115 protein-coding genes, 1 tRNA gene, 1 pseudogene and 2 riboswitches (1 of these 119 running past the window's edge) are annotated in these 114,677 nt (G+C 52.2%); of the genes and pseudogenes, 71 read left to right on the forward strand and 46 right to left on the reverse strand.

Going from position 1 to position 114,677, the window contains the following annotated elements:
• A partial coding sequence (locus tag ACESSO_RS08460) for a hypothetical protein (RefSeq protein WP_373164613.1) occupies nt 1-187 on the reverse strand: 187 nt, incomplete at its 3' end.
• A gap of 13 nt (nt 188-200) precedes the next feature.
• On the opposite strand from ACESSO_RS08460, the gene ACESSO_RS08465 reads away from it, so the two are divergent.
• From ACESSO_RS08465 to ACESSO_RS08475, 3 genes are all read left to right on the forward strand, one after another.
• The gene (locus tag ACESSO_RS08465; RefSeq protein WP_373164614.1) at nt 201-989 is read left to right on the forward strand and encodes a MerR family DNA-binding transcriptional regulator; all 789 of its coding nucleotides are present in this window, start codon (nt 201-203) and stop codon (nt 987-989) included.
• A 161-nt stretch (nt 990-1,150) separates the two neighbouring features.
• Nucleotides 1,151-2,524, forward strand: a complete 1,374-nt coding sequence (locus ACESSO_RS08470; RefSeq protein WP_373164615.1) for an MATE family efflux transporter — start codon at nt 1,151-1,153, stop codon at nt 2,522-2,524.
• Between the two features lie 23 nt (nt 2,525-2,547).
• Nucleotides 2,548-3,534 (forward strand): NADH:flavin oxidoreductase, encoded by a 987-nt coding sequence (locus ACESSO_RS08475; protein WP_373164616.1) that lies wholly within the window; start codon nt 2,548-2,550, stop codon nt 3,532-3,534.
• Nucleotides 3,535-3,717: 183 nt separating this feature from the next.
• On the opposite strand, the gene ACESSO_RS08480 is transcribed toward ACESSO_RS08475, so the two are convergent.
• The 8 genes from ACESSO_RS08480 to ACESSO_RS08515 form a co-directional block, all read right to left on the reverse strand.
• Complete coding sequence (locus ACESSO_RS08480; RefSeq protein ID WP_373164617.1) at nt 3,718-5,328, reverse strand: mannitol dehydrogenase family protein; 1,611 nt, start codon at nt 5,326-5,328, stop codon at nt 3,718-3,720.
• Nucleotides 5,329-5,419: 91 nt separating this feature from the next.
• Nucleotides 5,420-6,493 (reverse strand): mannonate dehydratase, encoded by a 1,074-nt coding sequence (uxuA, locus tag ACESSO_RS08485; RefSeq protein WP_373164618.1) that lies wholly within the window; start codon nt 6,491-6,493, stop codon nt 5,420-5,422.
• A gap of 22 nt (nt 6,494-6,515) precedes the next feature.
• Entirely contained in the window at nt 6,516-7,535 is a 1,020-nt protein-coding gene (locus ACESSO_RS08490) for a zinc-binding alcohol dehydrogenase family protein (RefSeq protein ID WP_373164619.1), read from the reverse strand.
• 18 nt (nt 7,536-7,553) lie between these two features.
• Nucleotides 7,554-8,009, reverse strand: coding sequence for a YhcH/YjgK/YiaL family protein (locus ACESSO_RS08495; protein ID WP_373164621.1), 456 nt, complete (start codon nt 8,007-8,009; stop codon nt 7,554-7,556).
• 131 nt (nt 8,010-8,140) lie between these two features.
• Nucleotides 8,141-9,151 (reverse strand): 3-dehydro-L-gulonate 2-dehydrogenase, encoded by a 1,011-nt coding sequence (yiaK, locus tag ACESSO_RS08500; RefSeq protein ID WP_373164622.1) that lies wholly within the window; start codon nt 9,149-9,151, stop codon nt 8,141-8,143.
• 38 nt (nt 9,152-9,189) lie between these two features.
• Nucleotides 9,190-10,476, reverse strand: coding sequence for a TRAP transporter large permease (locus ACESSO_RS08505; RefSeq protein ID WP_373164623.1), 1,287 nt, complete (start codon nt 10,474-10,476; stop codon nt 9,190-9,192).
• The gene (locus tag ACESSO_RS08510; RefSeq protein ID WP_373164624.1) at nt 10,473-10,982 is read right to left on the reverse strand and encodes a TRAP transporter small permease; all 510 of its coding nucleotides are present in this window, start codon (nt 10,980-10,982) and stop codon (nt 10,473-10,475) included. The genes ACESSO_RS08505 and ACESSO_RS08510 overlap by 4 nt, the downstream gene beginning before the upstream one ends.
• Before the next feature lie 44 nt (nt 10,983-11,026).
• Complete coding sequence (locus ACESSO_RS08515) at nt 11,027-12,022, reverse strand: C4-dicarboxylate TRAP transporter substrate-binding protein (RefSeq protein ID WP_373164625.1); 996 nt, start codon at nt 12,020-12,022, stop codon at nt 11,027-11,029.
• Between the two features lie 289 nt (nt 12,023-12,311).
• Here ACESSO_RS08515 and ACESSO_RS08520 point away from each other — a divergent pair, with 289 nt between their 5' ends.
• Nucleotides 12,312-13,028: a GntR family transcriptional regulator gene (locus ACESSO_RS08520; RefSeq protein ID WP_373164626.1), complete on the forward strand. Its 717-nt coding sequence runs from the start codon at nt 12,312-12,314 to the stop codon at nt 13,026-13,028.
• Between the two features lie 275 nt (nt 13,029-13,303).
• Here the strand turns inward: ACESSO_RS08520 and ACESSO_RS08525 are convergent, their stop codons facing one another.
• Complete coding sequence (locus tag ACESSO_RS08525; protein WP_373164627.1) at nt 13,304-14,494, reverse strand: helix-turn-helix transcriptional regulator; 1,191 nt, start codon at nt 14,492-14,494, stop codon at nt 13,304-13,306.
• A 128-nt stretch (nt 14,495-14,622) separates the two neighbouring features.
• Here ACESSO_RS08525 and ACESSO_RS08530 point away from each other — a divergent pair, with 128 nt between their 5' ends.
• From ACESSO_RS08530 to ACESSO_RS08580, 11 genes are all read left to right on the forward strand, one after another.
• Entirely contained in the window at nt 14,623-16,017 is a 1,395-nt protein-coding gene (locus ACESSO_RS08530) for an MFS transporter (protein ID WP_373164628.1), read from the forward strand.
• The gene (locus tag ACESSO_RS08535; RefSeq protein WP_373164629.1) at nt 16,017-17,342 is read left to right on the forward strand and encodes a carboxylesterase family protein; all 1,326 of its coding nucleotides are present in this window, start codon (nt 16,017-16,019) and stop codon (nt 17,340-17,342) included. Before ACESSO_RS08530 ends, ACESSO_RS08535 begins: the two co-directional genes overlap by 1 nt.
• Before the next feature lie 58 nt (nt 17,343-17,400).
• Entirely contained in the window at nt 17,401-19,614 is a 2,214-nt protein-coding gene (locus ACESSO_RS08540) for a glycoside hydrolase family 2 protein (RefSeq protein ID WP_373164630.1), read from the forward strand.
• A gap of 736 nt (nt 19,615-20,350) precedes the next feature.
• Entirely contained in the window at nt 20,351-20,821 is a 471-nt protein-coding gene (locus tag ACESSO_RS08545) for a PTS sugar transporter subunit IIA (protein ID WP_373164631.1), read from the forward strand.
• 48 nt (nt 20,822-20,869) lie between these two features.
• Nucleotides 20,870-21,163: a PTS sugar transporter subunit IIB gene (locus ACESSO_RS08550; RefSeq protein ID WP_373164632.1), complete on the forward strand. Its 294-nt coding sequence runs from the start codon at nt 20,870-20,872 to the stop codon at nt 21,161-21,163.
• Nucleotides 21,164-21,201: 38 nt separating this feature from the next.
• Entirely contained in the window at nt 21,202-22,560 is a 1,359-nt protein-coding gene (locus tag ACESSO_RS08555; RefSeq protein ID WP_373164633.1) for a PTS galactitol transporter subunit IIC, read from the forward strand.
• Nucleotides 22,561-22,594: 34 nt separating this feature from the next.
• The gene (locus ACESSO_RS08560) at nt 22,595-24,640 is read left to right on the forward strand and encodes a transcription antiterminator (protein ID WP_373164634.1); all 2,046 of its coding nucleotides are present in this window, start codon (nt 22,595-22,597) and stop codon (nt 24,638-24,640) included.
• Between the two features lie 16 nt (nt 24,641-24,656).
• Nucleotides 24,657-25,325 (forward strand): class II aldolase/adducin family protein, encoded by a 669-nt coding sequence (locus ACESSO_RS08565; protein ID WP_373164635.1) that lies wholly within the window; start codon nt 24,657-24,659, stop codon nt 25,323-25,325.
• 29 nt (nt 25,326-25,354) lie between these two features.
• On the forward strand, nt 25,355-25,996 hold the full coding sequence (locus tag ACESSO_RS08570; RefSeq protein WP_373164636.1) for a histidine phosphatase family protein: 642 nt from the start codon (nt 25,355-25,357) through the stop codon (nt 25,994-25,996).
• Nucleotides 25,997-26,026: 30 nt separating this feature from the next.
• On the forward strand, nt 26,027-27,034 hold the full coding sequence (locus ACESSO_RS08575) for a dihydroxyacetone kinase subunit DhaK (RefSeq protein ID WP_373164637.1): 1,008 nt from the start codon (nt 26,027-26,029) through the stop codon (nt 27,032-27,034).
• 14 nt (nt 27,035-27,048) lie between these two features.
• Complete coding sequence (locus tag ACESSO_RS08580; RefSeq protein WP_373164638.1) at nt 27,049-27,672, forward strand: dihydroxyacetone kinase subunit L; 624 nt, start codon at nt 27,049-27,051, stop codon at nt 27,670-27,672.
• Nucleotides 27,673-27,747: 75 nt separating this feature from the next.
• Here ACESSO_RS08580 and ACESSO_RS08585 read toward each other — a convergent pair whose 3' ends face one another.
• The 4 genes from ACESSO_RS08585 to ACESSO_RS08600 all read right to left on the reverse strand — a co-directional run bounded on the left by ACESSO_RS08585 (nt 27,748) and on the right by ACESSO_RS08600 (nt 32,619).
• Complete coding sequence (locus ACESSO_RS08585) at nt 27,748-30,135, reverse strand: ABC transporter permease (protein ID WP_373164639.1); 2,388 nt, start codon at nt 30,133-30,135, stop codon at nt 27,748-27,750.
• The gene (locus ACESSO_RS08590; protein WP_373164640.1) at nt 30,132-30,815 is read right to left on the reverse strand and encodes an ABC transporter ATP-binding protein; all 684 of its coding nucleotides are present in this window, start codon (nt 30,813-30,815) and stop codon (nt 30,132-30,134) included. Before ACESSO_RS08590 ends, ACESSO_RS08585 begins: the two co-directional genes overlap by 4 nt.
• Before the next feature lie 71 nt (nt 30,816-30,886).
• Nucleotides 30,887-31,924, reverse strand: coding sequence for a sensor histidine kinase (locus tag ACESSO_RS08595; protein ID WP_373164641.1), 1,038 nt, complete (start codon nt 31,922-31,924; stop codon nt 30,887-30,889).
• An 8-nt stretch (nt 31,925-31,932) separates the two neighbouring features.
• Nucleotides 31,933-32,619, reverse strand: a complete 687-nt coding sequence (locus tag ACESSO_RS08600) for a response regulator transcription factor (protein WP_373164642.1) — start codon at nt 32,617-32,619, stop codon at nt 31,933-31,935.
• Nucleotides 32,620-32,852: 233 nt separating this feature from the next.
• Here ACESSO_RS08600 and amrA point away from each other — a divergent pair, with 233 nt between their 5' ends.
• The 11 genes from amrA (at nt 32,853) to ACESSO_RS08655 (ending at nt 46,039) form a co-directional block, all read left to right on the forward strand.
• Entirely contained in the window at nt 32,853-34,241 is a 1,389-nt protein-coding gene (gene amrA, locus ACESSO_RS08605) for an AmmeMemoRadiSam system protein A (protein WP_373164643.1), read from the forward strand.
• A complete protein-coding gene (gene amrS, locus ACESSO_RS08610) occupies nt 34,238-35,062 on the forward strand; it encodes an AmmeMemoRadiSam system radical SAM enzyme (RefSeq protein ID WP_373164644.1) in 825 nt (274 codons plus the stop codon). Before amrA ends, amrS begins: the two co-directional genes overlap by 4 nt.
• 164 nt (nt 35,063-35,226) lie before the next feature.
• Nucleotides 35,227-35,676, forward strand: a complete 450-nt coding sequence (locus ACESSO_RS08615) for a helix-turn-helix transcriptional regulator (protein ID WP_373164645.1) — start codon at nt 35,227-35,229, stop codon at nt 35,674-35,676.
• A gap of 181 nt (nt 35,677-35,857) precedes the next feature.
• Entirely contained in the window at nt 35,858-36,556 is a 699-nt protein-coding gene (locus tag ACESSO_RS08620; protein ID WP_373164646.1) for a response regulator transcription factor, read from the forward strand.
• Entirely contained in the window at nt 36,553-37,785 is a 1,233-nt protein-coding gene (locus tag ACESSO_RS08625; RefSeq protein ID WP_373164647.1) for a sensor histidine kinase, read from the forward strand. The genes ACESSO_RS08620 and ACESSO_RS08625 overlap by 4 nt, the downstream gene beginning before the upstream one ends.
• 63 nt (nt 37,786-37,848) lie before the next feature.
• Nucleotides 37,849-38,544: an ABC transporter ATP-binding protein gene (locus ACESSO_RS08630; RefSeq protein WP_373164648.1), complete on the forward strand. Its 696-nt coding sequence runs from the start codon at nt 37,849-37,851 to the stop codon at nt 38,542-38,544.
• Complete coding sequence (locus tag ACESSO_RS08635) at nt 38,528-40,864, forward strand: ABC transporter permease (RefSeq protein WP_373164649.1); 2,337 nt, start codon at nt 38,528-38,530, stop codon at nt 40,862-40,864. Before ACESSO_RS08630 ends, ACESSO_RS08635 begins: the two co-directional genes overlap by 17 nt.
• A 272-nt stretch (nt 40,865-41,136) precedes the next feature.
• Nucleotides 41,137-41,958 (forward strand): DNA-3-methyladenine glycosylase, encoded by an 822-nt coding sequence (locus ACESSO_RS08640; RefSeq protein ID WP_373164650.1) that lies wholly within the window; start codon nt 41,137-41,139, stop codon nt 41,956-41,958.
• A gap of 130 nt (nt 41,959-42,088) precedes the next feature.
• Entirely contained in the window at nt 42,089-42,568 is a 480-nt protein-coding gene (locus ACESSO_RS08645; RefSeq protein WP_373164651.1) for a flavodoxin, read from the forward strand.
• 353 nt (nt 42,569-42,921) lie between these two features.
• Nucleotides 42,922-43,470: a TetR/AcrR family transcriptional regulator gene (locus ACESSO_RS08650; protein ID WP_373164652.1), complete on the forward strand. Its 549-nt coding sequence runs from the start codon at nt 42,922-42,924 to the stop codon at nt 43,468-43,470.
• Nucleotides 43,471-43,813: 343 nt separating this feature from the next.
• Complete coding sequence (locus tag ACESSO_RS08655; RefSeq protein ID WP_373164653.1) at nt 43,814-46,039, forward strand: glycoside hydrolase family 2 TIM barrel-domain containing protein; 2,226 nt, start codon at nt 43,814-43,816, stop codon at nt 46,037-46,039.
• A 111-nt stretch (nt 46,040-46,150) separates the two neighbouring features.
• Here the strand turns inward: ACESSO_RS08655 and ACESSO_RS08660 are convergent, their stop codons facing one another.
• Nucleotides 46,151-46,522, reverse strand: a complete 372-nt coding sequence (locus ACESSO_RS08660) for a TIM barrel protein (RefSeq protein WP_373164654.1) — start codon at nt 46,520-46,522, stop codon at nt 46,151-46,153.
• Nucleotides 46,523-46,712: 190 nt separating this feature from the next.
• On the opposite strand from ACESSO_RS08660, the gene ACESSO_RS08665 reads away from it, so the two are divergent.
• Nucleotides 46,713-47,069 carry a hypothetical protein gene (locus tag ACESSO_RS08665; RefSeq protein ID WP_373164655.1) on the forward strand — a complete coding sequence of 119 codons (357 nt, stop codon included), beginning with the start codon at nt 46,713-46,715 and terminating at the stop codon, nt 47,067-47,069.
• Nucleotides 47,070-47,201: 132 nt separating this feature from the next.
• On the opposite strand, the gene ACESSO_RS08670 is transcribed toward ACESSO_RS08665, so the two are convergent.
• The 4 genes from ACESSO_RS08670 to ACESSO_RS08685 all read right to left on the reverse strand — a co-directional run bounded on the left by ACESSO_RS08670 (nt 47,202) and on the right by ACESSO_RS08685 (nt 49,553).
• A complete protein-coding gene (locus ACESSO_RS08670; protein ID WP_373164656.1) occupies nt 47,202-47,669 on the reverse strand; it encodes an arsenate reductase ArsC in 468 nt (155 codons plus the stop codon).
• Between the two features lie 31 nt (nt 47,670-47,700).
• A complete protein-coding gene (locus tag ACESSO_RS08675; protein ID WP_373164657.1) occupies nt 47,701-48,081 on the reverse strand; it encodes a thioredoxin family protein in 381 nt (126 codons plus the stop codon).
• A 61-nt stretch (nt 48,082-48,142) separates the two neighbouring features.
• Nucleotides 48,143-49,156: a permease gene (locus ACESSO_RS08680; RefSeq protein ID WP_373164658.1), complete on the reverse strand. Its 1,014-nt coding sequence runs from the start codon at nt 49,154-49,156 to the stop codon at nt 48,143-48,145.
• 85 nt (nt 49,157-49,241) lie between these two features.
• A complete protein-coding gene (locus ACESSO_RS08685; protein WP_373164659.1) occupies nt 49,242-49,553 on the reverse strand; it encodes an ArsR/SmtB family transcription factor in 312 nt (103 codons plus the stop codon).
• Nucleotides 49,554-49,807: 254 nt separating this feature from the next.
• Here ACESSO_RS08685 and ACESSO_RS08690 point away from each other — a divergent pair, with 254 nt between their 5' ends.
• Nucleotides 49,808-52,033, forward strand: a complete 2,226-nt coding sequence (locus tag ACESSO_RS08690) for a C69 family dipeptidase (RefSeq protein ID WP_373164660.1) — start codon at nt 49,808-49,810, stop codon at nt 52,031-52,033.
• A gap of 224 nt (nt 52,034-52,257) precedes the next feature.
• On the opposite strand, the gene ACESSO_RS08695 is transcribed toward ACESSO_RS08690, so the two are convergent.
• The 10 genes from ACESSO_RS08695 to ribD all read right to left on the reverse strand — a co-directional run bounded on the left by ACESSO_RS08695 (nt 52,258) and on the right by ribD (nt 61,039).
• Nucleotides 52,258-52,482: a hypothetical protein gene (locus ACESSO_RS08695; RefSeq protein WP_373164661.1), complete on the reverse strand. Its 225-nt coding sequence runs from the start codon at nt 52,480-52,482 to the stop codon at nt 52,258-52,260.
• Between the two features lie 24 nt (nt 52,483-52,506).
• On the reverse strand, nt 52,507-53,040 hold the full coding sequence (locus tag ACESSO_RS08700; protein WP_373164662.1) for a nucleoside recognition domain-containing protein: 534 nt from the start codon (nt 53,038-53,040) through the stop codon (nt 52,507-52,509).
• A gap of 15 nt (nt 53,041-53,055) precedes the next feature.
• Nucleotides 53,056-53,694 carry a nucleoside recognition domain-containing protein gene (locus tag ACESSO_RS08705; protein ID WP_373164663.1) on the reverse strand — a complete coding sequence of 213 codons (639 nt, stop codon included), beginning with the start codon at nt 53,692-53,694 and terminating at the stop codon, nt 53,056-53,058.
• 26 nt (nt 53,695-53,720) lie between these two features.
• Nucleotides 53,721-54,902, reverse strand: coding sequence for a M20 family metallopeptidase (locus ACESSO_RS08710; RefSeq protein ID WP_373164664.1), 1,182 nt, complete (start codon nt 54,900-54,902; stop codon nt 53,721-53,723).
• A gap of 24 nt (nt 54,903-54,926) precedes the next feature.
• The gene (locus tag ACESSO_RS08715) at nt 54,927-56,096 is read right to left on the reverse strand and encodes a hypothetical protein (protein WP_373164665.1); all 1,170 of its coding nucleotides are present in this window, start codon (nt 56,094-56,096) and stop codon (nt 54,927-54,929) included.
• A 281-nt stretch (nt 56,097-56,377) separates the two neighbouring features.
• Complete coding sequence (locus tag ACESSO_RS08720) at nt 56,378-57,298, reverse strand: LysR family transcriptional regulator (protein ID WP_373164666.1); 921 nt, start codon at nt 57,296-57,298, stop codon at nt 56,378-56,380.
• A 294-nt stretch (nt 57,299-57,592) separates the two neighbouring features.
• Nucleotides 57,593-58,054: a 6,7-dimethyl-8-ribityllumazine synthase gene (gene ribE / locus ACESSO_RS08725; RefSeq protein WP_373164667.1), complete on the reverse strand. Its 462-nt coding sequence runs from the start codon at nt 58,052-58,054 to the stop codon at nt 57,593-57,595.
• A 33-nt stretch (nt 58,055-58,087) separates the two neighbouring features.
• On the reverse strand, nt 58,088-59,296 hold the full coding sequence (locus ACESSO_RS08730) for a bifunctional 3,4-dihydroxy-2-butanone-4-phosphate synthase/GTP cyclohydrolase II (protein WP_373164668.1): 1,209 nt from the start codon (nt 59,294-59,296) through the stop codon (nt 58,088-58,090).
• A gap of 26 nt (nt 59,297-59,322) precedes the next feature.
• Nucleotides 59,323-59,976, reverse strand: coding sequence for a riboflavin synthase (locus tag ACESSO_RS08735; protein WP_373164669.1), 654 nt, complete (start codon nt 59,974-59,976; stop codon nt 59,323-59,325).
• Nucleotide 59,977: 1 nt separating this feature from the next.
• A complete protein-coding gene (gene ribD / locus ACESSO_RS08740) occupies nt 59,978-61,039 on the reverse strand; it encodes a bifunctional diaminohydroxyphosphoribosylaminopyrimidine deaminase/5-amino-6-(5-phosphoribosylamino)uracil reductase RibD (RefSeq protein WP_373164670.1) in 1,062 nt (353 codons plus the stop codon).
• 185 nt (nt 61,040-61,224) lie between these two features.
• Nucleotides 61,225-61,354: riboswitch (FMN riboswitch) on the reverse strand.
• A gap of 79 nt (nt 61,355-61,433) precedes the next feature.
• Between ribD and ACESSO_RS08745 the strand changes: the two genes are divergently transcribed.
• From ACESSO_RS08745 to yajC, 19 genes and pseudogenes are all read left to right on the forward strand, one after another.
• Nucleotides 61,434-61,607 (forward strand): hypothetical protein, encoded by a 174-nt coding sequence (locus ACESSO_RS08745; RefSeq protein WP_373164671.1) that lies wholly within the window; start codon nt 61,434-61,436, stop codon nt 61,605-61,607.
• 86 nt (nt 61,608-61,693) lie between these two features.
• Nucleotides 61,694-63,505 (forward strand): translation elongation factor 4, encoded by a 1,812-nt coding sequence (gene lepA, locus ACESSO_RS08750; protein ID WP_373164672.1) that lies wholly within the window; start codon nt 61,694-61,696, stop codon nt 63,503-63,505.
• Entirely contained in the window at nt 63,502-64,674 is a 1,173-nt protein-coding gene (gene hemW / locus ACESSO_RS08755; RefSeq protein ID WP_373164673.1) for a radical SAM family heme chaperone HemW, read from the forward strand. The genes lepA and hemW overlap by 4 nt, the downstream gene beginning before the upstream one ends.
• Before the next feature lie 55 nt (nt 64,675-64,729).
• Nucleotides 64,730-64,999 carry an ACT domain-containing protein gene (locus ACESSO_RS08760; RefSeq protein WP_373164674.1) on the forward strand — a complete coding sequence of 90 codons (270 nt, stop codon included), beginning with the start codon at nt 64,730-64,732 and terminating at the stop codon, nt 64,997-64,999.
• Nucleotides 65,000-65,015: 16 nt separating this feature from the next.
• Entirely contained in the window at nt 65,016-66,374 is a 1,359-nt protein-coding gene (locus ACESSO_RS08765; protein ID WP_373164848.1) for a PFL family protein, read from the forward strand.
• 127 nt (nt 66,375-66,501) lie between these two features.
• Nucleotides 66,502-67,341 carry a sigma-E processing peptidase SpoIIGA gene (locus ACESSO_RS08770; RefSeq protein ID WP_373164675.1) on the forward strand — a complete coding sequence of 280 codons (840 nt, stop codon included), beginning with the start codon at nt 66,502-66,504 and terminating at the stop codon, nt 67,339-67,341.
• A 14-nt stretch (nt 67,342-67,355) separates the two neighbouring features.
• Nucleotides 67,356-68,057 carry an RNA polymerase sporulation sigma factor SigE gene (gene sigE, locus ACESSO_RS08775; RefSeq protein ID WP_373164676.1) on the forward strand — a complete coding sequence of 234 codons (702 nt, stop codon included), beginning with the start codon at nt 67,356-67,358 and terminating at the stop codon, nt 68,055-68,057.
• A 72-nt stretch (nt 68,058-68,129) separates the two neighbouring features.
• Complete coding sequence (locus ACESSO_RS08780) at nt 68,130-68,621, forward strand: N-acetyltransferase family protein (RefSeq protein WP_373164677.1); 492 nt, start codon at nt 68,130-68,132, stop codon at nt 68,619-68,621.
• A gap of 143 nt (nt 68,622-68,764) precedes the next feature.
• Nucleotides 68,765-69,052, forward strand: a pseudogene (locus ACESSO_RS08785) (sigma-70 family RNA polymerase sigma factor); the annotation flags it as partial.
• 77 nt (nt 69,053-69,129) lie between these two features.
• Nucleotides 69,130-70,416, forward strand: a complete 1,287-nt coding sequence (locus tag ACESSO_RS08790; RefSeq protein ID WP_373164678.1) for an amidohydrolase — start codon at nt 69,130-69,132, stop codon at nt 70,414-70,416.
• 12 nt (nt 70,417-70,428) lie between these two features.
• Nucleotides 70,429-71,247 carry a purine-nucleoside phosphorylase gene (locus tag ACESSO_RS08795; protein WP_373164679.1) on the forward strand — a complete coding sequence of 273 codons (819 nt, stop codon included), beginning with the start codon at nt 70,429-70,431 and terminating at the stop codon, nt 71,245-71,247.
• Between the two features lie 86 nt (nt 71,248-71,333).
• Nucleotides 71,334-71,410, forward strand: a tRNA-Pro gene (locus tag ACESSO_RS08800).
• 389 nt (nt 71,411-71,799) lie between these two features.
• A complete protein-coding gene (gene agaB / locus ACESSO_RS08805; protein ID WP_297180465.1) occupies nt 71,800-72,276 on the forward strand; it encodes a PTS galactosamine transporter subunit IIB in 477 nt (158 codons plus the stop codon).
• A 34-nt stretch (nt 72,277-72,310) separates the two neighbouring features.
• Nucleotides 72,311-73,135, forward strand: a complete 825-nt coding sequence (locus ACESSO_RS08810; RefSeq protein WP_302665337.1) for a PTS sugar transporter subunit IIC — start codon at nt 72,311-72,313, stop codon at nt 73,133-73,135.
• Nucleotides 73,125-74,126 (forward strand): PTS system mannose/fructose/sorbose family transporter subunit IID, encoded by a 1,002-nt coding sequence (locus ACESSO_RS08815; RefSeq protein WP_373164680.1) that lies wholly within the window; start codon nt 73,125-73,127, stop codon nt 74,124-74,126. Before ACESSO_RS08810 ends, ACESSO_RS08815 begins: the two co-directional genes overlap by 11 nt.
• 174 nt (nt 74,127-74,300) lie before the next feature.
• Complete coding sequence (locus tag ACESSO_RS08820; RefSeq protein ID WP_373164681.1) at nt 74,301-74,933, forward strand: hypothetical protein; 633 nt, start codon at nt 74,301-74,303, stop codon at nt 74,931-74,933.
• Between the two features lie 29 nt (nt 74,934-74,962).
• A complete protein-coding gene (gene agaF / locus ACESSO_RS08825; RefSeq protein ID WP_373164682.1) occupies nt 74,963-75,391 on the forward strand; it encodes a PTS galactosamine/N-acetylgalactosamine transporter subunit IIA in 429 nt (142 codons plus the stop codon).
• Nucleotides 75,392-75,509: 118 nt separating this feature from the next.
• Nucleotides 75,510-76,691, forward strand: a complete 1,182-nt coding sequence (locus tag ACESSO_RS08830; RefSeq protein WP_373164683.1) for an SIS domain-containing protein — start codon at nt 75,510-75,512, stop codon at nt 76,689-76,691.
• Nucleotides 76,692-76,883: 192 nt separating this feature from the next.
• Entirely contained in the window at nt 76,884-77,159 is a 276-nt protein-coding gene (gene yajC, locus ACESSO_RS08835; RefSeq protein WP_373164684.1) for a preprotein translocase subunit YajC, read from the forward strand.
• A gap of 22 nt (nt 77,160-77,181) precedes the next feature.
• Here the strand turns inward: yajC and ACESSO_RS08840 are convergent, their stop codons facing one another.
• On the reverse strand, nt 77,182-78,357 hold the full coding sequence (locus tag ACESSO_RS08840) for a helix-turn-helix domain-containing protein (protein ID WP_373164685.1): 1,176 nt from the start codon (nt 78,355-78,357) through the stop codon (nt 77,182-77,184).
• Nucleotides 78,358-78,540: 183 nt separating this feature from the next.
• On the opposite strand from ACESSO_RS08840, the gene nagA reads away from it, so the two are divergent.
• Both nagA and ACESSO_RS08850 read left to right on the forward strand, forming a co-directional pair.
• On the forward strand, nt 78,541-79,686 hold the full coding sequence (gene nagA, locus ACESSO_RS08845; RefSeq protein WP_373164686.1) for an N-acetylglucosamine-6-phosphate deacetylase: 1,146 nt from the start codon (nt 78,541-78,543) through the stop codon (nt 79,684-79,686).
• Nucleotides 79,679-80,209 carry a hypothetical protein gene (locus ACESSO_RS08850; protein ID WP_373164687.1) on the forward strand — a complete coding sequence of 177 codons (531 nt, stop codon included), beginning with the start codon at nt 79,679-79,681 and terminating at the stop codon, nt 80,207-80,209. The genes nagA and ACESSO_RS08850 overlap by 8 nt, the downstream gene beginning before the upstream one ends.
• 52 nt (nt 80,210-80,261) lie before the next feature.
• Here ACESSO_RS08850 and fba read toward each other — a convergent pair whose 3' ends face one another.
• Nucleotides 80,262-81,113: a class II fructose-1,6-bisphosphate aldolase gene (fba, locus tag ACESSO_RS08855; RefSeq protein ID WP_373164688.1), complete on the reverse strand. Its 852-nt coding sequence runs from the start codon at nt 81,111-81,113 to the stop codon at nt 80,262-80,264.
• A gap of 222 nt (nt 81,114-81,335) precedes the next feature.
• On the opposite strand from fba, the gene ACESSO_RS08860 reads away from it, so the two are divergent.
• Nucleotides 81,336-82,658 carry a class II D-tagatose-bisphosphate aldolase, non-catalytic subunit gene (locus ACESSO_RS08860; RefSeq protein ID WP_373164850.1) on the forward strand — a complete coding sequence of 441 codons (1,323 nt, stop codon included), beginning with the start codon at nt 81,336-81,338 and terminating at the stop codon, nt 82,656-82,658.
• A gap of 57 nt (nt 82,659-82,715) precedes the next feature.
• Here the strand turns inward: ACESSO_RS08860 and ACESSO_RS08865 are convergent, their stop codons facing one another.
• The 6 genes from ACESSO_RS08865 to gpr all read right to left on the reverse strand — a co-directional run bounded on the left by ACESSO_RS08865 (nt 82,716) and on the right by gpr (nt 88,089).
• Nucleotides 82,716-83,051: an arsenate reductase family protein gene (locus ACESSO_RS08865; protein ID WP_373164689.1), complete on the reverse strand. Its 336-nt coding sequence runs from the start codon at nt 83,049-83,051 to the stop codon at nt 82,716-82,718.
• 61 nt (nt 83,052-83,112) lie between these two features.
• On the reverse strand, nt 83,113-83,946 hold the full coding sequence (locus ACESSO_RS08870) for a hypothetical protein (RefSeq protein WP_373164691.1): 834 nt from the start codon (nt 83,944-83,946) through the stop codon (nt 83,113-83,115).
• Nucleotides 83,939-84,571, reverse strand: coding sequence for a hypothetical protein (locus ACESSO_RS08875; protein ID WP_373164692.1), 633 nt, complete (start codon nt 84,569-84,571; stop codon nt 83,939-83,941). The genes ACESSO_RS08870 and ACESSO_RS08875 overlap by 8 nt, the downstream gene beginning before the upstream one ends.
• Nucleotides 84,568-86,019 (reverse strand): spore germination protein, encoded by a 1,452-nt coding sequence (locus ACESSO_RS08880; protein ID WP_373164693.1) that lies wholly within the window; start codon nt 86,017-86,019, stop codon nt 84,568-84,570. The genes ACESSO_RS08875 and ACESSO_RS08880 overlap by 4 nt, the downstream gene beginning before the upstream one ends.
• A 45-nt stretch (nt 86,020-86,064) precedes the next feature.
• Nucleotides 86,065-87,126 (reverse strand): stage II sporulation protein P, encoded by a 1,062-nt coding sequence (spoIIP, locus tag ACESSO_RS08885; protein WP_373164694.1) that lies wholly within the window; start codon nt 87,124-87,126, stop codon nt 86,065-86,067.
• A gap of 75 nt (nt 87,127-87,201) precedes the next feature.
• Nucleotides 87,202-88,089 (reverse strand): GPR endopeptidase, encoded by an 888-nt coding sequence (gene gpr / locus ACESSO_RS08890; protein ID WP_373164695.1) that lies wholly within the window; start codon nt 88,087-88,089, stop codon nt 87,202-87,204.
• A gap of 140 nt (nt 88,090-88,229) precedes the next feature.
• Between gpr and rpsT the strand changes: the two genes are divergently transcribed.
• From rpsT to ACESSO_RS08915, 5 genes are all read left to right on the forward strand, one after another.
• Complete coding sequence (gene rpsT / locus ACESSO_RS08895) at nt 88,230-88,493, forward strand: 30S ribosomal protein S20 (protein ID WP_054326254.1); 264 nt, start codon at nt 88,230-88,232, stop codon at nt 88,491-88,493.
• A gap of 184 nt (nt 88,494-88,677) precedes the next feature.
• Complete coding sequence (locus ACESSO_RS08900; protein ID WP_373164696.1) at nt 88,678-88,917, forward strand: hypothetical protein; 240 nt, start codon at nt 88,678-88,680, stop codon at nt 88,915-88,917.
• On the forward strand, nt 88,914-89,195 hold the full coding sequence (locus tag ACESSO_RS08905) for an autorepressor SdpR family transcription factor (protein WP_373164697.1): 282 nt from the start codon (nt 88,914-88,916) through the stop codon (nt 89,193-89,195). Before ACESSO_RS08900 ends, ACESSO_RS08905 begins: the two co-directional genes overlap by 4 nt.
• Nucleotides 89,182-89,835: an SdpI family protein gene (locus ACESSO_RS08910; protein WP_373164698.1), complete on the forward strand. Its 654-nt coding sequence runs from the start codon at nt 89,182-89,184 to the stop codon at nt 89,833-89,835. Before ACESSO_RS08905 ends, ACESSO_RS08910 begins: the two co-directional genes overlap by 14 nt.
• Nucleotides 89,836-90,052: 217 nt before the next feature.
• Nucleotides 90,053-91,144, forward strand: coding sequence for an S-layer homology domain-containing protein (locus ACESSO_RS08915; RefSeq protein WP_373164699.1), 1,092 nt, complete (start codon nt 90,053-90,055; stop codon nt 91,142-91,144).
• A gap of 48 nt (nt 91,145-91,192) precedes the next feature.
• On the opposite strand, the gene ACESSO_RS08920 is transcribed toward ACESSO_RS08915, so the two are convergent.
• Nucleotides 91,193-92,509, reverse strand: coding sequence for a hypothetical protein (locus ACESSO_RS08920; protein WP_373164700.1), 1,317 nt, complete (start codon nt 92,507-92,509; stop codon nt 91,193-91,195).
• Nucleotides 92,510-92,684: 175 nt separating this feature from the next.
• Here ACESSO_RS08920 and ACESSO_RS08925 point away from each other — a divergent pair, with 175 nt between their 5' ends.
• Entirely contained in the window at nt 92,685-93,755 is a 1,071-nt protein-coding gene (locus tag ACESSO_RS08925; protein WP_373164701.1) for a glycosyltransferase, read from the forward strand.
• Nucleotides 93,756-93,835: 80 nt separating this feature from the next.
• Nucleotides 93,836-94,279, forward strand: a complete 444-nt coding sequence (locus ACESSO_RS08930) for a hypothetical protein (RefSeq protein ID WP_373164702.1) — start codon at nt 93,836-93,838, stop codon at nt 94,277-94,279.
• 26 nt (nt 94,280-94,305) lie between these two features.
• Here ACESSO_RS08930 and ACESSO_RS08935 read toward each other — a convergent pair whose 3' ends face one another.
• The 5 genes from ACESSO_RS08935 to ACESSO_RS08955 form a co-directional block, all read right to left on the reverse strand.
• Complete coding sequence (locus ACESSO_RS08935; RefSeq protein ID WP_373164703.1) at nt 94,306-95,988, reverse strand: recombinase family protein; 1,683 nt, start codon at nt 95,986-95,988, stop codon at nt 94,306-94,308.
• 108 nt (nt 95,989-96,096) lie between these two features.
• Complete coding sequence (locus ACESSO_RS08940; RefSeq protein ID WP_373164704.1) at nt 96,097-96,360, reverse strand: DUF6870 family protein; 264 nt, start codon at nt 96,358-96,360, stop codon at nt 96,097-96,099.
• Nucleotides 96,361-96,856: 496 nt separating this feature from the next.
• The gene (locus ACESSO_RS08945; protein WP_373164706.1) at nt 96,857-97,171 is read right to left on the reverse strand and encodes a hypothetical protein; all 315 of its coding nucleotides are present in this window, start codon (nt 97,169-97,171) and stop codon (nt 96,857-96,859) included.
• A gap of 156 nt (nt 97,172-97,327) precedes the next feature.
• Nucleotides 97,328-98,062: a hypothetical protein gene (locus ACESSO_RS08950; protein ID WP_373164707.1), complete on the reverse strand. Its 735-nt coding sequence runs from the start codon at nt 98,060-98,062 to the stop codon at nt 97,328-97,330.
• Between the two features lie 297 nt (nt 98,063-98,359).
• Entirely contained in the window at nt 98,360-98,485 is a 126-nt protein-coding gene (locus ACESSO_RS08955; RefSeq protein ID WP_373164708.1) for a hypothetical protein, read from the reverse strand.
• Nucleotides 98,486-98,685: 200 nt separating this feature from the next.
• Nucleotides 98,686-98,791: riboswitch (TPP riboswitch) on the forward strand.
• 273 nt (nt 98,792-99,064) lie between these two features.
• On the opposite strand from ACESSO_RS08955, the gene thiC reads away from it, so the two are divergent.
• From thiC to ACESSO_RS08980, 5 genes are all read left to right on the forward strand, one after another.
• Complete coding sequence (gene thiC / locus ACESSO_RS08960; protein ID WP_373164709.1) at nt 99,065-100,369, forward strand: phosphomethylpyrimidine synthase ThiC; 1,305 nt, start codon at nt 99,065-99,067, stop codon at nt 100,367-100,369.
• 329 nt (nt 100,370-100,698) lie between these two features.
• Nucleotides 100,699-101,535 carry a hypothetical protein gene (locus tag ACESSO_RS08965; RefSeq protein WP_373164710.1) on the forward strand — a complete coding sequence of 279 codons (837 nt, stop codon included), beginning with the start codon at nt 100,699-100,701 and terminating at the stop codon, nt 101,533-101,535.
• A gap of 223 nt (nt 101,536-101,758) precedes the next feature.
• Nucleotides 101,759-101,896, forward strand: a complete 138-nt coding sequence (locus tag ACESSO_RS08970) for a hypothetical protein (protein ID WP_373164711.1) — start codon at nt 101,759-101,761, stop codon at nt 101,894-101,896.
• Between the two features lie 64 nt (nt 101,897-101,960).
• Nucleotides 101,961-102,851, forward strand: coding sequence for a DegV family protein (locus ACESSO_RS08975; protein WP_373164712.1), 891 nt, complete (start codon nt 101,961-101,963; stop codon nt 102,849-102,851).
• 94 nt (nt 102,852-102,945) lie between these two features.
• On the forward strand, nt 102,946-104,757 hold the full coding sequence (locus ACESSO_RS08980) for a polysaccharide deacetylase family protein (RefSeq protein WP_373164713.1): 1,812 nt from the start codon (nt 102,946-102,948) through the stop codon (nt 104,755-104,757).
• 136 nt (nt 104,758-104,893) lie between these two features.
• Here ACESSO_RS08980 and ACESSO_RS08985 read toward each other — a convergent pair whose 3' ends face one another.
• From ACESSO_RS08985 to ACESSO_RS08995, 3 genes are read right to left on the reverse strand one after another with little or no spacing between them, the layout of a single operon-like run.
• A complete protein-coding gene (locus ACESSO_RS08985) occupies nt 104,894-106,387 on the reverse strand; it encodes a D-alanyl-D-alanine carboxypeptidase family protein (RefSeq protein WP_373164714.1) in 1,494 nt (497 codons plus the stop codon).
• Complete coding sequence (locus ACESSO_RS08990) at nt 106,377-106,616, reverse strand: hypothetical protein (RefSeq protein WP_373164716.1); 240 nt, start codon at nt 106,614-106,616, stop codon at nt 106,377-106,379. Before ACESSO_RS08990 ends, ACESSO_RS08985 begins: the two co-directional genes overlap by 11 nt.
• A 36-nt stretch (nt 106,617-106,652) precedes the next feature.
• Nucleotides 106,653-107,696 (reverse strand): hypothetical protein, encoded by a 1,044-nt coding sequence (locus ACESSO_RS08995; protein ID WP_373164718.1) that lies wholly within the window; start codon nt 107,694-107,696, stop codon nt 106,653-106,655.
• Between the two features lie 89 nt (nt 107,697-107,785).
• Between ACESSO_RS08995 and ACESSO_RS09000 the strand changes: the two genes are divergently transcribed.
• The 9 genes from ACESSO_RS09000 to ACESSO_RS09040 form a co-directional block, all read left to right on the forward strand.
• Nucleotides 107,786-108,043: a YabP/YqfC family sporulation protein gene (locus ACESSO_RS09000; RefSeq protein WP_373164719.1), complete on the forward strand. Its 258-nt coding sequence runs from the start codon at nt 107,786-107,788 to the stop codon at nt 108,041-108,043.
• Nucleotides 108,044-108,061: 18 nt separating this feature from the next.
• On the forward strand, nt 108,062-109,288 hold the full coding sequence (locus ACESSO_RS09005; RefSeq protein ID WP_373164721.1) for a sporulation protein YqfD: 1,227 nt from the start codon (nt 108,062-108,064) through the stop codon (nt 109,286-109,288).
• Nucleotides 109,289-109,372: 84 nt separating this feature from the next.
• Entirely contained in the window at nt 109,373-110,347 is a 975-nt protein-coding gene (locus tag ACESSO_RS09010; RefSeq protein ID WP_373164722.1) for a PhoH family protein, read from the forward strand.
• Complete coding sequence (ybeY, locus tag ACESSO_RS09015) at nt 110,344-110,838, forward strand: rRNA maturation RNase YbeY (protein ID WP_373164723.1); 495 nt, start codon at nt 110,344-110,346, stop codon at nt 110,836-110,838. Before ACESSO_RS09010 ends, ybeY begins: the two co-directional genes overlap by 4 nt.
• Before the next feature lies 1 nt (nt 110,839).
• Nucleotides 110,840-111,307, forward strand: coding sequence for a diacylglycerol kinase (locus ACESSO_RS09020; RefSeq protein WP_373164724.1), 468 nt, complete (start codon nt 110,840-110,842; stop codon nt 111,305-111,307).
• Nucleotides 111,304-112,200 (forward strand): GTPase Era, encoded by an 897-nt coding sequence (era, locus tag ACESSO_RS09025; protein WP_373164725.1) that lies wholly within the window; start codon nt 111,304-111,306, stop codon nt 112,198-112,200. Before ACESSO_RS09020 ends, era begins: the two co-directional genes overlap by 4 nt.
• Nucleotides 112,201-112,962, forward strand: coding sequence for a DNA repair protein RecO (recO, locus tag ACESSO_RS09030; protein ID WP_373164727.1), 762 nt, complete (start codon nt 112,201-112,203; stop codon nt 112,960-112,962).
• Entirely contained in the window at nt 112,959-113,384 is a 426-nt protein-coding gene (locus ACESSO_RS09035) for a hypothetical protein (protein ID WP_373164729.1), read from the forward strand. The genes recO and ACESSO_RS09035 overlap by 4 nt, the downstream gene beginning before the upstream one ends.
• Nucleotides 113,385-113,408: 24 nt before the next feature.
• Nucleotides 113,409-114,677: the 5' portion of an endonuclease MutS2 gene (locus ACESSO_RS09040; protein WP_373164731.1), read on the forward strand. The gene runs 1,125 nt beyond the window's last position; the window shows 1,269 of its 2,394 coding nt (coding positions 1-1,269); it begins with the start codon at nt 113,409-113,411; its stop codon lies beyond the right edge, outside the window.

A 114,677-nucleotide genomic window follows, 5' to 3' on the forward strand; every position in this document is an offset into this window, starting at 1 on the left:
GTCGCAACTCAACTTTAACCGATGTGGCCCTATCCTTCATCCCTTTTTTATTCAACTGTCCAAGATGTATTGTACTCTTACACTGTATGGTAATTATGGTTTTCTCCTGTCTCTGGCAATCCTTGACGGTTTGCTGTATAATAACAGAATAGACCTTCTCATAACGGGAAAGTGAAGTATCAGCCAAGGAGGAATCGCAGATGCAGGGCTATCTTTCCATCAGCGACTTTGCCAAGCTTCGCAATGTAAACCCCAAATCGCTGCGGTACTACGAGCGAATCGGCGCGCTGATTCCTGCCTATACCGACCCGGAGACGGGCTATCGGTATTATGCTTTGGAGCAGCTGGTGGAGATGGACATGATTCTCATGTGCCTGGAGCTGAACATCCCTCTACGGGACGCGGAGCAATACCGGAAGTCCGACCAGACATTGGATATCCGGCACCTGCTTCAAGATGGGCAACAAAAGGCTCTGGAGAAGCTTGCTCACCTCCGCAATACCATGCAGCAGATGGAGGAGGCACTCTGCCGAATCGAAGAAAATCAACGATATCAGGAGCAGGAGGGGGCTTATCGACGGCATCTGCGTCAGCGGCTTATTTTACGGGAACCTTTTACTCCCTCCGGTGGAGAGCTGGCGTTTAAGCAGAGCTCCACAAAAATCTTTCTCCGCGGGCAATCCCTGGGCTTGCTGCCCGCTTTTACCTTTCCCATCGGTTTGATTGCCCGGCGACAGGGAGGCCGTATTGATACTGATATCTTTCTGGAGGTTCTTCAGAAAAAAGATAATATTTCCAACCTGGAAGTACTGCCTGAAGGGGATTATCTGTGCCAGCAGAAACCTGCACAGGCACTGGAGCATGTCGATGCACTGATTTCGGAGTACTTCGTGCAGCATCCCAAGGCAAACCGGGTAATTATCACCAATTTGACTTCTGCCTACTTTGAGCTAAAGGGGCAATTACTGGAGTTACAGGAACAAATTTGACCAAAGAGGACGCTGAGAGTCTTTCTCCCAACGTCCTCTTTCTTTTGAGAATTTTTCGATCCTCCAAAATTCTTCTTGACCTTCTCATTGTGGGAAGGTTTATGATTGCATATGCGGGAATTCTCCCGCCGAATTGAAACCAAAATGGAGGAAGAGAGAACATGCAGGCGGAAAGAAATCCTCTTGGGTATGAGCCGATTGGAAAGCTGCTTGGCACCTTTGCCGTGCCCAGCATCATTTCGATGGTGGTCAGTACTCTGTATAATATTGTTGATCAGATTTTTATTGGCCGTGGCGTAGGCTATTTAGGAAACGGAGCAACCAATGTGATTCTGCCTCTGACTGTTATTGCTCTGGCCCTTGGCCTGATGATCGGTGACGGTACCACGGCCTACTTCAGTCTGTGTCTGGGGCAGGAGAATCGTCGGAGGGCCGCACAGGGTGTGGGCAATGCGATCACGCTGACGGTTGCAGTCAGTATTCTGCTGACCGTATTGTCTCTGGTATTTCTAAAGCCGCTCTGCGTCCTGTTCGGCGCCACCGACGCCACCATGTCCTATGCTCTGGAATATGGATTCATTATTGTATTAGGCTTTCCTTTTTACATGTTCAGTATGGGGTTTAACTCCATTATCCGTGCCGACGGAAGTCCGGTCTACGCCATGCTGTCCACGCTGAGCGGGGCTATTTTGAATACGATTCTGGACCCGGTTTTTATTTTTGTCTTTCACATGGGGGTAAGGGGAGCTGCCATTGCAACGGTTCTGGGGCAGGTCGTCTCCTGTGTTATGACCTTGCTTTATCTGAAAAGATTCCGGTGCATCACGCTGACGCCTGACTGTCTGCTCCCCCGATGGAAGCTGTGCGGCAGAGTGTGCAGCCTTGGAATTTCCAGCTTCTTTCTTCAGCTGGCAGCCACCATTGTGATTACCGTGATGAACAATGTGCTTGTCAAATATGGCGCGGCCTCCAAGTACGGCGCGGAAATTCCCATGACCACTCTGGGCATTACCATGAAGGTCAATCAAATCATTACCGGCATCGTCATTGGAATTTCCGTAGGCTCCCAGCCTATCATCGGGTATAATTATGGTGCCGGAAAGACAGCACGGGCGCAGAAAACCTACGTTTTGGCCATTGTCTGTTCCACAATCGTCATGGGGGCAGGCACGCTCCTGTTCCAGTTATTCCCTGACCTGATCGTCAGTATTTTTGGCTCGGAGTCTGATTTGTATCGTGAATTTGCGGTTAAAAGTCTGAAAATTTTCCTGCTTCTGATTCTCTTAAACGGATTCCAGCTGTGTACGGGTACTTTTTTTCAGGCAGTAGGGAAGCCGGTGCAGGCCACGTTGATTTCCCTGTCCCGGCAGGTACTTTTCCTGTTGCCGGCCCTGCTGATTCTGCCCCGCTTTTGGGGGGTGGAAGGCGCTCTGTGGGCCGGGCCGGTAGGGGATGCCTGCGCCTTTGTGCTGGCACTGGCCTTTGGTCTGGCAGAATGGAGAAAAACCAGCCGCAACATTCAGACAACGACATAATTTTTCTAGGGAGGTTTTTTCTTATGACACACCTATCGGATCCCATTACTATCCGGAACCTGACCTTGGCCAACCGTCTGGTGATGCCGCCCATGGCCACCGCAAAAGCGGACGAGAACGGCTATGTGACCGATGCAGTATGCGATTACTATCGGGAACGCGCAAAGTACAGCAAGATTGGCCTGATCATCACAGAACACAGCTATATCAACCTACAGGGGAAGGCCCATCCCGGTCAGACCTCCATGGCCTCCGACGATGTAATCCCTTCTATGCGGCGTTTAACTGACTGTATCCATCAGGAGGGAGTCAAAGTCTTTGCCCAACTCAGCCACGCGGGAGCGGCGGCACTGTCCAAGACCACCGGACAGCCTCCCGTAGGCCCCAGCCCAATCTACCACCCCAAGCAGCGGGAAGAGCTGCCTGCGGAGATGACCCTCCAGCAGATTCGGCAGGTTACCGAATGGTTTGCTCAGTCGGCCCTTCGGGCAAAGCAGGCAGGCTTTGACGGAGTAGAACTTCACTCTGCCCACGGCTATCTTCTCAATCAGTTTTTCTCTCCGCTGGCCAATCAGAGAACCGATGCCTACGGCCCTCAGTCGGTGGAAAACCGCATCCGATTCCATCGGGAGGTCATCGGGGCGGTACAGCAGGCTGTGGGCAACGACTTTCCCATCGCCCTGCGGCTGGGCGGCTGTGACTATGAAGCCGGAGGGAGTACCACCCAGGACTGCGTGGAGGCCTGTCGGCTGCTGGAACACAGCGGCGTGAATCTGTTCCATCTCACCGGCGGCATGAACGGTTTTATCCGTCCCGGACACGGGGAACCGGGGTATTTCCGGGATCTGTCTGTTCCCGTGAAGCAGGTGGTTCATATTCCTGTTCTTCTGACGGGAGGGGTTACCACCCCGGATCAGGCCGAGGCTCTTTTGGAAGAGGGCTGTGCAGACCTTATCGGTGTGGGCCGGGCGATCTTCAAAAATGCTCACTGGGCAGATTCCGTTTCATAATTCCCCATGTCCGACAGGGCGCTTGGGGTGTCGCAACTGCATTTTAGAAAAATAGGAAAAATGTGAGCATAAATGGTTGCGCAATCAAAGCAGCATCCCCTGCATCTAATGATGCAGGGGATGCTGCTTTGAAAGGATTGAAGGGGATAATAGGACGAAGGTATTATTTACGATATCGTTAGATTAGGTCAAATACTTTTTCAGAGTATTGCGAACCGCTCCGGTTTCGACAATCTCTTCGACAAACATCTGCTCGATCTTCTCACCAATTCCAGCCACATACAGATCACTGCCAAAAATGTTAACGTTGGACAGGATGGCCTTTAACTGGCCGCGATACGACTCCGGCTGACCCAGCTTGACATCTTGCAGCGCGGCCGTCAATTCTTCAGCCATCGGGTCGGGGGACAAATCAAAGGCATGGCCTTCGTCATCAACCGCCAGCAAATAGCGGCACCAGCCTGCAATAGCCAGCGGTATGGCCGTCAGCGAAGCTGCGGTTCCATTGCGAGCGATATATGCTTTGATGGTCTCACCAAAGCGAATCCCTACCTTTTGCGAGGTATCGGTTGCGATTCTCTGCGGGGAATCCGGCATAAACGGATTGGGGAAACGCTCGTGGATCACTTCCTGCAGAAAGTCCGTCGGGGACAGGATGCCGGGATTCGTTACGACCGGCATGCCTTCTACTAGGCCAATCCGTCGGATCAGCTCAGTCAATTCCGGATCTTTCATTTCATCTGCAATCAGATGATAACCAAGCAGGCAACCATAAACTGCCAGGGCAGTGTGCAGCGGATTGAGACAGGTGGTAACTTTCATACGCTCTACCATATTGACGGTATCGCGGTTAGTCATATATACGCCGGCTTTTTCCAGCGGTGGCCGACCGTTTGGGAAATGGTCCTCGATTACAAGATATTGCGCCTTTTCGGCATTGACAAAGGGCGCGATATAAGTCTTTTTAGAGGTGATGATCGGGTCCATCGCTTCCACACCGTTCTTTTTCAGTTCCTCACAAACGGAGTCTGCCGGGCGCGGTGTGATTTTGTCGATCATGGACCAGGGGAAGGAGACCTTGCTTTCGTCCTCCAGCCAAAGTAAAAATGCGGACGGAACAAAACTGCGTTTTACCCACTCTTCAGCTACGGTGATAATGCTGCTGCGCAGCTTTTCGCCGTTGTGCGAGCAATTATCCATGGAAACGATTGCGACAGGAATGCCGCCGGTCAGAAAACGTTCATACAGCAGTGCTGTAACAACCGCCATAGCGGAAACAGCATGTTGGGGACCGCGCTCCAAATCGGCTTGCACATAGCTGAAAAACGCGCCGGTAGCATCCTTAAGCGCATAACCCTTTTCGGTAATGGTGAACGAAACCATCTGCAGATCCGGATTGGTGAAAATCTCGACCAGCCGCGCCCAGTCTTTGTTCAGGGATGCCTGTGCCTTGAGGGCCTCGGTCAAAGAGCCGATGACACGTTTATCGGTAGTACCATCTGCGTTGAGCGTAACAGCCAGCACCAGATTATCATACGGCTTGTAGATCTTATCTACAATGTCAAAGTCGAACGTCTCTGCACAGGCGATGCCGCTTTCCATCAGACCCTGTGCAATCAGCTGGTCAGCAATCCCGCCAATGAACATGCGGAAGATGTTGCCGGCGCCAAAGTGGATCCAGCGGGGATTGCGGCGGCTGCTTTCCTGCAGCTGCTTGACATCATAGTTGGGCAGCGTGATGCCTGCCTGCTGCCATGCAGATGTGTCCTGTATGCCTGAAATCGTTAATTTCATTCGTTTCATCTCCTTATTCACAGGAATTGAGAAGGATTACTGTCGATTGCAGGACCGACAGTAATCAGTTGCACCTCGAATGGTATGCTGCTCAGCCGTTTTTTGCGGCCTTGTCGATCGCTTCCCAAAGCCCAAGCAGATAGTTGGCACCGATGGCACGATCGTACAGGCCGTAACCGGGCATGGCCACTTCGCCCCAGATCATACGGCCGTGATCCGGTCGGATGATGCCGTCGAAACCGGTGTCATACAGCGCTTTCATGATAGCATACATATCCATCGAACCGTCCGCAGACAGATGGGCAGCCTCTTCAAAATCGCGTTCGCTGTTATATTTCAGGTTGCGGACATGTGCAAAGGGAATGCGGCCCTTTGCCGCGCGAATGATATCGGGAATGTCATTGTTCGGGTTGGTGCCGAGTGAGCCGGTGCACAGCGTAATGCCATTATGCGGTTTATCCACGGTTTTCAGCAGACGCACGATCTGCTCCTTGTTGGTTACGATGCGCGGCAGACCAAAGATCGGCCATGCGGGGTCGTCCGGATGAATACCCATGCGAATGTCATATTTGGCGCACACATCTGCAATGGCCTCCAGAAAATATACCAGATTATCGAACAGCTTATTTTCGTCCACATCGGCATAGGCTTCAAACAGGGTCTTGAGCTTGTCCAGACGTTCCGGCTCCCAGCCGGGCATGGCAAAGCCGTTGGACATGCGCTCCATGGATTCGCGCATGTGTTCAGGATCGATCGTATCCACAATATCCTGATTGTAGGCAAGCACAGTAGCGCCATCCGGGCGAACACGTGCGAGATCGGTGCGCGTCCAGTCAAAGACCGGCATAAAATTATAGCAAACTACATGAATATCTGCCTGTCCGAGAACTTCGAGCGTATGGATATAATTTTCGATATGTTCGTCACGGCGGCTGGTGCCGATCTTGATGTCATCCGAGATGTTGACCGATTCAATGCCCATAATCGAAAGCCCTTGTTCCTCCACAATGCCCTTGAGCGCATTGACTTCGTCCGCAGTCCAGACCTCTCCGGCCTGCTTACCCATCAGGGTCGTTACCACGCCCTTGACGCCGGGTACCTGACGGATTTTATCGAGAGATACAGCGTCATAACCAGGGCCGTACCATCGTAATGTCATTTCCATATGTTCACATTCCTTTTTTGGTTTATTCAAATGTTAAGACGATCTTGCGAATAGAGGGATCGCGGCTATCCACGAAGTCGAAAGCCTTCTGCGCATCGGTAAAGTGAAACCGATGCGAAATACTGCCTGTCAGATCCAGCTTACCGGCCTCGATCAGATCGATCGCATGCTGGAACTTCTTGTTTTGCAGGCGGGAACCGCGGACATCCAGCTCCTTGGAGGTAATAGAGAACTGGTTGATCTCCACCGGCGCCAGCGAAAAGCCCATGGTGATAACGCGGCCGGCGTTGCCGGTTACGCGCAGCAGGGTTGGCAGCGAATCCTTGGTGCAGGCTGCATCGATGGATACCGTCGGACCGTATCCGTCCGTGAGCTCTCGAATGCGAGCATCAATATCCTCATTGAGAAGGTTGATAGCATACTGCGCGCCGTTTTCCAGCGCAGCCTGCAGCTTGTCGTCCACCACATCGGCAACGATAATTTTCGCGCCGGATAGACGGGCGATTTTGAGCAGGCTGCTGCCCAGCGCACCGCAGCCCATAATAAGCAGTGTATCCTCATCGGACAATTCCGCACGCGAGCAGCTCTGAATGGCAATGGTGGTTGGTTCGATCATAACGGCATCCTCATAGGAGAGCGATGCGGGAAGCAGATAGCAATCATGCTCGGGCACAGCCATATATTCGCGATAGCCGCCGTCGATATGTACGCCGCGTACTCGAAGGTTAGCGCATACGTTGCCGCGGTTTTTGCGGCAGGCATAACAAGTCCCGCAGTTTGTGACCTGATCAATGATAACGCGGTCGCCAACCTTCAAGCGGGTCACGCCCGCACCAATTTCGGTGACTTCGCCGACCATTTCATGGCCGATGACACGCGGATAGGTGGCAGCGGCATTCGTGCCGTGATAAATGCCAACATCAGACCCGCAGATACCGGCAGCCTGAATTTTGACCATAACATTGTTTTTTTCATCCAGCACAGGCATCGGCATGTCGATCAGCTTGAGCATATTGGGCTGGACAATTTGAACAGCTTTCATGTAATTCTCTTCTTTCCATCAATCGATTTTAACCTTGACGACTATCTTGCGAACGGGGGCTTCGTCGGTTTCAGCGTTGCACAGCGGGCGATGCGGCTCCATCGGCCATACCGCATAAAATTCGTTTGGGCCAATCCGAACATCGTACGTATCCTCGCACGTATAAAAGCCGATATCTTTTTCCGCGTCGTACGGGATATCTTCCGTAGGTAGCGGCGCCACTCCGCATCGCTCTGCGCCGTCAATCATATAGTGGATATCCATAAATTCCTTGTGGATTTCCATATCTGCACGGCTCCGGCTATGCGTGTTTGCAGTCATCACATGCGCAATCACTTCGTTGGGAATGATTTCGTGAGCGCCATCCTGTAAAGCGGCTGGGTCAGCGGTTTCTGCAAGAAATTGCAACGCTGCTCGGATATTCTCGTTATATCCGAAATAGCGTGCTGCATTTTGAATGTGATCTATAATCAAAATAATTCACCCCAGTCATTTGAATAGTAAATATGCCGCGAATGGATGCGGAAACAGAATATTCCGCACCCATTCGCAGCGATGCCGTATGGGAGGTTGCGGCATTGTTAGCTTTGATTCGGATGTTTCGCTCAGAGCGCCTTGATTTCTTCCCAGACAGAATCGTCTACAAAGATACCGTTGGCATCGTGGTCGCGATTAAACTGTACATAATCTTCGCCGGGAATCATAATGCCGGAAGAGTGCTCGGACAGTTCTGCGCTCTTGACATATTCGATTGCACGCGTGATGGTGTCCTGCATGTGCTCGGCAGAAGTGGTCTTCTTCGGATCGATCACGATCATGACCTGAGAACAGCCGCCGCAGCTGCCCTTGGTTTCCGCATTCAGATCAACTGCACCGACACCGTCCGTGAGGATGGAGCCAAGGATGTCCAGCATGAACGAGAAGCTCGAGCCCTTCCAGTAGCCGATCGGCAGGATGCGCATGGACTCTTCGATGGCACCCGGATCGTCAGTCAGGTTGCCGTCCTTGTCAAAACCGCCGGGGAAGGGCAGCTTCTTACCGGCCAGACGCGTTACCTGCAGCTTGCCGTATGCATACTGGGAGATTGCCATATCCAGCTGAATTGCAGGTCCGCCGTCCACGCCGGGAGTAGCCATGACAAACGGGTTGTTGCCAAGACGGCATTCCTTTGCACCCCAGGGTGGCATGCAGGCCTCGGTGTTGGTCCACATGATCGCAATATAGCCCTTGCGAGCGACATAAAGACCGTATGTGCCGCCGCGCATCCAGTGCGTCGTATTTTTCAGGCCGACCATACCGATGCCGTATTGATCTGCCATTTCCATCGCGCGGTCACAGCCATACAAAGCATTCAATATACCAGGCCCCATATTGCCGTTGTAAACCTTGATTGCGCCGCAGTCTTTTTCCAGAGTCGGTTCGGCATTAACATCTACCCAGCCCTTTTGGATATAGTCCACAAAGCGGGCAACACGGTTGGTGCCATGCGAGTAGATGCCGTCATAGGTGGATTCCGTGTGAACGCGAGCGCAGATTTCTGCCTTCTCTTCGCTCAGACCATACTTCATGAATACGCGCTTAATTTCATTTTTAATTTCATCAAATGACAGTCTCATAATTCATATCTCCTTTGTAATGACTGACGAAAAATAACTTATGCGGCTACGCCGTAAACAAGATTGGGGAGGAACAGCGAAATTTGTGGGAAAAACACCAGGATTAGAAGCAGGACAACGATGGAAACAATAAACGGTACGCTTTCCTTGGTGTAGGTTTCTACCGGACACTCCAGAATAGAGCAGGTTGTGTACATCGTAACGCCGACCGGCGGAGTCATGCCGCCCATGGTTACCAGAATCATATAAATGATGCCGAAGTGAACAGGATCAATACCATAAGCCTCGATGATTGGCAGGAAAATCGGGGTGAGTAGGAGTACGTTTGCAGTTGCCTCCATAAACATACCGGCAATAAATACAAATACCATAATGATGAGCAGGATGATTGTCGGATTGCTGGAAACTTGTACGATTGCACGGGCAAGTGTCTGCGGCAGCTGGCCGGTGACGATGGCATAGCCGAATGCATTCGAACAAACAATGATAAACATGATGACCGCGAGGTCGATTGCGGTTTGACGCAGGCATTCCATGAGCTTTTTGATGCTCAGCTCACGATATACAAATAGACCGATAAACAGTGCGTAGACTACGGCAAATGCGCCGGCTTCAGAGGGTGTGAACACGCCGAACCGGATACCCACAATCAGAATCACCGGGAACATCAGCGCCCAGATGTTTTCGATCAGGCCCTTCAGCACTTCTTTCAGGCTGGGGAAGTGATCGCTTTCCTTGCTGTAATTGCGTTTCTTGGAGATATACGATACAGAAAACATCAGGACGAGCGTCATCAGGATGCCCGGGATGATACCGGCCAGAAAAAGACGGCCGATAGACACTTCTCCGGTTACACCGTACAGAATCAGGCCGAGCGAAGGCGGAATGGTGGCCGTAATCAAGCCGCCCATCGCCAGAATACCAGCGGTAAAGCCTTTAGAGTAGCCTTTCTTGGCCATATCCGGACCGAGGATACGGCTTTCCATAGCGGCGTCGGCAGTGGCCGAACCCGAAATGCCACCCATCAGCAGCGATAGCAACACAGAGACCTGCGCAAGACCGCCGCGCATGTGACCGGTGACAAGCGTTGCAAAGCGAATCAAACGCGAAGTAATGCCGGTTTCATTCATCAGGTTGCCCGCGAGTACAAAGAACGGCACCGCCAGAAGAGAGAACGACTGCGTGCTGCTGACCAGCTTTTGAATGATGATTTCAAACGGAACGCCTTGCGTGAAGAAAAAGGCCAAAGCGGAGAGGCCGACGGTAAACGCTACAGGCATGCCGAGAGCTAACAATACGATGAATGTAATGCCCAAGTAGATCATGCGTTAGACACCCCTTCCGTCAGACTGCTGTAATCCTTGCGCACAAGGTTTCTGAGAAATTCAAATACTCGTTTCAGCGAGGTTATCAGCATCAGGCAGCAGCCGATCGGGCAGCTTACCGTTGCCCAGGAGTAGCTGATATACAGCGTATTATACTTGCGGGCTGCATTTACGATGGAAAGATTAAAACCGTAAACAATGCATATCACAAGAAATACTGTAATCAGGATGTAATTAAACAGAAGAATGGCGTTTTGTGCAGACAGAGAGAATCGCTTCACCAACATATCAACACCCATGTGTCTGTTCTGACGCATGGCCAAATCTGCACCGATAAAAGTTACCCACGCAAAGGTTAGCTGTGCCAGATCGGTCGAAACCGACATGTCGATTCCAAAGAAACGCAGCACAGCGGCTAAAAATACAGTTACAATCAGAAGCAGCAATCCAAAACAGACGAAGACAATTTCAATTTTAGAAAGCGCTCTTTCGAATTTGTTTAACATATCTCTTTCACCTCATTGTATCCCAATGTCGGAGTAAGGGAATCTTATTTGCCCATCTCTTTGTCGATTTGCGCCTTGATTTCAGAATAGCCCAGTTCGTCATAGACTGCATTGCATGCTTCTCGGAAGGCATCCACATCACAGTCCACCACTGTGATACCGCCTTCAATTAATCGATCCAGATATTCGTCATTTTGAGCAATAACCGAGTTCGAGGCGCTTAAGCCGGCTTCGTAGGAAGCATCCAGCAGAATCTGCTGATAATCTTCCGGAAGGTTTTCAAACCATTCTGCCGCAACAACTAACCCGGTCAGCAGCTGCTGATGGCCGGTAAACGACAGATAATCGGTAACTTCCTGAATGGAAGAGCCGACTGCAGCGGACAAATGCACCTCTACACCTTCGATGACCTGCTGCTGCAGAGCCTGATAGGATTCCGACCACGGCAGAACGGTAGTGTTTGCTCCCATTGCTTCCAGCGTTTTGGTTACTACTGCAGAACCGGAAGAACGAATACGCTGACCTTTCAAATCTGCGGGCTCGGTCACAGGTTTTTTTGTGAACAGTTCGCGCTCGCCTTGAAAATAGTTGAAGGACAAAATCTTGAATCCGATATCTTCCAGTTCGTCGCAAAGCGAACGGTAGGTCGGTGTCTCAAGCAACTCAAGCACCTCGTCGTAGTTCGATGCAATGTAGGGCGCCTGAAGCACACCAAATTCATACACATAGTTGCTCAGACGACCGGCATCGGTGATGATACCGGTGGAGTGACCAACGATTGCCTGTTCCAACACATCTTCGTCCGATCCTAATTGTGAACCGGAGTATATCTCGACCTGAATGCCATTGCTGGTTTTTTCTTCGACCTGTTTTTCAAACACATCGGTTAAAGCAATGAACAATGGATCCGTTTCGGTAAGCGATGTACCAATTCGCAAAATGTAAGGATCCTCTGCAGTGCCGGCCGGCTTCATTTCCGCGCATCCGGCTAACGATGCGCCGATGGCCAATGCCACGCCAATTGCCAAAATTCTTTTCATTTTCATGCCTCCTTTTCATGTAAGTTCATTATTTTTATTGGCAGTATTATACTAGCATGTTAACATGTCACTGTCACTTGACGTTTTTACTTAATTTATAAAAAATAATTTGTAGAGTTTGCCAAAGACATGTTTGGGCAAACTGAATCTTACTGCAAACAAGAAAAGTCGTACTCCGTACAGATACAGTAAATTGACTGTTTCAATTCGAATTTTGATGAATGCTTGAAAAATTGTACAATAAATGTTAACATGTTACTATACCACTATAATAGGCGAGGTGATGAAAATGTCGGCAAGACAGGTACAAAGAAGCACTGTGCTGGGTGAAGTGTATAAGACGCTCAAGACCGGTATTATGACATTGCAGCTCCCGCCGGGCACCACGATGAGCACGCAAGAAATGGCCGATCGGTTGAACGTCAGCCGGACACCGGTGCGGGAGGCTTTTTTGCGTTTGCAGGAAGAGGGGTTACTGGATGTTGTTCCGCAGCGCAATACCACAGTATCTCGCATTAGTCTGAAGCGGTTTGATGAGGAACGTTTCATTCGAGAGAGTTTGGAGGTAGCAGTGGTGGAGTATTTTATGCGCCTCTGCAAACCGGAACATCTTGCGCATTTACATGAGATGATCCAACAGCAGCAAGTATGCTGTGATGAGAAAAGATATGTTGATTTTGTCGATCTGGACGATGAGATGCACAAATATATTTTTGATGTGGCTGATCAGCGGCTGGCATGGCAAACAATTAAAAATGTTACGAGCCACTATCGCCGTATCCGTGTGTTGACAGTGCAGATGAAGGACACCATGGCCAGAACTGTGGAACAGCATGAACTGCTTGTCAAACTTATGGAGGAAGGTAAGGTCGAGGCAGTAAAAAAAGAATTACTTTCTCATGTTCGAAAGATACACTGGGAGAAAGCTGCGCTGCTGGAGCAATATCCAGATTATTTTGACTGTGGACAGGATACAGACAATATGTTCGGTATAGCGAGTCTCTGAGCAGGTCGGTTTCACTGAGTGAGCAGGATACACGAGTAGCTTATTGCATTCGCTACTCGAAAATCACAATTTCTGACAGCGATTGTGTGGGAGCATAACTAAGGTAGAGAGGCAAACATTACCCGATCCTTTTGTTCCACACGGGGTCTATATTTTGGAAAAGCGTTGTATATTGGCAGAAAGTCTTTGCGATTACAGGCAGCAACGGCAGCAAGCATTATTGCTTGCTGCCGTTGCTGTTTTGATGTCAAAATTGCCGGCTTCACATGCAGCGCCTACAGTTTGTATTGTTTGCGATATTGTGAAGGTGTCAAGCCGAAATCTTTTTTGAAAAGCTTGACGAAATAGTTGGAATCGTCAATGCCGATTTTTTCGCTTATTTTTTGAATGGACAGGTTGGTTGCTAACAGCAATTGTTGGGCGTGTTTAGTGCGGATTTGCCGCAAATAGTCGGTGGGAGTCCGGCCGGTTTCTTTGTGAAATATATTGGTCAGGTAATTCGGTGAGATATGAAATTCTTTGGCAAGTTGTGTAACAGTAATGTTTTCGTCGAATTCATGTTCCATATAACAAATGACACTGGAAATCAGATTGCTGTAACCTTGCTCCTTGTGCTTTTTGATCTCATTACAGAATGCAACAACCATCTTTTCTTTTTCAGTGTAGATTTCGTCTACATTTTTTGCTTTCCTAGAGGCAATGGTATTGGCTCTAGAAAGCAGATCGATAGATAGTGTGGGCAAACCGGCGTGGATTGCTGAGATACGGACCATGGTGCGCACAATAGCCGCCGCAATACGCTCGTTTTCGAGCGTGGTACCCAATCTTTTAAACGATTGAAACCCTCGCTGCTGATATTTCAGATGGATAATCGCGTTTTCTGCGTCGCCTTTTTCAATGCTGTGCATGAACTGCTGCTCAATTGCATAGTGTTCTCGAATAAACTGTGAATATTGCTGTTTTAGTGTGTTTTCTTCTGATTTGATATTTTCCTCTGTAATCGCAGAATAATCCACTGTCTGAAAACGGTATTCTTTGTCCGTAATTACTTTAATCAGTGAGGTCGTGATATTGAATGCATCATTGATACTCAAAAGCGGAAATCGGTCTCGATAGGACAACAGACTGTCATACAGATTGATGGACAGGTTGAGTCGTTTGAGCAGTTGGATACAGTCGCCACGGGAAAATATATGAGTACAAAAAGGCCCCAGAATGACGCATTGAGCATCCCATTTAAACATGATAAAATTGATTTGCAGCTGATCTTGAATATAAAATACCGTGTTTTCCTGCAACGAATCGGTAAGTTTGTGCAGGTTTTTTGTATGAAAGAGCTGCTGGATGGGATGCAGCATGCATTCCTGACAAAAGCGCGTGTATTCTTCCGGGGTAGATAGAAGCTGGACGGTCAGTCCAAATATACTTTTAATCAGTTTTTTGGCGACAGAAAAAGCATTCTCCATAAAAAATCTCCTATGAAGTAGTATCATTCTATATAGCGTAGTATTATTCTATCATATGGCGCCCGAAAATGATAGTATTTTGACAAAGGATACCGGCGATAGGAAAATACAGCAAAAGGAGAATGAAGATGGAAAAGGAGAAAAGCAAGTTTGGTATCAAAGATCAAGTAGGATATGTGTTCGGCGACCTTGCAGGCAGCATGGTCAATCTTTACATTGATATGTATATCCTGACATTTTGTACCTATGCGCTCAGTATTGATGCAAAATGGATGGCAGGCTTGTTCTTGTTTGCAAAGATTTGGGATGCGATTAACGATCCACTGATTGGTTCGCTGCCGGATCGTTATATGATCGGCAAGTCGGGCAACCGTTTCAAACCGTATATTAAAATAGCCATGTTCCCGCTGGCAGTTTCGGTACTGATGTGCTTTGCCGACGTATCCAGCTGGCCGTCGTTTATGAAGCACGCATGGGTGGCGATTGCGTATATTGTTTATGGCATGAGCTATACCGGCGCGTCCATGCCTTACGGCGCGATGGCCTCCGCCATCACCCGCAATCCGCAGGAGCGCACCAAGCTGTCCCGTGCAAGAAGTCTGGGCGGTACGGCGGTCGGTGTGCTGTTTTTGCCGCTTGTCCCGATGGTGATCTGGAACGAAGATCAGACGGCAAGGCCGGAAGGATTCTTCCTGATGGCGGTTATCTCCTGCGTGGCGTGTCTGGTGTTTTATTCCATCCTGCTTGCCTGCACGACAGAACGCTATCAAACGGTGGCCAAGGCTCCGTCTCAGGGCGGCGGCGAGGACTATAAGTTCTTCGATGTGCTGCGCAGTGCCATTCGTAACCGTCCGCTGATAGGCGTCATGATTGCCTCGCTGGGTAACTCTATTGCCTCGGCCTCTATGGGTTCGATGTCCAGCTATCTGTACAAGGAGTATTATCATTCGCCGCGCATGATGGCACTGACTTCTCCTTTGAGTATCCCGATTCTGCTGATTTGCTTCCCGCTGATTCCCAAGTTGGCGCAGAAATTCGGCAAGCGCAAGGTGATTCTGCTGAGTGTGGTTTATAACTTTGTGTTCTCGATGTGCCTGTTCCTGTTCCCGATCAGCAATCCATATCTCTATCTGGTGCTGGCCACGGTTGCCAACGCAGGGCAGACGGCATTTATGATGCTGATTTGGTCCTTTGTCACTGATTGTATTGATTATCAGGAATACCAAACCAACCAGCGCGCAGACGGTACCCTGTATTCAATTTATACATTCAGCCGAAAGATTGCGGCATCTCTCACGCACAGCGGCGCGACCTATCTGCTGGCACTGGTCGGCTTTGTTTCGGGTGCGCAGATGCAGGCGGCAGGCGTCGGCGAGGGTATCCGCAATGTTGCGACCATCATGCCTGCGATCGCCAGTGTGGTGGAAATGCTGGGCATTGGCCTGATCTATAACCTGAACAAGAAAAAGACGGATGAAATCTATCAGGAACTTGAACGCCGATATGCGGAGGAGACAAAGTGATGGATTGGAAAGAAAGAGTCATACAGACAAACTGCGGCAGCATCAAGGGGTTGCAGGCAGAGGGACAGGAGAAATATCTGGGAATTCGCTATGCCACAGCTGGTCGTTGGGAATATCCCATCGAGGTAACGCAGTGGGACGGCGTCTATGACGCCACCTGTTTTAAAGATGCCTGCATGCAGATGCGGGCGCTGCGAGAGGAGGACAAAAACGCCTTCTATTACAAGGAGTTCCGGCAGGGCGAGACTTATCATTACAGCGAGGACTGCTTTTATCTGAATATCTGGAAGCCTGCGGATTGTGTCAAGGCACCGGTTATTTTCTATATCCACGGCGGCGCGTTTCAGGGCGGCTGCGGCAATGAAAAGCACTTTGACGGCAAAAAGTATGCGGAACGGGGCATCATTTTCGTCACCTGTAATTACCGTCTGGGGCCTTTTGGCTTTTGTTCGCTGCCGGAGCTGGCGGCGCGCGACGGTTATACCGGAAACTATGGCCTGTTTGATCAGTTGACGGCGTTTGAGTGGGTGCGTCACAATATTGAAAGCTTTGGTGGAGATCCTTCCAATATAACCTTGATGGGGCAGTCCGCAGGCGCTATGAGTATTCAGCAGCTTTGTGTGTCGCCGCTTGCGAAAGACCATATCGCAAGAGCGATCATGACCAGCGGCGGCGGCATCAGCGACGCTTTCGGGACCTATATTCCTGCCGAACAGGCATACCCGTTTTGGAAAGACGTGACCGCGAAGTTGGGCGGCAGTCTGGAGGATTGGGTGAAGGCGGATGCAAAGGTGCTGCTGGCGACCATGCTGGAAACGGCCAAGCAATACGAAAACGCTATTGAGTATTTTTCGCCGGTGTTGGATGGCCGACTGATCTGCTGCGATGCGCAGTCGGTGCTTCGAGACAAAAGACAGGCGAAAATTCCCTATATCATGGGCAGTACCAAGGACGACATGGAGACCGACATCCTCGCAAAAATGGCGAGAGAGTGGACAGTTCTGCAATCTCAGCAGGGGATGAGCCCCTCCTATTGCTTCTGGTTTGGAAGAAATCTGCCGGGAGACGATCAGGGCGCATGGCATTCAAGCGAACTCTGGTATACCATCGGCATGTTGGAAAACAGTTGGCGACCGATGACCGAGTGGGATTATGAAATATCCAACCGCTTTCTCTCGTATTTCGCTAATTTCGCCGCAACCGGTGATCCGAACGGCGGCACACTGCCGGTTTGGCAGCCAACGACATCGCTGGACGGCCCCATCATGGTGATAGATGATCATAGGTTTGAAATGGGCGCTCAGCCGCTGAACCCGATTTCGTAACAATAGACATAACAGCACTATTTCAGTTGAGATAGTGCTGCTGTGAAGGAGTATAAGAATGCAAAATATAAATTTAGGTTGGAAATTCAAAAAACTGCCCGAGATGGATATTAATACAATGACTGCCGTGACTGAGATCGAAGAGAACGGCTTTGAAACAGTGGATTTGCCGCATACATGGTATCGAGACGGTGCAGGTTATCAGGGCACGGTGCTATACAAAAAAAACGTACGTATTGAGACGGACAGCAGTAAGCGGGTATTTCTGCATTTCGGTGCGGCCGACCGGTTTTGCAAGGTCTTTGTGAATGGGCAGTATGTCGGGGAGCACAAAGGCGGCTATTCCGCGTTTGCGTTTGATATTACCAACCAGTGTCGGTGGATGGCGGATAACGAAATCGCGGTTCTGCTGGACAACCGCAGCTTTAATGAGATTTCTCCGCTGGCAGGCGATTTTACTGTATTTGGTGGGCTATATCGTGATGTAACTCTGTGCATCACGGAAAAAAGCTGCTTTGACCGCACTTTTTACGGCACAAACGGCGTAATCGTCCAAGCGGCCGTTGCAGAAAAGATGGGCAAGATCGTCGTGGAAAACCACACGATACATTGCGAAAATGCGCAGATTGCCTATACCGTTAAGAATGCGGCGGGCGAGGTTGTACTCGAGCAGACGGAACTTTTGAAGAGCAAAGTGGAACTGACTGTGCCGCATCCCGCGCTGTGGTGCGGTAAAAAAGCACCTGTTATGTACACGCTGCAGGCAGCGCTTTTGGTGGACGGCAAAAAGACGGATGAGACCGAAGTTCGTTTCGGTTTCAGAACCATATCGGTAGATGCTCAGCAAGGCTTTTTCCTCAATGGCGAACACATGAAAATTCAGGGTGTGGCCAAGCATCAGGATTTCGGTGGCGTGTTCTGTGCCACGACGGAAGAACACTTGCGGAAGGATTTGCAGGATATTCTGGAAATTGGTGCAAACAGCGTGCGTTTGTCGCATTATCAGCATCCGCAGCGCATGTATGAGCTGTGCGATGAGGCCGGTCTGGTTGTATGGGCGGAGATCCCGATGCTTAAGTTTTTGGACGACGAAGCGTTGTTTGAAAACGCTTGCAGCCAGATGAAGGAACTGATTTATCAGAATATGCATCACCCGTCTATCTGCTTCTGGGGCATTCAAAATGAGATAGCGATGTTTGGTGAAAGTCAGGCGATGTATGACCGCATGCAGGAACTGGGTGCGTTGGTACAGCGCATGGATGACACCCGAATCAGTGCCTGCGCCAACCTGTTCTGCGTGAAAAACGATAGTGCATTAAACACGCATACGCAGGCAGTCGGTTATAATATTTATTTCGGATGGTATTATGGCAATATGGCGGATAATGCGGATTTTGTGGATAAATTTCATCAGGATAATCCTAACATTCCGCTTGGTATCACGGAATACGGCGTTGACTGCAATCTGGTCTATCATGCTTACGCTCCAAAGGTCAGGGACTATTCCGAAGAATTTCAGGCATTGTACCATGAAACGGTCTATCCGATCTTTCGGGAGCGGGAGTATATCTGGGGCACCTATGTCTGGAATATGTTTGATTTCAGCAGTGAGATCCGTGATGAAGGCGGCGTTCGATATAAAAACTGCAAAGGGCTGGTCACTTACGATCGCAAGATCAAAAAGGATGCCTTTTATTACTATAAGGCACAGTGGTCGGACGAGCCCTTTGTTAAGATTGCAGAAAGTCGATTCGTCAATCGCGAGAGGGAGAAGATTACCATCAAGGTTTATTCCAACCAGCCGAGCGTAAGCATTACGGTCAATGGTGCGTCGTATACCGTTGATTCAAATACCGGCGTGTTCTGCTTTGAAAATGTTCGGCTGCAGCCGGGAGAAAATAAAATTATTGCGTCAGCCGGCGCATGGACCGATCAGGTTACGTTCCTCGGTGTTTCGGAAAAAGACGAAAGCTATATTTTTGTCGATCAGAATCCAGGCATCAATGTCAAGAACTGGTTCATTGATGCGGTGGAGGAAGAGAAAATGTTTCCAACCGGAATGTTTTCCATCCGAGAGGCATGCAATACGATTGTAGAATGCGAAGAAGCGATCGCCGTGGTGGAGAAGTTTTCGAAAAAACTGGCAGAGCAGATGAAAGAACGCCGCGGCATGATGCCGCTGGAAAGAATACTGAACTATATGAAAAATGAGTTCTCTGAAGACGATTGCAAACGCTTGAATGCCGCCCTGACAAAGGTTAAAAAACGATGATTTTTATGATATCATCAAGAAGATTTATGAGCTAAAAGAATAGACTGAGATTTGGAAAACGCGCCGCGGAAGGTATAGTCCGCGGCGCGTTTGTCATACGGCATTGTTTGAAAGGATAAGTGGATTACCTTAAATTAACAAAAGGCAACGAAGTGTCCCGTTTACCATCTCTGGTAGCAATTCTGCAAGAACACTTGACAATCTGAAAAAATACTCGATTAAGTGCCGCTCTTAGTGCAGATCTCAGGCTGCTGAAAAACAATCGACCGCATTGCTCTGACGCGGAAAAATATAGAAAAACAGCACGGCATCTATCCTGAGAAATGCGGTGCTGTTTTACTGTAGCGTATAATTTTGTCGCCTGGCACGTGCCGATATAATTCTGATAAAGACACGGTGGAGGACAGAAAAAACAAACGGCATATTATGCGCTTCTGATAGGGCAGAGCAGAAAATGATACGGCAAAGCAAAAAAGTTATCACGTGGAGAAAGTGAAAAAGGTTCTGGAAAGGCATGGAAAGTAGATAAAATTGTCGAAAAAAAGCAAAAGAAATAAGGAGATTTCTAAAGCGTTAAAAAGGGAAAAAAGATAGAGTACAATTTTGCGCATCGGCCCATATGTAAATTGTGCCAAATAAGACTTGGAAAAACAGGTGGACAATAATACAATTTACACATAAGAAACATGTGCATATGTAAACATTGCTTGATGTGGAGAGGTGTGTTGTTGGAAAGATGAAAAAAGACATGATTTTCAAAGAATTGATACAACTCGATTGGGAGGTCAAGGATCAGGAAGAATTCTTCGACAAAATGGTAGATAAACTGTATGCTCTTGGTTACGTGAAGGACACGTACAAGGAGGCCATCAAGACACGAGAGGCAAACTACCCTACGGCGCTTCCAGTGGAGCCGTTCCCGGTGGCAATTCCTCACGCAGATATGATTCATATCATCAAGCCTTTTATTGCTTGCACCAGACTGAAAAATCCTGTGGACTGGTGTGAAATGGCTAACAACGATGTGGTTCATCCCGTGAAGTTTATTTTTATGCTGGGCTTCATGAAGTCGGACGAGCACATTGATTTGCTGCAAGTGTTGGTGGAAAACTTTCAGGATCCTGCGTTGATGGATCGTTTGGTTCATGCAAAAACCGAAGATGAGTATTACGAAATCGTATGTGGAATGAAAGGCATGGAAATCTGATAAAACAAATCGTCTATGCATTCAAATATTTTAAAGGAGGAATATATCATGGCAGTACGAGTAGTTGTAGCATGTGGAAGCGGGGTGGCAACGTCTCAGACCGTTGCAAGCAAGGTCAATCGGATGCTCAAGGAAAAGGGTGTAGATGCCACTGTAGAGGCTGTGGATCTGAAGTCTGTGGATCGTTACATTGACGGAAGCGCAGCTTATATCACCATCGTCAAGAACACCAAAGAGTATCCTATTCCCGTCATCAATGGCATTGCCTTCCTGACTGGTGTGGGCAAAGACAAGGAGTTCGAGAAACTGTTGAAGGCCATTGAGGATTACAAGGTCAGATAAAACAGACGGTTTGAAAGAGGGATAAGGAGGAAACACACATGCAATATTTGGCGAGTATTGTAAACTTTTTCTTAGGGCTTGGAGCCGCTGTATTTGTGCCAGTTATCATCATTATCGCAGGATTGATCGTTCGCATGAAGGTCAAAGATGCTATCTCTTCCGGTATCACCCTGGGCGTTGCCTTTACCGGAATGACTATGCTGATAAACTTTATGACCGGTGCCATCACCCCTGCGGCAGAGGCTATGCTTGAGACAACCGGTATCAGCCTTCCCATCACCGACGGTGGTTGGACCACCATGTCCACCATCTCTTGGTCTTGGCCTTATGCATTTTTAATGTTCCCCTTGGTCATTATTATCAACATTATTTTGTTGGTGATGAAAAAGACCGACACCTTTAACGCAGACCTTTGGAACGTATGGGGCAAGATTTTCACTGCCGTTGCGGCCTACTATATTACCGGCAGCGTAATCATTGCCTTTATTATCGCAGCGGTTCAGGTTGTCTTTGAACTGAAAAGCGCAGACTTCCACCAGCACCGCGTAGAGAAGATGTCCGGCATTCCCGGTGTCACCTGTACCCACAAGATGGTGTTCTTGGCTGCTCCCATGTACCCTGTTGACTGGGTGCTGCGTAAGATCCCTGCTCTCAATAAGTCTTTTAACGCTAGCGATCTGAAGGATAAGGTTGGTATCTTTGCGGAAAACCACATTCTTGGCTTTATCCTTGGTGTTATCTTCGGTTTGCTGGCTCGGTATGATTTGGCTGGTATCCTGACTCTGGGCGTGCAGTGTGCTACGGCTTTGACGCTGTTCCCCGTAATTTCCAAGTACTTCATGCAAGCGCTGGAGCCCATTTCCAACGCTGTATCCGAGTTCATGCAGTCCAAGTTCTCCGATCGCGAACTGTATGTTGGTTTGGACTGGCCCTTCCTGGGTGGCGCCAACGAGATCTGGCTGGCAGTTATTTGGACGGTGCCTGTGACTTTGATCATGGCCTTCTTCCTGCCCGGCAACCAGATTCTTCCCTTTGCCGGCATCATCAACATTGCAATCGCAGTGCCTGCTTACTTTGTCACCAAGGGCAATGTAATTCGTATGCTCATTCTGTGCACCATTTTTGAGCCTGTCTTCCTGTGGGTCGGCACCGCATTCGCTCCCTTCATGACGGAACTGGCCAACACCACCAAGGCGGTAGAATTGGCCGCCGGTCAGATGATCTCCTGCTCCAGCATTGACGGCCCCATCCAAACCTATGCGTTCTCTCATGTGATGCAGATCATGGATGGCAACTTTATCCCTCTGATTATTCTGTTGGTTTGGGTTACCTGCTTCGTGTTCTATTCCAGAAGCCTGATCAAGGAGAAGAAGGAAGACGAGGCTACGGAAAAGTAAATAACAAGTTCACAACTCGCTCAATAAAAAGAAAATGGAAATTGGAAATCGAAATTTATTAATTCTTAAAGACATCATTGAACACAAAGATACGATTACTGGGAAAGAATTGGAGAACAAATTTCATCTTTCCCGTAAGCAATTGAGCTATGGTCTAGGAAAAATCAATCAGTTCCTCAGTGAGCATAATTATCCGGAGATCACGCGGCTTACAAACGGAAAGATGAGTGTTCCAAACCAGCTGGAGGATGTTTTGGATCAGGATTGGTTTGAGGATGAGAAACAAGAGCTCTGGTTTTCTAAGGAAGAGCGGGTAGACATCATTCGCCTCATGGTTCTCATTGCCAAGGAAGATCTTTCCTTGCAGCATTTTATCTCTGAACTTAAGGTCAGCAGAAACACGGTACTTACCGACTTGAAAAAGGTGGATTCTGAGCTGCAAAGTGAAGGACTCATTTTAAACTATGGACGAAAGACCGGCTATTTTGTGACAGGATCAGAGTATGCCAAAAGGCAAATGATATTTGTGGTACTCAATCGTCTTTCGATGCAGTATCGGCACAGCTTTCTGGCTAGAAAGCTGTGCCGAATCTCCAAAGAAAATGTACAGAGCATGAAAAACATGATTCTGGAAATCGAGGGAGAACTTCAGGTGCGTTTTGCCGGAGAAATGATCGAAAGCAACAGCTGCTTCTTTGCCGTTGTATTTGATCGCATTCAAAATGGAATGGTGCTGGATGAAATCCCAGATAGCTTCCGACATATCGTGGGAACCAAAGAGTATACCGTTATGCGTATGCTTGCCAACCATAGGAATGTCCAAAATGAATTTGAGATTATGTATCTTACGGCTCATGTGCAAAGCATGAAGGTTGAGGCAGTGCCTATGGGGAGAGATACGGATGAGACACTGGGAATTCAGGAAGCGGTGGAAGAGACCATACAAAATTATGAGCAATTATCCTGTGTCAACATCCGGGAGCGGGAGGATCTGAAAAAACTGTTGATTCATCACTGTGAGCCGGCTCTGTACCGGATTCGGTATGACTTCCATGTAGGTCTGGATATTACGGAATACATCCTTCCAGCCTATCAGGATCTGCATAATCTGGTACGGAAATCGGTGGCACCCTTGGAACGCTTGGTCGGGAAAAAGATCCCGGAAAAAGAGTTGGCGTATATTTCATTGATTATTGGTACCTACGTAACCAAGGAAGGGCAGCTGGAGGTTGGAAACACGCAGCCGGAAGCTGTGGTTGTATGTCAGAACGGTATTACGGTATCCCGTTTTCTTATATCATCCCTGAAGGAGATGTTCCCCGAAATTAGATTTACCAAGTGTATGTCGGCAGATCAGTTTAGTAAATTTCAAGAACCATTCGATATGGTGTTTTCCACCATTCCTCTTAAGACAGAGAAGAAACTTTTTGTAGTGGAACCTCTGATGAATGGAAAGCAGCGGAAAACCTTGCGTGAGACCGTGTTGAAGGCACTTCGAGAGCAGGGTATCTTGCTTTCCAAGCAGGATCTGATCATGCAGTTGGTGCGAAAACATATCAGTCCCAACTTGTACAACAAACTTTGTATGGAAATTGAGGCGTATACGTCTCCCCAGACACAGGAAGAACTCGTGGAAGCGCGGGGCGAACTCCATCTCAAGGAACTGTTGGTTGACATGAATGTCCGGGTTGTAGACACGAAGATGGGGTGGAAAGAGGCAATTGAGTTTGCAGCTATGCCGCTTCTTTACGACGGAGCTATCACCATCCGATATGTCCAGGCAATCATTAGCAACATTGTGGAAAACAAACCCCATTTAGAAGTAGCCGACGGTGTAATCATTGCCCATGCCGGCATCGAACAAGGTGTCAATGATGTTGGTATGGCAATGCTTGTGCTCCCGGAACGCATTGAGATTGACGGCTATATCCAGGCGGATGTAATTGTTGTGCTGGCAACTCCCGATTATGAAAGTCATCTTTTGGCGCTCAATGAGTTGATTGAGATTTTGGAAGATGACACGAAAGTAGCAAAAATTAAGCAGGCTAGAACGCCTAATGACATTTTAGAATTATTATAGACAGGAGGAGAGAGCGATGCTCGAAACTTTGAAAAAGGATGTATGTGAAATTGCCAAGCGTGCACAGAAGGATGGTCTGTGCAAGCATAAGTCCGGTAACTTCAGCGCTCGGGATCTGGAGAGTGGATACGTGGTTATTACTCCTACCAGTGTGGACCGTGAACTGCTGACCCCCAGAGATATGGTGGTTATGGATCTGGATGCCAATGTCATTGAGAATCTCTCTGGTCTCAAGCCCACCAGCGAATCTCTGATGCATCTGATGATTTATCGTCAGAAGCCGGATGCTGTTGCGATTGCCCACACGCATTCCGCCTATGCTACCACTTTTGCGCTTCTCAACAAGCCCATCCCGGCTATTGTGTATGAGGTTGCCAATATGGGTCTGACCAAAGCCAGAGTGCCGGTTGCACCCTATGGCCGTCCCGGTACACCGGAGTTGGCCAACAGTGTCATCGAGAGCTGCAAGGAGGCCGACAGCTTCCTGCTGGAGAAGCATGGTGCTGTGGCCGTAGACAACCGTGATATCTATGAGGCATATCTGAAGGCATCCTACATTGAAGAGCTGGCGGAACTGTATCATCATGCACTGGCTATTAATAACGGTAAGGAGCCTGATTGCTTCGCGCAGGAGGAACTGCAGAAGTGGGAGTATCCTTCTGAAATCAAGTTCCCCAACAAGTAAATTCCGTCTTTGGAAAGGAATCAGAGGATTTGGAAATTTATCTGATCAGACATGGGCGTCAGTGTGACACTCGTTGTAATGTAGATGTGGCTCTTTCGGAAGAAGGTTTTCGTCAGGCTGACCTTGTGGGGCTGCGTATGAAGGACTGGAACATCCAGAAGGTATATTCCAGCGATATGATCCGCGCTCGCCAGACGGCCGAGACGGCAAACAAGCATTGGAATGTGGAGCTGGAAATTGTGCCTCAGTTTCGGGAAATCTGTTTTGGCCAATGGGAAGGACACGAGACCAATGAACTGAACGTTTTGTTTTCCGATTTTAAAGCGGAGCAGGACAAAATGGAGAAGGATCTGCGCTACCCCGAGGGCGAGTCGGCAGGAGATGTGATAGAGCGGAGTATGCCTGCGCTGATGAAGGTGGCCCAAAGCGGACTGGAACGTGTAGCCATTGCCACCCACGGTGTATGGATTCGTGCGATTGTGTGTCATGTGCTTGGGATTGATTTGGCAAAGTGGAAGCTCTTGGGAACCACGTTTGAAAACGGAAGCATCACACAACTCAATTACTATCCCGAAACCGGAAGATTTACTCTGGAGCGGTTCAATGATTTTGCCCATCTGGAGCCATACCCGGAGCTGCTGCGGGAGGCATGGGGGGTCATTGAAAACTAACGCAGGATGAAAAACACATAGGAGGACACTATGAGAAAAATCATAAACAGCGCAGATACATTTGTGCAGGACACCATGGAAGGCATCATTGCCGCCTATGGTGATAAAGTGAAACTTTTAAACGATGATTTTCGGGTTTTGCTTTCCAATTATCCCACTCAAGATGGTAAAGTGGGCATCGTGACCGCTGGTGGCAGCGGACACCTGCCGGTGTTTTTAGGATACGTTGGCAAGGGACTGCTGGACGGCTGCGCCGTGGGCGAAGTGTTTGCTTCTCCCGCTTCGGAAAAGATGGCAGATATGATTCGTGCCTGCGATCGCGGCAATGGTGTGCTTTGCCTGTACGGAAACTACAACGGAGATATCTTCAACTTCCGTATGGCATGCGACGAGGTTGAGTTTGACGATATTGAAACCCGTCAGGTGCTGGTGCGAGACGATGTGGCCAGCTCGCCCAAGGAAAATGCAGACAAGCGTCGCGGTGTGGCAGGCATGGTGTACGCCTTTAAGGTGGCTGGCGCAGCAGCCGACCGTATGATGAGTCTGGATGAAGTGGCAGCCGTGGCGGAAAAGGCTTTGGCCAATATCCGCACCATGGGCGTGGCGCTGTCTCCCTGCATTGTGCCCAAAGTGGGTAAGCCTACCTTCACCATTGCCGATGACGAGATCGAGATTGGCATGGGCATTCACGGCGAGGCCGGTATCGAGGTAAGAAAGATGATGACTGCCGATGAGATTGCCGAAACGCTGGTGGAGACCATCACCAAGGATATGCCTTTGCAGAGCGGCGACGAGGTTTCCGTTATGGTGAACGGTCTGGGCGGAACTCCTATGGAGGAGCAGTTGATTGTGTATCGCAGAGTCCATCAGCTTCTAGAGGATATGGGTGTAAGTGTTGTGATGCCTCATATCGGCGAGTATGCGACTTCTATGGAAATGGCGGGTCTGTCCGTTACTATCTTCAAGTTGGATGCTGAGCTGAAAGAACTGCTTCAGGCTCCCGCAGAGAGTCCGTTTTACACCAATTCCAATAAGTAAACAGGTGATGTGCAATGAATAAAGAGTCGGTAAAAGGAATTATTTCCGCCATCAGTGCAGAGATTGCACAAAATAGAGACTATCTTGTGGAGCTGGATCAGGTAAACGGTGACGGTGATCTGGGCATTTCCATGGATGATGGCTATAAAGCGGTTGTGGAATACCTCAAGACGGCCGAAGAGAGCGATCTGGGCAAGCTGATTATGGCATGTGGTAAGGTGTTTAATGCTGCTGCTCCCTCCTCTCTGGGTACCATCACAGCGTTTGGATTTATGGGAATTGCCAAGGCCTTGAAAGGTAAGGAAGAGGCCACATTCGAAGAGGCAGCGGCTGCGGTGAAAGCCGGCGTGGATAACATCATGGTCAAGGCCGGTTCCGAGGTCGGTCAGAAAACCATTGTAGATGCCATTTATCCCGGTGCAGAAGCTTTGGTTGCAAACGCGCAGAACCCGGCGGCGGCTGTGGAGGCCGCAGCCAAAGCGGCCGCAGATGGTTCGGAAGCCACCAAGCAGATGAAGGCTGTTCATGGCCGCGCGGCCTATTCTGCCGAGCGAAGCATTGGCATTTTGGATGGTGGTTCTGTGGTTGGTAAATTGATCTTCAAGGGGATCAAGGAGTATTACACTGCAAATCATTGATGTTGAACAAAAAAACTCCGGTATGTACTCATGCCGGAGTTTTTTTATATGCAGTGCAAAGCTGTTGAAAAGTCGCTATAGCTCGTTGATGGTTTCCGTGACCGAAATACGCTGTATTCGCTTGGCGGGGGCGTAAACGGATGCAGTGGTTGCACCAAAGACAAACAGCAGAATAATGACAAGCGCGGCCAGCGGCAGCGTCCATGTGAAATAGGGGAAGTGGGCGGTCACCAGCTTGTCGTACAGCAGCCTGTTCAGCGGCAGACCTGCGGCGCAGCCGATGACACAACCGGTAAGCGCATAGGTCGCGGCTTCCGCCGCAACCATGCGGGTCAGCTGTCGACCGTCCATACCGACGGCACGCATCGCGCCGTACTGGCGGGTGCGGGCCAATACGCTCATCGAGATGCTGTTGATGATATTCAGCACGGTAATCAGCGCAATAACGGCCAGAAACCCATAAATAAACAGGCTGAATGCATAAAATGTGCTGCGATCGCCCTCATCCCGTCGGTCGGTAAAGGCATACCGCTCGCCGACGAGGTCTTTGATGGTCATGACCTGTGCGTCAGTTGTCTCTTTGGTCACCTGCACGTCGATGATGGCGTAATCCTGCACGCCGGTCAGTCGGGTAAAGGTATATTCGGAGCAGATCAGGATAACTTCGCCGTTCGTGCGACCGCTATCGGAAAACGGACTGTATTGCAGCATTCCGGCAATTTCCAAGGTGGTTCCGTTGACGGAAATGCGGTCTCCTGTGTCAAGCGGCACATCTTCATCCCATATGGCAAGCACGGACCCGTTATCGCCGTATACCTTGGACAGGTCGCTTCCTTTGCGCAGCATATCGTCGTCCGCGAGCCAGCCAAGCTGCAGATCGTCATAAGAAATGAGGTCTGCTGTTGTTTCAGAGGTTGCGGTGTTGAATTTCGCCGGAATATTCTCCTGATACATCCGTCCGAAGGCATGGGTGACGCCCGGCATGCTGCGGATTTCTTCAACCAGAGCAGGGTTTATTGTATTTGAGTAGTCTTTGCTGGCAACGGTCAGATTGGGTGCGGACAGCGATGTCGGCAGCAGACAGCCCAGCAGTTCGACCAGCACGGAAAAGCAGAGAAACAGGATGATGCTGAGCGCGAATGATCCGGACATCAGCACAAGATTTTTGCGGGCTGATACCGCATGAGAGACACCAAGCAGGGATTCGATGGACAAAAGACGGGAGTGGATCCGGTGCGGCCGGCTCTGCCGTGGGTCATCGCTGCCAGATACCGCCGCCATAGGGGACACACGTGCGGCTCGTTTGGCAGGAGCGTGTGCGGCGATCCATACGGTCAGGAGGCCGAGCAGCGCACCGCTGACGATGCCGACTGCGCTAATGCCCAAAATGGGAATTTCAGAAAATTCACCGCCGACCAGATACCGCAGAACCGCGTTTAACCCCCAAGCGAGGAATGTGCCGAGCAGCACACCGATTGGGATGGCGGTTTTGCACCAGTTCAGGGCTTCCAGATGCACAAATCTGGTAACCTGCTGTTGGCTCATGCCGATGCAGCGCATCATACCGAAAAACTGTGTCCGCTGGGCGACCGTGCTGTTCAGGCTGCCTGAAATCATCAGTACACCCGCAAGCAGAATGAGCAGAAACAGCACAAAGATAAGTGGATATACGTTTTTCACAACGGTGTTGTTGCTCAGTCCGGCCAGCCCCATCAGGATAAAGTTCTGTTTCATGTCCTCGTCGGCCAGATTGCATTGCGCTTGGATTGCGGCAATCGCTTTTTTTAAGTTGGCATGGCGGTCAAACTGAACGAAATACACTGGGCTGCCGGTATCGCCGTTGTCTGACAAGACCCGGCGGAGTGCTGCGATGTTCATGAAAACACCGATCTGGTCGTCGTCCACCAGTAGTGCGGTGGTTTCACCGGTGCCGTTGTTGGAAGCGTATTTGCTGTCGTCGCTGCGAAAGCCTGTCACGCGAAATGGATAGCTGCCTGCGGGCGTGTCCAGTATGACCGTGCTGCCAGTGTCAACCCCAAGCAGCGCTTTTGCGTTGGGAGTCAAAATCACTTTGTCGTTTGCCGCAATGCTGGAGGATTCGCTGAAATAACTCATAATATCTGTGCGGAACGGTTCTTCAATGCCGCAAAGCACAGCCTGTTTGCCGTTAATCTGATATTTCCTGCTGCCGTCCAGACCTGCCGTATGATACCATGATGCGGCGGCTACATCAGCGCGCGCAGCGATGGACTTTGCTTCGCTTTCGGTGAGGTTTTGTATTTGAATGTGCCAGTTGCCGTGCATTTCTTTCGCATGCATGGTTTCGTTCCGGATCAGCATATCCGCCATGCTGAAAATTGCCGTCACCAGAAATACAGCGAAGATGATACAGAGTAGGGTCATACGGTGTTGCCGTCGGTGTACCTTGGCAGAAATCGGGATGAGACTGAGGTAGCTTCTCATGCACGGCACCTCCCAAAATCGGTCAGCACACCGTCGGATACCTGCAAAATGCGGTCTGCTGTTTGGGAGATAGCGTGGCTGTGGGTGATCATCAAAATGGTCTGCTCGTACATGCGTGATGCTTCTTTGAGCAGGGAAATGACTTCGCTGGTGTTCTGTGTGTCCAGATTGCCGGTCAGCTCGTCGGCGAGAATGAGCGCGGGGCGGGTGATCAGCGCGCGTCCGATAGCGACGCGCTGCTGCTGGCCGCCGGAGAGTTGGCTCGGAAGATGATGGCGGCGCTCTTTCAGGTTCAGCACGGAAAGCAGTTCCTCCAGATAGGCCTGGCTCGGTTTCTGGTAGTCGAGCAGCACCGGAAAGACGATATTCTGCTCGACGGTCAGCTCCGGGATGAGGTTGAAGCTCTGGAAGACAAAGCCGATATGGCGGCGGCGGAACACGGTTAGATTGCGTTCCTTCATCGAAAAAATGTCTTTGCCGTCGATGAACACCTTGCCGGAGGTGGGGATGTCCAGCGCCCCGATCATATTGAGCAGCGTAGACTTTCCCGAGCCGGATTCACCGACTACAGCGACAAATTCTCCCTTTGGGACGGAAAACGTCGCGTGCCGTAAGGCGTGTACAGCCGTCTCGCCGCTGCCGTAGGTTTTGCAGATGTCGCTGACTTCTAATAAGTCCATTGAGTTGGCACCTTCTTTCGTTTGCTGACAAAAGCGTACCACGGCAACCCTACTGCCGCATGACACGCAGCCTACAATTTTGTAGGAATCAGGAAATTCATTGTAAAAGTCGTGCCGACACCCAGTGTGCTGTCCACTTCGATGGTGCCGCGGTGCGCTTCGATGATAGCCTTGGCAAGCGCAAGTCCAAGCCCGATACCCTGTGTGTCCTTGGAAAATCGGCTGCGGTAAAACCGTTTGAAAATGTGCGGCAGATCTTCCGGATGGATGCCGCTGCCGTTGTCCTGCACGGTGATCTGCACGACTGAAGCAAACGATCGCCATGCGATATGAATGGAATTTTCAGCCTGAGTATGGTCCAGTGCGTTTTTTACGATATTGCCGACGGCTTCATCCAGCCAGTGCGGATCGCATCGCAGAGAAATGCTATCGTCTCCGGCGAAGGACAGGATTTTGTCCTGCTGCTGCGCCTGTACGGAAAAACGACGCTCGATGTGGGCCATCAGCTCGGACAGGTTCTGCTCGGTTTGCTCCAGTGCGATCGTGCCCGCGTCCAGCTTGGTGATTTTCAGCAGATTTTGCACAAGAGTCTCGATGCGGTCGAGCTCCTGCTCGGACAGGGCAGTGAATTTTCGGATAGCATCCGAATCGGTCGGTTCTTGCTGCAAAATGCCGTTGTAGATATTGAGCGCTGCCAGCGGGGTTTTGAGCTGGTATGAGATGTCCGACAGTGTATCCTTCATAAATCGTTTGGCGCTGCTTTCGTTTTCCGCGTGTGCGTTCAGGATTGCGGCCAGAGAATTGACTTCGTGGAATAAACGGTTCAGCTCACCCTCATCGTCGCATTCGATGCGTGCAGCCGAGTTACCTGCTATAAATGCATGGATTTGTTCGACCGCGTGGGTCATGACGGCATGCTGCTGTCGGAAATACCAGTACAGGGCGGCAAAAATGAAAATTCCCATGCCGACGAAAGCTGTCGGTACATACGGCAGCAGGTTTTCGGTTTCTGCAGCAAGCAGGACGGTAGACAGCACAGAAAAAACAACGATAACAGCCAGAATTCCACAAAACAGGCGCTTGATGCTTGGGTCAGCCAGTATTTTCATAGTACACCTCATTCTGCGGTATTCCATTTATATCCCATGCGGCGCACGGTGACGATTCGCTTCGGATTACTGGGTTCGTCCTCGATTTTGGCGCGCAGCCTCCGGATGTAAACGGTCAGCGTGCTGCTGTCAATATAGTTTTCCTCGCAGTCCCAGAGCCGACCCATAATCTGTTCCGCAGAAAGCACAATGTTCGGGTGCTCCATAAACAGGCAGAGCAGTTTGTATTCGCCGGCGGTCAGCTCGATCGCCTCGCCGCATTTGGAAACCTCGCGTGTTAGCTGCTGCACAGTGATGCCGTTAGAGTGCAGTGCGTCGTCCGGCTGACGGAAGGCATCGCTTCTGCGCAGCAGAGCGTTGATACGGGAGAGAAAAATCGCTAGTTTGAACGGCTTGGTGATATAGTCGTCGCCGCCGATGTCAAGACCCATGATAACGTCGGTTTCTTCGTCGGCCGCAGTTAGAAACAGGATCGGAACTTTGGAGGTTTGGCGGATTGTTCGACAAAGGTCGTAGCCCGACCCATCCGGCAAAGACACGTCCAGAATGACCAGATCGTAGACATTGTCACACCATAACTGTCCAGCTTCCAGACAGGTGCGGGCGTTATCAACCGCATAGCCCTGCTTTTGCAGGGCGAAGGATAGGCCGCCGATCAGGCTCAGGTCATCCTCGACAAAAAAGATTCGCTTCATTTGCGTTTACCGTCCTTGACAGTTGGAGTAGTTGTACGTTTGCTTTACAACTCTCTATTATAGTGTTTTGCACAGAGATTACAAGAAATGAAATTGGCAGGGCGTTTCGCAGATGCGCAAAGCGTGAAAATATGCGTGCATCCCATCAGATTTACAGGTTTAACTTTTGCGGTGCCGCTTGCCGTGCTATACTGAAAATAGAACTTGGTGAATCGAGAGGAGTGACCGATGATATGCCAATGCTTGGAGCTGTTTTGACCCCGCATCCGCCAGTGCTGCTGCCCGAGGTAGGTCGTGGGCGGGAAAGAGAAATCGCTGCCACCGGCCGAAGCATGCGCGCTGCGGCCGAGCGGGTAGCCGGGTGGAAGCCGGAGGTTCTCATCGTGGCTTCGCCGCATACCATCTTGTACGGGGATTATTTTCACATTGCCCCCGGTAAAGCTGCTGCGGGCGATATGGCTGCGTTTGGCGCGCCGCAGGTGCGTATGCAGGTTGAATACGATACGCTGCTGCGGGATGAAATTGTGCGTCGGGCGCAGCAGGCAGACTTGAAAGCAGGCACCCTTGGCCAGCGTGATCCGGAACTCGATCATGGCGTATTGATTCCGCTCTATTTTTTGCGCAAAGCGGGCATTACTTGCCCAATCGTGCGCATGGGACTATCCGGCTTTTCACCGCTGGCGCATTACCGATTGGGCCAGTGTGTGGCCGAGGCAGTTGAGGCGCTGGGCCGCCGCGCAGTGTTTGTAGCCAGCGGTAACCTGTCGCACAAACTGAAGGTCGACGGACCTTATGGCTTTGCGCCGGAAGGCCCTAAATTTGATGAGGCTGTCACAAGAGCAATGGCGTCTGGCGATTTTCTGCAATTTCTCACGATGAACCCGGCGCTTTGTGAGCGGGCGGCAGAGTGCGGACTGCGTTCTTTTCAGATGATGGCGGGCGCGCTGGATGGATTAGCTGTTGCACCGCGGCTGCTCAGTCATGAAGGCACCTTTGGCGTGGGCTATGCTGTGGCGCTTTTCCCGGTTACGGGGCAGGATGCCAGCCGCCGATTCGCTTCCGCTTGCGCGCAGGCACAGCGTGAACATCTGCAGAAACGTAGCGCGGGCGAGGACGCTTGGGTGCGGTTGGCACGGCTGTCACTCGAGACTTATGTGCGTACCGGCAGCCGGTTGGAACATCTGCCGGACGGATTGCCGGATGAGCTGACCCGGCGGGCGGCAGGTGCGTTCGTTTCGCTGCACATCGGCGGGCAGCTGCGCGGCTGCATCGGCACCATTGAGGCCACGCAGACAAACGTTGCGCAGGAGATCGTACAGAATGCGGTGTCTGCGGGTACGCGCGACCCGCGATTCCCTCCAGTGCATCCGGAGGAACTGGATGAACTGGAATACAGTGTGGACGTGCTGGGTGAGCCCGAGCCCGTGGATTCTCTTGAACAGCTCGACCCAAAGCGTTACGGTGTGATCGTTTCCTGCGGTACGCGGCGCGGTTTGCTGCTGCCCGATCTTGACGGTGTGGACACGGTGGTGCAGCAGGTTGATATTGCGCGACAGAAGGGCGGTATTCGTGCGGATGAACCGTACAAAATGGAGCGGTTTGAGGTGGTGCGGCATCTATGAGTGTGATATGTGATCTCTGCTTTCATCACTGTAATCTGGATGTGGGGCAGACCGGTTTGTGCCGCGCCAGAGCGAACCAACATGGGAAAATTGCTCCGCTCAATTACGGCAAGCTGACCGCGCTTGCACTTGACCCTATCGAAAAAAAGCCGCTGCGCCGCTTTCATCCCGGCAGTTTGGTGCTGTCGGTGGGCAGCTTCGGCTGCAATCTGCGCTGTCCCTTCTGTCAGAATGCGGAAATCGCCGCGGCGGGTGCGGATGCTTCCACGCAGGATTGTTCGCCCGAAGCGTTGGTACACAAGGCTGTTCGGCTGCAGGAACGCGGTAACATTGGCGTGGCCTACACCTACAATGAGCCGCTGGTCGGCTATGAATATGTGCGCGATTGCGCGATGCTCGTGCACGAGGCGGGGCTGTGCAATGTGCTGGTAACAAATGGTGCGATTGAGGAAGAGCCTTGGCGCGCCCTGCTGCCGTGGATTGACGCAGTCAACATCGACCTGAAAGGGTTTACTGAAGGCTGGTATCGTACCTTGGGCGGCGATTTGAGAACAGTCCAGCGGTCCATCACACTGGCGGCACAAGTCTGCCATGTGGAGGTTACGACGCTGATTGTACCGGGTGAAAATGACAGCGAGGACGAGATGCGCGCTCTGTCTGCGTGGCTTTCTGCGGTCCGTGCGGATATTCCGCTGCACATCTCCCGCTTTTTTCCGCGTTACCGCATGACGAACCGGTCTCCTACGCCGGTGGAGACAGTTTACCGCTTGGCGGATGTGGCGCGGGAGCAGCTGCGCTATGTGTACACGGGCAACTGCTGAACCCTTAGAGGAGAATTCTATGGTTTGCGCCGCATCGGCGTGGGCCGGAGCGGATGACGCGACTGTGTTAATAAAACGGGCAAAACTGGCAGCTTTGGTTGGTGGAAATTTAGCCGTCATACCGGTATACTGACAGACAGAATATCGAATCAGGAGGAAAAGATATGAGTTTGGGCAGCAGTTTATATCATGCCCGGAAAAAGAGCGGTCTTTCTCAGGAAAATGTAGCTGAAAAGCTGGGTGTCAGCCGTCAGACCATCTCGAAATGGGAAACCGATGAGACGTTGCCGGATATTCGTCAGTCCAAACGGCTGGCGGTACTCTATCACATGACGTTGGACGAGTTGATAGAATATGATTTTGACGAACAGCAGGCACAGCAGATGATTGACAGTGTCAGCGACGAAGCACAGGCCAGAATTGATTGGAACAAGGTGTGGAGCAAGAAATATCCGGTGCTTGGCACTTATCATGAGAAGGTGCGCATCGGCGACTATGCACCCGCACTGCGGGAGATGCTGACCCGGCTGCGGGTGGAATACGGTTACAATAATACCGATGCGCTGCTGGTACTCAAGGACATTCTGGCCCGCGTTTGGAAGGGACAGATATAAGCATGAGGCAACAAAAGAGCTAACTGATGGAAAAAGTCAGTTAGCTCTTTTTTGCGCAAACGACATTTTCTGGCTTGCGGCAGATGACATGCCGGCAGCCTTACAGTTTTGTAAGACTGCGCAAAACCGCTGCCAGATATGCTATAATGACAGCATCCGGTTAAAAAACGGAGGGATTTTGTTGTATCAACTGCTGTTACTCGAAGACGACCGTAGCCTGGTTGACGGTCTGACCTATTCACTGCATAAAAATGGTTTTGCGGTTGAGGTGGTGCGCACGGTGGCTGAAGCGTTGGCATGGCTGCCGCAGCTGAACCGTTTTGATTTGCTGATTCTGGATGTGACGCTGCCGGACGGCACGGGCTTCACCGTATGCGAAGCTGTGCGCGCCGCAGGCAGCGCTGTTCCGATTTTATTCCTGACCGCGTCCGACGAGGAAGTGAACATTATTCGCGGGCTGGACTGCGGTGGGGACGATTATATCACCAAACCTTTCCGCCTGGGCGAACTGTGCTCGCGTATCCGGGCGCTGCTGCGCCGGGCCGGCATGACAAAGGCGGGACGGGGACAATATCTGCAAAGCGGCGCGCTTCGAATTGATCTGCTGGGAAGTCGTGTTACGCTGAACGGCCGACCGTTGGAGCTTACGAGTGCAGAATACCGCTTGCTCTGTCTGCTCGTGCGCAACGCCGGTCGTGTGATGACGCGTGAGGTCATTTTGAACGAGCTTTGGGACGATGCCGGGGATTTTGTGGACGACAATACGCTGTCAGTCTATGTGCGGCGGCTGCGCGAAAAGGTGGAGGACGACCCTTCCCAGCCGCGCCGCCTGCGCACCGTTCGCGGCTTTGGATACCAGTGGAAGGAGGACGTGCCGTGACCTTGCTTCAGGACCGACAGGTGCGTCGGTTTGTCTGGTTTCTGCTGCTGTTCGCTGTGATGCTGCTCGTGGCTGGACTACTGCTGGGCGCGATGTACAGCCGCGCAGCACAAAACTTGTATCTTGACCGCAGCGCCGAAATTGCGTCTGCGCTGTTGGGGCAGGGCGTATCGGAAACTGTCGTCGCGTCCGCGATGCAAAGCGACAGCGTCACACCGGATGGGCTGCATCTGCTCGAGCTGCTCGGCATGACCGAGAGAACCTCCGCCCGGCTGCTGCCGACGCTGCATGCATTTCAGCGGACACTGGGAGCTGCGGTGTTTGTGGGCTGTGCGGGACTGATTCTTGTGCTGTTTGCCGGAACGCTGCGTTTTTTGATACTCCGTAGGCGTGTTTATGAGTGCGCGGCGCAGACCATACGTCGCTACATTGATGGCGATTATTCCACCCGCCTGCCGCAGCATCGAGAGGGGAGTCTGTTTCAACTCTTTGCGGCGGTGGAGCAATTGGCTACGATTTTGCAGGCTAAGGAACAAAACGAACGGCAGAACAAGGAATTTCTCAAAGCAACCATGTCGGATATCTCACATCAGCTCAAAACACCGCTTGCAGCGATGATGATGTATCAGGAGATCGTCACGGATGAGCCGGATAATGCCGCTGTCGTGCGCGAATTTGCCGCTAAAATGGGGGTGTCGCTGCGGCGGATGGAGACGCTCATTCAAATGATGCTCAAGATTGCCCGATTGGACGCAGGCAGTATTCGGTTTGAACGGCGGTCAGTCGTGGTGGCTGAACTGACGCAAAGCGCCGTGCAGGATCTGCTGACACGCGCGCAGCGGGAGGGCAAAACCATTCGGCTGGACGGTGAACCTGCGCAGCAGCTGGTCTGCGATCCGGCGTGGACGAGCGAAGCTGTTGGTAATCTGGTCAAGAATGCGCTCGATCACACCCGGTATGGTGGGGAAGTCCTTATCTCCTGGGCGCGCACGCCGGTGCTGCTGCAAATCAAGGTGGAGGACGACGGTTGCGGCATTGCGCCTGAGGATCTCCACCATATCTTCAAGCGGTTCTATCGCAGTGAGCGCACATTGGATACGCCGGGTATTGGGTTGGGGCTGCCGCTGAGCAAGTCTATCATCGAGGGACAGGGCGGGCTGCTTTCAGTACAGAGTGAGCCGGGACAAGGCGCGGCGTTTACCCTGTCTTTCCCGCTTACGAAATCGTAAGGTAAAATTCACCCGCTTGTAAGATTGCAGTGCTAAGGTTTGAGGAAAGGAGGTTATCATGTCATGAAAATATTACAGATAGAGGATGTTTGCAAGACCTTCGGGACGGGGGAGGCACGGGTGGACGCGCTGAGGCATGTCTCCTTTTCGCTGGAAAAGGGCACGTTTGCCGCTGTGGTGGGTGAATCCGGTTCGGGAAAGAGCACACTGCTCAACTGCATCGGCGCGTTGGACGCACCCACATCCGGTCATATCCGCATAGACGGACAGGATCTGTTCGCTATGCAGGAGGAAGCGCGCACGATCTTTCGGCGGCGCAACATCGGCTTTATTTTTCAGTCATTCCATCTGATTGGAGAACTGGATGTCGAGCAGAATATCGCCTTTCCGCTGCTGTTGGACTACCGCAAGCCCGATCCGGCGGCGGTGGATGAGATTCTTGACCTGCTGGGGCTGGCTGACCGGCGGCACCATTTACCCGGCCAGTTGTCCGGCGGTCAGCAGCAGCGCGTTGCGATCGGACGCGCGCTTATCACCCGGCCCAAGCTGATTCTGGCCGATGAGCCGACCGGCAATCTGGACAGCAAGAACAGTCAGGACGTGATGACGTTGTTAACGCAGGCATCCCGCCGCTATCAGCAGACCATTCTGATGATTACGCACAACCGGCATCTGACCACTGACGTTGACCGTGTCTTGCAGGTATCCGACGGCGTGCTGACCGATCTGGGAGGGACTACCGATGAAGCGTTATCTTGATCTGGTTTCGATTTCTGCACGGGTACACCGGCGGCAGAGCCGCCTGACCCGATTATGCATCGTATTGGCAGTATTTTTGATCGCAGGGATATTCGGCATGGCCGATATGGAGATCCGCAGCATGACGCAGCGGACTGTGCTCGAACAGGGTGCATGGCATGCGATGTTCCCGGGCCTGACTGACCGGCAGCAGAGTCTGATCGCTCAGCGCGCTGAGGTGGAAATCAGCAGCCGTTATGCTGTGACGAACTATGACCTGAATTTGGACTACACGGTCAACGACGTAAAAACCGGTATCTGCGGCTTTGATGAGTCTATGCTGACGCTGTTTCCTGCGCTTGAGATCGAGGACGGCATGTTTCCGCAGACCGCGACCGAAGCACTTGCAACGAAGGATATGAAACTCCAGCTCGGTTTGTCGGTGGGCGACACAATCACGCTGGAGACGCCGGAAGGACCGCTTGCCGTCACCCTGTCCGGCTTTACTGGTAATAATCCGCTGCTGTCGCAAAGCGGAGCGTATGCACTGTTTTTCAACATCGATGGGTATGAAACATATTTCCTGCCCGATACTAAGTCCGAGGACTTGGTCCTCTATGTTGCTTTTTCTTCGCATTGCCGCATTCCGGATGCGATTGATAATATCTGCGCGGTGTACGATCTGGACGAAAGTCAGGTAGGGCAGAATAAGGAACTGCTGACGCTGACATTGCAGACGGACGACTCCGCCATGGTGCGGCTCTATCTGATCGCGGCGGTGCTCGCGGTGCTGGTGGTGGCGGCAGGCATTCTGATGATCGCGGGCAGCCTGAACAGCAATGTCGCGCAGCGCACCGAGTTTTTCGGCATGCTGCGCTGCCTGGGCGCAACACCCAAACAGGTCAAACGGCTGGTTCGGCGCGAGGCGCTGCAGCTGTGCGTCGGCGCAATTCCAGTCGGGCTTGCCATGAGTGTGGTTACGATTTGGGGATTGTGCGCCGTGCTGCGATGGACCAGCGATTTTTACTTCGGCGATATGCCAGTGTTCGCGGTCAGCTGGATTAGCCTTGTATGCGGGACGGTCATCGGGCTGGCAACTGTGCTGCTGGCGGCGCGCGCCCCAGCGCGGCGGGCGGCGCGCGTGTCGCCGTTGACGGCGGTGTCCGGCAATGCGGCCCCCGGTAAGGCTTGCTACAAGGCGGTGCGGGCAGGTCGCATGCCTGCTGAACTGGTGCTGGGGATACACCATGCGATGGGCAGCCGTAAAAACTTTCTGCTGATGACCGGCTCGTTTGCGTTCAGCATCATCCTGTTTTTGAGCTTCAGTCCAACGCTTGATTTTATGCAATGCGCCATCAAGCCGCTGCAGCCGTACACGCCGGATGCGTCGGTGCTGAGTAAGGACAATAGCTGCACAGTGCCCAAAGAGCTGGAGCAGCAGATCGGCGAACTGCCCTTTGTCGAGCGGGCGTTCGGTCGTAGCTTTGCCTATGACCTGCCGGTGCAGATCGGCGGCGCGGACGCGGACGCCATGCTGGTGTCCTTTGAGGACAATCAGTTCGGCTGGGCGGAAGAGATGGTGCGGGAAGGTGATGTGCAGGCTGCGCGTGACGGGAAAGGTGTGCTGCTGCTGTACAAAGACGGCAGCGGATATGCGCCGGGCGCTCTGGTCACGTTTGCGACGCCGCAGGGCGAGCAGACTGTGCCGGTGGCAGCGACGCTGAACTACACGCCGTTTGCAACCAGCTCGGACACGGTCATCTGTTCGGAAAGCCTGTTTACCGCGATCACCGGTCAGAGCGGCTATACGATCATCGACGTGCAGCTGCGCCATGGCAAGACCGACGAGCAGGCCGAGCAGATCCGGCAGCTCGCGGGCAGCGACTATGCCTTTTCCAACAGGATGCTGAGCAACAGCGAGGTGCGCGGCACTTACTATGCCTTTGCGCTATTTTTCTACGGTTTTCTGGCACTGATCGCACTGATCACGGTGTTCAATATTGTCAACAGTATTTCGATGAGCGTGTCCGCACGTATGAAGCAATATGGTGCGATGCGTGCCATTGGTATGAGCGGCCGTCAGCTGCTGCGTATGGTCGCGGCCGAGACGCTGACCTATGTGGTTTGTGGCATTGTTGTAGGCTGCGCGGTCGGTCTGCCGCTCAATCGGTTCGCTTTTGAAAATATGGTCACGCCGAACTGGGGGAATGCATGGTATATACCGTTCGGTGCACTGGGTCTGATATTGCTGATCATGTTGCTTGCGGCGCTGCTGGCCATCTGGAGTCCGGCCAAACGCATTCGCGCCATGTCCATTGTGGATACGATCAGCGCGCAGTAAAGAAAAACGGCGGCAGGCGTAAGCCTGCTGCCGTTTTGTGCTTGCGGGGTGGAAAAATAAGGTGAGATTGCGTTGGATGTCGGTGCTTCCTATGGCATTGGTTATGCTATTGCGACAGCATATAAAAGTCTGGCGCGTAAATCTTATCCAATGATATCAATGGCGAACCGACCGGAAGAAAGGTTGCCGATGGACGACACGTCATGCCTTGCCGCTCTAGAGAAAAAGGATTATACTATGAGAGACCTATCTCGCTATTAAGGAGAAATTATATGGAGATTCATATCCCCGATTTGTTAGATTTGGAAAAAATTATTGACAGCGGCCAATGCTTCCGTGCGGTTTCGCTCGGCGGAGGAACCTACCGCTTCATCATCGGAGAACAGGTGTTGTATATCCGAAAACTGTCAGATGAAGTCTATGAGGTAAGCTGTGAGCAGGATATATGGGAACAAGTCTGGCATCCTTATTTTGATTTGGATCGGAACTACCATGCCATCAGCAGGACGATTCCGGCGGATGATGCATTCCTGAGTCTGGCCGCGCAAACCGGTGCAGGTATTCGTATCCTCCGTCAGGATCCTTGGGAGATGCTGATCACCTTTATTATCTCTCAACGGAAAAGTATACCAGCCATCCGCGCTGTGGTGGAAATGCTCAGTAAGCGGTATGGCACGAAGATTAAGACACAGAGCGAAACGCTTTACATGTTTCCTACGGCTTTGCAGCTGAAAAATGTATCTGCGGAGGATTTTATCGCTTGTAAAGCCGGATACCGGGCTGCCTATATCTGCGATGCAGTGCAGCAGGTTGTATCGGGAAGTCTGGACCTGAATGCAATCGCGGCTCTTCCTGATGATGCGTTGCTGTCTGAGCTGGAAAGGGTGCGTGGAGTCGGAGTAAAGGTTGCAAACTGCGTGGCGCTGTTTGCCTATGGCCGTACCTCCTGTGCGCCTGTTGATACATGGATTCAGAAAATTATTCAGCAGAAATACAAGGGACACAATCCTTTCGAGCGGTATGGTGACGATGCTGGAATTATGCAGCAGTATTTTTTCTATTATGCGCAGAATCATAAAGTAGAAACGGTGTAACGCCAACCATGTATCTCCTTGTTGTAAAAAACGGCATGGATATGCCTTTGGGGCATATAAATAGATGATAATTAAGTATTTTACATTTTCCTAGCCGGGAATTACAATAGAAGAAAAGGAGGAGTTCATTGTGAAAAAAGCATTGGTTGCCTATTTTTCCGCCACTGGTAACACCGCAAAGGCTGCAAAGATTCTGGCGCAAGCCGCAGGAGCGGACCTTTATGAAATAAAACCGGCAGTACCTTATACCAGAGCCGATTTGAACTGGATGGACAAAGATTCCCGCAGCAGCGTGGAGATGCAGGATAAAAGCTCTCGCCCGGCACTGGCCGATACGAATGCCCGGATTGCAGATTATGATGTCATTTTTTTAGGGTTCCCCATCTGGTGGTATGTCGCTCCTACTATTATCAACACTTTTCTGGAGAGCTATGACTTTGTCGGCAAGACTATCGTTCTTTTCGCCACCTCTGGCGGCAGCGGATTGGGGAAGTCGGCCGCTGGTCTGCAAAGCAGTGCTCCCGGAGCTAAGATTCTGGATGGACGGCTGCTGCATGGTCGGCTGAATGAGGCCGAACTGAAGTCTTGGGTAGAAGGATTGAAGCTGTGATAAAGGACAAGGCGTAGAATGTGCCGGAGTCGACATACAGTATGCAAGGCTGGGCAAAATCGTCCGCACGATTGCAGATTGAGTGGAAGCAAAAACAGACCGGTTGGATTGGCTCTGAAAAAGAAGACTTGGGTCGCTGTGAGGCCGTAGCTTCACAGCGATTTTTTTGAAATAATGGTATTTGACACAATAGCCGCTACAGGTTCAGCTTGACATTTTTCGTTTGGCACATAGAGAAAAGATAGGAACGGTGTTTTTTCTGGACAGCCCATCAGGTTTCTGTTAAACTGGAAAACAAGGATAAAATGCCTGCAATGCAAAGAGAATGAAGAGGATTCGCTATGCCGGGAGATATGAAATCGAAAATTGCAGATGTGTTGAATGAACTCCTCAAACACAAGAAACTGGATAAGATTACTGTCAAAGAATTGGTGGAGGCTTGTCATATCAGTCGGCAGTCCTTCTATTATCATTTTCGGGATATCATGGATGTGGTGGAGTGGTATCAGAACCAAGCACTGAAACAGTCTATTGAGCGCAGTCTTGAGGCTCCGACCTACAAAGCGGCAATCAGGGGCTTTATATACGAAGCCTTTCAGCATAAGGAATTGATCTTACAGTTGATGGCGTCCCAGCGCCGACCGGAGATGGAAGCCTTATTTGTTAAGGCAGTTCATACCTATTTGCAAGAGTTGATTCGAGGCAACAAACTGCGTGTTTTCTGTTCGCCTGAGGACGTGGAAAGTGTGCTTTCCTTTTGCTCCTGCGGTCTTGTCGGCATGATGCTGACAAATCTGAAACAAAAAAATTTGGATGTCGATGTGTTGGCAGAGCAGATGTGCCGCCTTTTGACAGGGGAAATTCCCATTCGCTTTGCAGACCGCAAATCAGGATTGCTGTGACGATTTCTCGCTGGAAAAGGTGAAAAATTCTGCATTTGGTTCAGCTCGAATGCATAGACAAAAAGCCCAAAGTGTCAAACATCTTGACACTTTGGGATTTTTGTCTAAACAGAAACAAGACATTGACAGTGGCAGGATACGGTTCAGGCTGTTATAAAAAAATAGAATACAGATTTGAAGAAACATAAAGGCATAGCGGTTGAGCGAAATGTTTGCTTTATGGAAACACAGGCCGAGTTTTTTTCATTATGCTCAACATTATTGCCTTACGCAAAACAGCTGCCTGTGTATGGAATTTGCACCATAATAACAACCAAAGTCTCCCGGAAAGGAATAATATTTGATGCGAAACTTAAAACCGATTACCACTGCACGCTTTTCCAAAAAACCGGAACAAGGGATATGGGAAAACGTAAATCTGCCCCACACTTGGAATGCGCTGGACGGACAGGATGGCGGAGCGGATTATGACCGTGGGGCCTATACCTACCTTCTGACTCTGCCGGAACCCACTGCTGGAAAGCGGCAATTTATTCAGTTTGAGGGGGTAAATCATATTGCCTCTGTATATGACGGAGAGAATTTGCTCGGCGTTCATGAGGGAGGCTTTTCCACCTTTCGCTTGGAGCTGACCGATGTGATGGCGGCAGGATGCCGCGAGCTGCGCGTAGTGGCGGACAATCGCTCCAGCCATGTCTATCCGCAGCAAGCGGATTTCACCTTCTTTGGCGGTATATATCGAGCGGTTACCTTTCTCGAAGTAGAGCCTGTGCATTTTGATTTGATGTTTCACGGTACAGATGGTGTGTTTGTTGCGCCGCAAGCAGACGGCACGGTATGGATTCATACGCGTACGGTCGATGCGGATGACTGTCAGCTGACATGCTCGATACACGACCCGGCAGGCCGCGAGGTGCTGTGCATAAATGCACCGGCTCAGACCAGTGTCGAGCTGAAAGGTAAGATTGCGCAGCCAGAGCTATGGGATGGACTGAACGCGCCCAATTGTTATACGGCCCGGCTTTCACTGGTGGATGCCAATGGAAAAGAACTGGATCGGGTGCAGACACAATTTGGGTTCCGCACTTTCTTCGCAGATCCGGATGAGGGCTTTTTCTTGAACGGGAAAAGCTATCCGCTGCGAGGGGTATCTCGTCATCAGGACAGAATGAATAAGGGCTGGGCGATTTCTCGGGCTGATCATGAGGAAGATCTGGCTTTGATTGAAGAGGTTGGCGCGAATTATATCCGTCTTGCTCATTATCAACATGACGCATATTTTTATGACCTATGTGACCGCGCAGGCATGGTGCTGTGGGCGGAAATTCCCTTTATCACGGTCTTTATGCATGACGAAGCAGCCAGAAAAAATACCTTGTCTCAAATGACGGAACTGATTCTGCAAAATTACAATCACCCATCCATCTGCTTCTGGGGGATTTCCAACGAGATAACAGTAGGGGGAGACAGTCAGGCACTGCAGGAAAACCTGTTGGAGCTGAATAATCTGGTTCATCAACTGGACGCCTCTCGCCTGACTACGATGGCGCAGGTGACGATGCTGCCGATGGATTCTCCGCACAATCAACTCACGGACGTGCTAGCCTATAACCATTATTTCGGCTGGTATTCTGGGAGTGTGGAACAAAATGGAGTATGGCTGGACGACTTTCATGAAAAATATCCTGCTCGCTGCCTCGGTGTCAGTGAGTACGGCGCGGAGGCGGTTCTGAACTGGCATACGGCCACACCAAAGGCTCGCGATTATTCGGAGGAGTATCAGGCTGATTATCATGAAGCCATGTTGGAAGTATTCTCATCCCGGCCATATTTGTGGTCCACGGCGGTGTGGAATATGTTTGACTTTGCCGCTGACGCGCGCGATGAGGGCGGCAGTTGCGGCAGAAATAATAAAGGACTGGTCACATATGATCGGAAGATAAAAAAGGATGCTTTTTATGTGTATAAAGCATGGTGGAGCAAGCGGCCGTTTGTGCATGTGGCAGGGCGACGGTTTGCCGACCGGGCACCCGGACAGCGGGATATCAAGGTGTATTCCAACCAGCCTGAAATCACTCTGCTGCTCAATGGAGTGGAAGTGGGTACTCTGACCGGTTCGCATGTATTCGTATTTCCTCAAGTGCCGTTGCAGGACGGTCCCAACACTATCACCGCTCGATGCGGTATGGTGGAGGATACCATTACATTGAACGGAGTGGCGCAGCCCAATCCGGACTATATCCTGCCCGGCCAAGACGATACGGAACAAGGCGTTACAAACTGGTTCGCTGATATTCAGGTCGACGGAGAGATGGAATATCCGGAAGGATACTTTTCCGTGCGGGATACCATAGGAGATATCATGAATAATCCGGAGGCCGCTGCACTGATCAAAAAATATGCTGTAGTGCTTTTCGGTTCCATGGCTAAAACAATGGAAAATATGTCCGGACATGCGGGCATGGTGGACAATATATCGCTGGAAAAGGCAATTGAGCTTGCCGGGACCCAAATCAAGGAAAAAAGCAAATGCTATATCAATCAGCAGCTCAATCAAATTGAAAAATAATATCAATGGTCCCAAAGCAGGGAAATGGAAAAAGGAAGGCTCCGTACCAAACGGAGCCTTCCTTTTGTCAGCAATGTTTCATAATGGCTTGTACTGCGGTCTTGGTATCGGTCAGTGAGAACAGTTCGTAGCCCACGCGACCGGTAAAGCCGCAGGCTTCAAGGTGTGAAAGCACTTTTTTGTAGTTGATTTCGCCGGTGCCCGGCTCGTGACGACCGGGGCATCCACTACATGAATATGGCCGAATGTATCGCCGTACCGAGTGATTGTGTCATAGATACAGCCTTCATTGATCTGCATGTGATACACGTCGTACAGAAACTGAAGCCGCGGTGAGCCAATTAGCCGGACGATTTCCGCCTCCATCTGTGTCGTTGCAAGGAAGTTGCCGACATGGTCGGTCGCAATGTTGAGCGTTTCCAGATTCAGAGTGATGCCCTCGGCGTCCGCAAGTTTGACACAGTCGAGCAACGTGTCGTACATTTTGCGGTGCGGTTATTCAATTTCAAAAATTTTGATGGAATGTAATTCATGCAGCAACTTGGCGGTAGTCAGAAGCAGGCATATGCCAGCCTTGTCGATTTGCTCGAAAGACATGGACGCGAGGAGGAACGTGTTGGGATTTGGCACATAATATGACAATGGCAACTGCCAGAAAGGAGAACCACTTATTATGGTTACTGCAAATTCCAATATTCTCGATGAAACGCAGACTTGTCCTGCTGTAGGCTATCAATCGGCCTCTATTTGTGTCCCGGTAACGGTTACACCCTTTGCACAGGCCGGTACTACCGTCACGAAGTGCTGCGGCTCTCCGGTTGTCATTCCGGGACGTGAAGTGTGTGGCGGCGTAAAGAACGGTTCCTGCGTTTTTACCATTTCGCAGGATATTTGTGTTGCTGTGCCGGTTGAGTTCGGTGCGGTTGCAACCGTAGGTGACAGCTTTGTCAGCTGCAATGGCGTTTCGGAGGAGGATATTTGCACTTCTTGCGAAAAAATTCCTGCTGAAACGGTAACTCCGGTGGTATAATATTCGCCATATTGTATGCTGCTTTGGGTGGCATACAATGGATAGCAGACCGATAATGAAAGCCGCAGACTGCAACAAGAAGTTGCAGCCTGCGGCTTTTGTCAGGTGTGGAGTGAATAGAATTTGCCGCAATCATTGCAGCTTTTTCTTCAATGCAAGCACATTTTTCTCAATTTTTTCGATGGTTTCGGCAAAAACCTCATCGCTTTGACCGGATGGATCATCTAGCCCCCAGTTTTCCGCATACTGATAACGGACTTGAGGACAACTGACATTGCAGCCCATAAAGATGACAATATCCGGTTGGGGGATATCAGAGAGCAGTTTGCTGTATTGCGTTTCCTCCATGTTGATACCGTGCAGTTGCTTCATCATGCGGACTGCATCAGGGTTGATGCGGTCTTGCCGCTGCGTACCGGCGGAGTAGCTTTCAAACACATCGCCGGCAAGCTGTTTTCCCAGCGCTTCTGCTATTTGACTGCGACAGGAATTGTGTACGCAGAGAAAGCAGACTTTGGGCTTTCCGGTACAGCGCAGCGCAGGTTTTCCGCCTTCTAAACGGTTGTCCGTGACCGGACAGCAATCTTGGTTCATTTTCATGTTCCTTTCAAGCAATTTGCTTCATATGCACTCAGCCGCATATCCCTTTTAGGATATCTGCGACCTCGTCTGGTTTGAGAACCTTGCCCATGACTGCCGGCTTTTCGTTGATAACCAGCGCGGGCATGCGCATGACGCCGTAACCGGCGATTTGCGCCATATCGGTCACATATTCCACCTCCGCATTCAGTCCCATACCGGCAACCGCCTGCTTCGTGTTTTCCAGCAGCGTGTGACAGGAAGCGCAGCCGGTGCCCAGCACCTTGATGGAAAGCGTACATGCATCGGTTTCGATGCGCTCTTTTGCACTTTCTGTGGTGCTTGTTTCGGCTGCGTGACAGCCGCACTGACAGGCACAGGCAGGCGCTTTTTCCTCAGAGTTCTTTTTCTTTCCCAAACCGAACAGTCCCATGATAAAAAACCTCCTGAATATAGTGTGTATAGTTTAAATGAGAATAAATACATTTATGATCTTACATCAAAAAATACTGAAAGAAATTAAAGAAATAGCCGACCAGTATGATACCCACGGTACAGATGGCAATAAACACTGCCAACAGTTTGGGCTTTACCGCTTTTTTGAGCATAATGAGGGAAGGCAGACTCAATGTGGTGACTGCCATCATAAAGGAAAGGATGGTGCCAAGTCCGGCTCCTTTGAACAGCAGGCTTTCCGCGACGGGGATGGTGCCGAAGATGTCAGCATACATCGGAATGCCCACTACCGTGGCCAGAATGACCGCAAAAGGATTGCCGCTGCCCAAAATGGTCTCCACCCATGCCTGCGGAATCATATTGTGAATCACCGCGCCGATTGCAACGCCGATAAAAATATAGGGCGCAACCTTCTTGATGGTGCCAAGCAGTTGTTCTTTGGCAAATTCGATCCGATCCTGCCGAGTGAGCGTTCCGTTTTCGGTTTGCATATATGGTGCGTTTTTGATGAAATCCTCTACATAGCGGTCCATCTTCAGCTTTTCCAGCAGCGTTCCTCCGGCAACCGCGATGACCAGACCCAGAATGACATACACAACCGCGATCTTTGCGCCAAAAACGCTCATCAGCAATACCAGTGAGCCGAGATCCACCATTGGGGAGGATATAAGAAAGGAGAAGGTCACGCCTATCGGCAGACCTGCGCTGGTAAAGCCCATGAAAATGGGAATGGATGAACAGGAACAAAAAGGGGTTACCGTACCGAGCAAGGCCGCGGCGGTGTTCGCACCGATGCCGTGGAACCGCCCCAGAATCTGTCGGGTGCGCTCGGGCGGAAAGTAGCTTTGAATATATGAGATACCGAATATCAGTACAGACAGCAGAATAAAAATTTTAATGGTGTCGTACAAAAAGAATTGCAGGCTGCCGCCCGCGAGGCCGTTTGGATTCAGGCCAATGGCTTCCAGACCGTTCCCGATCAAGGTATTGAGCCACTTCATTCCCAGAATTTGATTCTGAAAAAACAGCCAGATGGTACGAAGTGTTTCCATGAAGTATACTCCTTTCACTGGATAAATAGTTCTAAAATTTTCGATTTGATAGTCGGAATAAAAGCCATCGGCTAAACGACGGCTTTTACTTTTTGCAAGCGCAGCCTGTCTGCGGGCAGGTGCTTTTGCGTGTCAGCTCCGCAAGCAGTTGCTTTGCCTTTTCACTGCCTTGGTCGCTGATGGCATAGTGTGTCCATTTGCCTTCTGTGCGGCCGACCACGATGCCGGAATCACATAAGATTTTCATGTGATAGGAAAGTGTGGACTGACTGATTTGCAAATCCTCCAGCAAAACGCAGGCACACTTTTCGCCGCTGCGCAGCAGTTCCAGAATCTGCAGACGGTTGACATCGCAAAATGCTTTGAATACTTTCGCATCCGCTGCGTGATTGCGCATGAAAATCTGCCTCCTCAAATTTAAATTATTCGATTTAAGAAGAGTATATAACTCATATCGAGAAATGTCAATATATTATGCTGTAATTTCATTTGAATAGGCAAAACAGGTGGTCCATGCAAATGGTTATTTATTCGTAAATTTGAAAATATATTCAAAAATTATATGGAAATAATTGAAATTCCGAGGGAAAAATGCTATATTAAAAGACAAGCCTGCCAAAAGGCGGTAAATTTAAAAAAGGGATGAAGTAAATGGATCAGAAATGGCACAAGCGGTTCAGTGCGGTCGCACTGGCTGCGGTGATTGCGGCGAGTACCAGCATTAGTGCAGGCGCCTGCTGCGGTGTGTATGTCGGCAGCGAACAGTCGGCGAACGGGTCGACTTACGTGGGCCGCTCCGAGGATATCGGTAAGCTGTACGATAAAGTATTTGAAGTACGTCCGGCGGCTGACCATGCGGACGGCGAGATGTATGAAGATACATATGGATTCTCCATGCCGTATCCGGCGCACACCTACCGCTATACTGTGATGCGCGACTCGGTGGAGATGGGCGAATCTGTTGTGGATGCGAACGGAAATCTCGTGCGAGAAGCCTACGGCGAAGTCGGTATGAACGAAAACGGCGTTGCGATGAGTGCGACGGTTTCGACGGCAAACAATGAAAAAGCCGAGGCAGCCGATCCGTTGGTAGAGACCGGTATCTGTGAGATCTCCCTCAACTCGGTTGTCCTGATGACGGCGGAGTCCGCACGAGACGGTGTGGAGAAACTGGCCAAGATCATTGACACCTATGGTTCCGGTGAGTGCAACTCGTTTACCATCAGTGATGCCAACGAAGTGTGGGACTTTGAAACGCTGTCCGGTCATCAGTATGTTGCGGTCAAGATGCCGGTGGATAAGGTTTCGGTCAACCCGAACATGGTGGTGATGAACGAGATTGATGTTTCCGATACGGAAAATGTCATTGCGTCGGATGCGTTGATTTCTCTGCCGCTGGAGAATGGTTTTCTGGTTTCTTCGCAGAAGGGCGAGGCAGCCGATGAGAAGATTACCAAAATCGACATCCAGAAAACCTATGGTTCGGAAGATTTCGGCAATGGGCAGTATTTCCGTTACTGGCAGGGTGTTAACTATCTGAATGAAGCGCTGTCGGAAACGGTTTCGGTCGAGCGCGAAGGCGAGGCTGCACCGGAAGGTCCGTTCAATATGCTGTTTGAGGCGGACCATGAGCTGACCACATATGAAGTGCTGCGTCTGCTGGCTTACCGCGGTGAAGGTACGGAATACGCGGCGGATAACAATCCGGAGAATAATCCGAATGGCACTGCTATCGGCAACGAGCGTCAGGCAGAATGTCACATTTTTGAGATTCGCAGCGATATGCCGGAAGCATTGGCAACTGTGCAGTGGCAGGCCATGTCCCGCGCGGACTTCTCGGTTTATCTGCCGTATTACAGCAATCTGCTGACCGATACGTCGGAAATTTTCCAGACCGAGTACAGTACGGATGCAGAAAATATTGAAGAAGTGCTGGACGATGCGGATTTCCCGGCGGAAACCTCCGCTTATTGGGTATTTACCGCCATCAACGACCTGTGTGATAACGACCGCGCGCGTTACGGCACAAATGTCAAGCTGTATTGGGAAAAATACCAGAAAGCACTCATCGAGCAGCAAGCTGCGGTAGATAAAGAGATGGAACGCATTTATGTGGAAAGCCCGGAGCAGGCTGAGAAAACGGCAACGGCGTTGGGTAAAGCGGTTTCGGAAGAGGCGTTTGCAAACGCCAAGAGCATCCTGACTGAGCTGCGCGCCTTCATCGCGCAGGACAAGGCGGGCGAGCTGACCAAGGACGATGTGTTTACCCCCACAGTTTTGACTGAGAACAAGATGCCGACCTACGCCATCGACATGGCAGTCGAAGAGGAAACTGGCTTTGACGACGTTTCGTCCTCTGCGTGGTATGCTGACGCAGTAGAGTACGTGGTCAGCAACGGTGTGATGAACGGTACAGGCGACACCACGTTTGAGCCGGATGCGGCGCTGTCCCGCAGTATGATGGTACAGGTGCTGTACAACATGGAGAACAAGCCTGCGGCTTCGGATGCTGCCTTTATCGATGTGGCGGATAACGCTTGGTATGCGGATGCGGTTGCATGGGCGGCAGAAAATAAGATTGTTAATGGCGTAGAGGAAAATCAGTTTGCACCGGATGATAATATCACTCGTGAGCAGATGGCGGCCATTCTGTATCGCTATGCCCAATATAAGGGTCAGGATGTTTCGGCCCGTGCGGATATGAATGCCTATACGGATTTTGCTGAAATTTCCAGCTATGCCGAGCCAATGCTTGCATGGGCAGTATCGGAAGGTCTGATAACCGGCAGCAGCGATACAACCCTTAGCCCTGCGGGGAATGCCACCCGTGCAGAAGTAGCGGTTGTTTTGATGCGTTACTTACAGCAGATTTCCTGATTCTTTTCGTAGTGAAACAAACCAAGCCGGGCAGCGATATGCTGCCCGGCTTGGTTTTTCTGTTTTGTCTTTTGTCCGGCAATATGGTTTGCGATATTTTGCGGCAGGGCCGTGGGGTACGCAGCAGGAAAAACCGGATTATTCCGAGCAAAGAACCGGCGCAATATGGGAAAAGCCCCATGCCGTCGCATTTGTACGGCATGAGGCTTGGGGGGAAGGGGTGTCTAAGAATGGGGGGAGGATTTTTGCTTTTCCGCTTTCTGTTGGGCTTGTTCGTCAGCCCGTTTGACAACACGGATGCCGATGGTGAGAAATACAGCAGAAACGATTGCAGCTGTCAGCACAAATCCATCCTGTAAAGTAAACAGGAATCGGTCGGCCAGCATAACGGTGACAATCAGTATGCTGCCAAAAGCCTCCAGTTGAAGGCCGCGCTGTCTGGATAACATGAGAACTGCTCCTTTCCCGGTATGTTATTGTACGCCCATAGCGGTAAGAATGATGCGCATGATAACAAGGCTGATTGCTGCATCCAGCAGGCAGATGCCGATTAGAAGCGGATGCCATTTTTTGTTTGAGCCGGTAACCAGTACAATACGGGCATAGTGGCCGATCAGGGTGCCCATCAGAATACAGGCGGGCAGCATCATGGAGGCTTGGCCCAGCGTCAGCGTACCGGCCTGATACATGGAAGCGGCGGTCGCGCAGCCGGAGGCCTTTGCAAAGAACGCGGAAATCAGTACTGCAAAGGCTTCGCCGGGCAGACCGAACAGTCCCATGACAGGGGCCATCACGGTGCCGAGCAGATCCATCAGACCGGTTTCCTGCAAAATGTAAACCAGTACATAGCCGAGAATCATAGCCGGTGTGATGTTTTCAATGCCGACTTTAAAACCTTTGGCACAACCTTTGAGAAAAGTATCGACGATAGATGGCTTCTTCGCCGCGGCCGGAGCCGCCGGAGCGGATGGCTGCGCAACGGATGCCGTTTTAACTTCTGCACTCATTTGGTTATCCTCCCTTTAAGCCTTGTTTCTTTTGGCATGCAGCACCAGACGAACGATATTGGCGCCGATCAGCTTGCAGATAAACATGATAACAATACAGGGTCCAAGCGCAACCGGACAAATGGCAACCAGCGGTGCGCCGCCGGTAATGGTATTGTTGATGCACGCGGAACCGGCATATTGATAGGCCACAAAGATGGTTCGTTCATCGTCGGTAATCTCGCCGTTTTCATATAGTTCGCGGGTCATGACGGCAGCCACATCCGAGCCGGTAAAGCTGGAGATAAACGCAATGCCGCATTTGCCGGGGATGCCCATGAGAGGGCGCAGCAGCGGACGGAATACGATATCGGATGCCTTGAAAGCACCAAGCTGTTCAAATACGCCCAGCAGGCCGCAGAAAAACATGACGGCGGGAATAAGGTTGAAACCGGCCATGAAACCATCCTTGGCGCCGGTACCGCCCGAGCCAATCAGATTAGCACCTGTGTCGCCAATCTGGCCGAATGAGCCGGACAGGTTGGTAAAGTCCAATACCTTAAGCGGGCCGTCCACCGTGCGGAATGCGCCCGACAGAACAAGAATCAGGACAACCAGCGCGATCCATGCGCCAATACCGATTTTTTCCTTGTTTTCTTCGCTTTTTTCTTTCATCTGCGTTTCCTCCTTTGATATCTCTTTTATCCCTTGGTGAAATCATCTTCCAGCGTACATGCGGCACAGGCGGCCAAAATACATCGCTGGAACATGGATTCTACTTCTGCGTATTCATTGGGCGTGTGGTTGCCTTCACCGCGCGCACCCATGCCGCACACTGTGGGAACACCGCATGCGACCGTGATTCCGGAATCAGACAGACCGCCTACCTGGAAACAGTCAATCTCTCCAAAGCCGCAGGACTGCGCGGTCTTTTTCAAATGTCCGAATAACGCCATGACGCCGTCGGTCGTATCCATGCAGTTTATCAGACGACTGATATCCAGCTCCGCCCAAGTATCCGGTACCGTGCTGTTTGCGGTGACCCGTTCCAGCTCGGTCAGGATCTCGTTTTTAATCTCAGTTGTGGGAAAGCGGATGCCAATATGGATAGTACACTGGTCCGGTATTGTGTTCTCTCCCATTCCGCCAGTAATTTTGCCGCAGTTGATAAGGCGGCCGCGAGAAAAGTCGTTATAGGCTTCTAAATCTGCAATTTTGTGTGCAGCTTCCAAAATGGCCGAGCGGCCTTTTTCGGGTGCGATGCCGGAATGTGCAGCGACGCCATGCACGGTGATTGTGACCGGTCCGCCGCCTTTGCGACCGACAACAAAGCGATTGTCCATATAGCCGGTTTCAAAATTGAATGCAGCCAGAGCGCCGACCGCTTCGGAGGCCATCACTTCCTTGGCATTGGAGAACATGTGCAGGTTTTCTTCATCGCCGGCAAAAATGCATTTGATGGGACGGTCGCGGAATCCGGCCTCGGTCAGCGCCTTGATTGCATACACCGCGATTACCAGACCGGCTTTCATATCCAGTACGCCCGGACCGTGTGCAAAGCCGTTTTCATCAATGCGGAAGGGGTATTCCGTTGCAGCGCCTTCCTTAAAAACCGTATCCATATGTCCGATAAACAGCAGCGGTGCTTTGGTGCTTTCGCTGTTCCATTCACCGACCAAGACATCGCCGGCGTTTTCCATCGGAATGACACGTGTTTTGGCGCCTGTACCTTCCAATTCGCGGCGCAGGATGTTGCAAACGGCGGTTACACCATCCAGTTGGCGCGAGCCGCTTTCCGTGTTGACCAATTCTTCCCAAAGGGAAAGCATAGGCTTGCGGTTTCCGTCGATATAACGGCGGATTTGTTCAAAAATTTGTTCCATGGTGGAGTCCTCCTTTTTATCTGCTCACAGCATACGTACCGCGATACCCGCCAGCAAAACCGAGGCGATGGTAACGGTGACGAATCCAGCTGTCAGCATTTTTGGCAGTAAGTAATTGAGTATTGCGGCCTTTTCCTGTTCGTTGCGGCCAAAGGCTTCCGCAACCTCCTGTGGGATCAGCATGGTAGTGGGAAAGCCGAAGGTGCAGCTGATGCCGAGGGAAATCGACAGCGCAAAGGGAATGTGCAGCAGTTTGGCGCAGGCAAAGCCGACAATTACGATGCCGCCGACGCCGCAGATTGCGGAAAGCAGCAGTGCAGGCAAAACGGATACAACCTGCTGCGGCGTTGTGGTGGACAAATTGGAGAAAATCAAAATGGTGACAAAAAAAGTAATCAAAGAACTGGACTTGGTTTTCTCCAAAATTCCTTTCTCCAAAAATCCAGCCGCGAAAAATACAGCGCCCATAATCAGGCAGAGCACATAGTAGTGAATGACGCCGTCGGTCAGTTGGGAAAGGTAGTAGGCGACCAGTGCTGTAAGCCCCAGTTTTGCGAGATAGACGGACGGGCGGGCAAATGCGGGAGGCAAACAGAGAGGACCGCGCTTTTGGGCAGAGGCTTCTCCCTGCTGCGCTTCGCTGTATTCTGCGACCAGCTTGGCATCTTCCCGGAATTGTCGTGCAGTACGGCGCAGCAAGAGCGAAGCGATGGGCACACCGATAAATTTTTGCGTGACATAAAGCACAATGCAGAAGGTACTGGCCTGCGCGAGCCCCATTTCGTCAAGCGCACTGGTCATAATCAGTGTAGCTGCGCTGCCACCGGCGAAAATCGGAGCGCCGGCAATTGCCATGTCGCGGCCAATCAGGGGCATGCCAATCAGAATAATCACAGCCACCGCACCGCAAACACAGAACAGGGCAGTGAGAACCACCTTCCACTGACGGCGCAATTCGGCAAAGTCGATTGTGGTGCCCAGAGAAACGATTAGAAGACCCGCAATCACATTGCCAAAGCCGGTCACCTGTGCATCCTCAATTAAGGAGCGTGGCAGCACGCCGCTCCAGAATCCGGCAAGCAGCAGAAGCGCAATGCCAAGTACTGTAGAAAAAACTGCCTTGGTTCGCTGCGCAATCAGTTCTCCTGCAGCATAGATACATAACAAAACGGTGAGCGCCAGAACCGGTGTCATATCCCTCATCCTTTCTTGGTTTCAGCATACCATGTTACTTTTTTGCCTGTCCAAATCGAAAAAATTATAATGCAGTTATAAATGATACATAATGGCAAAAAATGAGATGATAGGCGGAAGAAAATTGGTATTTTTACACAAAGAAAAAGGCGCTATGTACAAACATAGCGCCTTTGCTTTGATGTTTTAACTATAGCAAGATTGCATTCTGATGTCAACTAAATAATAGTTATAACGCAGTCATAACTATTTCGCATAACAGGTTATAACGACTTTCCTGTTCAATGTACTGCGGCTGGCGACGAATACAGCCCGTTGAGAAGTTCGACAAAGGCCTGCGCCTCCGGGCTGAGCAGCTCTCTTTTTCGCTGCAGCCAGCCGACGTTGATTTTCACATTGCAGTTTCGGATGGGAATGGTCTTAATGCCGTAACGCGCGTAATCCGGCGCGCTCAGCCCCGGGCCGAACCGGAACACATCGGTTGTGCTGAGCAGCGCGAGAATGGCGGCACTATCGCTGACATACACCACTTTTTTATGTTCGGTCAGCCGAACACCGTCGATTTCCAGATAAAAGGTCAGGTTGGAGAAATAGTCGTCCGGAAGTCGTACGATGGGATATTGTAAAAGCTGCTCCATCGTGACCTCATTTTGTACATATAATGGACTGTGCGGGCCGATGTTGGCATACCAGGTATCCTCTCCCAAGGGATTGAAAACCAGGTTTTTGAAGTGCAGCATATGCTTGAGCTCCTTGGCCTGTACGTTGTTGCTCATTACAAATCCAATTTCGGCCTCTCCGCTTTCCACGCTTTCAATTACCTGCTGCATCCGCTGTTCCACCAGTTTTAAGGAGATGTCCTCCTGCTTATGTGCATTGTAAAATTCGCTGATGAGCCGTCCCATGGTGATGATGGGATAGGAAGCAATCGAAAGAATGCGCGGGCGCTCTTTCGAGGATAAGCCCTGAATCAGTTCCATCTGATTGAGGATGGTACGCGCATACTGATACAGCTTTTTTCCTTCATCGGTCAGCACAACGCCTTTATTGGTGCGATTAAAGATGCGCACCTTCAGTTCGTTTTCCAGATTGCTGATGGCTTTGCTCAGATTGGGCTGGGTCACAAACAGTTTTTCCGCAGCTTTGTTGATGCTGCCCTGCTCTGCGACGGTCACAAAATAGGTAAGCTGATGAATCTGCATTGACAAACGCCCCATTTCTCATTGGATAAGAATAGTTTATCACAAAAATAGATTTTTTTCGAGAGCATTCGACATTGCGGATGGAAAGAAAGATGTTGTGCTTGTCATATGGCTGTCCGAGTCGGGCGTTAATGAGGGAGGAAATAGGATTTCGTCGCAGATGTTTGGTTGAGGCAGTTCATACGACGGTTCTGAATTACTCTGAAATTGCAACAGAAGCAGAGAAAGGACTTGCTGCCTGCGGTTTGCAGGCGACAAGTCCTTTGGTACTATATTTAAGTGGAGGGCAGATGCTTAAAGCTGCGGCAGCAGATTGGCAAGTTCGAGCGCAGCGATAGCGGCGTCCGCGCCCTTGTTGCCGGCCTTGGTGCCGGCGCGCTCGATGGCCTGCTCGATGTTTTCGGTGGTCAGTACGCCGAAGGTGGTCGGTACGCCGGTCTGCAGGTTGACCTGCGCTACGCCCTTGGAAACCTCGTTGCAGACATAGTCATAGTGCGAGGTCGAGCCGCGGATAACCGCACCGAGGCAGAGAACGGCGCAGTATTGACCCGATTGCGCGAGCTTGAGCGCTGCAAGCGGGATTTCAAACGCGCCCGGCACCCAGACAAGTGTGATGTCATCGGTGTCTACGCCGTGACGCACGAGCGTGTCCTCTGCGCCGGAGATCAGCTTAGAGACGATGAATTCATTAAAGCGCGATGCAACGATAGCAAATTTACCTTTGCCGGCAACCAGTTTTCCTTCAAGTACTTTCATTTTTTCTTCCTCCCATGACGTTATAGATTATGATTACAGCATGTGCTTGAACAGATGGCCCATCTTAATCTGCTTGGTGCGCAGATAGAACGCATCATCTTCCTGCGGGTCAATCTCGATCGGGACACGTTCGACGATTTCCACGCCGAAGCCGTCCAGACCATAGATTTTTTCCGGGTTATTGGTCAACAGACGCAGCTCCTTTGCGCCAAGGTCCTGCAAAATCTGTGCGCCGATCCAGTATTCGCGCAGGTCGGGTGCAAAGCCGAGTTTGACGTTGGCTTCGACGGTATCCCAGCCCTGTTCCTGTAGCTCGTATGCCTTGAGCTTGTTGATAAGACCGATGCCGCGGCCCTCCTGCCGCATATAGAGCAGCACGCCGCGTCCTTCGCGATCGATTTGCTGCATGGCGGCTGCAAGCTGCTGGCCGCAGTCGCAGCGGCGAGAGCCGAACACGTCGCCTGTCAGGCATTCCGAATGCACACGGCACAACAGGTTTTTGCCGTCTCCGATGTCTCCCTTGACCAGTGCCACATGATGCTCGCCGGTCAGGTCGTTGATGTAACCGTAAATCTGGAACTCACCGAAGCGGGTCGGCAGCTTGGCGCAGGCCTCACGCACGACATGTTTGTCGTGGCGGCGGCAGTAATCCTGCAGCGCTTTGATTGTGATGACCTTAAGCCCCCACTTCGCCGCATGTTCAAGCAGCTCAGTTGTGCGCATCATCGTGCCGTCGTCGCGCATGATTTCGCAGCACAGGCCGCATTCTTCCAGCCCCGCCAGTCGGCACAGGTCAACGGTTGCCTCGGTGTGTCCGTTGCGGGTAAGCACGCCACCATAGCGTGATACCAACGGAAAGACATGGCCGGGACGACGCAGATCTGACGGTTTGGAGTTGGGATCGGCGCACATGCGGCAGGTGTAGCCGCGCTCCTCTGCAGAAATGCCAGTGGTGGTTTCCACATGGTCTACCGAGACGGTGAATGCAGTCTGATGGTTGTCGGTGTTGACCTTGACCATTTGTTCCAGCCCCAGCCGCTGCGCCACGGCTTCGCTCATCGGCGTGCAGATTAGGCCCTTGGCATATGTCGCCATAAAGTTGACATTCTCAGTAGTGGCGAACTGGGCGGCGCAAATCATGTCGCCTTCGTTTTCACGGTCGGGGTCGTCGATGGAGATGATGATGCGGCCGGCGCGCAGTTCATCCAGCGCCTCTTCGACCGTGCAATATTGCTGTTTCATATGGATTGTCCTCCTTTTATTTTTTTTTAGAACCCATGTTGGGCCAGAAATTCCATAGTGATACTGCTTGAAGCGGATTTTTCAGCCGGTGAATACGGTGTAAGCAGCTTTTCGACATATTTTCCGATAACGTCGCACTCCAGATTGACCGTCTCACCCGGCTTTTTGTCCAGCAGGATGGTCTGCGCGCCTGTGTGTGGGATGATGGATACCGAAAAACCGGTCTGGTCCACCGCCGCAACCGTCAGACTTACGCCGTCAATTGCAATCGAGCCTTTTTCCACGATATATCGCAGCAGGGAAGCGGAGGTGTGCACAGTCACCCAAACCGCGTTGTCCTCGCGCTTTTGGGATGCAATTGTGCCGGTGCCGTCGATGTGACCGGAAACAATGTGTCCGCCGAAGCGACCGTTCAGGGGCATGGCGCGCTCAAGATTGACCGGTGAGCCGCTTTGCAGTGCGCCGAGGCTAGAGCGCCGCAGCGACTCGGCCATGACGTCTGCGCTGAAGCTGTCCGCCGTCATCGCGACAACGGTCAGACACACGCCGTTGGTGGCGATGCTGTCGCCGAGCTTGGTGCCTTCCAGCACGGTTTTCGCCGCGATGGTGAGTCTTGCGCCCGCGGCGCCGCGCTCGATACGGCGTACGGTGCCGATTTCCTCAATGATACCGGTAAACATATTACAGCACCCCCTCGAGCAGGAAGTCCGCACCCAGCGGCGTGACAGTTGCGTTTTTGAGTGTCAAAGCGTCTGACATATGGGCGAAACCTGTGCCGCCGAGCGGGGTTTTGGCGGTACTGCCGCCAATCAGTTTGGGTGCGATATAAGCCTGCACTTTATGGACGATACCTGCCTCAAGCGCTGCAAACGCCAGCTCTGCGCCTCCTTCAAGCAGGATGCTGTCCAGACCGCGCGCAGCAAGCTGATGCATCAGGTCGTTCAAGTCCACTTTGCCGTTTTGTGCCTTGCACAGCAATAGGTGTGCGCCTGCTTTTTTGAGTGCCGTGGCGCGTTCGTTCCATTCGGTCACGGCGATGACCGTGTCGGTGTCGTGCGCGGTGCGAATGAGTTGGGAGTCCAGCGGCGTGCGCGCGTGACTGTCACAGACAATGCGGCATGGGTTGTGTCCGTCCTCGATGCGGCAGGTGAGCAATGGGTCGTCTGCCAGCACGGTGCCGACGCCAACCATGATGCCGGATAGGCGTGCGCGTGTCTCGTGCACGTGACGGCGGGCGGCTTCGCCCGTTACCCAGCGGCTGTCGCCGGTGTACGCGGCAATCTTGCCGTCCAGCGTCATAGCATATTTGAGTACAACATACGGGGTTTTGTTTGTGATGAAGTGAAAGAATACCTCGTTGAGCTGGCGGCACTCGTTCTCACAGATGCCGGTTTCGACCGGAATGCCTGCATCCCGCAGAATCTGTGCTCCCTTGCCGGCAACAAGCGGGTTTGCGTCCAGACACCCGACGAATACACGACCGATGCGCTTTTCGAGAATGGCTTCTGTGCAGGGAGGGGTGCGGCCCCAGTGGCAGCATGGCTCAAGCGTAACGTATAAGTCTGCGCCTGCCGGGTCCTCCGTGCAGTTTTTCAGCGCGTTGCGTTCAGCGTGCAGGCCGCCGCAGTATTCATGCCAGCCTTCGCCGATGATGCGTCCGTCTTTAACGATGACGCAGCCGACCATTGGGTTAGGGCTGACGTGTCCTGCGCCGCGTTTGGCCAGTTCAAGTGCGCGGCGCATATAAGATTCCGTTTGGTTTTGCAATCGGATCACCTCGCCAAAACAGCCTGTTACGGGCTGTAAAATGAAAAATCGCCCCGAAAGCAGATGCTTCGGGGCGAAACGTCATAAAAATAAAAAATCTGAAACACAAAATGTGTTTCAGAACAGCAAACAAGCGAAAACGGAACAAAATCCGTTTTTCGCGCATTCTTCTTTCATCCAGACTATACTGTCGGCTTCGGAGTTTCACCGAATCATGCATTCGCTTTGAAAAAGCGTCCGCTCGCGGGCTGTACCGCCGGTAGGGAATTGCACCCTGCCCTGAAGAATCCTGATATTCGGTTTTAGCACAGCAGTTAAATGCTTTGCTGAACACAGTATATACCCGCAAGAACAAGAATGCAAGCATTTTATGAAAAAATATGCAGAGGCGGCCTTGGCCGCCCCTGCATTTGGGAAGAGTATAAAGAAAAGAGAAAAGAATGTGGCTTATCTACATTTTTATCATAGCGTAGTCACATCAAATCCGGAGCAAAAGAAAATCAAATTTGTGCAAAAAAACAGAACAAGGGCAGGGAGCCGGTAAACCGGAAAAGAACGCTTGTGAGACAGGCGGGAACGTGCTATAATATTTCCATATTGCTATTATGGAACAGATAAGGAGCTTTCGGGGTGAAAAATCGCGAGCAAATTCGTAATTTTTCCATTATTGCGCACATCGACCACGGTAAGTCCACGCTTGCCGACCGCCTGCTTGAGCAGTGCAAAGCGGTATCTCAGCGCGAGATGGAGGAGCAGTTACTCGACAATATGGATCTGGAGCGCGAACGCGGCATCACGATTAAGGCGCGCGCCGTGCGTATGGAATATGAGGCGGACGACGGCAAAACCTATGAGATGAATCTCATCGACACGCCGGGGCATGTTGACTTCAATTACGAGGTCTCTCGTTCGCTGGCTGCGTGCGAGGGTGCGCTGCTGGTTGTGGATGCGGCGCAGGGCATCGAGGCGCAGACGTTGGGCAACACCTATCTTGCGATTGACGCGGGGTTGGAGGTTGTGCCGGTTATCAATAAGATTGACCTGCCGGCTGCGGACGCGCCGCGCGTCAAGCAGGAGATTGAGGATATCATCGGCATCCCGGCTGAGGACAGCCCGGAGATTTCCGCCAAAATGAATATTAACATTCATTCCGTGCTTGAGCGCATCGTGTCGGACATCCCCGCGCCGACGGGCGATCCGGATGCACCGCTGCGCGCACTGATATTTGACAGCCAGTACGACCCTTATAAAGGCGTTATCGTCTATATGCGCCTGATGGAGGGCTGTATCCGTCCGGGGATGAAGGTCAAAATGATGGCGACCGGCGCGACGTTTCAGGTGCTCGAATGCGGCTACATGCTGCCGCTCGGGCTATCCCCGCAGCAGGAGCTGTGCGCGGGTGAGGTCGGTTACTTTACCGCATCCATCAAGACCGTATCCGACACTCGCGTCGGCGACACGGTCACCGAGGCTGAACGCCCGACGGCGGAGGCCCTACCGGGTTATCGTCCCGCGCGGCCGATGGTGTTCTGCGGTATTTACACCGAGGATGGTTCCAAATACCCCGATCTGCGCGATGCACTGGAGAAATTGCAGCTCAACGATGCGGCGCTGTCCTTCGAGCCGGAAAGCTCGGTAGCGCTGGGCTTCGGTTTCCGCTGCGGGTTCCTCGGCATGCTGCACATGGAGGTCATTCAGGAGCGACTGGAGCGTGAGTTCGACCTCGATTTGGTCACGACGCTGCCGAGCGTGGTCTATGAAATTGTCAAGACCGACGGCACGGTTGTCCAGTGCGACAACCCGCATGATTATCCCGATCCGGGTCTCATTGAGGAGGCGCGTGAGCCGTTTGTCAAGGCGACCATCATGACGCCGCAGGAATATGTCGGCAACATCATGCCGATGTGTCAGGAGCGGCGCGGCATATTTAAAGACATGCAGTATCTGGATGCCAATCTGGTAGAGCTGCACTATGAAATGCCGATAAACGAAATTATTTACGACTTTTTTGACGCGCTCAAGGCACGCACTCGCGGCTACGCTTCGCTGGACTACGAGTTTCTTGATTACCGGCCGAGCGACTTGGTCAAGGTGGATATGCTGCTCAACGGTGACCAGGTGGACGCACTTTCGTTTATTGTGCACCGCGAAAAGGCTTACGGCCGTGCGCGCCGTATCTGCGAAAAACTCAAGGAGAATATCCCGCGTCAGCTGTTCGAAGTGCCGATTCAGGCGGCAATCGGCGGAAAGGTCATCGCGCGAGAGACAGTCAAGGCGATGCGCAAGGATGTGCTGGCCAAGTGCTACGGCGGCGACATCACGCGCAAGAAAAAACTGCTGGAAAAACAAAAGGAAGGCAAGAAGAAGATGCGTTCGCTCGGCACGGTGCAGATTCCGACCGAAGCGTTCATGGCGGTCTTGAAGCTGGATGAGGAATCATGAGCAAATTCAGTTATAATAATCGGCCTTTGGGGCTGTATCTGCACATTCCGTTTTGTGTAAAAAAGTGTGCTTACTGCGATTTTTATTCCGTGACAGACGTGGATCTGATGAAAAACTACGTTTCGGCGCTGTTAATGCACATTCGTGAATACGGGAAAACGTGCAGCGGTTATACGGTGGACACCGTGTACGTCGGCGGCGGCACGCCGTCCTGTTTGGGACCGAAGTATCTTGGCCGCATCCTGCAGGAGGTGCGCAACAAATTTCCGCTTGCGGATGACGCGGAGATTACGGTCGAGTGCAATCCGGAAAGCACGGATAAAAAGGTGCTTGACGCGATGAAAAAACATGGCGTCAACCGCCTGTCCTTCGGTGTGCAGTCCGCGCAGGAGGACGAGCTCAAACGCATCGGACGTATCCATACGTTTGAGCAAGCCAAAGCTGCGGTGGATTTGGCGCGAGAGAAGGGCTTCGATAATATCAGCCTTGATCTGATGTACGGTCTGCCGGGCCAAACGCAGGAAAAATTCCTCGACTCGGTTGAGCAGTGTCTGGCGCTTGGGCCTAAGCACTTGTCGTGCTACGGCCTGAAGCTCGAGCCAGCCACCCCGATGGGGCGCGAAAACCCCGTTTTGCCGGACGACGACGCACAGGCAGATACTTATCTTGCCATGTGTGATCTGCTGCGCAAGAACGGGTTTGAGCATTACGAAATTTCAAATTTTGCCAAGCCCGGCTTTCGTTCGCGGCACAATGCAAAGTACTGGGATTTATCCGAGTACCTGGGTCTTGGGCCGGGGGCGCATTCGTTCATGAACGGCCGCCGGTTCGAGTTTGCAAGGGATATCAAGGCATACATAAACGGTGAGGATATCCTGCGGGATGAGGACGAGGTGCCAACCTTCCAACGGCAGGGCGAATACCTGATGGTGCGCCTTCGCACGGCAGAAGGTGTGGATTTCATTGATCTGGAAAAACGGTATAACATCGACTCAACACCGTATGAGGAAGCGTTTCGCAGCCTGATGGGGCAGGAATTAGTTGCTCATCAGGGTACCCGCTGGTATCTGACCGAAAAGGGCTTTCTGGTGTCCAACAGCATCATCAATACCATCGTTGAGGCGGGGCAGGAGCAGATGGAATCGTCTGCGCCGCCGGTGTTCCGGTAAAAGACCGGCTGATAGTTTGTTATTCCAAAAAAATATATAAATCGGAGGAAAAAGTATGCGCGCAGTCATCACGGTGGTCGGTAAAGACCGCACCGGCATTATTGCCAGAATTTCCGAAACTCTGTACAAGCATGAGGTCAACATTGTTGATATTTCGCAGAATGTCATGGAGGATATGTTCGCCATGGTCATGCTGGTCAATATCGACAAGTGTACGGTGGACTTCACCCAGTTGGCTGATGTTCTGGATAAGGACGGCGAAGCGCTCGGCATGAAAATTCACACCATGCACGAGGATATCTTCGACGCGATGCACAAGATTTGAGGTGCCGTCCATGTCAATGATCAATACCAAGGACATTCTGGAAACCATCAAGATGATCGAAGAGGAACACCTTGATATCCGTACCATCACCATGGGTATTTCGCTGCGTGATCTGGCCAGCGACGATATCAATGTGCTGGCGGATAAGGTGTATGACAAGATCACCCGCCGCGCGGAAAAGCTGGTTTCCACGGGCGAACAGATCGAGCGGGAACTCGGCATTCCGATCATCAACAAGCGTATTTCGGTCACGCCTATCGCCATGATTGGCGCGGTGACGAATGCAAACAGCTATGTGCCGCTTGCCAAGGCGCTTGATCGCGCGGCAAGTGCAACCGGCGTGAACTTTGTCGGCGGCTTTTCCGCGCTGGTGCAAAAGGGCTTTGCCAAGGGTGACGAAATCCTAATAAACTCCATCCCTGAGGCGTTGGCCGAGACCAATCTGGTCTGCTCGTCGGTCAATGTTGCGTCTACCAAGGCGGGTGTCAATCTGGACGCCATCGGACTGATGGGCCGCATCATCAAGCAGACCGCAGAACTGACGAAGGACAACGATTCGATGGGCTGCTCCAAGCTCGTTGTGTTCGCCAACGCGGTGGATGACAACCCGTTTATGGCGGGCGCATTCCACGGCATCGGTGAGCCGGAGACCGTTATCAATGTCGGCGTTTCCGGTCCGGGCGTGGTGCAGTCGGCTATCCGCCGCGCGGGTGACTGCTCCATTAATGAGGTAGCTGAGGTTATCAAAAAGACCGCGTTCAAGATTACGCGAATGGGTCAGCTTGTCGGTGCGATTGCCAGTGAGCGGCTGGGTGTACCGTTCGGCATTGTCGACTTGTCTCTTGCGCCGACTCCCGCAATCGGCGACTCGGTTGCACGCATTCTGGAGGAAGTCGGTCTGGAGGTCTGCGGCAGCTGCGGCACAACTGCCATTCTCGCCATGCTCAACGACGCGGTCAAGAAGGGCGGCGTCATGGCGTCCTCGTCGGTTGGCGGCCTGTCGGGCGCGTTCATCCCTGTCTCTGAGGATGAGGGTATGATTGCAGCGGCAGCTTCCGGCGCGCTGACGCTTGAGAAGCTCGAAGCGATGACTGCGGTCTGCTCGGTCGGTATCGACATGGTTGCGGTGCCGGGCGATACCACTGCCGAGGTCATCTCCGGTCTGATTGCAGACGAAATCGCCATCGGCGTGGTCAACTCCAAGACGACCGCTGTGCGTGTGATTCCTGCCATCGGCAAAAAGGTGGGCGATATGGTCGAATTCGGCGGACTGCTGGGTTCTGCACCCATCATGCCGATTGGAACCGGTTCGCCGGCGAAGTTTATTCATCGCGGTGGCCGCATTCCGGCTCCTATCCAGAGCCTCAAGAACTGAATATGGCTTTTCAAGGCCGCACATCGGACTAAACCGGTGTGCGGCCTTTTTGCGTGTGCGGCACGGTGCGCATTCGGCAAATAATGTGCGCGTATTGTGATAAGATGTAGGTCGGCGGAGGTGGTCTATGGTTGTATATCTGGATGTGCTGTTTGCGGTCAACGTGCTGATGGACGGCGCGAGTCTGCTCGCGGCGGCAGCGCTTGGCGGTGTGCGTGCCGGACGGGTTCGATGGTTAGCCGCGGCGGTACTGGGCGGCGGGTATGCGGTATTGGCGGCTGTTCTGCCGGTTTTGGCGGCGCTGCCGCTGCGTGTGCTTGCCGGAATTGGTATGTGCGCCGCCGCATTCGGTGGAAAACCGGCCTTTGGAAGGGTGTGCGCACTGTATTTTGTGGTTGCGGCATCCTTTGCAGGACTGGCGGCGGCGCTTGGCGCGGCAACCGGACGAAAACTGCTGTTCGGCGCGGGATATTACATTGCCGTACCGTTTCGCGTACTGCTGCTTGCCGCCGCCGCCGGGTACGCGCTCAGCGGAGTATTGCTGCGCGGAGACGCATTGCATGGCCCGCTGCGGCGCGAGGTCGAGCGGTTGACTGTCCGATTTGACGGACGTGAGCGTGAGGTGCGTTTGCTGCACGACACGGGAAACGGCTTGGTCGAACCGGTATCCGGTCGTCCGGTGCTGGTGCTGGGGAGAGAGGCGGCATGCAGTCTGCTGGACGAAGAAATAAAACGGGGGTGGACACAAACAAAGGATGCTGCCGCATGTCTGGCTGCGCTGCCGTCGGAAACGGCAAGTCGGTTCGGACTGCTGCCGTACCGGGCGGTTGGTGTGGAGAGTGGGCTGCTGCTGTATTTCCGACCGGACAGTGTATGCCGCGCAGATGGGACAACGCTTGACTGCGTGTGTGCTATTGGACCGGATGGTATTGGTCAGGGAGCGTATGATGGGCTGATTGGGGTTTGAAAGGAAGAATACATATGATACTGAAATGGATTATGCAGGCGCTTGCGCGGCTATGGAAACGGCGTGCAGTTTATTATATCGGCGGCAGCGAGGTGCTGCCGCCGCCGCTCTCGCCGGAGGAGGAGCAGGCGGCGGTCGAGGCCTGTCAGGCGGGGGATGAGCAGGCGCGTAACAAGCTGATTGAGCATAACCTGCGGCTGGTGGTGTTTCTCGCACGCAAATTTGAATCTGCGGCGGTGAGTACGGAGGACTTGATCTCGATTGGCACGATTGGGCTGATTAAGGCAGTCGGCACGTATCGAAGCGATAAAAATGTGAAGCTGGCAACCTATGCTTCGCGCTGTATTGAAAACGAGATTCTGATGCATCTGCGCAAGCTGGCGGGACGGCGCACCGAGGTGTCGTTTGACGAGCCGCTGTCCTCGGACTGGGATGGGAATGAGCTGCTGCTCAGTGATATCCTCGGCACTGAGCCGGACAGCGTCATGCGCCCGATCGAGGACGATGTCGACCGCATGCTGGTGCATCACGCGCTCGAGCGTCTGCCTGCACGCGAACGGCAGATTATCTCGCTGCGCTTTGGACTGGGATTGCCGGAATCCATGACGCAGAAAGAGGTCGCGGAGCTGCTGGGCATTTCGCAAAGCTATATATCCCGACTGGAAAAACGCATCATTGCGCGTATGCGTAAGGATATTCTAAAGAACTTCGCATAGACGGCGGCGCTTGCATGCACGAATAAAATGCGGTACAATAGAACCGCAAAAACGAGTGGGAGCGTGTGTGCCATGCAGGTGGAAATCAGACAGTACATGCAGCAGGATGCGCAGGCGGCGGCTGCGGTTTGGAATGAGGTCGTGGAGGACGGCGTCGCTTTTCCGCAAACCGAGCTGCTGGATGCGCAAAGCGGCCATGCATTTTTTTCTGTGCAGTCCTTTACGGGCATTGCGTATGACATGGAAAGCGGCGAAATCTTTGGACTGTACATTCTGCATCCGAACAACGTCGGGCGGTGCGGGCATATCTGCAACGCAAGCTATGCGGTCAAGGGCAGTCTGCGCGGGCAGCATATCGGGGAAAAACTGGTACGGCATTGCATGAGTAAGGCAAAAGAACTGGGGTTTGGTATTTTGCAGTTCAATGCTGTGGTCAAAACCAATGAGCCTGCGCTCCGGCTGTATAAAAAACTGGGTTTTCAGCAGCTAGGCGTCATTCCGGGCGGCTTCCGTATGAAGGATGGCACGTTTGAGGATATCATCCCGCATTATCATTTGCTGTAAGACACGCCATAAAGCACATAAACGGGAAAAAGTGTGTCGAAACATGACGTTCGGCAAAATATTTCGTCGGTATATTCGGCCCGTCCGCAGGGGAAAATCCTGATAGACGCACATCGGGTGTGCAGGACGGGAGGGACTTTTCCATGCAAACCAAAGTAGAGATTTGCGGGGTGAATACATCGGGGTTGCCGACGTTGTCGGCGGCAAAAACGGACGAATTGCTGGTGCGTGCCGGTAAAGGCGACAAGCAGGCGCGGGATGAGCTGATTCGCGGCAATCTTCGGCTGGTGCTGTCGGTGATTCAGCGGTTTCAAGGGCGCGGTGAATCACCGGATGACCTGTTTCAGGTGGGCTGCATTGGTTTAATGAAATCTATCGACCACTTTAATACCGAGCTTGGCGTGCGTTTTTCCACCTATGCCGTGCCGATGAACGTGTATTGGGGAAAACCCTCCAAGTAGAAAAGAAGAGACTGTGAAGCCCTGAGAGAAAGACAAAGGAGAAACAAATGTTATTCTGCAATATTGACCTTTTGGATGAGAACTTTGCGCTCCGGCGCGGACAATATGTTGGCGTAAAAGACGGCTGTATTGCGTACATAGGAGAGGTGGAGCCGCAGGAGGACTACGGTGAGCGCTATGATGGACGTCACCGCCTGCTGCTGCCGGGCTTCTATAATGTGCATAGCCATGCGCCGATGACGCTGCTGCGCGGCTATGCGGAAAACCTGCCGCTGCAGCGCTGGCTTAATGAGCGCGTGTTTCCTTTTGAGGATCAGCTGAGCGATGAGGCAGCTTATTATGCTACCCAGCTGGCCATTGCGGAAATGCTGGCAAGCGGCACGGTATCGTTTTCCGACATGTACTTTTTCCTCGACGGCATGACAAAGGCCATTTTGGAGAGCAAAATCAAGTGTAACCTCAGCCGCGGGCTGACGGTGTTTGACGACAGTACTTACGAGCAGACGGCGGCTTATCAGGATAATCTGCGTCTGCTGGGTGAATGGAATGGGGCAGGGGATGGCCGCTTGATTGGCGACCTGTGCATCCATGGAGAGTACACCTCAACCCCTAAGGTGGTCGAAGCGGTTGCCGCGCACGCCAAAGCGAACGGCGCGCGCATGCATATCCATTTGTCCGAGACACAGGCCGAGCATGAAGAGTGTAAGCAGCGTCACGGCATGACGCCTGCGGCATACATGCAGGCGCGCGGCGTGTTTGATGTGCCGACGACGGCAGCGCATTGCGTTTGGCTGGAAGGGGAGGACTTTGAGATTCTCCGTTCGCATGGCGTGACGGTGGCATGCTGCCCGGCGAGCAATCTCAAGCTGGCATCCGGCTATGCGAATATTCCGAAGATGCTCGATATGGGTATTAACATCGCGCTCGGCACAGACGGCGCAGCGTCCAACAACAACCTGAATATTTTGCAGGACGTGTATCTGTTCGGCGTGGTATATAAAGGGTATTACCGTGACTCGACGCTGATTACGCCGGCACAGGCGCTGTATGCGGCAACGCGTGCGGGTGCACTGTCGCAGGGCAGAGAAGACAGCGGTTTGCTGCGCGTTGGCTGCCAGGCAGACTTGTGCGTGATTGACACGGACACGCCGCAGTTTACTCCTATGACCGATGCGGCGTGCAATGTGGTATATGCGGCGCAGGGGGCGGATGTCAAGCTGACCATGGTGGACGGTGAGGTGTTGTACCGTGATGGCGCTTATACTACGATTGACATTGAGCGAGTCAAGGCGGAAACGCAGCGCTGCACGGACGAGATCATCCGTCGACTGTAAGGGGGGAGACAAATGAATACCAAGCAGCAAGTGGAGGAATCCGCGGCTTATCTGCGTTCGCGGCTTCCGTTTATACCCGAGATCGGGCTGGTGCTGGGTTCCGGGCTTGGGCCGCTGGCCGAACAACTGCAAGATACCGTTATTATCGCCTATGCGGAAATTCCGCATTTCCGCATTTCGACCGCACCCGATCATGCGGGGCGGTTGGTTTGCGGCATGCTCGCGGGCAGGCGTGTTATCTGCATGCAGGGACGGCTGCATGGCTATGAGGGCTACGCGCCGGATGAAATTGCATATCCGGTATATGTGATGCATGCGCTGGGCGTGCAAGCGCTCATTCTGACCAACGCTTCCGGCGGCATTAACACCGGTTTTTCGGTTGGAGACTTTATGCTGATCGAGGATCATATCAATATGACGGGTAAAAGTCCGCTGACCGGAGAGAACGATGCTCAGCTCGGCACGCGCTTTCCGGACATGACCTTTGCCTATGCACCCGCGCTGCGGGATAAAGCGCAGGCGGCAGCCGATGCATGTGGACTGGTGCTGCGCCGCGGTGTATACTGTGGGGTCAACGGACCGCAGTTTGAAACACCGGCGGAGATTCGTGCATTTCGCGCGCTGGGTGCGGATGCGGTCGGCATGTCTACTGTATTTGAAGTCATTGCGGCAGCGCACTGCGGTTTGCCGGTGGTTGCGGTGGCAATGATCACCAATATGGCGGCAGGTGTGCTGATGCAGCCGCTTTCCGGTGCGGAGGTAAACGAGATTGCTGCGCGGCGCGGAACGGACTTCCGACGGCTGATTACAGCACTCATAGAAAAAATCTAAAAAAATCGAAAAAAGTGTTGACAGAAAAGGAACTGCGCGATATAATATAAAAGCTGTCACGATTGAATGCAAAGTGACAGCGAATCCGAGGTGTGGCTCAGCTTGGTAGAGCGCTTCGTTCGGGACGAAGAGGCCGCAGGTTCAAATCCTGTCACCTCGACCATCAAAAAAGGTCGCCGGTATATGCCGGCGACCTTTTTTGCATTTTTTAACATGAAATGCTCGATGAATCGGTTGTTTGAACAAGATAGGACGAGAAGATTGTTAACATTTTAACTTATTTTGTGCAATAATCCAGCCTGGAAAGACGAAAATGTACAGTGTCCTCGAGATGGAGACAAGTGTCCTGTGCATTTTGGGTAAAATGACCAAATCAAAAATGCAAAAAAACGGATAAAAAGTGCAAATTCATTAAAACACTTTTCTGGTAGAATAAAAATTGTAGTTTAGAGGATGCATTTCATCATTCCCAGATGAAATGTTTCCGCTTTGTGAAAGAGAGGGGAATTAGTCAACACGGCCAATGCAAAAACTGGAGAAAGGGGAAGGTTTATGCCAGATATTGTATTAACTAGAATCGACAACCGTCTTATCCATGGACAGGTCGCTACCCAGTGGTGCGGCGTTGTCGGGGCCAATCTGCTGCTTGTTGCAAACGATGCTGTATCGACTGATGAGTTCCGTCAGGGACTGATGAACATGGCTGCGCCGTCTTATGCGCAGACCCGCTTCTTCTCGATTGAGAAGACCATCAACATCATCGGTAAGGCATCGCCGAATCAGCATATCGCAATCATTTGCGAAACGCCGCAGGATGTCCTGAAACTGGTTGAAGGCGGCGTACCGATTAAAAAGGTGAACATTGGAAATATGCATATGGCGGATGGGAAACGTCAGGTTGCAACTTCCGTCGCAGTAAACGACGATGATGTAGCATGCTTTAAAAAGCTGCAGGAGCTGGGTGTGGAGCTCGAAATTAAGAGAGTTCCGGATACGCCCGCGGAGAATATCGAAAAACTGTTTAAATGATATTTACCCGAAAGCACCTGGAAAGGAGTAAGTAATGGAAATTACCATCATCCAGGCGATCTTGGTCTTTGTGGTAGCCTTTATCATGGGTATCGACCAGTTCAGCTTCCTGGAATCTTTGTATCAGCCGATCGTAACCTGCCCGATCATCGGTGCCATCCTTGGCAACTTTGAGCTTGGCGTAGTTGTCGGCGGTTCTTATCAGCTCATTCAGATCGGCTCTATGCCGATCGGCGGCGCTCAGCCCCCCAATGCAATCCTCGGCGGCATCATGGCTACCGTATTCGCAGTTTCGCTCGGCATGGAAGCTACGCCTGAAGGCGTTGGCGCTGCGCTGGGTCTGGCAATTCCGTTTGCGGTATTCGGTCAGTACGCTGTTACTCTGACCTTCACCATCATGTCCGGTATGATGGCTAAGGCTGACAAGTGCGCAGAGAACGCAGATGTTAAGGGTATCCGCAACATCAACTTCATGGAAATGGCGATCCTCGGTGCGTTGTTTGGCCTGCTGGCTGTTGCCGGTCTGTACGGCGGCTCCGCTCTTGGCCAGACTCTGCAGGACCTGTCCTTCCAGTTCTCTTGGGTCATGGCAGGCCTCGACGCTGCTGGCGGCGCGATGAAGTTTGTCGGCTTCGCAATTCTGATGAAGGTTATGATGTCCAACGAGATGTGGGGCTTCCTGCTGGCAGGCTTTGCTATGGCTCTGCTGTGCGCTGCTAACGCCTCCACCTCTGGCGCAACCCTCATTCTGTGCGCATTCGTAGGCGCTGCAATCGCGATCTATGACTTCTCGATCAACACGAAGATCAAGGCGAACGCTGGCGCTGGCAACATGGGAGGTGACTCGGATGGCATATAATATTCCCGAGAAATATCAGGATCTGACACCGGCTCCGCAGCTGGACAAAAAGACCCTGAATAAGATGGTTTGGCTGTCCTGCTTCCTGCAGGCGTCCTTCAACTACGAGAGAATGCAGGCTTGCGGCTGGCTGTGGGGCATGCTCCCCGGCCTTCAGAAGATCCACACCAACAAGGAAGACCTCAAGGCTTCCATGGCACATAACCTGGACTTCCTGAATACCCATCCGTTCCTCGTAACGTTCGTTATGGGCATTGTGCTTTCGCTCGAGCAGAACAAGGCTGATACCCAGACGATCCGTTCTGTACGTATTTCTGCTGCCGGCCCGCTCGGTGGCATCGGTGACGCGCTGTTCTGGTTGACACTGGTTCCGATCACTGCAGGCCTGACCGCGAATATCGCTCTGCAGGGCAATATTCTCGGTGCAATCCTGTTCCTGATTATCTTTAACGCAGTGCAGTTTGCCGTTCGTTTCGGCCTGATGTACTGGTCTTATGGTCTGGGCACCAAGGCAGTTACCATGCTGACCTCGAGTGCGAAGGAGTTCACCCGTGCGGCGAGCATCCTCGGCGTATTTGTAGTCGGCGGCCTTATCGCAAACTACGGCGGTACCACCGTTCGTATGATCGTTGGCGATACCCAGATCAACATTCAGTCTCTGCTTGACGGCATTCTGCCCAAGCTGATCCCGCTGCTGATCACCCTCGCTCTGTATGCCCTCATCAAGAAGGGCTGGACGCCGGTTAAGTGCATCCTGCTCATTCTGGTTTGCGGTATCGTAGGCTGTGCGTTCGGCATCTGGACCGGTAACTCGCAGGCGATGGACGCTGACGGCAATACCATCCCCGGCGGCTACAATCCGCTGGTCGAGTGGTATGATTATCCGGAACCCGCTCCGGCTGAAAAGACCGGCCAGCAGGCTTGGGATGCTCTGACCTCGGTTGTTACCGAGCTGCAGCAGTCCGGTGTGACGGTTACCATGCCCGAATAAAATAGAACAATTTGTCGAAGTGTGTGCTTCGGCAAGCTAATGAGATAGGGGGAGATGGCGATTGGGATCATTTCCCCCTATTGATTGAAATGCAAGAAATCAGGTGTTTGTGTGAGTGCAATTACGGCGTCGGTCATATTTCTTCTGTTTGCCTGTTATATAGGCGTTCAGGTGATGAAAAATTTTCAGCTCCGGCAGCTGAACGGCAGCCTTGGACGCAAGGATTATGAAACAGTGGAGAAACTGGCAGATATGCCGATGTCCCGCAGGCTGCTGGGTGAATATACGTGTGATCTATATAAGCTGCGTGCTCTGTATTTGGCACAGGATATTACGCGGTTTGAGGAGATGCTGCAGCACATGATTGCGGCAACGTATAAAAATCCAGCGGATAAGAAAAGTTTTCTGGAGCAATACTTTCACACGTTCCTTTTGAAAGAAAACAAAAGATATGTGGATTGGCTTTTGGAGGCGATTCGGCAGACCGGGGACGAGAAACTCATACGGTATACAGAACAGGCCTATGAGGTTGTAATTAATAAGCGCAGCGATCTGATTGAAACGATGGATGCGCAGATCGATGCAAAACAGTATTATGGTTTTCGTTTGGGCGTAATCCTCTACATGATTGCCAGACAGTATGAATATCTTGGTGACGAGGAAAACGCAGGAATTAATTACCGAAGTGCAAAGGTGTGTTTTCCGCCGAAGGCTATTTATATCCCCGCGATACGAGAGAGCCTGAAGCGGTTAGGACAGCCGGAGGACATACAGGAAGGAATGCGTGCGCAAGCACGCCGCCGCTGAAACAATATGATGGAGATAGGAGAAGAACAATGATCGGATTACTGGTAACTGGACACGCGAATTTCGGTTCCGGACTGACAAGCTCGCTCAATTTGATTGCCGGCGAGCAGGAAAACTATAAATATGTGGATTTCCTGCCGGAATACAGTCTGGAGGACCTGTCGCGGGAACTGACCAAGGCAATGGACGAACTAAAGGATTGCGAAGGGATTTTGGTATTCTCCGACCTGCCGGGTGGCACTCCGTTCAAGACGGCGGTTGAGGTTGGTTTTCCGCGCGGCAATGTAAATGTCATTGCGGGCACGAACCTGCCGATGATGGTGGAAATTGCGATGTCGCGCAAATTTATTGATGATTTGGAGACGCTGACGCAGACCGCATTGGAAACCGGTAAGGAGCAGGTTGTTAGGTACGAATTTAAGAAGGTTGAGCAGCAGGAGTCGGACGACGGTATTTGAAGATACCGTTTGTCAGGATACTTGCTTTTCCCCTTGCACACATAAAAAACATTTTGGGTCATGACCTGCCATGCGCATAAGGGATACGCAGGGCGGGCCCGAAAGGAGAAAAAAGAAAATGAACAAGATTTTTGATGTCACTGCAGATAAGATGAAGGAGACTATGTCCACCTTTACGCTCAGCGAGATTTATCAGCAGCCGGCAACATGGAAAAAGACCTGTGCGCAGATCAAAGCGCACAAGGATGAGCTGAAACAGTTTATCGATCAGGTCATCACCTGTGAGGATTTTGATGTCATTCTGACTGGTGCCGGCACCAGTGAGTTTGTGGGTAACGCACTGTTCCCGGCGCTGACCAGCAAGCTGAACTATAAGGTCAAGTCCTATGGCACAACCGATATCGTTGCAACGCCGGAGGCATACTTGTCCCGCACCAAGCCCACGCTGCTTATCAGCTTCGGCCGTTCCGGCAACTCGCCGGAGTCTGTCGGCGCGATTGATGCTGCCGAGGCAGTTTGCGACAATATCCATCATCTGTTCGTCACCTGCAACAAGGATGGCGCGCTGTCCAAGCGTGCGGCGACAACTGATAACTGCTACGCTATCAATCTGACCGAAGAGACACACGACCAGAGCTTTGCAATGACTTCCAGCTTCTCGAACATGTATCTGGCAACGTTGCTGTGCTTCCATCTGGATGATCTGGATGAGACGATTGCCAAGGTGGAGAAGATCATGGCAACCGGCCAGGCTTTTCTGGATAACAAGTATGGCATTGCGCAGAAGATTGTGGACGAATACGACTTCAACCGCATCGTATATCTGGGCAGCAACTGCCTGAAGGGCTTTGCGCAGGAGTCTGCGCTTAAGATGCTGGAGCTGACTGCGGGCCGCGTAGTTACGATGTATGACACGCCGCTTGGCTTCCGTCATGGTCCCAAGTCCATTATTGATGACAACACGATCACCGTGGTTTACCTGAGTGATAATGCATACACTCGTCAGTATGAAGTGGATCTGGTCAAGGAAATGAGCGGCCAGCGCAAGGGTAACAAAATTGTGGCTGTTATGAGCAAGCCGGATGATGCGGTGGCGGCTCTTGTGGATTACACGGTGGTTTACGACTTGGCAGATGAAAACGAGAATGCGCTGCTTGGTCTGAATTATATTCTGTTTGCACAGACGCTGGCTGTGCTTAAGTCGCTGTCGATGGGCATTACTCCGGATAACCCGTGCCCGACCGGCGAAGTAAATCGTGTGGTGAAGGGTGTTACGCTGTATCCCTACACCAGAGCGTAAGGAAGTTTGTTGAAAAAGAAGCGTGACTGCCGCGTCCGAGATAACATCATGTTTATGCGGAGATGGTGGTAGAATCATGCGTTCACCCGTGCGGCATGAGCAAAGAAAACGGGGCGGCCGCAGCCGCCCCGTTTGCATTTGTCTGCCGTGTCATACGGGAATGATACCAAATGCGAGGAGTTTTAAAACAATATGAATTGGGAAGTAATCCTGTGGACCTGTATAACCATTGCTGTGCTGCTGATCGTGGTGGCGTTGGTCGTTTCCGTTATGTCGGCGCGCAATATGCGCAAAAGCCGTGAGCGGATGGCACAACTGCAGTCGGATATCAAAGTTGGAGCATCCATCATGTTTGCGGGAGGCATTTACGGCAAGATTGTAAAGATCAAGGATGATCTGATTGACGTGGAGGTCAGCAAAGGCGTTGTCATTCAGATTTCCCGCTACAGCATCCAGACGGCAGAATAAGGAGTAACGCACAGTTGGGCGGTCAGTTGTTCTCGCTGGCCGCAATTTCCTTTGCGTATTCACTGGGAGAAAGCTCAAAGTACTTTTTAAACAGCCGTGAGAAATAATGGATAGAGCTGAAACCGAGCATATCGGCAATTTCGCTGATGGTGTACTGGCTTTCCCGAATCAGCTCCTTACTTTTTTGCAGTTTGATATTGAGCAGATAGTTTTTCGGGGAGTTATGCAAATACATTTTGAACAAGGCCTGCAGCGAGGTGCGGGACATAAAAAATTTGTGACAGATTTGCTCGATGGTAATAGGTTCCGTCACCTTTTCTTCCATGTATGCCAAAATCTGCTGAAGCAGATCGCTTTGTGAGTTCTGGTTGAGACTGAGCAGATTGTGTTCTTCCTCCAGCTCACTGCAGAGCAGACATAGGCGTGTAATGATTTCCTGCAAATGGCAAAGCATCAGCGTTTGCGCATGTGGTGAATGCATTGTGCGCTCTTCGATGATTTTGTAGAGTGCATCACGTAGACCATTGGTGCAATGGAATACATGGTTTAAAAGAATTTGCGATTCGGAAAGCTCCATATCAAAGGATATGGATAAGTAGTTGCAGGCACTGTCCTTGGCCAGCCGCTTGGCGTGGTCGCTGTCCGGTTTACATAGGATGAGATCACCCGCAGCCAGTGTGCAGCTTGTGTCGGCAAGGGTTACAGTCAGCGTACCGTTGTGTACGTAAAGCAACTCAAAATATGCATGGCCTGCACGGTTGAAGCAATAGGCCTGTTCTTCGTTAAAATAATAGTGATCCAGAATTTCCAGAACATTGAAATGAACTGGTTTAAGCTGGAAGGTATACGGCTCCGGCATGGTGAGTTTGGTATAGCGGTTTTCCGGCGCAAGGAGATAATAGGTTGCTTCATCGGAAACCGGCAAAATATTGAAGCAGACGCCGGGGTTGATTTTCAAATAGTGATGAATGGGAAAGGTTTTTAGATCAACAGGATCGGGCTGGGAGCCGACCACAATCGAAGCCAGCCCGCTGATCAATTCAATGTATACTTCGCAAGGAAAGCAGAAAAGCTGCTCCATTGTTTTGGTATGCGTAAAAAACTGCATACAGGCAAGATGGTGTTTCTCTAAGTCGATCGGTTCATAATAAATCGATCCAAATTCGAGAAAACTGTCATAAAAAGCTTGATTATTCATGGCGTATCCCCTATTGTCTGTTGCTTTGCATATCTTTCAGTAAGTACAAATCTACTTTCTATTTTAGTATATTTTTGAGGTAATTGCAAGCATACCTGCATGAAAGCGCTGGAAAACGCGCTCGAAACCGCAGTAGTATGTGAAAAAACGCATGGGTACAATGGGATAGCAGGAGGAGAAAAAATGATTATTCAAAGTAAAAAGGTTTGGTTTGCCGATCAGTTTGTCGCGGCACAGATTGAGGTAGAGGACGGGAAAATCACCGGCGTTTATCCGTATGGCACTAAACCGGTTGATAAGGATTACGGCAATGAGCGTATTCTGCCGGGCTTTATCGATGTGCATTGCCATGGCGCATATGGTTTTGATACCAATGATGCGGAAGAGGAAGGTCTGCGTTACTGGGCGCGCAATATTGTGCAGGAAGGCGTCACTACATTCCTGCCGACTACGATTACGCAGAGCGAGCAGGTTCTGACTGCGGCGCTGAAAAATGTCGCCAAGGTGGTTGCCGACGGCTATGAAGGTGCGGAGATTCTGGGCGCGCACTTTGAAGGTCCCTATCTGGACATGGTTTACAAGGGTGCGCAGCCGGAGCAGTATATCGTCAAGCCTACGGTGGAGCAATTCAAAAAGTATCAGGAAGCAGCGAACGGTCTCATCAAGTATATCACTATGGCGACCGAAACTGATGAGGATTTTGCATTGACCCGTTACTGCAGTGCGCACGGCGTGGTCGTCAGCATCGGACACTCTGCTGCGACCTATGAGCAGGCAGTGATGGCAGTTGCCAACGGCGCCCGCACGATGACCCATGTTTACAACGGCATGACGCCGTTTAACCATCGTGCCAACGGTCTGGTTGGTGCGGCTTATCGTATCCGCAGCATGTATGGTGAGGTCATCTGCGACGGCAACCATTCAACTCTTGCGGCGCTCAATCAGTTCTTCCACGAGAAGGGCGCAGACCACGCGGTATTGGTCACCGATGCGCTGATGGCAAAGGGCAAGCCGATTGGATCGAAGTTCCTGTTTGGCGGCAACGAGATTGAAATTTATCCCGACGGCAGTGCGCATCTGACCTCGACTGGCGGTTTGGCAGGCTCGACGCTGTGCGTCAACAAGGGCTTGCGCATCCTGATTGAAGAGGCGCAGGTGCCGGTCAGCACGGCCATCAACGCTTGCACCAAGAATCCGGCGGCCTGCCTCGGTATCGAAGATCGCAAGGGTGCGATCAAGGTCGGCCTGGATGCGGATCTGGTGGTGCTTGACCGCGATTACAACGTGCTCCAGACTTATTGCAAGGGAAAAGGAATGTTAGATGAGTAAGAAACAGCAAATCCCTAATACCCAGCTTTCTGGCCGGAATATTTATTCGGATAAGAAAAAACGTGTGATTTACTATGACAGTCTGACCAAGCAAGGCTATCTGATTGAAAAGAAGAACGAAGGGAAGATTCTTTTCTTCCAGAATCGGTTGGTCATTATCCTGTTTTTGGCAATTTTGTGCGCCGGTACGTTCCTCAATTGGATGCAGGCGACGCTTGCCGGTGTAGCGCTGTTTGCGGTGGTGGAAATTTATTACCGCGCGGTGTTCTTTAAAAAGCTGGATGTAGTCACAGACGTGGATTTTGGACGGCGCCTGACGCCGCTTCAGTCTATCATTGCCAGAAAAAGCCGTGAAAAAGTGCTGGCGCTTATTGTGCTGTGGGCTGTTTTCGCGGTGCTCGTGCTGGTTAACGCCTATATGGAGCAGTATTCCATTGGCCTGATGGTCTTCAGCGTGGGTTTGGCCATCGTGGGTGCGTATTTCTGTGTACTGCATATCGTGGCGCTGATCCGGATGAAGTGACAAAGAAAAAACCCATCGCGCAGGCGATGGGTTTTTATCCGAAACGATGGAATCAGGCCTTGCCGGCGGAACCGCAGATCGCGATTTTGCCCTTGACCGTTTCAACAACGTTTGCAATACCGACTTTGCAGTATTTCTTCGGGTCAAATACATCCGGGTCTTTCCGGAGATACTCCTTGACACCGTCGCTGAACGCGATACGCAGCTCGGTTGCAAAGTTGACCTTACAGATGCCGCGGGTGATGGACTCGCGCACTGCGTCGTCCGGCACGCCGGATGCGCCATGCAGGACCAGCGGGATGGAAACAACTTCACGAATGGCGCTCAGACGCTCGAAATCCAGCTTGGGCGTGCCCTTATACAGGCCGTGCGCTGTGCCGATGGCAACCGCAAGAGAATTTACGCCGGTGCGCTCGACAAATTCCTTGGCCTGCTGTGGGTCGGTGAACGGATTGCCGTCGCCGCCTTCAAGGTCATCCTCTTTGCCGCCGACCTTGCCCAGCTCAGCTTCCACGCTGATGCGGGACGGGGCACAGGCCTCGACGACGCGGCGGGTCAGTGCAATGTTGTCCTCGAAGGCATCGTGTGAGCCGTCGATCATGATGGACGTATAGCCGGTGCGCAGCGCCTGCATGGCAAGCTCAAAGCTGTCGCCGTGGTCAAGGTGCATGGCGACCGGTACATCTGTGCGTGCGGCTGCCGCCTTTACCATTGCCAGATAGTAGTCCAGACCGGCATACTTGACGGTGGACGGTGTGGTCTGCATGATGACGGGGGAGCGCATCTCTTCCGCTGCCTGAAGGACGGCCATGACCATCTCCATGTTTTCCACATTGAACGCGCCGACGGCATAATGACCGGTCTGTGCGTCCAGCAGCATTTTTTCTGTTGTTACCAAAGGCATAATCCAACCCTCTTTCTCCTGCATAATGCGGGATGTTTTGATGAATCTATTTTACCACAGGGGAATCCGGATGAAAAGCCTTGGATAATGCGCTGCGAGGCAGATTACTGTAAAAATGAAATTATTGTTGCAAATCCAAAGCAGAAAAGTAGAAATTATGTTACCATATAAGCAGGACCGCGTGGTTTTGCCGCGGGATTGCTGAAAATAAGAGGAGGAATTATCATGAATTACAATCCACTGAAAAAGTTGGTAGAACTCCAGAAGCAGGGCAAAAACGTCGGCATCTATTCGGTATGCAGCGCGAATGGTTATGTTATTGAGGCGGCGCTCAAGCGCGGTCTGTCGGACGGCTCCTGCGTGCTGATTGAGTCGACCGCGAACCAGTGCGACCAGAATGGCGGTTATACCGGCATGAAGCCGATGGATTTTAAGAAGTTTGTGCTGGGTCTTGCGGACAAGGTTGGCTTTGATAGATCTAAGCTGTTCCTCGGCGGCGATCATCTTGGTCCGCTGACCTTTGCAGGCAAGCCGGAAGCCGAAGCCATGGCAGATGCAGAGGAACTCATCCGGCACTATGTCGGCGCGGGCTTTACCAAAATTCATATCGACACCAGTATGAAGGTTGCGGATGACGATCCGAATACCCGCCTGAGCGATGAGACGATTGCTCGCCGTGGCGCGCGTCTGGCGCGTGTGGCCGAGGACACCTATCATAAGCTGCTGGAGAGCGATCCGAAGGCCATTGCGCCGGTTTACATCGTCGGCAGCGAGGTGCCGATTCCGGGCGGTCAGGTCGGCGCGGATCAGGGCGTGCAGGTCACCCGTGTGGAGGACTTCAAGAACACGGTTGCGACTTTTGAGAACGCTTTCCGCAAGGAAGGTCTGGATGAGGCGTGGAACAACGTTATCGCGGTTGTGGTTCAGCCGGGCGTGGAAGAAAAGGACAGCGGCTGCACCGAGTACGACCGTGCCAAGGCAGCGGAGCTGATGGCGTCGATTAAGGACTTCCCGAACCTTGTGTTTGAGGGCCACTCGACCGACTACCAGACTAAAATCAAGCTGCGCGAGCTGGTTGAGGACGGCGTAGGTATCCTCAAGGTTGGTCCGGCGCTGACGTTTGCAATGCGCGAGGGCATGTTCGCGCTGGCATATATCGAGCAGGAGCTGCTCTACGGCACGGATATCGAGCCGAGCCACTTCATCGAGGCTCTTGACGAGGCGATGCTCGCTGATGACAAGCACTGGAAGAAGCACTATCAGGGCACGGAATTGGAGATCCGCATGAAGCGCAAATTCTCCTTCTCCGACCGTTGCCGCTACTATATGCCGACCCCGGGCGTGGAAGCGGCGAAGGAGCGCCTGATCGGCAATCTACGCAAGCTGGGTATTCCGCTCAATCTGCTCAGCCAGTTCATGCCTATTCAGTACACCAAGGTGCGCGAAGGACTGCTGGAGAACGATCCGGTTGCGCTGGTCGAGGACCGTATCATCAATACCATGGACGAATATCTGTACGCAACCCATCAGAAGGAATTGATGTAAGCGTTTGAGATAACAAAAAGGGACGGCGAAAGCCGTCCTTTTTGTTTTGCACGCAATTTATTCCCAGTTTGCCCACACGTCGGGTTGATAGCCGACAGTGGCCTGTCTGCCGTTGCGCACGATTGGTGTTTTGAGCAGCGTGCCGTCCTCGAGCAGTTTTTCTTTTTTATCCTCGTCGTAGGCAAGATAGGCAAGCGAAGCATAGCCCTTACTCTTTGCGTCCAGTATCGCGTCCAGTCCGCCCACGGCTTTCAGTACGCTGTCCAGTTCGCCGCGCGACATACCTTTTTGCGCCAGGTCAATCATCTGGAACTTGATGCCGCGTTCTTTAAACCAACGCTGTGCCTTTTTGGTGTCAAAACATTTGTTTTTGCCGAAAATCTGAATATTCATTGCATCCTTCTCCTTTGCCATCAGTATAGCAAAGCACGCGGCGGGACGCAAGGGCAATCCGCTATTGCTTTGCGCGGCGCGACAGGCGTAAAACGCCGTAGGAGTGTGAGAAGGGCAGCAACAGTACGCAGGCAAGCGCAGCGCAGCGCCCAAGTTCACAAAGCAGCAGCGGTACGGCGAAAAATACTTCTCCGTGACGCGCAAAATCGCCGATGGCGGCAAGTCCGGCCGCAGAGAAATTTGGGTAGGGCAGCAGGGCGGCGGTGTGAACCCCCAGAAGGAGCGTTGTGCGCAGTGAAATTAACGCGAACAGCGCGCCGCCGGCGGATAAGCCGCGCGCGGCAGCACTGGAAAGTCTTTCCGGTAACGACAAGGAGAGCACGAGCGATGCGGGCAGCAGGCGCAGCAGAATGCGGCCGGTCTCGCGCGGCAGAGTTGCATTGGGTATGCTCCAGTATATCGGCTGAAGCTGTGAGACGGTCAATATGCCGCTCAGTATGATAATTACACCGGCGAGCCACGCCACCGGCAGCGCCCACATGGCGCAGCGGTTGAGTCCTGATGTCGCGGCGAGCAGCGTACAGACCGTCAGAAGCAGAATCAGACTCCAGAGCGGACGGGCGGAAAATACCGTGCTGCGCAGAAAGACACCCATACGGGCAAGCGAGGATGCAATCGGACATAGAGCAAACAGCGCAAGCAGCCATTGCAGTACGGGAGATTGTTGACAGATGGGGGCAAGGCGCGCACCGCCCGCACATAGGAGTGCGCAGATGAGGCTGGCCAGTGCAGCGGCGTATACGGTTTGTCCGTTTGCGGGAGTATATAGAATTTCACTTAGGGGCAGCAGGGCGAACAGTGCAGCCCCCCAGCGCGGAAACAGACGTTCACGCATGCGTGCCGCCTCCAATCCCATCGCCGTCGAGGAAGCAGGACAGGCGCTCGTTTGCAAAAACCGCCGTGCCTGCGGGCGCGGTCTGGCCGAATTCGTCCAGATACAGTGCGGGCAGGATGGCGGTGCCGTCAGCATGCAGCACTTCGGCAACACGGTAGAGGGGCATGTCAGGCAGGGTGCCTTCCTGAGCGGCACGGTCAAGCAGTTCGCTGAGCGCATAAACTTCATCGTCGCTTTGCAGCAGGTCGGTTGCTGTGCCATCGCGCACAACCGCTACACGCAGGCTGAGCCGTACGTCGTTTTCCGTGCACAGATAATCCGCCAGCGGCAGGATGCTCTCCTCTGCGACGCTTTCGCTGATGAGCAGTACCTGGGCATGGCTGAGATACAGCTCTCCCGGCAGGATGTTGCTCAGATTGGTCAGCAGCTCAGGCAGGTCGCGCCCTGTGGCAGAAAGATAGGCGGGTGAGGCGGCGTCATCCAGACTGTCCTGCCGCACGACTTCGGCGGTCAGGCGATAGACGTCATCTGTGCGGTCGAGTGCAAGCGCGGATACCGGCGAGACTTCGCGGGCACAGCCGCATAGCAGCAGGGAAAGCAACAGCAATATTCCGGGCAGTTTCAAGGTTTGTCCCCCTTTGATGAATTCCGTTTGACCGCAAAGCGGTCATGCCGCATGAAAAACCATGGTGCGCGCAGCCAGGCATCCTCCTGTTCGGCCTGCACGCGCGGGATGAGGTTGAGCAGATAGGGTACCGAGCACGAGTGCATCCGACAAAGCCACGTTAATACTAACGCGAGTGCAAGACTGACACCGTACAGCCCGTAAGCGGCAGCCCCGGCCAACAGCGCAAAACGAAGCCACAGGGTCGCAGTTTGCAGTTTGGGAACCATTAGTCCGGTCACGCCTGCAATGGCAACCACAATAACGGTCGGCGCGGCGGCAAATCGCGCTGAGACCGCAGCCTGTCCGAGCACCAGACCGCCGACGATGCTCATTGTCTGTCCCATTGCGCCCGGTGTGCGCGCACCGGCCTCCTTGAGCGCTTCCAGCACGAGCAGCAGCAAAAAGGTCTCCCATCCAATGGGCAGCGGCACGCCGCGCTGTGCCGCCGACACGGCAAACAACAGCCGAGCGGGTACCAGCTCACGGTGATACAGCATCAGAGCAACGTAGACAGCGGGGAAGGTGATGGTAAAAACAAAGCCTGCTACGCGCAGCAGGCGGGACAGGTTGGCCTGCAAAAAGTTGATATAGTAATCGTCGTTGGATTGAAAGCACTCCTGAAACAGAAAGGGAGCGGTCAGCACGACCGGACTGCCGTCTACCACGACGGCGCAGCGGCCCTCCACCAGCCGCGCGGCGACTACGTCCGGGCGTTCGGTTGTGCCGAGGGTGGGAAAGGGTGACAAGCGGTGGTCGCGGATGCGCTCGGCCAGATAGTTGGCGTCGAGCACGCTGTCGATTTCAAGTGCTTCCAGCTTGCGCTTGAGATGGCGCACCAGCTTTTGCTCGCATACGCCCGCCAGATAACACAGACAGACGACCGTATTGGTGCGGCTGCCGATGCGCAGAAAGGTGAATTTAAGGCGTTTATCATTGAGCCTGCGGCGGATGAGGGCGAGATTGGGCATAAAGCATTCGGTGAAGCCTTCGCGCGGACCGGAGAGTACACGCTCATTTTCCGGTTCGGACGCGCTGCGGACGGAAAAGCCCTTGGTGTTGACCACGACCGGCCGCGCGTCGCCTTCAGTAAATACCACTGTGTCGCCGTACAGGAAGGAGGCAAATAACTTGGAAACATCAGTTTCGACGCGGCTGTCGTTGATTTGCAGCACGGTTTGACATAGCGTTTCCGCCGAGGCGCGGGTCAGGTCGGAGCAGACAATCGGCCGAATGACGCTTTGGTTGATAGCGATGTTATTGACCATGCCGTCAAAGAAGAATACGGCACAGGAAAGGCCGGCGTGACTGACCGCGCGGCGTGTGACAAAGGTATTATCTCCCTGAAAAATCGTCTGCATCAGGCGGATGTTGCTTTCTAAATCGGTGGAAAATGTGATGGAATCCATGGTTTCACCCCTTGTTGGGGGTATTTTGTGCCAAACCGGACAGGGTTATACGTTGTTAAGGTCATCAGCCAGCGTCTGACCAAACAGACGGATGGCGGCAAGCGCTTCCGGCATGGTGTTGCCCGAGGAGCCGACTTCAATCAGCATCGAGCCAGCGCGCACATGCTGATTAAAGCGCTGTGTGCGCAGGTTGACCGGACGCATCAGGCCGGGATAGGCTCTGTTGAGCTGGTATTGCAGACCGGTGACATAATTCAGATTATCCTGCCAGTTGGGGTGGGTCAGTCCGCCGTCGTCCGTACCGACAACGAACATCAACTGCGCCATTTCCTGGCCGTCAATGGTGCAGGAGGTTTTATATGCCTGCCCGTCGTCGGTCAGAATGGAGTCGCGATGCAGGTCGATGACGATTTGGATAGACGGATATTCATCTAATGCCTGTTCGATGGCAGCAAGCGAACGGTCATACGAACCAGAATAGGCGGGAGAGTCGAAAATATCGCGGATATGCACGGTTTCAATGCCGTTATCCTGTAAAATGCTTTGCAGTTCGTCACCCACGCGCACAACGTTATAGCGGGTGTCGGTTGTGCGTTCGTTTTCGGTCGGCGTATAGGGGAAGGCGGCATCGGGTGTGTAGCTTTCGCTGCCGTGCGTATGTACAATGAGCACCTGCGGGCCGTCTCCGTTGACATGGATGGCAGCATCCGACGCTAGACAGGCCGCCACATCGACCGCATAGGAGGTTTCGTTGTTGATGGTGATGGTGGCGGCCTTATCTGCGGCATCCAGCACCGGATTGTCGTTGTCTTCCGTTTGCGGAATATAGGTGCTTTCTGCAAGCGGGCTGTCGGCGTCCTCGCTGAGGGCGGATGCCGCTGTGCGCGGGACAAAAACCGCAGCCTGATCGGGGGAAAGGCCGAGTTCAAGCGATACCGCACGCAGAATGAAATCGCCGTTTCCGGCCAGATGGGTCAGCGCCTGCTGCGCGGTGGATTCGCCGCCCATGCGCGAAAACAGCAGCAGCGAGGCAGCAATGCACAGCGTAACGGCGGCAGGCAGGCCGATGCCATGCCGCCGCCGGGTGGATTTTCTGTGTCTTCTCATCGTTGCCACCTCCCTGCGTTTTGTTCTATCATACGCCCGTCCTTGCGCGAGTATGACCGAAAGATGGCGGGAAGTTTAAGACAAATACAGGTCGATATCGCTGACGGTCAAATGAGGGTGCAGCGCCATGTTGACGGCGTAGCCGATGACGCGGGCAATATCGGCGACTTCGCGGTCGATGTCGCGCGTGGTGACCATGACCGGCAGGGAAAGGTCATCAAGCGCTTCACAGGAGGGACTGCCGAGCTGTGCGGCGATTTCGTGCGCAAGCGTTGCGCCGTCGACGACGGTCGGCACGCCGATGGCGATGACCGGTACACCGAGTGTCTCGCTGTTGAGTGCAGCGCGTGCATTGCCTACGCCTGCGCCGGGCGTGATGCCGGTATCCGCCAGCTGAATGGTGCGCAGCAGACGGCTGAGCCGTCCGGCGGCAAGTGCGTCTACCGCGAGTACCGCGGCAGGTTTGACGCGGTCCAGTACACCGCAGACGACTTCGCCGGTCTCCACGCCGGTCTGTCCCAGCACGCCGGGGGCAAGGGCGGACACCGGTCGCCAGGAAGCGAATACGTCCGGAACCTGCTCGACCAAATGCCGTGTGGCGATCACATGGTCGATTGCCTGTGGGCCGATGGCATCCGGAGTAATCATGCGGTTACCCAGACCTGCAACCAGCACTGGACCAGAGGCTGCGCTGTTCGGCAGCAGTTCGCCCAGCAGCGTACTCAGTGCGCGGCAGGCACGGGGGAAAGCATCCTCTTCGCGTCGAACGAGCGCATCCAGTTCCAGCGTCACATATCGGCCGCAGGGCTTGCCGATTTCCTGCGCTGCGCGCTCGGTTAAGATTTCCACTTCGTTGACTGAAAAGCCTTCAATGGTACGATCGGACTGCCGAACCTGTTGTAAGTTGGCCGCATGGGACAGGTTTTGCACCGCCTCTACTGCCAAATCTGTGCGAAAAGCCATGTGTATTCACTCCTTTTTTGAGTATTTTACGGCACGTCGGATTTTTTATACAGAATCATGGAAAAAAGACTTGCATTTTAGGAAAAGTGATGGTAGAATAGAAACACTGACGAATAGAAAACGAAGGAGGTGTTTTCGGAATGCCCAACATCAAGTCTGCAAAGAAGCGTGTCAAGGTTAACGCTGTCAAGGCGATGAACAACCAGATGGCCAAGAGCGCGCTCAAGACCACGCTGAAGAAGTTCGATACGGCTGTTGCTGCCGGTGATAAGGCGGAAGCGACTGTTGCTTATACGACCGCTGTCAAGGCGGTTGATCAGGCGGCTGCCAAGCACCTCCTGCATAAGAACAACGCGGCTAACAAGAAGAGCAAGATGACTGTCAAGCTCAACGGCATGGCGTAAGAGTTCGTAATAGAACAAAGGAAAACCCCGAGACTATGGTCTCGGGGTTTTTTTGTTTCTGATTCCGGCACAAGAAGAGAATGTAATGACATTTAGAAGAATATCAAAATAATGCTTGACAGATAAGGAAAGATGCAGTATCTTTCAATTAGATAATAATCTAAATGTTGGGAGGAGGAAGTAGATGAAAATTGGTGTATGTGTGGTACTGCTGATTTTGGTGGCATTGATTGTGGGGCAGGCGCGGGCTTTGGCGCGATGTCGGTTCTGGTGTAAATCGTGTGGCACGTTGTTTTCTCTCCCGTGGACCAGACTGTTGTTTCGCCAGCATGTTAACGACGAATGGCGGCTGACCTGTCCGTATTGCGGCAGAAAGGGTTGGTGCCCTGCGCGCCGCCCGAGAAAGGGTGAGAATGCAAAATGAGTTTTCAACAAACCTTTAAAGCGCTGTCCGATCCCATTCGGCGGGATATCCTCGGCTTGCTGCGCGCAGGCCCCATGGCGGCAGGGGAGATCGCTTCGCATTTTTCAGTATCCGGCGCGACCATTTCACATCATTTGTCGATATTGAAGGATGCCGGCCTGGTGTTGGACGATAAGCAGGGCAAATACATTTATTATGAGCTAAATATGTCCGTGGTCGACGAAATTCTGGAATGGGTCACGGCTTTGAAAGGTGGCAGCAGCAATGAAAAAGATTAGTAAAGGACAAGTGGCCGTGTGGATATTGGCAATTCTTCCAGTGGTTCTGGTAGCGGTGGTGTATCAGCGGCTGCCGGCGCAGATTCCGATTCATTGGGGTCTGAACGGTCAGGTTGAGTATGGTGATAAATGGAAACTGTGGATAGTGGCAGGTATGAGTCTGCTGATGGCTGTGATGTTTTATTTTCAGCCGAAGTTTGACCCGAAAAGAAACAATTATGAAAAGTTTTCTGTCTCATATATCGGCTTTCAGTTTATTTTGATGCTGTTCATGCTCGCGTTGACCGGCATCTGTATCACCGAGGCGCTGCGCCCGGGTACAGTAGACGTTGCAATGCTCGTATGCCTGTTCGTCAGTTTGCTGGTGGTTTATATCGGGAACGTAATGCCTAAATTCCGCATGAACTGGTTTTGCGGCATCAAAAACCCGTGGACGTTGTCGAGTGAAGCCGTGTGGAGACGCACGCACCGCGTGGCTGGACGGCTGTATTTCGCATCGGGCGTGTTAGGTGTGATCGGTGCGTTTATACCGAATAATATCGCACGTTTTGGGCTGCTGCTGGCGCCGTTGCTGATGGCTTCCCTGGTGTCGACGGCATTGAGTTATCTGTGGTATCGTGCAGAACAGCGCGTCTGCTGACAATGAATCGGCGCGGCGTTCCCCACATGCAGTGGTGACAAAAAGACACGGAAAAAGCGGGGAAAACGTGGAAAATTGCGGATATTGAAAACCGAAATAAGAATTTTATTCAACTTTTAACTTGCCAAGTGGGGACAGATGTGCTATACTTTTGCAGTAAGTTTACATGAGTGGAGGAAATCCCCCATGTTGTTCACCTTACGGCAAGGAGAAGATTATGACAAGAACGCGTAAGCTGGCGGCAGCAATGCTGCTGGTTGTCGTTGTTGCGGTAAGCGTGCTGACTGCTGCGCTTGCAACGGACGACACAGAAACCTATGCGTATTTGCCCGATCACTCTGTTTATTTCTATGACGTTACAGAGCAGTACGCATGGGCTCACCGCGAAATTGATACGCTTGCGGTAGCAGGGGTAATCAAGGGAAGCGGTAATCATCTGTTTTTCCCGGGCAGTGCTATTACTCGGGCAGATTTTATTGTGATGCTGGATCGTGCTTTCGGTATGAGCGAGGCACTGGACAGTGGCCTGATTGATTCCAGCGGTACCTTTGTAGATGTGCCGGGCAATACCTACTACAGCAAGTCCGTCACCGCGGCAAAGGCTTTCGGTGTGGCTACGGGAACAGACGATAACCGTTTCCTCCCAGAGCAAAACATGACCCGGCAAGACGCTATGGTGTTTCTCAAGCGCACACTGGATCGCACGCAGCTGACGCTGCCGGCAGGCAGCTTATCAGGGTATTCAGATATGAATCAGATTTCCAGTTATGCCCGTGAATCAGTCAGTGCATTGGTCAATGCGAGAGTCATCAGCGGTTCAAATGGTAAGCTGAGCCCGACGGCGAATGTCACCCGTGCGGAAATGGCGGTTATGCTGTATCGCGCAACTCATCTGTTGGATGCGGGCACAAACGCGGTTTACGAGCAGCGCGGTAATGTGGTCAATATCTGCATCGGCGCACAGAGCTACTGCGATGTAGTCATTGAAAATTATGATTCCAGTGTGAAGTATCAGGGGCTGATGCAATATACCAATCTGCGGCAGGAGGACGGCGTAACGTATATTACGCTGACCAAACAGCAGGAGATTAACCGTACGGTGTCCTATGCCAATGGACAATTTACGTTTACTGTTCCGCAGGAGGATGGCAAGATTACGATACCTGCGGCAGCCAATTGTGTGGCGGTTGATGTAACGCAGCCGTATCATCAGATTGATGCGCCGGTCAGCACAGGAAGTGACTATCGGCATTGTTATCCGTCTGTAGTTAACGGCGAGGTTTCGGTAATCTATTATACAACCGCATAAGAAGGCATAAAAAATCCACCGGATGCGTCCGGTGGATTTTTTTGTTTGTCAGTCCTTTGCCAAATGCAATCCATCGTAGCGGGTAACGTGAAAGGTATAAGGCAACGCGGTGGTTTCAAAGCCGATTTCGCGCAATACAGCGCGAATGTTCTCAACCAGATGATAATTGAAGTCACGCTGAGAGATGGATACCTTGAGCGTATCTTTATACGAGCTTACTAGAATGCCGAACGGCTGGAAAGCACAGGGCAAAATAGCGGAATAATCAGCTACAAGCGATTCCATGCTGGGCGGCAGCTTAAATTCACCAATATTGGTCAGAATAAAGCTGTCTCGGCGGATATAATCACGCGCCTGCTGGCGCATCATCTGCTCTTTTTCATCGATGGGCATGTCCAATTTGTGTGATTTGGCAACGCGGTTTGCGTTTTTCAGCGCCCAGAATACCGCATGCGGTAAATTTTTCTGCGTGTCAAAGTAGGCCTTGCACGCCTGACAGGCTTTCAAAAACGGCATACTGAAATATTCATAGAAGAATGGGAGATCAAGCAGAGAAACAAAAAAGCGTGTGGTGGTCGTTTTGACATAGGCGCGCAGATCCATCGGTACCTCTGCGATGATCGGCTCGGTGCGGTCGGTCCCTTCGTAGTAGGTGCGGTACATGCCTATGGAAATTGCAGTCATCAGAAACGTCATAGGGGTTACGCCATTTCCTTTGGTATATTCGAGCAGTTGTGGCAGCGACATCGTTAGTTCGGTGGTCAGTTCGTTGTCGTCGTTGCGGCTGTCATATTCCGGCATGTGAAAGGATGGAACATCCGGATGGTGGTCGGCATCCGACTGCGGCATACCGCGCAGGCGCAGATAACCGTCCTCGCAGTCCTGCGGCGTAAACTGCGTTTCATTGGTACGAATAGAGCGACCCGGATCAACCTGATGTCCCATGCCCTTGAGATAGTAATACAAAATCGTGCGGATAAACTGGTCAAAGCCTCGGCCGTCCGAAATGCAGTGCTGATATTCCAGATAGATGGTGTTATCTTTGTAGCCGCACAGAAACAGATAGCCGTTGGTGTCCTCTGAACCGATATAGTATGGGGATAGGTCATTCATCGGCAGCACCTTGGGTGGCCGCTGCAGGATGCGGTAGCTGTATTGGGTATCGCCGCGGACAAGGCCAAGCCCAAATTGCGGATAGCGGTCAAGTGTGGTGCGCACAGCGGCCAGCAGAACGCGCGGGTCAACCGGTTCGGTCATGCGGATAATGTGGCGCGGTGCGGTGGTCAGGTCTTTGTGCGTTGCGTACATGAAAATTGCGCCATAGCTGTCCACTTTTAGCAGCGCATCTTGATAGGCTTCATTCATAACAGACACCTCCCATTACAATATTATATTATAAATCAAATTGAACTAAAAAAACAGTGAATCAACGCGGAATTTGGAAAAACATAACAGAGATTTTTAGTGCAGGAAGAGAGTCAAAGCGGTTGTCCGGTCCCAGTTGCCGTGAAAAAGCATACGCTGGATGGGAGGGATTTATGTGGTTACGATTAGTTTGTGCATGATTGTAAAAGATGAAGAAGCAGTTCTTGCGCGATGTCTGGACAGTGCGGCAGAGATTGCAGATGAGATAGTGGTTGTGGATACCGGATCGTCTGATAGGACAAAGGAAATCGCGGGACAGTACGGACGGGTTTTGGATTTTGCTTGGTGTGATGATTTCTCTGCTGCACGAAATTATTCCTTTTCGCAGGCAACAAAGGATTTTATTTTGTGGCTGGACGCGGATGATGTTATCACGCCGGAGGATAAAGTGCGTTTTTTACAGCTGAAACAGGAGCTGGACCAAACGACGGATGTGGTTATGCTGCCGTATCATACCGCGTTTGATGAGCGCGGTCGTCCGTGTTACACCTATTATCGAGAACGATTGCTCCGGCGTGCGGCAGAATTTCACTGGGTAGGGGCGGTACATGAATGCATTACACCGTGCGGACACATTCGGTATGCAGATGCGGCAGTGACGCATCATAAAGAAAAAATGGCGGACAGTGATCGCAATTTGAAAATTTATGAGCGCATGTTGGAGCGTGGAGAGTGTCTGGATGCGCGCGGACAATTTTATTATGCGCGCGAGTTGATGACGCATCAGAGATTTACGCAAGCGGTTTCGGCATTTGAGGATTTCTTGCATAGACCCGATGGCTGGGTCGAAAATCAGATTGAAGCGTGCAGAAATCTGGCGGATTGTTTGTTGGCATTAGGAAACAGAGAACAGGCACGGCAGGTACTGGTGCGCTCATTTGCGCTGGACAGTCCGCGCGGCGAAACCTGCTGTGCGCTTGCAGCGCTGGAAATGGAGGATGGCAGGCTGGAGCAGAGTCGGTTTTGGTATGAAACCGCTTTGCATGTTCCATATGCAGAGCAAAATGGTGCGTTTGTCAAGCCCTTGTGTTATGGATATATTCCGTGTCTAGGGTTGTGTATGTGCTGCGATCGGCTTGGGAGACATGCAGAAGCGTCGGAATGGAATGAACGGGCTGCGGTATATTGGCCGGAATCTCCGGCGGTTGCTTATAATCGGCGGTATTTTGCAGGTGCGCAGCGATAGACGGTGTCAAAGGGACGGGAAGAAGCATAGATTGAAATGCCGAATGCTTTTTCGGCAAATTCCTCGAAAGGAAGAATGATATGTATCATCGCCCTCAATTCGGTGGATGTGGTGACAGATATCGTGCATCAGGCGAATGGCTGGAACCGTTTTGCGGTGACTGCGGTTCGGAAGACCGACGAGGTCCGACCGGCCCGACGGGTGCAACCGGTCCGGTTGGGCCGCGTGGCTGCCGCGGTGAGCGGGGTCCGATGGGACCTATGGGGCCGCAAGGGCCGATAGGCGCAACGGGAGCCACCGGAGCAACGGGTGCGACGGGGGCAACTGGAGCAACCGGCGAGAGTGGCAGCACAGGCCCAACAGGTCCGACTGGAGCTACTGGTCCGGCGGGTGGCCCAACTGGCCCAACTGGCCCAACTGGCTCGACGGGTCCAACCGGCCCGACCGGTCCGAGCGGAGCAACTGGCCCAACCGGCCCAACCGGTCCAACCGGCCCCACCGGGGCGCTTTATATAGGAAAGTAAACCATCTGTAAAAATGCGGTTTCTTGTCAAACCGCCTCGTTATGGGTATTGAGCTCAATAAACTCTTTGATCCGGCGCAACTCGTCAGCAAAGCGGAACACAATGCTGATATTACCGCCCTCATACACCTTGATATGATCCACCAGCTCAATGAGAATGTCCCGTGTCAGCTTGTCGATATTCTGATACTGGCGGAAGGCGGTTAAGAACGGGTTTTCGGCATCCACGCCGTTTTCCAGCTCCGCCTGTTCTGCCCGGAGGGTTTGCAGCACTTCCTCCAGAGCCTGAGCCTGCTGCTCGTAGTCCTCTTTCATGTGGCGGTAGTCCGAGTGGCTGATTTCACCGTCTTTCCAGTCCTGATAGATCGATTGCTTGTAGCGGGAGATTTTCGATAGCTCCCGTTCTTTTTGCTCAATGGCATCCATTAACTTTTTGGACTGGCTTTTCACCAGCGGGGCCCGGTTGATACGTTCAATGATCTCGGTGTAGTTCACCGCCAGATAAACCTGCTGCTGAATGGCGTAGAGGACAGCGGCCTCCAGACGGTCATGCTTGATGGTATGTTTGGTGCAAGCCGTTTTGGATTGGTCTTTATAAGTACGGCAGTAGTAGTACACCACACTGCCCACCTTGCTCCGACTCATGGCCTTGCCGCAGTCGGCACATTTCAGAAAACCGCTGAACAGATACAGCTTTTTCTGCTGGGGGCCTGTGCGGGTGTCCCGGTTCAACAGACGCTGCACCTTTTCAAACGTGTCCCGGTCAATAATCGCCTCATGCGTATTTTCTACAATGTACCATTCATCTTTGGGAACCACTTCTTGAATATGCACCTTGTAGCTTTTCATGCGGTAACGTCCCTGCACCATATCCCCGCAGTACATCCGGTTTTTCAAAATGGTACTCACCGACATCGCGCACCACAAAGGCCGTTTCGCAGGATCAATGCTGGGGTTTTGGTATTTCAGCCCCAGGCGTTCCCGCTTGTAGGCGGCGGGACAGAGAACACCGTGATCGTTGAGATAGTGGACAATGGCATTTTTACTCATGCCGTCCAGAAACATGGAGAAAATCTCCCGGACAACAGCAGCTGCTTCTTCGTCCATCACCAAGGCATTTTTGTCGTTTGGATCTTTGATATAGCCATAGGCCGCGAAGGAGCCGATGTGCTCCCCGTTGCGGCGTTTCATATCAAATACCTCCCGCACCTTGTCAGAGGTTTCCGCACAATGGTTTTCATTCAGCACCCCTTGGATAGGAACCGCAATACTCCGCATATTTTGGGGCTCTTTATAGCTGTCCAGGGGCTGATGAAATAGAGAAATAAAACGGACATTGTACCGGGGAAACCAGTCATCCAGATAATAGCCCTGATCGCTGTAATTACGGAAAGAACGGGCCAGGTCTTTGACGATCACGCAGTTCACGCGTCCCCGTTTAATGTCAGCCAGCATCCGCTGGAAATCATCGCGCTCGTCATCCGTTGTGCCGGAAATGCCGTCATCAACATATTCGTCTACAATCATGTACTCGTCGCCGTCATGAAACCCGGCGATATGATCCTCAATGATTGCCCGCTGATTGGTGACGCTTTCGGACTCGTCTAAGCACCGAGCGTCCTCTTTGGATAGGCGGATATAGATGGCAATTCTCCATACTCGAATCCGTGGTTTTACTGTTTGAGCAATAGTCCGGCTTTTACGTGCCATGTGTGCCTCCTTCCCTATCACATTACACCTATATGATACCTCTGCTCCATGGGTACAACAAGGATGCCTCCACCTCTGGACAGAGTTGCCAGAAGTTTGGGAAAGAGATTAAAGGCCGCTCTTTTTCCGCTGAAAGAAGTCGGAAAGGGCATCCTGTAAGGACGGGGCGCTGTCCAGAAACTCCAGCTTAACACCCAAGTCGCCTACGCGGAAACAATAGGGATTTTCCGTTGATTTTAGAATATAGCCCGCTCGCAGCTCCTGGGGGACACCGGGATCGAGAGCCAGGCCGCTCACATCTACCAATTCATCCTTGTTCACCTTCTGAATGTCAATGCTTGCCAGCGCCGAGATATTAAGCTGATTGTTCATTGAACATACGCCTCCTTTCCAATATTTTTATGCGGTTGCCAACTTGTCCTATGAGAAAGTAAACAGGGCCAGCATCGTTATCGATACTGGCCCTGTTCGTTCCCTCGCTTATGGACAAAGTGTCCAGAAGTCAGTGGGCACTATCCTCAAAGTGCTGCTGGGCTCATGCAGGCAGGCGGAGTATTCGATACCATTATCTTTTGTAGCTATCACCGGGGTGTCCCCATTCAGCGACATGGCTTTTTTGGCCGGGAACGGGGACGGACGATGGACGGGGATACAGCGTTCTTCCTTACTGCCGCCAGCTCCTAAAAAAAGAGGCGGCGGTCTTGAAACTCTTTCAAAACCGCCGCGAATACGGGAAATGCCCATTTGCGCGCGTAAGCTTACCTGCCTCGTCACGGTTTCCCCCATCGGGACGGGCAGGGCCTTTAGCCGATTTGATTTTGTACTTTGGTTACTTAATCAGCCCAATTAAAAGGGCAACCCTCGGTAATTACGCGTTCTTTACTCCGGCTTCCTCTAACGCACGCGAAAGCTTTTTAATGAACATTCCTGTCAGTTTGTGTTTTTTTCCATCTGTTGTCATCAGGGTAAGGTTACCCATCCCCTTAGAAAAAGAAACGACCTGATCCAGCGGGTAGTCAAAGAAGAGGGTTAAAGCGTCAGTAAACACTACTCGTTGATTGGTGATATGTAGCTTGCCCGGATTGGGCTTCGGCATAACAATCATGCGTTTTGTAATGTAAGACGCAGCCGCCTCTTCCAAAAGTTTCTCATTTTCTCGCAGTTCCCATGTCTTTAATATCATCGATCTTCCTCCTTGTATTAAGGTAATAGTCTATTTAGGTATCATCAGAGAAAACTGATGGTATCCTTCTATCTGTTTGGACAAAATAAAGCAAAATTTGTTGTGCTATACCTTGTCTTTTTACACTTCTGGACAAAGTGGTCAGAAGTGCCTGTTTTATGGCTCCGCGCTTTCCTTCACTTTGTACCGAATGGCCCTCTTAATCCTCTTTGCGATGGCAGAGCCGATCACCAGTAGGAGAATCCCAATGCCAGCACGAATCACGAAGTCCAGCATCCAGTTGACCTTGCCGTGGCGGTACATATCCAGTACATACACCGGATCTACCTCGTAATCATTCGCCATTTGGTGGAGCATGGTCTTTTCCTCTGTTGTGGCATACCGCACATAGCCCGTGGGCAGCTCCTCGCCGGGGCGGAGCATGAGATAATCGTCAAAGTAGATGCAGACATAGGTGCCGTCCTCCAGTGGAGCCAGATAGTAACCATTATATGAGCCAGATGCCAAGAATCTCAGCAGGAAACGCCTTGCCAGGCCAGTGGGATAGGCCACGGGGATATATTCGGAAATGATAGCCGTCTTCTTTACCCCGCTGTTGTGGTGGGTGTGCTCTCCCGCATACTCTGAATCCCGCAGACGCAATAGGGGACACCGGATCAGGCTCTCTTTGGACACCGTGGCTGGAGTACTTTGAAAGAAGAAGTCCTCCACATCTGCCTGAGTATGTACGACAGAGACAGATTGATCCGGTGTCTGCCCTTGTTCCGTTCCCGTCCCGGATCCTAGGTCATAAATCCAGCCCGTGGGGGCGCTCATCATCAGCCATGCACCAAAGACGACTCCTAATACAATTTTCAGAACAGAAGTAGGGGAATATTTGGGGTGCTCCATTGCTTGATCCTCCTCGTTCTTTTCCCATCTCTGGACGAGTTGTGCAAAGGTAGGAAAGTTGACCAAAAAATGCGCTGCTAAAAAAGGAACGCCAATTAACCATTATTAAGGGCATGACAAAACTCGGAGCTACATAGTCATAGGTCCGCTTGCTTGTTTAAGGATGGCAGATACCATAGCGTTTGTCACCCTTACTGAATTACATTTTAAGGATATTATAGCAAATACATGGTGGTATGCCAACTATTTCTTTGTCTGGACAAGAAATGCACCGCATGCACCATTTTCAAAGCAGTTTCAGGGGGTGCCGATGGTGGCCAGCAGTTCATCATTGGTCGCCGCCAGATGATCAACCGGACAGATGGCAGCCCGCCGCATGGTTTGCCGGAGAAATTCGGACAGTTCAAAAGCAATGCTTTTCATGAACACTTTTCAAATTCTTTCAAAACTCTCTTGTGAAAAGTTGAAGTTGGGTGTATAGTATAAAAGGCTTAAGGCTTATGCAATAAGCTGAGAGGAAGGTATAATCTTTGACTCCTATACCTGATACGGATAATGCCATTGTAGGAATCACAGCTTGATTTTCGGGGGTATCCGTAATAGGATGCTCTTTTCTTTTGTAAATTGAATACTAAGGGAGCTTGTGTTACAGGCTGAGAGGAAGGTATAACCTTCGACCGAGAACCTGATTTGGATAATGCCAACGTAGGGATGCCTGATATAGCTATATCGGGAATAACAGCAGTGTTTTACGGAAGCTACCAATAAAGGTGGTTTCCGTTTTTTTTATTGCATTTTGGGAGGTGTGAATAATGGTAAAAATCAATGGTGAGCTTTTCGATGTAGCCGGAAATATATCCATGCCAACGCTCAATGTTGCTGTGACCTCGTAAATGCAGGCGCGGCATCTGTGGAAAAGGTTCTGAGCCGATGTGGTATGCTTTTGATCCGAATTTTTTTTAGATTTTCAAAATAAATATCTCCTTAAAAGGAAAATAAATTATGAGAAACTACACAACACAAATGGATGCCGCAAGACGCGGCATCATCACCCCCGAAATGAAAGCAGTTGCGAAAAAGGAATACCGTACAGAAGAAGAAATTCGTGAACTTGTCGCCAAAGGAAAGGCTGTCATCTGTGCCAACAAACTTCACACCTGCATCAATCCTAATGGTGTAGGCTCGATGCTGCGCACCAAGATTAATGTAAACTTGGGCGTATCCCGTGACTGCAAGGACTATAATATTGAGATGGAAAAGGTTATGTCGGCGGTCAATATGGGTGCAGAAGCAATCATGGACCTGTCCTCCCACGGCAATACACAGCCTTTCCGCAGAAAGCTGACAGCGGAATGCCCCGCTATGATTGGTACGGTTCCTGTATATGACAGTGTAATCCACTATCAGCGAGACCTTGCAACCCTTACAGCAAGGGATTTTATCGATGTGGTAAAGCTTCACGCAGAAGACGGTGTTGACTTTGTTACGCTCCATTGCGGAATTACCCGTAAAACCATTGAGCAGATTCGTAAACACAAGAGAAAAATGAATATCGTTTCCCGTGGCGGCTCCTTGGTCTTTGCGTGGATGAGTATGACCGGTGAGGAAAATCCCTTCTACGAATACTATGATGAAATTCTGGAGATCTGCCGTGAGTATGATGTGACGATTTCACTCGGTGATGCTTGCCGCCCCGGTTGTCTTGCCGACGGAAGTGACGTTTGTCAGATTGAGGAACTGGTTCGCCTTGGGGAACTGACCAAACGTGCATGGGAAAAGGATGTGCAGGTAATGGTTGAAGGTCCTGGGCATATGCCAATGGATCAGATTGAAGCCAATATGAAGATGCAGCAGACCATTTGCATGGGTGCGCCTTTTTATGTGCTCGGCCCTATTGTTACCGACATTGCGCCCGGATATGACCATATTACCTCTGCCATCGGCGGTGCAATTGCCGCCGCTTCCGGTGCCGCTTTTCTTTGCTATGTGACTCCTGCCGAACACTTAGCTTTGCCAAATGTGGACGATGTGAAGCAGGGCATCATTGCTTCTCGCATTGCGGCTCATGCAGCGGATATTGCCAAGAAAATTCCGCACGCAAGAGATATTGACGATGCCATGGCAGATGCACGTCGTACCTTTGATTGGGAAAAGCAATGGGAATGCTCCATCGACCCGGAAACCGCAAAGGCAATACGTGATAGCCGTGCCCCGGAGCACGAGGATAGCTGTTCTATGTGCGGCAAATTCTGCGCAATCAGAAGCATGAATAAGGCGCTGAACGGCGAGTATATTGATATTCTTTAAATGGCTGTATAAACCATTGTACTCCTTTACGAAAAAGATGCTACAGATACCGTGTTCGCTGTCAAAGAAGCAGTAAAAAAGGTTTTGACGATTTATTGCTTATCGGCGTTGTTGGCGCAAGACTCGTCACACGCTGGTTGATGTTTCAATCCTTCTATATCTTGATTCCCTCAGCGTAAAAGGTACTATCCATATTGATTACTCTGAAATTGAGATAGTGTCGAATATGCCCGTCTATATTGAGATTCTTTTTCATTTTTCTGTTTGCTTAACATGATAGCATATAATCGAGGACTTATTGACATAGGCTACTACCTTCTTTTGGTAATATGAATACCCGATCAGTAGAGTGCTTTCCTTTTAACATCGCCCCGACCGGCCCGACGGGTCCAAGCGGAGCGACTGGCCCGACTGGCCCGAGCGGAGCAACCGGCCCGACTGGCCCGAGCGGCCCAACCGGTCCGACCGGCCCGAGTGGAGCGACAGGCCCCACCGGTCCGACCGGCCCGAGTGGAGCGACAGGCCCCACCGGTCCGACTGGTTCGAGCGGAGCGACTGGTCCGACTGGCCCGAGTGGAGCAACCGGCCCGACTGGCCCGACCGGCCCGACCGGAGCAACTGGCCCGACGGGTCCAAGCGGAGCAACTGGCCCGAGCGGTCCGACTGGCCCGACGGGTCCAAGCGGAGCGACCGGCCCGAGCGGTCCGACAGGAGCCACAGGCCCGGCTGGCACCGGTACGGATGTACAGTTATTGTCTGCCTACTCCACACCGCCGCAATCCGGTACCGGACAAACGCCGCTGCTGTTTGACCGGAATGCGCTGTCCTATGGCACAGCCATCAGTCATGCAGCCAACAGCCCAAGCTTTACCATCAGTCAGCCGGGTGTTTATAACCTTGCATTCAATGGTGGTTTTGCACCTGCGAAAAGCGTCAGTTTCCCGCTCAATCTCAGTACGGTTGCCCAGCTCAATGGTACAGGTTTACCGGGGGCTGCGGCACAACACAATTTTACCAACCCCAACGATGTCGTAAATCTGGCGTTTACTGTACCGTTTGCGGTTTCTTCTGTTCCGGCAACACTGCAAGTGGTCAGTACGGCGAAAGGTTTTTTGTACAGCAATATTTCCGCAACCGTGACCAGAAACGGCAGCATACCGAGCTGAAAGCATGTCGCTTGATGTGTTTGTCTGCCCGCTACAAGACCCGGCTGTTCAATCGGCTGGGTCTTGTGCTGTTTTTTTGAATAAATATGCTGAAAAAACGCGGATTGATTCTGAAATGGGAATAAATAGGTTCGACTTCCCGTGCGAGGTATGCTATACTATACGTATTCCATAAGCATCGACCGGATAAAAAGGCGCAGCATACAAGGAGAAGGGACACGGCATGACAATTTTAACCTGCGAATGTGGAAATGAAATTTATATTATGGATGAAACTCAAGCGACTGCATGGCAATGTGATGCATGTGGACAATGGTATGATTTTTTTTGGTGTGAAAGTAGCGCCGCCCGGGCAAAATGAACCCAAGCCCTCGCCGCATTTGATTAACTGGAGCGCGGGGGAAGATTTGTAAAAGGTGAAGGAAATGATAAATAAACAAAAAATTGCGCTGCTGACGGATTCTTGTGCGGATATTCCGCAGACATTGGTACGTCGGTATGATATCTATGTTGTTCCGCTCAAACTGATTTTCTCGGACGGTGAATATGCGGATGGTGTGGATATTACTCCGACCGAGGTCTATCGCAGACTGCCGCAGGAAATTCCCAAAACGACGCTGCCGGGCGGGGATATGGTAGAACAGGCATATGCACGTATCAAGCAGGCGGGATATACCAAGGTGTTGGCGATTAACCTGTCCGGTGGTCTGAGCGGTACCGGTAATTTGGTGCGTTTGATCGGAGAACAGACTGTCGGGCTTGAGGTTGCGGCATTTGATACGCTGAGCGGTTCTCTGGGTATTGGAATGACGGTACTACAAGCGGCGCGCTGGATCGAAGAGGGATGGTCTTGGAGCGAACTGCTGCGTGCCATACCTGCGTTGATGCGGGATACGCATGTGTTTTTCTGTGTGGATACGTTGGAATATTTGCGAAAGGGCGGACGCATCGGAAAAATTGCGGCTGTAGCGGGAACGCTTTTGCAAATCAAACCCATTATTTCCTTTGCGCCAGATGGGGAGTTGACCAGCGTTGCCAAAATTCGCGGACGTAAGGCTGCGATGCAGAAGATGGTGCAGTTGGCAACAGCGCTGGTGCCGCGCGGCGTACCGTTCAATTTAGCAGTGGCGCACGGGGATGCACCGGCAGAACTCAAGGAGATACGAGAGATGGCGCAGAAAAGCCTGCCCGATTACCTGCATTTGATGGAGGGGGAAATCGATTGCACGTTGGGGGCGTATGTAGGGCCGCATCTGCTGGGCGTTGGTGTGCAGATGCTGACCGATGCACTTTCTGCCGCAGGCAGAGAAAATTAACGGTACTGTAACTTTTGTATTCCGGTTTTAATGCTATAATAAACCAATAGAGAACATATATAATCAATATTAGGTAGGAAGGAATGAACGGAAAATGACATATCAATCGGCGTACCGGACGACTTACCGGCGCCACAGACACCGTCGCCGTAACAGCCACTATGGTGTGCTGATCGCACTGATTCTGGTGGTAATTGTTGCGGTTCCGGTTGCGTTTCACATTGTGAAAGGAGTATCCAGTGCGATTTTTGGTGGGGATCGGAATCAGCTGGTATACCAAGTCGACAATGCGCGTGCATTTACAGATGGCAAAATAGTCGATCTGGGCAATGCAGCGCCATATCGGGACAGCAATGGAAACGTTTTTGTGTCGGTAAAATCGTTGTGTGAGAATCTGGGACTCGAGTTGTCCTGGGAGGAAAGCAACAAAACCTCTGTTCTTATAGAGCAGAAGAATACACTGCGCATACAGGTGAACAGTAAAACCGCGCAGTTGAATGAAGAAACAAAAACCATGTCGACTGCGCCTGTGATGAAAGACGGGACAGTCTATGTGCCGGTGCGCGATATCTGCCAGTTGTTCTCCTGGCAGGTAGGCGAGTTGGGCGCAGATATGGGCGATTTGGTTGTGGTTTCGCAATCGAAAAAGACGTTGGATGATGAAAAACTGGGAAAGATTGCGGATGAAGCACTGTCCGAGCTTGGACCGTCCGAGGCGCAGCTTGCATCCGACAGTGTGCTCATGCGCACGGATTCGGATAAGCTGCAGTATCAAGGCGAGGTCCGGCAGATGAAGGAAGAGGGCGAGTCCCGCAGTGCAGCTGTGGTAGAGCGGGATGGACTGCAATATGTGCCGCTCAGCGCAGCGATCACCACACTGGGCGGAACGGTCTCCTCCGATGGGGATAGTGAATGGACAGTAGAGTATAACGGCATTCAATCGACGGTGCACGAGAACGGTAAAACCAAGGTAAACGGGGATCGTGTGCGCGGCGATGATATCAGCGCCTTTACGGATGGAGACAGCGGACGGTTTTACGTATCCGCGCCGTTGTTTGCCGCAGTGATTGGCAAAGAGTATACAGCATTGGATGATGGTTCGTTTGCTTTTGCCGTTACCTCGCTGGATGGCTTTGACAGCCAGAAGGCTTATCTGTCCGGTCAGACGAGCGGACTGACACAAGCGGTCAATGTGAACGTGCCGGATGCAGACGTGTATATTGCGTTGACGTTCGACGATGGACCGACCGGTGCAATCAATGGCTATCCGAATGGACTGACGGCATATTTGCTGGATGGACTGAAGGAACGCGGCGCGCATGCGACATTCTTTATGGTCGGTGACCGTGTCAATATGTTCAGCAGCACTCTGCCGCGGCTGGTGTCCGAAGGACATGAGCTGGGCAACCACACGATGACGCATCCGATGCAGCATCTGACTGGGTTGAATAAGGATGGCATTCAGAAGGAGATCTCATCCGCAACGAGTACCATCAAAGAGAAGGCGGGACAGCCCCCCACGGTATTGCGTCCCGTTGGCGGCGGCGTCAACAGCGATGTTAAGGCGGTTGCCAAGGAACTGGGTCTGCCGATTATCAACTGGAATGTAGATACGCAGGATTGGAAAAACCGCAATAAGCAGAGCGTACACGATGCTATTGTGAATGCGGCGGATGGATCGGTGGTTCTGATGCACGACCTGTATCCGACCTCGGTGGAGGGTGCATTGTCAGCCATTGACGACCTGCAAAAACGCACGGATAAAACCTATGCGTTTGTTACGGTTTCCGAGCTTGCGGCGGTCAAGGGTATTACGCTGGAGCCGGGTGTTGTGTATAACGGTTTGACCGACAAGGTTGCGCAGCAGATTGCGGACGGCACATATGCGCCGACGGAATTTACCTGATTGCAAAGTAGTTAAATCAAAATCAATTTCAGCTACCAGTACGGCATCATGCCGTGCTGGTAGCTTTATTTGCATAAAAAACAGGCAGATGCTTTGACATCTGCCTGTTTTTTATGGTGTTGATTGAAGTGATACATTATCTGCGACGTCTGCGCTGATAATTGGTGTTTTCATACCGTGAGCGCAGGTTCTTGCGCTGTTTGCGGCGGCGCATACCGCCAAAAGTCAGATTGAACAGAATATATAATACGACAAATACGGCCAGCACAATCAAGATGACCTTAAATACAGTGCTTTGGAAGAAGTTGCTCAGTTTATCGGCGTAATAGAGTACGGGGCTCCTTTCCACATCGCTGAGCGCCACCAGCTCGACTGTGCCGTAGTCCATACCGTTGTAGGAATAGGTGACGCTGCCAATCACATCGCCTGCTTTGATGGGAGCATCTACGCTTTCCGGTGCGGTGATGACAGGGTCTTGCGTGAGCGCCTCGATATCCAAATTCTTGGGTACAAGAGCAACCAGATCATTTTTTGCCGTCAGCACCAGCTTGTCCGTATCGGTGGATAGATCCACTTTAATCTGTTTGATGGTATCGCCTTGTTTGACAAGCGTTTTGGAGATGAAGTTTTCAAAGCCCCATTTGCATAAGGCGGAAGTATCGGTGAAGCTGGCTGCAATTTCGGGATATTCGGTCGAATGGTCATCACAGCCCATGACAACGGAATACAGCTTGGCGTCGCCATACTCTGCATAGCCGACGAAACAGTTACCTGCCTGCGAGGTATGGCCGGTTTTGATGCCCTGACAATACGGATAAGCGTAGGGGGCATACGAACTGAAAATCAGCATGTTGGTCGTGTAGATGATGCGTTCTTCGTGCATGTTGGTCTTGGACATTTTATACTGCACGGTGTTCACAATGTTGGCAAAGGTTTCATCTTTCATGGCCTCATAGCCAATCTTGTACAGGTCGCGTGCGGTGGAGTAGTGGTCATCCTCGTGCAGGCCGCAGGGATTGGAAAAGTGGGTGCCTGTGCAGCCAAGTTCAGCAGCGCGTTCGTTCATCATATTGACGAAATTTTCATAGGTCCCGCCGACATGTCGGGCAAGCATGTAAGCCGCCTCATTAGCCGAGGGCAGCATAAGCGCATATAGAAGATCCTTGACTGTAACTTGCTCGCCTTGTTTGATGCCTGCGTTTGAGCTGTCTGCGGTGACATTTTCAAAGTCAGAGGCTTCGGCGGTGACTGTCTCATTGAGGTCGGTCACGTTTTCAAGCGTGAGCAGTGCCGTCATGATTTTTGTGGTAGAGGCCGGGTAACGACGCTCGTCCGCATTTTTTTCGTACAGTACCATGCCGGAGTCCGGGCTGATGAGCAGTGCTGCTTCAGCGTTAAGCGTGGGCGCGCCGGGCGCGGCGGCAATGATGTTTGCGTTATCCGCTTGGCTGGTGCTATCCGTGTTTTCTGTGTCCGTGCTTTCGGTATCACTGCCAGTATCTGTGGTATCGGAAACCGTGTCCTCATCCTCAGGCGCAGCAAAGGCCTGCGGCAGAGGAGCGGCAGCGAACAATAAGATAAAGCACAGGACAAATGCTGTGAGTCGGTTTCGCAGTATATTATTTTTCATTGGTATCCCCCAGTGAGAAGTCAGCGTCGGTGAAATGGCCGCGCAGAGCCGCAGGCTTGGGCGGCACACGGCGCAGGGGGTCGTATCGGAACGCACGGCAGTGATCCGTGCCGTCTACCACGCCGCGTCGACGGCAGGCAATACGCTGACCATCAGCCAGCGGTGTGCCGTGAGAGCAATAAGTACAGCGTGGTTCAATATTTTTGCGCAGCAGCTTTTTCAGCTTCATGCGTCAGATCACTCCAATCCAATGTTCTGTGACCCATTATATCTTATTTTTCGCTTTTTTTCCAGACCAAATTGTAAACAACATTAAAAGCAATATCAGGAAGAAAACTGGGTAGTGACGTTGCTGCAGTGCATTATCCACCGGCGCGAACGCCGGAAGTGCGGTAGGAGAAATGCGTGTCAGCAGTGCAGTCAGAGCGGCTGCCATGGCGCCGTGCAGCAGTTTATTGGCCGCAAAGTTGTCCATGGGCAGGCCGGCAGGTTCAGCCACTGCACGCGCCTGAAACTGTACGGCCAGTCCGCCGAAGCCCAGCAGGAAGGAGACGAGTGTCAGCTTCACGCCGTCAGGAAACGGCAATGCGCGGAGTGCATCCAGACCGGAGGTCAGCTCCAGCATGCCGGAGAGTGCATTGCCGTAAGGAAGATGCGACAAAATTGGCTGAACCAGCTGTAGCAGCACACAAAAGACAGTCAGAAAGGCGGTGACGGTCAAGGCGGTGGCAGCTGCCTGCTGTACCGCAGCGCAAAAAACGGAGGAAAAGCTCTGGTGCGGCGTAGTGTCCGGTGTGTATGGTGCTGCACCTTCAGCGGTGGCCTGTGCCGGACGCGCAACCAGCAAACCGGTCAACAATGCGGTGAGTATGTGGATGCCGTACAGCATCGCACCCGTTCGCGCGCTGCCGAAAATCCCGAGACCGGCAAGACCGATGCAGAAACCCGGGCTGGCACAGTTGCAGAAGCTGTTGACTCGCGCTGCGGTATCGCGGGAAAAAGCGCCCTGCCGCAGTAAATCGACCGTGGTCGCCGTTCCAACCGGATAGCCGCCGGTCAGTCCGAGAATGACGGCGGGCGCGGCAGAAGGCGGCAGACGGTACAGGCGTGCGAGCGGACGTGCGGCGGGACGGGTGAGCGCTTGCGCCAGTCCGCTGCGCACCAGCAGACCGCTTGCCAGAAAAAAAGGAAACAGCGCGGGCAGCGCCTGCCCGGCGGCCAGTGATAGACCATCGCGCACGCCGTCGGCACAGGCGGCGGGAAACAGCAGGAACGCTGCAAATAAAGCGAGGGATAAAAAGAGTTTCATGCACGCACCTCCGATGCATCAGGATATGCAGCGCTGTCAAGTTTGATGCTGTGGGCGCATACAATAACCCGAACGGAGGAGGGACGCACATGGCGCATGAGGGGTTGGGCGAGCTGATCGACGATCTGCATGGCTTCCGGCCGCGTGTGGAGATCATCGGTAACAGCCGTGTGGTGGTGGAGAATCATCGCGGTATTCAAGAATATGAGCAAGGGCTGCTGCGGGTTAAATGCAGCGGCTGCGAGGTGCGTATCGTGGGAGCGGGACTGGAGCTGACAGCGCTTTCGCTTGACGAACTGGCGGTTACCGGGACGATTGTATCGGTGGAATATACGACGGCGGGATGACGGAAAGGGGATGAAATTATGCTTGCGCGGCTCTGGCGTCTGGCGCGCGGACAGGTGCGCGTACGCGTGACAGGTGCAAGCCTGCCGCGCTTTCTCAATCTGTGCGCCGAGAAGGGTCTGATGCTGCGGCGGATGGAGCGAACGGCGTGGAATGAAATGTATGCTACGCTGTCGGTGGCAGATTTTCGCGCACTGCGGCAGTATATGGGGCGCACAGGCTGTCGGGTACATATCGTGCAGCGGCGCGGCATGCCGTTTTGGGCGGCGCGTTTACGGCCTCGAACCGCGCTGTGGGGCGGCCTTGTGCTGCTTGTGTTGCTTTGCTGGGTGCTGTGCGCGCATATCTGGTCGATTGAGGCGCATATTGACCCCGCGTTGGATGAGGCGGAGGTGATGCAGCAGCTGGAAGAGCTGGGGGTGCATATCGGTGCGCGCATCAGCTCGCTGGACACGCGCAGTATCCGCTGGACCATGCTCGGCATGCAGCCGAATATGACATTTTTGTCGCTGAACTTTCGTGGAAACAGCCTGACCATTGAGGCATATGGTATGACGCCGCCCGAGGAAAAGATTGACCAGAATGCGATTGTCAAGGTCGTCGCTGCGCGGGAAGGCGTTATCAAAAGTGTGAAGGCGCTGGAGGGGCAGCCGATGGTGCAGGCGGGGGACGCGGTCCAAACGGGTGATACGCTTATCAGCGGTCTGGTCGCGCCGACCCGCGAGGATGGAAATTATCACTTGACGCATGCACGCGGCGAGGTAGAGGCGTATACGGTGCATCAAGTGACGGCAGCGCGCTCTCTGGAAACCGAGAGCAAGGTATATACGGGCAAGGTGCGGCGGCAGTATGCGCTGGTTTTGGGAAATCACCGGTTAAATTTATATATTGGGAGTGGAATTGACGGGGGAACCTGTGATAAAATAATAGAAACCAGAACGCTGCGTCTGTCGGACAGTGTGGTGTTCCCGGTGTCGCTGGTCGTGCAGACCTATGTGTTTTACGAGCGTGAGCCGCAAACTGCCACAGTGGAGGAACTGCGTGTCGAGATGCTCTCGCGTGCTCTGGAGGAGATAGCTTCCGGTATGGACGGTACAGTAACCGAACACAGCGAAACGCTCACCGAACAGGACGGCGCGGCGGTGCTGGAGATGACCGTACACGCAGTCGAGCAGATCGGTGTCGAGGCGGTCGATGACAGCACGATTCCGGAGCAGCCGCCGTCTGAGGACGAGACTGCGCCATAGCACACAGCGACAGACGGAGAGAACAAGGAAAGCAAGGTGCAAACCATAGAAAAGACAATACAGGTAGAGAGAACCGAACTTTTAATGGCGGTTTTCGGTGCGTTTGACGAGAATGTCAAACTGATCGAGCGGGAATTGGGCGTTTCAGTCATTAGCCGGGGAACCGAGCTGAAGGTTTCGGGCGAGGCGGCGGATGTGGAGACAGCATCGCATACCATCGAGGCGCTGGTGTCCATGGCGGCGCGCGGGGACGCGATTGGCACACAGACTGTGCAGTACGTCATCGGACTGGCACGCGATGGCCGAGAGGCCGAGGTGCACACCATGAGCCGCGATGTGCTGTGCATCACGGCCAAGGGTAAGCCGATTAAAGCCAAAACCCTCGGCCAGAAACGGTATATGGAGGCGATTCGCAAAAATACCATCGTCATGGGCGTCGGCCCTGCGGGTACGGGCAAGACCTATCTTGCCGTGGCCGCAGCGGTCGCAGCCTTCCGGGACAAGCAGGTGTCCCGTATTATTCTGACACGTCCCGCGGTCGAGGCAGGCGAAAAGCTGGGCTTTTTGCCCGGCGACCTGCAAAGCAAGGTCGACCCCTACCTGCGTCCGTTATATGACGGTCTGTTTGATATGCTCGGCGCGGAAAACTTCGCCAAGTATCAGGAGCGCGGTTCAATCGAGGTGGCGCCGCTGGCCTACATGCGCGGCCGCACATTGGATGACAGCTTCATTATTCTGGACGAAGCGCAGAACACGACGCCTGAGCAGATGAAAATGTTCCTGACCCGTCTGGGTTTTGGTTCGCAGGCGGTTATCACGGGCGATATCACGCAGATTGACCTGCCGGACGGCAAGCAGTCCGGTCTGAAAGAGGCGCTGCGTGTGCTCGACGGTGTAGAGGGCATCGCGCAATGCTATCTGACCGAAAAGGACGTAGTGCGGCATGAGCTGGTGCAGCGCATCGTCAAGGCGTATGCCGACTACGAGGGCAAAAAAGGTAAAAGTAGAACGCAGGACAGCAAACACCCGGCTTTCCGCCGAAAAGGGGAGAAACGATGAGCCATCAGATCAATATCGGGTTTGAAACCGAAGTGGAGGATGAGCAGGCGGTAAGTGAACTCATTCGTACCTGTGCAAAACGTGTGCTCGAAAGCGAGGACGTGCCGTTTGATGCGGAAATCGACGTGACCGTGGTGGATGCCGACGAGATTCGGCAGCTCAACGCGGAATATCGGGACAAAGATGCGGTGACCGATGTGCTGTCCTTCCCGATGTATGATTTTTTGAACGGCGTGCCGCAGGAGGAACTCGAAGCCGAGCCTGACACGGGATGCGTGATGCTGGGCGATATGATTCTGTGCTACACACGCGCGGTTGAGCAGGCCGCGCAGTTTGGTCATTCGCCGGCGCGCGAGTGCGGATATCTGACGACCCATTCTGTGCTGCATCTGCTGGGCTACGATCATGAGCGGAGCGATGAGGACACACGCCTGATGCGCGCCAAGGAGGAGGACAACCTTACCTTCCTCGGCCTGACCAGAGAGAACTGATATGGGAAAGAACATCAGAAAACTGCATGAGAGCTTCCAGCACGCGCTGCGCGGACTGGGGCTGTGCATCCATGGGGAGCGCAACTTCCGCGTGCACATGGTCACGGCCTTTTATGTGACGGTTTTTGCGCTGATGGGTCACGCAAGCGCAGCGGAGGCGGCGATTTTGTGTATCTGCTTTGGTTTGACCATGGGTGCGGAGCTGATGAACACCGCCATTGAGCGGCTATGCGATCGGCAGGCCAGCGGATACGATGGCTTTGTCCGCAACGCCAAGGACATTGCCGCGGCGGGGGTGTTCGTGTGCGCCGCGGCGTGTGCAGCGGTAGGCGTATGCATTTTTATCGGTGAAGGTGTGTTGTGGACAGCTGCACAGTTCCTGCTCGTGCATCTTTGGGCATTTGTGGTGCTGCTGGTGACAGTACCGGCTGCGCTTTGGTTTATATTTTATTATGGGAGAATACAATGAGCAAGATTACGAAAACTGCGGTCGTCTCGGTGGTCGGCCGCCCGAATGTCGGCAAATCCACGCTGACCAATAAGCTGGTGGGGCAGAAGGTTGCCATCGTTTCCAGTAAACCGCAGACCACACGCACCCGTATTACAGGCGTACTCAGCCGCGGGGATACGCAGTATGTCTTTTTGGATACGCCCGGTCTGCATAAGCCGCGCTCCCGTCTGGGTGATTACATGTGTAAGGTCGTGACCGATACCGTGTCCGAAGTGGACGTGGCGGCGCTTGTGGTTGAGCCGATTGCGAACATCGGCCCGGCAGAGGAGAGCCTTATCCAGCAGATTAAGCAGCATCATATGCCGTCTATTCTGGTCATCAATAAGATAGACACGGTCAAAAAGGAAGAACTGCTTGCGGTCATCGCTAAGTATGCCGAGGTGCATGACTTTGACGCGGTCGTGCCGATTTCGGCGCGCACGGGTGAGGGGCTGAATGATTTTCTGTCCGAGGTGGATAAATATGCGCTCGAAGGTCCGCAGCTGTTTCCGGAGGATATGGTATCTGATCAGCCGGAGCGGCAGCTTGTGGCTGAAATTGTGCGTGAAAAAATGCTGCGTTTGCTCGACCGGGAGGTGCCGCACGGCGTTGCCGTCGGCATCGAGCGTTGGCATGAGCGTGAGGACGGTTTGATCGAAATCAACGCAGTCATTTATTGTGAAAAGAACAGCCATAAAGGGATTATCATCGGCAAGCAGGGCGCCATGCTCAAAGAGATTGGCCGTCAGGCCCGCGCGGATATCGAGCGCATGTTGGATGCGAAAGTGTTCCTTGAGTTGTGGGTCAAGGTCAAGGAGGGCTGGCGCAACAATCAGTATCAGATGCGCAATTTCGGTTACGAGGATCAGTAAATGGCAGAGGTCAGGCTGCGCGCGCTCATTTTGCGTGAGGTGGATTTCGGTGATTTCGACCGCTATCTGACCGTGCTGACCGAATACGGACGCAAGAGCGAAATTCTGTATAAAAATGCGCGGCGGGGCAAAAAACAGAACCCTGCCGCGCGGCAGTTTTGTTATTCCGAGCTGATTTTGTCCGAGCGGGGAGGGAAATACGCGCTGCGCGATGCCGATCTGGTGCATTCTTTTTTCTCGCTTGCGGAAGATATTGAACGGTATGCGCTTGCATGCTATCTGGCGGAGATTGCCGGTGCGGTGACCGGGCCGGATGAGGACAGTCCGGCGGTATGCCGCTTGTTGCTGCACGCATTGTATGCGCTGGAGGGTAAAAAGCGCGACCCTGCGCTGGTCAAGGCCGCGTTTGAGTGGCGCGTGTTGGCGGAGAGCGGCTATGCGCCTGACTTTACCGAGTGTGGCGTGTGTGGACAGACGATCGAGCAGCCGCCTGTGTGTTTTTCTGTGCGTGCGGGTACAGCGGCAGACGATAAATGCGCTGCGCGTGTTGGCGGGTATGAACGGCTTGCGGATGGAACGCTGCGCGCAATTTTGCATGTTCTGTCGGCAGAGCCGCAGAGAGCGTATGCTTTTGCGCTTACTGGTGCGGCATGTGAACAGTTCTGCCGTATGGCGGAAGCATATGTGCAGTATCACCTTGGCCGTGGATTTGACAGTTTGGTATTTTACCGCTCGCTCCAGCCGAAAGGGAAAAAGCCATGATTGTAATAAAGAATATGCTGGTAAAGCAGACCTCTTTGCGTTTTTCGGTATATGTGCAGCTTGCGATCGATGGCATTGCAGCGGCAGTTTTTCTGATTAGCTGGCTTGCAGGCGTAAAACCGTATATCGTAATACTGGGACTGCTGTTGCTTTCTTTGTTCAATACGTTTCTGTGCGGCCATTATCTGCTGCGCGACTTCAAGCAGTATCTGCCGAATGAGGAGTATCAGCGTCTTGCTGCGCGATATTTTCCTTATGGCAGCCACTGGCTGTGGGTGTTGTTGCAATATAAGCAGCTTTGTGGTATGACCAGTGATACAGGTCATGCGATTTTGCATATTTGGCTAAGGGTTATCGGTTTGATTGCAGGCTCGATGCTGGGGATTTATCTGCTGTCTCTGCTGCTGTTTTTTCTGTTGTGAAACCTTGCTTTTGGAGAGGAAGCTATGAATAAATTAGGTGAAAAATCCTTAAAAACACTGGAATATTATGAAATCTTAGAGCGTCTCGCGGCGCAGGCCGCATCGGATGCAGCGAAAGAGAAATGCCGCGCGCTGCGGCCGCTGGATGACCATGAGCAGGCGCAGGTCTGGATGGACCAGACGACAGATGCGAAAAACCGCATGGTGCGGCATGGCAGTCCGTCCTTCGGCGGCATCCGCGAAGTTGGCGCGATTTTGCAGCGCGCCGACCGCGGCGGCACGCTCAATCCGCGCGAGCTGCTCGATGTTGCAAGTTTGCTGCAAACTGCGCGTCGTGCGTTGGTATACGATGCGGAGCAGGAGGAAAAGACCGCGCTGACACCAATTTTCGGTCTGCTGTCCGGCAATCGAACGCTGGAGGAGGCGATTACGACCGCGATCGTATCTGAGGAGGAGATTGCGGACGGCGCCTCTCCCGAACTGCTATCCATCCGCCGTGAGCTACGGCGCATTTCAGGCAAGGTGCGAGAGACGCTTAACCGTCTGATTTCGGGCGAACGGTCGAAATACTTGCAGGAAACCATTATTACCCAGCGAAACGGGCGGTTTGTTGTGCCTGTCAAGGCGGAGCATCGCGGTGACATCCCGGGTCTGGTGCACGACACTTCATCCACTGGCGCGACTGTGTTCGTCGAGCCGCAGCAGGTGGTGGAAATCAATAATCAGATTAAGGTGCTTGAGGGCCGCGAGGAGGCTGAGATTGAGCGTATTCTCGCAGAGCTGTCAAGCGAGGTGGCGGGATACAAAAATGCGATTGAGCAGGATTTTGACGCGCTGGTATCGCTTGACTTTGTGTTTGCGCGGGCAAAGCTGTCGTTTGAAATGAACGCTGCCGCACCCGTGCTTGCGGAAGGAAACGGCCGCTGCCGTTTGCTGCGTGCGCGGCATCCGCTGCTCGACAAAGACAAGGCGGTGCCGATTGACATTGCTATTGGCGGCGAGTACGACACGCTGGTTATCACCGGCCCGAATACAGGCGGCAAAACCGTGTCGCTCAAGACACTGGGACTGCTGTCACTCATGGCGGCTTCCGGTCTGCATATTCCGGCAAACGAGCAATCCGAGATTGCGCTGTTTGAGCATGTTTATGCGGATATTGGCGACGAGCAGAGCATCGAGCAGTCGTTGTCCACCTTCTCTGCGCACATGAAAACCATTGTGTCCATCATGGATTGCTGCGGGCAGGGCGATTTGGTGCTGTTTGACGAGTTGGGCGCAGGTACCGACCCGGTT

Source organism: Agathobaculum sp. Marseille-P7918 (assembly GCF_964248325.1).
Classification (GTDB): Bacteria; Bacillota; Clostridia; order Oscillospirales; family Butyricicoccaceae; genus Agathobaculum.

Bases quoted from the DNA above. Each gene is read 5' to 3' on its own strand.
- ACESSO_RS08465 (WP_373164614.1), top strand. From the start codon at position 201: ATGCAGGGCTATCTTTCCATCAGCGACTTTGCCAAGCTTCGCAATGTA.
- ACESSO_RS08470 (WP_373164615.1), top strand. From the start codon at position 1,151: ATGCAGGCGGAAAGAAATCCTCTTGGGTATGAGCCGATTGGAAAGCTG.
- ACESSO_RS08475 (WP_373164616.1), top strand. From the start codon at position 2,548: ATGACACACCTATCGGATCCCATTACTATCCGGAACCTGACCTTGGCC.
- ACESSO_RS08480 (WP_373164617.1), bottom strand. From the start codon at position 5,328: ATGAAATTAACGATTTCAGGCATACAGGACACATCTGCATGGCAGCAG.
- uxuA (WP_373164618.1), bottom strand. From the start codon at position 6,493: ATGGAAATGACATTACGATGGTACGGCCCTGGTTATGACGCTGTATCT.
- ACESSO_RS08490 (WP_373164619.1), bottom strand. From the start codon at position 7,535: ATGAAAGCTGTTCAAATTGTCCAGCCCAATATGCTCAAGCTGATCGAC.
- yiaK (WP_373164622.1), bottom strand. From the start codon at position 9,151: ATGAGACTGTCATTTGATGAAATTAAAAATGAAATTAAGCGCGTATTC.
- ACESSO_RS08505 (WP_373164623.1), bottom strand. From the start codon at position 10,476: ATGATCTACTTGGGCATTACATTCATCGTATTGTTAGCTCTCGGCATG.
- ACESSO_RS08510 (WP_373164624.1), bottom strand. From the start codon at position 10,982: ATGTTAAACAAATTCGAAAGAGCGCTTTCTAAAATTGAAATTGTCTTC.
- ACESSO_RS08515 (WP_373164625.1), bottom strand. From the start codon at position 12,022: ATGAAAAGAATTTTGGCAATTGGCGTGGCATTGGCCATCGGCGCATCG.
- ACESSO_RS08520 (WP_373164626.1), top strand. From the start codon at position 12,312: ATGTCGGCAAGACAGGTACAAAGAAGCACTGTGCTGGGTGAAGTGTAT.
- ACESSO_RS08525 (WP_373164627.1), bottom strand. From the start codon at position 14,494: ATGGAGAATGCTTTTTCTGTCGCCAAAAAACTGATTAAAAGTATATTT.
- ACESSO_RS08530 (WP_373164628.1), top strand. From the start codon at position 14,623: ATGGAAAAGGAGAAAAGCAAGTTTGGTATCAAAGATCAAGTAGGATAT.
- ACESSO_RS08535 (WP_373164629.1), top strand. From the start codon at position 16,017: ATGGATTGGAAAGAAAGAGTCATACAGACAAACTGCGGCAGCATCAAG.
- ACESSO_RS08540 (WP_373164630.1), top strand. From the start codon at position 17,401: ATGCAAAATATAAATTTAGGTTGGAAATTCAAAAAACTGCCCGAGATG.
- ACESSO_RS08545 (WP_373164631.1), top strand. From the start codon at position 20,351: ATGAAAAAAGACATGATTTTCAAAGAATTGATACAACTCGATTGGGAG.
- ACESSO_RS08550 (WP_373164632.1), top strand. From the start codon at position 20,870: ATGGCAGTACGAGTAGTTGTAGCATGTGGAAGCGGGGTGGCAACGTCT.
- ACESSO_RS08555 (WP_373164633.1), top strand. From the start codon at position 21,202: ATGCAATATTTGGCGAGTATTGTAAACTTTTTCTTAGGGCTTGGAGCC.
- ACESSO_RS08560 (WP_373164634.1), top strand. From the start codon at position 22,595: ATGGAAATTGGAAATCGAAATTTATTAATTCTTAAAGACATCATTGAA.
- ACESSO_RS08565 (WP_373164635.1), top strand. From the start codon at position 24,657: ATGCTCGAAACTTTGAAAAAGGATGTATGTGAAATTGCCAAGCGTGCA.
- ACESSO_RS08575 (WP_373164637.1), top strand. From the start codon at position 26,027: ATGAGAAAAATCATAAACAGCGCAGATACATTTGTGCAGGACACCATG.
- ACESSO_RS08580 (WP_373164638.1), top strand. From the start codon at position 27,049: ATGAATAAAGAGTCGGTAAAAGGAATTATTTCCGCCATCAGTGCAGAG.
- ACESSO_RS08585 (WP_373164639.1), bottom strand. From the start codon at position 30,135: ATGAGAAGCTACCTCAGTCTCATCCCGATTTCTGCCAAGGTACACCGA.
- ACESSO_RS08590 (WP_373164640.1), bottom strand. From the start codon at position 30,815: ATGGACTTATTAGAAGTCAGCGACATCTGCAAAACCTACGGCAGCGGC.
- ACESSO_RS08595 (WP_373164641.1), bottom strand. From the start codon at position 31,924: ATGAAAATACTGGCTGACCCAAGCATCAAGCGCCTGTTTTGTGGAATT.
- ACESSO_RS08600 (WP_373164642.1), bottom strand. From the start codon at position 32,619: ATGAAGCGAATCTTTTTTGTCGAGGATGACCTGAGCCTGATCGGCGGC.
- amrA (WP_373164643.1), top strand. From the start codon at position 32,853: ATGCCAATGCTTGGAGCTGTTTTGACCCCGCATCCGCCAGTGCTGCTG.
- amrS (WP_373164644.1), top strand. From the start codon at position 34,238: ATGAGTGTGATATGTGATCTCTGCTTTCATCACTGTAATCTGGATGTG.
- ACESSO_RS08615 (WP_373164645.1), top strand. From the start codon at position 35,227: ATGAGTTTGGGCAGCAGTTTATATCATGCCCGGAAAAAGAGCGGTCTT.
- ACESSO_RS08630 (WP_373164648.1), top strand. From the start codon at position 37,849: ATGAAAATATTACAGATAGAGGATGTTTGCAAGACCTTCGGGACGGGG.
- ACESSO_RS08635 (WP_373164649.1), top strand. From the start codon at position 38,528: ATGAAGCGTTATCTTGATCTGGTTTCGATTTCTGCACGGGTACACCGG.
- ACESSO_RS08640 (WP_373164650.1), top strand. From the start codon at position 41,137: ATGGAGATTCATATCCCCGATTTGTTAGATTTGGAAAAAATTATTGAC.
- ACESSO_RS08650 (WP_373164652.1), top strand. From the start codon at position 42,922: ATGAAATCGAAAATTGCAGATGTGTTGAATGAACTCCTCAAACACAAG.
- ACESSO_RS08655 (WP_373164653.1), top strand. From the start codon at position 43,814: ATGCGAAACTTAAAACCGATTACCACTGCACGCTTTTCCAAAAAACCG.
- ACESSO_RS08660 (WP_373164654.1), bottom strand. From the start codon at position 46,522: ATGTACGACACGTTGCTCGACTGTGTCAAACTTGCGGACGCCGAGGGC.
- ACESSO_RS08665 (WP_373164655.1), top strand. From the start codon at position 46,713: ATGGTTACTGCAAATTCCAATATTCTCGATGAAACGCAGACTTGTCCT.
- ACESSO_RS08670 (WP_373164656.1), bottom strand. From the start codon at position 47,669: ATGAAAATGAACCAAGATTGCTGTCCGGTCACGGACAACCGTTTAGAA.
- ACESSO_RS08675 (WP_373164657.1), bottom strand. From the start codon at position 48,081: ATGGGACTGTTCGGTTTGGGAAAGAAAAAGAACTCTGAGGAAAAAGCG.
- ACESSO_RS08680 (WP_373164658.1), bottom strand. From the start codon at position 49,156: ATGGAAACACTTCGTACCATCTGGCTGTTTTTTCAGAATCAAATTCTG.
- ACESSO_RS08685 (WP_373164659.1), bottom strand. From the start codon at position 49,553: ATGCGCAATCACGCAGCGGATGCGAAAGTATTCAAAGCATTTTGCGAT.
- ACESSO_RS08690 (WP_373164660.1), top strand. From the start codon at position 49,808: ATGGATCAGAAATGGCACAAGCGGTTCAGTGCGGTCGCACTGGCTGCG.
- ACESSO_RS08695 (WP_373164661.1), bottom strand. From the start codon at position 52,482: ATGTTATCCAGACAGCGCGGCCTTCAACTGGAGGCTTTTGGCAGCATA.
- ACESSO_RS08700 (WP_373164662.1), bottom strand. From the start codon at position 53,040: ATGAGTGCAGAAGTTAAAACGGCATCCGTTGCGCAGCCATCCGCTCCG.
- ACESSO_RS08705 (WP_373164663.1), bottom strand. From the start codon at position 53,694: ATGAAAGAAAAAAGCGAAGAAAACAAGGAAAAAATCGGTATTGGCGCA.
- ACESSO_RS08710 (WP_373164664.1), bottom strand. From the start codon at position 54,902: ATGGAACAAATTTTTGAACAAATCCGCCGTTATATCGACGGAAACCGC.
- ACESSO_RS08715 (WP_373164665.1), bottom strand. From the start codon at position 56,096: ATGACACCGGTTCTGGCGCTCACCGTTTTGTTATGTATCTATGCTGCA.
- ACESSO_RS08720 (WP_373164666.1), bottom strand. From the start codon at position 57,298: ATGCAGATTCATCAGCTTACCTATTTTGTGACCGTCGCAGAGCAGGGC.
- ribE (WP_373164667.1), bottom strand. From the start codon at position 58,054: ATGAAAGTACTTGAAGGAAAACTGGTTGCCGGCAAAGGTAAATTTGCT.
- ACESSO_RS08730 (WP_373164668.1), bottom strand. From the start codon at position 59,296: ATGAAACAGCAATATTGCACGGTCGAAGAGGCGCTGGATGAACTGCGC.
- ACESSO_RS08735 (WP_373164669.1), bottom strand. From the start codon at position 59,976: ATGTTTACCGGTATCATTGAGGAAATCGGCACCGTACGCCGTATCGAG.
- ribD (WP_373164670.1), bottom strand. From the start codon at position 61,039: ATGCGCCGCGCACTTGAACTGGCCAAACGCGGCGCAGGACACGTCAGC.
- ACESSO_RS08745 (WP_373164671.1), top strand. From the start codon at position 61,434: ATGAAAAAATATGCAGAGGCGGCCTTGGCCGCCCCTGCATTTGGGAAG.
- hemW (WP_373164673.1), top strand. From the start codon at position 63,502: ATGAGCAAATTCAGTTATAATAATCGGCCTTTGGGGCTGTATCTGCAC.
- ACESSO_RS08760 (WP_373164674.1), top strand. From the start codon at position 64,730: ATGCGCGCAGTCATCACGGTGGTCGGTAAAGACCGCACCGGCATTATT.
- ACESSO_RS08765 (WP_373164848.1), top strand. From the start codon at position 65,016: ATGATCAATACCAAGGACATTCTGGAAACCATCAAGATGATCGAAGAG.
- ACESSO_RS08770 (WP_373164675.1), top strand. From the start codon at position 66,502: ATGGTTGTATATCTGGATGTGCTGTTTGCGGTCAACGTGCTGATGGAC.
- sigE (WP_373164676.1), top strand. From the start codon at position 67,356: ATGATACTGAAATGGATTATGCAGGCGCTTGCGCGGCTATGGAAACGG.
- ACESSO_RS08780 (WP_373164677.1), top strand. From the start codon at position 68,130: ATGCAGGTGGAAATCAGACAGTACATGCAGCAGGATGCGCAGGCGGCG.
- ACESSO_RS08790 (WP_373164678.1), top strand. From the start codon at position 69,130: ATGTTATTCTGCAATATTGACCTTTTGGATGAGAACTTTGCGCTCCGG.
- ACESSO_RS08795 (WP_373164679.1), top strand. From the start codon at position 70,429: ATGAATACCAAGCAGCAAGTGGAGGAATCCGCGGCTTATCTGCGTTCG.
- agaB (WP_297180465.1), top strand. From the start codon at position 71,800: ATGCCAGATATTGTATTAACTAGAATCGACAACCGTCTTATCCATGGA.
- ACESSO_RS08810 (WP_302665337.1), top strand. From the start codon at position 72,311: ATGGAAATTACCATCATCCAGGCGATCTTGGTCTTTGTGGTAGCCTTT.
- ACESSO_RS08815 (WP_373164680.1), top strand. From the start codon at position 73,125: ATGGCATATAATATTCCCGAGAAATATCAGGATCTGACACCGGCTCCG.
- ACESSO_RS08820 (WP_373164681.1), top strand. From the start codon at position 74,301: ATGAAAAATTTTCAGCTCCGGCAGCTGAACGGCAGCCTTGGACGCAAG.
- agaF (WP_373164682.1), top strand. From the start codon at position 74,963: ATGATCGGATTACTGGTAACTGGACACGCGAATTTCGGTTCCGGACTG.
- ACESSO_RS08830 (WP_373164683.1), top strand. From the start codon at position 75,510: ATGAACAAGATTTTTGATGTCACTGCAGATAAGATGAAGGAGACTATG.
- yajC (WP_373164684.1), top strand. From the start codon at position 76,884: ATGAATTGGGAAGTAATCCTGTGGACCTGTATAACCATTGCTGTGCTG.
- ACESSO_RS08840 (WP_373164685.1), bottom strand. From the start codon at position 78,357: ATGAATAATCAAGCTTTTTATGACAGTTTTCTCGAATTTGGATCGATT.
- nagA (WP_373164686.1), top strand. From the start codon at position 78,541: ATGATTATTCAAAGTAAAAAGGTTTGGTTTGCCGATCAGTTTGTCGCG.
- ACESSO_RS08850 (WP_373164687.1), top strand. From the start codon at position 79,679: ATGAGTAAGAAACAGCAAATCCCTAATACCCAGCTTTCTGGCCGGAAT.
- fba (WP_373164688.1), bottom strand. From the start codon at position 81,113: ATGCCTTTGGTAACAACAGAAAAAATGCTGCTGGACGCACAGACCGGT.
- ACESSO_RS08865 (WP_373164689.1), bottom strand. From the start codon at position 83,051: ATGAATATTCAGATTTTCGGCAAAAACAAATGTTTTGACACCAAAAAG.
- ACESSO_RS08870 (WP_373164691.1), bottom strand. From the start codon at position 83,946: ATGCGTGAACGTCTGTTTCCGCGCTGGGGGGCTGCACTGTTCGCCCTG.
- ACESSO_RS08880 (WP_373164693.1), bottom strand. From the start codon at position 86,019: ATGGATTCCATCACATTTTCCACCGATTTAGAAAGCAACATCCGCCTG.
- spoIIP (WP_373164694.1), bottom strand. From the start codon at position 87,126: ATGAGAAGACACAGAAAATCCACCCGGCGGCGGCATGGCATCGGCCTG.
- gpr (WP_373164695.1), bottom strand. From the start codon at position 88,089: ATGGCTTTTCGCACAGATTTGGCAGTAGAGGCGGTGCAAAACCTGTCC.
- rpsT (WP_054326254.1), top strand. From the start codon at position 88,230: ATGCCCAACATCAAGTCTGCAAAGAAGCGTGTCAAGGTTAACGCTGTC.
- ACESSO_RS08900 (WP_373164696.1), top strand. From the start codon at position 88,678: ATGAAAATTGGTGTATGTGTGGTACTGCTGATTTTGGTGGCATTGATT.
- ACESSO_RS08905 (WP_373164697.1), top strand. From the start codon at position 88,914: ATGAGTTTTCAACAAACCTTTAAAGCGCTGTCCGATCCCATTCGGCGG.
- ACESSO_RS08910 (WP_373164698.1), top strand. From the start codon at position 89,182: ATGAAAAAGATTAGTAAAGGACAAGTGGCCGTGTGGATATTGGCAATT.
- ACESSO_RS08915 (WP_373164699.1), top strand. From the start codon at position 90,053: ATGACAAGAACGCGTAAGCTGGCGGCAGCAATGCTGCTGGTTGTCGTT.
- ACESSO_RS08920 (WP_373164700.1), bottom strand. From the start codon at position 92,509: ATGAATGAAGCCTATCAAGATGCGCTGCTAAAAGTGGACAGCTATGGC.
- ACESSO_RS08930 (WP_373164702.1), top strand. From the start codon at position 93,836: ATGTATCATCGCCCTCAATTCGGTGGATGTGGTGACAGATATCGTGCA.
- ACESSO_RS08935 (WP_373164703.1), bottom strand. From the start codon at position 95,988: ATGGCACGTAAAAGCCGGACTATTGCTCAAACAGTAAAACCACGGATT.
- ACESSO_RS08940 (WP_373164704.1), bottom strand. From the start codon at position 96,360: ATGAACAATCAGCTTAATATCTCGGCGCTGGCAAGCATTGACATTCAG.
- ACESSO_RS08945 (WP_373164706.1), bottom strand. From the start codon at position 97,171: ATGATATTAAAGACATGGGAACTGCGAGAAAATGAGAAACTTTTGGAA.
- ACESSO_RS08950 (WP_373164707.1), bottom strand. From the start codon at position 98,062: ATGGAGCACCCCAAATATTCCCCTACTTCTGTTCTGAAAATTGTATTA.
- ACESSO_RS08955 (WP_373164708.1), bottom strand. From the start codon at position 98,485: ATGAAAAGCATTGCTTTTGAACTGTCCGAATTTCTCCGGCAAACCATG.
- thiC (WP_373164709.1), top strand. From the start codon at position 99,065: ATGAGAAACTACACAACACAAATGGATGCCGCAAGACGCGGCATCATC.
- ACESSO_RS08965 (WP_373164710.1), top strand. From the start codon at position 100,699: ATGAATACCCGATCAGTAGAGTGCTTTCCTTTTAACATCGCCCCGACC.
- ACESSO_RS08970 (WP_373164711.1), top strand. From the start codon at position 101,759: ATGACAATTTTAACCTGCGAATGTGGAAATGAAATTTATATTATGGAT.
- ACESSO_RS08975 (WP_373164712.1), top strand. From the start codon at position 101,961: ATGATAAATAAACAAAAAATTGCGCTGCTGACGGATTCTTGTGCGGAT.
- ACESSO_RS08980 (WP_373164713.1), top strand. From the start codon at position 102,946: ATGACATATCAATCGGCGTACCGGACGACTTACCGGCGCCACAGACAC.
- ACESSO_RS08985 (WP_373164714.1), bottom strand. From the start codon at position 106,387: ATGAAAAATAATATACTGCGAAACCGACTCACAGCATTTGTCCTGTGC.
- ACESSO_RS08990 (WP_373164716.1), bottom strand. From the start codon at position 106,616: ATGAAGCTGAAAAAGCTGCTGCGCAAAAATATTGAACCACGCTGTACT.
- ACESSO_RS08995 (WP_373164718.1), bottom strand. From the start codon at position 107,696: ATGAAACTCTTTTTATCCCTCGCTTTATTTGCAGCGTTCCTGCTGTTT.
- ACESSO_RS09000 (WP_373164719.1), top strand. From the start codon at position 107,786: ATGGCGCATGAGGGGTTGGGCGAGCTGATCGACGATCTGCATGGCTTC.
- ACESSO_RS09005 (WP_373164721.1), top strand. From the start codon at position 108,062: ATGCTTGCGCGGCTCTGGCGTCTGGCGCGCGGACAGGTGCGCGTACGC.
- ACESSO_RS09010 (WP_373164722.1), top strand. From the start codon at position 109,373: ATGGCGGTTTTCGGTGCGTTTGACGAGAATGTCAAACTGATCGAGCGG.
- ybeY (WP_373164723.1), top strand. From the start codon at position 110,344: ATGAGCCATCAGATCAATATCGGGTTTGAAACCGAAGTGGAGGATGAG.
- ACESSO_RS09020 (WP_373164724.1), top strand. From the start codon at position 110,840: ATGGGAAAGAACATCAGAAAACTGCATGAGAGCTTCCAGCACGCGCTG.
- era (WP_373164725.1), top strand. From the start codon at position 111,304: ATGAGCAAGATTACGAAAACTGCGGTCGTCTCGGTGGTCGGCCGCCCG.
- recO (WP_373164727.1), top strand. From the start codon at position 112,201: ATGGCAGAGGTCAGGCTGCGCGCGCTCATTTTGCGTGAGGTGGATTTC.
- ACESSO_RS09035 (WP_373164729.1), top strand. From the start codon at position 112,959: ATGATTGTAATAAAGAATATGCTGGTAAAGCAGACCTCTTTGCGTTTT.